Annotated in this window: 94 protein-coding genes (1 of these 94 running past the window's edge); 45 read left to right on the forward strand and 49 right to left on the reverse strand. The window is 44.6% G+C overall.

Going from position 1 to position 115,343, the window contains the following annotated elements:
• Positions 1-126: 126 nt before the first annotated feature.
• The 3 genes from ACED41_RS08435 to aroG all read left to right on the forward strand — a co-directional run bounded on the left by ACED41_RS08435 (position 127) and on the right by aroG (position 2,393).
• The gene (locus tag ACED41_RS08435) at positions 127-798 is read left to right on the forward strand and encodes a DUF3313 domain-containing protein (protein ID WP_017068633.1); all 672 of its coding nucleotides are present in this window, start codon (positions 127-129) and stop codon (positions 796-798) included.
• A 13-nt stretch (positions 799-811) separates the two neighbouring features.
• Positions 812-1,027 carry a DUF3820 family protein gene (locus tag ACED41_RS08440; RefSeq protein WP_004730103.1) on the forward strand — a complete coding sequence of 72 codons (216 nt, stop codon included), beginning with the start codon at positions 812-814 and terminating at the stop codon, positions 1,025-1,027.
• A 313-nt stretch (positions 1,028-1,340) separates the two neighbouring features.
• Positions 1,341-2,393, forward strand: coding sequence for a 3-deoxy-7-phosphoheptulonate synthase AroG (gene aroG / locus ACED41_RS08445; protein WP_017061746.1), 1,053 nt, complete (start codon positions 1,341-1,343; stop codon positions 2,391-2,393).
• Between the two features lie 110 nt (positions 2,394-2,503).
• Here the strand turns inward: aroG and ACED41_RS08450 are convergent, their stop codons facing one another.
• From ACED41_RS08450 to ACED41_RS08460, 3 genes are all read right to left on the reverse strand, one after another.
• Entirely contained in the window at positions 2,504-3,928 is a 1,425-nt protein-coding gene (locus tag ACED41_RS08450) for a phosphomannomutase CpsG (protein ID WP_371724790.1), read from the reverse strand.
• A 15-nt stretch (positions 3,929-3,943) separates the two neighbouring features.
• On the reverse strand, positions 3,944-5,479 hold the full coding sequence (locus ACED41_RS08455) for a mannose-1-phosphate guanylyltransferase/mannose-6-phosphate isomerase (protein WP_371724792.1): 1,536 nt from the start codon (positions 5,477-5,479) through the stop codon (positions 3,944-3,946).
• 93 nt (positions 5,480-5,572) lie between these two features.
• On the reverse strand, positions 5,573-6,742 hold the full coding sequence (locus tag ACED41_RS08460) for a mechanosensitive ion channel family protein (RefSeq protein ID WP_017061743.1): 1,170 nt from the start codon (positions 6,740-6,742) through the stop codon (positions 5,573-5,575).
• A gap of 186 nt (positions 6,743-6,928) precedes the next feature.
• On the opposite strand from ACED41_RS08460, the gene ACED41_RS08465 reads away from it, so the two are divergent.
• Complete coding sequence (locus tag ACED41_RS08465) at positions 6,929-7,585, forward strand: TrkA family potassium uptake protein (RefSeq protein ID WP_019820412.1); 657 nt, start codon at positions 6,929-6,931, stop codon at positions 7,583-7,585.
• Positions 7,586-7,604: 19 nt separating this feature from the next.
• Positions 7,605-8,972, forward strand: coding sequence for a TrkH family potassium uptake protein (locus ACED41_RS08470; RefSeq protein WP_017065604.1), 1,368 nt, complete (start codon positions 7,605-7,607; stop codon positions 8,970-8,972).
• Positions 8,973-9,070: 98 nt separating this feature from the next.
• Here ACED41_RS08470 and msrB read toward each other — a convergent pair whose 3' ends face one another.
• The gene (msrB, locus tag ACED41_RS08475) at positions 9,071-10,213 is read right to left on the reverse strand and encodes a peptide-methionine (R)-S-oxide reductase MsrB (RefSeq protein ID WP_017061740.1); all 1,143 of its coding nucleotides are present in this window, start codon (positions 10,211-10,213) and stop codon (positions 9,071-9,073) included.
• A 200-nt stretch (positions 10,214-10,413) separates the two neighbouring features.
• Between msrB and ACED41_RS08480 the strand changes: the two genes are divergently transcribed.
• Positions 10,414-10,812, forward strand: a complete 399-nt coding sequence (locus ACED41_RS08480) for an OsmC family protein (RefSeq protein ID WP_017068628.1) — start codon at positions 10,414-10,416, stop codon at positions 10,810-10,812.
• A 131-nt stretch (positions 10,813-10,943) separates the two neighbouring features.
• Here ACED41_RS08480 and ACED41_RS08485 read toward each other — a convergent pair whose 3' ends face one another.
• From ACED41_RS08485 to phnW, 4 genes are all read right to left on the reverse strand, one after another.
• Positions 10,944-12,014 (reverse strand): OmpA family protein, encoded by a 1,071-nt coding sequence (locus tag ACED41_RS08485; RefSeq protein WP_371724793.1) that lies wholly within the window; start codon positions 12,012-12,014, stop codon positions 10,944-10,946.
• 440 nt (positions 12,015-12,454) lie between these two features.
• Positions 12,455-13,273: a phosphonoacetaldehyde hydrolase gene (gene phnX, locus ACED41_RS08490; protein WP_371724794.1), complete on the reverse strand. Its 819-nt coding sequence runs from the start codon at positions 13,271-13,273 to the stop codon at positions 12,455-12,457.
• A 92-nt stretch (positions 13,274-13,365) separates the two neighbouring features.
• Complete coding sequence (locus ACED41_RS08495) at positions 13,366-14,787, reverse strand: aspartate aminotransferase family protein (protein ID WP_371724795.1); 1,422 nt, start codon at positions 14,785-14,787, stop codon at positions 13,366-13,368.
• Entirely contained in the window at positions 14,787-15,890 is a 1,104-nt protein-coding gene (gene phnW / locus ACED41_RS08500; protein WP_371724796.1) for a 2-aminoethylphosphonate--pyruvate transaminase, read from the reverse strand. The genes ACED41_RS08495 and phnW overlap by 1 nt, the downstream gene beginning before the upstream one ends.
• 366 nt (positions 15,891-16,256) lie before the next feature.
• Here phnW and ACED41_RS08505 point away from each other — a divergent pair, with 366 nt between their 5' ends.
• The 6 genes from ACED41_RS08505 (at position 16,257) to ACED41_RS08530 (ending at position 23,754) form a co-directional block, all read left to right on the forward strand.
• A complete protein-coding gene (locus ACED41_RS08505; RefSeq protein ID WP_017104203.1) occupies positions 16,257-17,267 on the forward strand; it encodes a putative 2-aminoethylphosphonate ABC transporter substrate-binding protein in 1,011 nt (336 codons plus the stop codon).
• Positions 17,268-17,451: 184 nt separating this feature from the next.
• The gene (locus ACED41_RS08510) at positions 17,452-18,873 is read left to right on the forward strand and encodes an FAD-dependent oxidoreductase (protein WP_371724797.1); all 1,422 of its coding nucleotides are present in this window, start codon (positions 17,452-17,454) and stop codon (positions 18,871-18,873) included.
• A gap of 227 nt (positions 18,874-19,100) precedes the next feature.
• Positions 19,101-20,210, forward strand: a complete 1,110-nt coding sequence (locus ACED41_RS08515; protein WP_102481483.1) for a putative 2-aminoethylphosphonate ABC transporter ATP-binding protein — start codon at positions 19,101-19,103, stop codon at positions 20,208-20,210.
• 21 nt (positions 20,211-20,231) lie between these two features.
• Positions 20,232-21,941, forward strand: a complete 1,710-nt coding sequence (locus tag ACED41_RS08520) for a putative 2-aminoethylphosphonate ABC transporter permease subunit (protein WP_371724798.1) — start codon at positions 20,232-20,234, stop codon at positions 21,939-21,941.
• A 68-nt stretch (positions 21,942-22,009) separates the two neighbouring features.
• Positions 22,010-22,714 (forward strand): phosphonate utilization transcriptional regulator PhnR, encoded by a 705-nt coding sequence (gene phnR, locus ACED41_RS08525; protein ID WP_016789432.1) that lies wholly within the window; start codon positions 22,010-22,012, stop codon positions 22,712-22,714.
• Positions 22,715-22,851: 137 nt separating this feature from the next.
• Entirely contained in the window at positions 22,852-23,754 is a 903-nt protein-coding gene (locus tag ACED41_RS08530; RefSeq protein ID WP_371724799.1) for a multidrug transporter, read from the forward strand.
• Positions 23,755-23,887: 133 nt separating this feature from the next.
• On the opposite strand, the gene ACED41_RS08535 is transcribed toward ACED41_RS08530, so the two are convergent.
• From ACED41_RS08535 to ACED41_RS08545, 3 genes are all read right to left on the reverse strand, one after another.
• Positions 23,888-24,670: a siderophore-interacting protein gene (locus ACED41_RS08535; RefSeq protein ID WP_102332033.1), complete on the reverse strand. Its 783-nt coding sequence runs from the start codon at positions 24,668-24,670 to the stop codon at positions 23,888-23,890.
• 200 nt (positions 24,671-24,870) lie between these two features.
• The gene (locus tag ACED41_RS08540) at positions 24,871-26,349 is read right to left on the reverse strand and encodes a peptide MFS transporter (protein ID WP_069601584.1); all 1,479 of its coding nucleotides are present in this window, start codon (positions 26,347-26,349) and stop codon (positions 24,871-24,873) included.
• 415 nt (positions 26,350-26,764) lie between these two features.
• On the reverse strand, positions 26,765-28,135 hold the full coding sequence (locus ACED41_RS08545; RefSeq protein WP_017059518.1) for an L-serine ammonia-lyase: 1,371 nt from the start codon (positions 28,133-28,135) through the stop codon (positions 26,765-26,767).
• A gap of 356 nt (positions 28,136-28,491) precedes the next feature.
• Between ACED41_RS08545 and ACED41_RS08550 the strand changes: the two genes are divergently transcribed.
• Positions 28,492-29,370 (forward strand): YdcF family protein, encoded by an 879-nt coding sequence (locus tag ACED41_RS08550; RefSeq protein ID WP_371724800.1) that lies wholly within the window; start codon positions 28,492-28,494, stop codon positions 29,368-29,370.
• A 4-nt stretch (positions 29,371-29,374) separates the two neighbouring features.
• Here ACED41_RS08550 and ACED41_RS08555 read toward each other — a convergent pair whose 3' ends face one another.
• The gene (locus ACED41_RS08555; RefSeq protein WP_371724801.1) at positions 29,375-29,497 is read right to left on the reverse strand and encodes a hypothetical protein; all 123 of its coding nucleotides are present in this window, start codon (positions 29,495-29,497) and stop codon (positions 29,375-29,377) included.
• A gap of 38 nt (positions 29,498-29,535) precedes the next feature.
• Positions 29,536-29,796, reverse strand: a complete 261-nt coding sequence (locus ACED41_RS08560; protein ID WP_371724802.1) for a DUF333 domain-containing protein — start codon at positions 29,794-29,796, stop codon at positions 29,536-29,538.
• A gap of 302 nt (positions 29,797-30,098) precedes the next feature.
• Between ACED41_RS08560 and ACED41_RS08565 the strand changes: the two genes are divergently transcribed.
• From ACED41_RS08565 to ACED41_RS08585, 5 genes are all read left to right on the forward strand, one after another.
• A complete protein-coding gene (locus ACED41_RS08565; RefSeq protein ID WP_017059522.1) occupies positions 30,099-30,617 on the forward strand; it encodes an NUDIX hydrolase in 519 nt (172 codons plus the stop codon).
• A 228-nt stretch (positions 30,618-30,845) separates the two neighbouring features.
• The gene (locus tag ACED41_RS08570; RefSeq protein ID WP_017064808.1) at positions 30,846-32,609 is read left to right on the forward strand and encodes an ABC transporter ATP-binding protein; all 1,764 of its coding nucleotides are present in this window, start codon (positions 30,846-30,848) and stop codon (positions 32,607-32,609) included.
• Positions 32,603-34,387, forward strand: a complete 1,785-nt coding sequence (locus ACED41_RS08575) for an ABC transporter ATP-binding protein (RefSeq protein ID WP_371724803.1) — start codon at positions 32,603-32,605, stop codon at positions 34,385-34,387. The genes ACED41_RS08570 and ACED41_RS08575 overlap by 7 nt, the downstream gene beginning before the upstream one ends.
• A 235-nt stretch (positions 34,388-34,622) precedes the next feature.
• A complete protein-coding gene (locus tag ACED41_RS08580; protein WP_017059525.1) occupies positions 34,623-34,889 on the forward strand; it encodes a hypothetical protein in 267 nt (88 codons plus the stop codon).
• Between the two features lie 116 nt (positions 34,890-35,005).
• On the forward strand, positions 35,006-35,440 hold the full coding sequence (locus ACED41_RS08585) for a hypothetical protein (RefSeq protein WP_017064806.1): 435 nt from the start codon (positions 35,006-35,008) through the stop codon (positions 35,438-35,440).
• A 77-nt stretch (positions 35,441-35,517) separates the two neighbouring features.
• Here the strand turns inward: ACED41_RS08585 and ACED41_RS08590 are convergent, their stop codons facing one another.
• Positions 35,518-36,033 carry a cytochrome b gene (locus tag ACED41_RS08590; RefSeq protein ID WP_371724804.1) on the reverse strand — a complete coding sequence of 172 codons (516 nt, stop codon included), beginning with the start codon at positions 36,031-36,033 and terminating at the stop codon, positions 35,518-35,520.
• A 276-nt stretch (positions 36,034-36,309) separates the two neighbouring features.
• Here ACED41_RS08590 and ACED41_RS08595 point away from each other — a divergent pair, with 276 nt between their 5' ends.
• Positions 36,310-37,149: a tetratricopeptide repeat protein gene (locus ACED41_RS08595; RefSeq protein WP_017067625.1), complete on the forward strand. Its 840-nt coding sequence runs from the start codon at positions 36,310-36,312 to the stop codon at positions 37,147-37,149.
• A 161-nt stretch (positions 37,150-37,310) separates the two neighbouring features.
• Complete coding sequence (locus tag ACED41_RS08600) at positions 37,311-38,576, forward strand: peptidoglycan DD-metalloendopeptidase family protein (protein WP_371724805.1); 1,266 nt, start codon at positions 37,311-37,313, stop codon at positions 38,574-38,576.
• A gap of 169 nt (positions 38,577-38,745) precedes the next feature.
• Here ACED41_RS08600 and ACED41_RS08605 read toward each other — a convergent pair whose 3' ends face one another.
• Positions 38,746-39,066, reverse strand: coding sequence for a heavy metal-binding domain-containing protein (locus ACED41_RS08605; protein ID WP_004730185.1), 321 nt, complete (start codon positions 39,064-39,066; stop codon positions 38,746-38,748).
• A 36-nt stretch (positions 39,067-39,102) separates the two neighbouring features.
• Complete coding sequence (locus ACED41_RS08610) at positions 39,103-40,050, reverse strand: LysR substrate-binding domain-containing protein (protein WP_371724806.1); 948 nt, start codon at positions 40,048-40,050, stop codon at positions 39,103-39,105.
• Between the two features lie 91 nt (positions 40,051-40,141).
• Between ACED41_RS08610 and ACED41_RS08615 the strand changes: the two genes are divergently transcribed.
• Entirely contained in the window at positions 40,142-41,167 is a 1,026-nt protein-coding gene (locus ACED41_RS08615; protein ID WP_371724807.1) for a DMT family transporter, read from the forward strand.
• Between the two features lie 42 nt (positions 41,168-41,209).
• Here the strand turns inward: ACED41_RS08615 and ACED41_RS08620 are convergent, their stop codons facing one another.
• Positions 41,210-44,233, reverse strand: coding sequence for an HD domain-containing phosphohydrolase (locus tag ACED41_RS08620; protein WP_029236400.1), 3,024 nt, complete (start codon positions 44,231-44,233; stop codon positions 41,210-41,212).
• Positions 44,234-44,540: 307 nt separating this feature from the next.
• Here ACED41_RS08620 and ACED41_RS08625 point away from each other — a divergent pair, with 307 nt between their 5' ends.
• The 4 genes from ACED41_RS08625 to ACED41_RS08640 all read left to right on the forward strand — a co-directional run bounded on the left by ACED41_RS08625 (position 44,541) and on the right by ACED41_RS08640 (position 48,126).
• Positions 44,541-45,287: a phosphatase gene (locus ACED41_RS08625; RefSeq protein ID WP_017059533.1), complete on the forward strand. Its 747-nt coding sequence runs from the start codon at positions 44,541-44,543 to the stop codon at positions 45,285-45,287.
• Between the two features lie 144 nt (positions 45,288-45,431).
• Positions 45,432-45,827 (forward strand): cytochrome b562, encoded by a 396-nt coding sequence (locus tag ACED41_RS08630; RefSeq protein ID WP_017059534.1) that lies wholly within the window; start codon positions 45,432-45,434, stop codon positions 45,825-45,827.
• A 301-nt stretch (positions 45,828-46,128) separates the two neighbouring features.
• Positions 46,129-46,479 carry a hypothetical protein gene (locus ACED41_RS08635; RefSeq protein WP_017064798.1) on the forward strand — a complete coding sequence of 117 codons (351 nt, stop codon included), beginning with the start codon at positions 46,129-46,131 and terminating at the stop codon, positions 46,477-46,479.
• Positions 46,480-46,590: 111 nt separating this feature from the next.
• The gene (locus ACED41_RS08640) at positions 46,591-48,126 is read left to right on the forward strand and encodes a PepSY-associated TM helix domain-containing protein (RefSeq protein WP_371724808.1); all 1,536 of its coding nucleotides are present in this window, start codon (positions 46,591-46,593) and stop codon (positions 48,124-48,126) included.
• Positions 48,127-48,220: 94 nt separating this feature from the next.
• Here ACED41_RS08640 and ACED41_RS08645 read toward each other — a convergent pair whose 3' ends face one another.
• Positions 48,221-48,604 carry a VOC family protein gene (locus ACED41_RS08645; RefSeq protein ID WP_017067620.1) on the reverse strand — a complete coding sequence of 128 codons (384 nt, stop codon included), beginning with the start codon at positions 48,602-48,604 and terminating at the stop codon, positions 48,221-48,223.
• The gene (locus tag ACED41_RS08650) at positions 48,604-49,536 is read right to left on the reverse strand and encodes a LysR family transcriptional regulator (protein ID WP_017059538.1); all 933 of its coding nucleotides are present in this window, start codon (positions 49,534-49,536) and stop codon (positions 48,604-48,606) included. The genes ACED41_RS08645 and ACED41_RS08650 overlap by 1 nt, the downstream gene beginning before the upstream one ends.
• 455 nt (positions 49,537-49,991) lie before the next feature.
• On the opposite strand from ACED41_RS08650, the gene ACED41_RS08655 reads away from it, so the two are divergent.
• Positions 49,992-51,185 (forward strand): glycine C-acetyltransferase, encoded by a 1,194-nt coding sequence (locus ACED41_RS08655; RefSeq protein WP_017064793.1) that lies wholly within the window; start codon positions 49,992-49,994, stop codon positions 51,183-51,185.
• 110 nt (positions 51,186-51,295) lie between these two features.
• The gene (gene tdh / locus ACED41_RS08660) at positions 51,296-52,327 is read left to right on the forward strand and encodes an L-threonine 3-dehydrogenase (protein ID WP_017059546.1); all 1,032 of its coding nucleotides are present in this window, start codon (positions 51,296-51,298) and stop codon (positions 52,325-52,327) included.
• A 128-nt stretch (positions 52,328-52,455) separates the two neighbouring features.
• On the opposite strand, the gene ACED41_RS08665 is transcribed toward tdh, so the two are convergent.
• The 3 genes from ACED41_RS08665 to ACED41_RS08675 form a co-directional block, all read right to left on the reverse strand.
• Positions 52,456-53,682, reverse strand: coding sequence for a DUF819 domain-containing protein (locus tag ACED41_RS08665; protein ID WP_017067619.1), 1,227 nt, complete (start codon positions 53,680-53,682; stop codon positions 52,456-52,458).
• 541 nt (positions 53,683-54,223) lie between these two features.
• Positions 54,224-56,146 carry a monovalent cation:proton antiporter-2 (CPA2) family protein gene (locus tag ACED41_RS08670; RefSeq protein ID WP_017067137.1) on the reverse strand — a complete coding sequence of 641 codons (1,923 nt, stop codon included), beginning with the start codon at positions 56,144-56,146 and terminating at the stop codon, positions 54,224-54,226.
• On the reverse strand, positions 56,146-56,763 hold the full coding sequence (locus ACED41_RS08675) for an NAD(P)H-dependent oxidoreductase (protein WP_371724809.1): 618 nt from the start codon (positions 56,761-56,763) through the stop codon (positions 56,146-56,148). The genes ACED41_RS08670 and ACED41_RS08675 overlap by 1 nt, the downstream gene beginning before the upstream one ends.
• A gap of 306 nt (positions 56,764-57,069) precedes the next feature.
• Between ACED41_RS08675 and ACED41_RS08680 the strand changes: the two genes are divergently transcribed.
• The gene (locus tag ACED41_RS08680) at positions 57,070-58,146 is read left to right on the forward strand and encodes a low specificity L-threonine aldolase (RefSeq protein WP_171732789.1); all 1,077 of its coding nucleotides are present in this window, start codon (positions 57,070-57,072) and stop codon (positions 58,144-58,146) included.
• A gap of 102 nt (positions 58,147-58,248) precedes the next feature.
• Here ACED41_RS08680 and ACED41_RS08685 read toward each other — a convergent pair whose 3' ends face one another.
• A complete protein-coding gene (locus ACED41_RS08685) occupies positions 58,249-58,374 on the reverse strand; it encodes a hypothetical protein (protein ID WP_017060906.1) in 126 nt (41 codons plus the stop codon).
• 247 nt (positions 58,375-58,621) lie between these two features.
• Here ACED41_RS08685 and ACED41_RS08690 point away from each other — a divergent pair, with 247 nt between their 5' ends.
• Positions 58,622-59,056 carry a YccF domain-containing protein gene (locus ACED41_RS08690; RefSeq protein ID WP_004730224.1) on the forward strand — a complete coding sequence of 145 codons (435 nt, stop codon included), beginning with the start codon at positions 58,622-58,624 and terminating at the stop codon, positions 59,054-59,056.
• Positions 59,057-59,160: 104 nt separating this feature from the next.
• Here ACED41_RS08690 and ACED41_RS08695 read toward each other — a convergent pair whose 3' ends face one another.
• The 3 genes from ACED41_RS08695 to ACED41_RS08705 all read right to left on the reverse strand — a co-directional run bounded on the left by ACED41_RS08695 (position 59,161) and on the right by ACED41_RS08705 (position 61,841).
• On the reverse strand, positions 59,161-60,084 hold the full coding sequence (locus ACED41_RS08695) for a hypothetical protein (protein ID WP_029235256.1): 924 nt from the start codon (positions 60,082-60,084) through the stop codon (positions 59,161-59,163).
• Positions 60,085-60,279: 195 nt separating this feature from the next.
• A complete protein-coding gene (yiaY, locus tag ACED41_RS08700) occupies positions 60,280-61,428 on the reverse strand; it encodes an L-threonine dehydrogenase (RefSeq protein ID WP_017060904.1) in 1,149 nt (382 codons plus the stop codon).
• Between the two features lie 260 nt (positions 61,429-61,688).
• On the reverse strand, positions 61,689-61,841 hold the full coding sequence (locus ACED41_RS08705; protein WP_017066574.1) for a hypothetical protein: 153 nt from the start codon (positions 61,839-61,841) through the stop codon (positions 61,689-61,691).
• A 234-nt stretch (positions 61,842-62,075) separates the two neighbouring features.
• Here ACED41_RS08705 and yjjG point away from each other — a divergent pair, with 234 nt between their 5' ends.
• Together yjjG and yddG are read left to right on the forward strand one after the other, a co-directional pair.
• The gene (yjjG, locus tag ACED41_RS08710) at positions 62,076-62,750 is read left to right on the forward strand and encodes a pyrimidine 5'-nucleotidase (RefSeq protein WP_371724810.1); all 675 of its coding nucleotides are present in this window, start codon (positions 62,076-62,078) and stop codon (positions 62,748-62,750) included.
• Between the two features lie 159 nt (positions 62,751-62,909).
• Positions 62,910-63,842, forward strand: a complete 933-nt coding sequence (gene yddG / locus ACED41_RS08715; protein ID WP_371724811.1) for an aromatic amino acid DMT transporter YddG — start codon at positions 62,910-62,912, stop codon at positions 63,840-63,842.
• Between the two features lie 50 nt (positions 63,843-63,892).
• Here yddG and ACED41_RS08720 read toward each other — a convergent pair whose 3' ends face one another.
• Positions 63,893-64,789 (reverse strand): cation diffusion facilitator family transporter, encoded by an 897-nt coding sequence (locus ACED41_RS08720; protein ID WP_065584587.1) that lies wholly within the window; start codon positions 64,787-64,789, stop codon positions 63,893-63,895.
• Positions 64,790-65,077: 288 nt separating this feature from the next.
• Between ACED41_RS08720 and ACED41_RS08725 the strand changes: the two genes are divergently transcribed.
• Positions 65,078-65,428, forward strand: a complete 351-nt coding sequence (locus ACED41_RS08725) for a hypothetical protein (protein ID WP_017060899.1) — start codon at positions 65,078-65,080, stop codon at positions 65,426-65,428.
• Between the two features lie 57 nt (positions 65,429-65,485).
• Here the strand turns inward: ACED41_RS08725 and ACED41_RS08730 are convergent, their stop codons facing one another.
• Positions 65,486-66,364 carry a LysR family transcriptional regulator gene (locus ACED41_RS08730; protein ID WP_016797108.1) on the reverse strand — a complete coding sequence of 293 codons (879 nt, stop codon included), beginning with the start codon at positions 66,362-66,364 and terminating at the stop codon, positions 65,486-65,488.
• 161 nt (positions 66,365-66,525) lie between these two features.
• On the opposite strand from ACED41_RS08730, the gene ACED41_RS08735 reads away from it, so the two are divergent.
• The 3 genes from ACED41_RS08735 (at position 66,526) to ACED41_RS08745 (ending at position 70,008) form a co-directional block, all read left to right on the forward strand.
• The gene (locus ACED41_RS08735) at positions 66,526-67,125 is read left to right on the forward strand and encodes a class I SAM-dependent methyltransferase (protein WP_017064785.1); all 600 of its coding nucleotides are present in this window, start codon (positions 66,526-66,528) and stop codon (positions 67,123-67,125) included.
• Between the two features lie 346 nt (positions 67,126-67,471).
• On the forward strand, positions 67,472-69,037 hold the full coding sequence (locus ACED41_RS08740; RefSeq protein WP_371724812.1) for a YjjI family glycine radical enzyme: 1,566 nt from the start codon (positions 67,472-67,474) through the stop codon (positions 69,035-69,037).
• A 56-nt stretch (positions 69,038-69,093) separates the two neighbouring features.
• Complete coding sequence (locus ACED41_RS08745) at positions 69,094-70,008, forward strand: YjjW family glycine radical enzyme activase (protein WP_371724813.1); 915 nt, start codon at positions 69,094-69,096, stop codon at positions 70,006-70,008.
• A gap of 75 nt (positions 70,009-70,083) precedes the next feature.
• Here the strand turns inward: ACED41_RS08745 and ACED41_RS08750 are convergent, their stop codons facing one another.
• From ACED41_RS08750 to yccS, 5 genes are all read right to left on the reverse strand, one after another.
• Positions 70,084-70,995, reverse strand: coding sequence for a LysR family transcriptional regulator (locus tag ACED41_RS08750; protein WP_065584590.1), 912 nt, complete (start codon positions 70,993-70,995; stop codon positions 70,084-70,086).
• A 75-nt stretch (positions 70,996-71,070) separates the two neighbouring features.
• Positions 71,071-72,333 carry a hydroxymethylglutaryl-CoA reductase gene (locus ACED41_RS08755; protein WP_029235254.1) on the reverse strand — a complete coding sequence of 421 codons (1,263 nt, stop codon included), beginning with the start codon at positions 72,331-72,333 and terminating at the stop codon, positions 71,071-71,073.
• Positions 72,334-72,494: 161 nt separating this feature from the next.
• Positions 72,495-72,815, reverse strand: a complete 321-nt coding sequence (locus tag ACED41_RS08760) for a hypothetical protein (protein WP_017060893.1) — start codon at positions 72,813-72,815, stop codon at positions 72,495-72,497.
• A gap of 121 nt (positions 72,816-72,936) precedes the next feature.
• Complete coding sequence (locus ACED41_RS08765; protein ID WP_065584591.1) at positions 72,937-73,122, reverse strand: hypothetical protein; 186 nt, start codon at positions 73,120-73,122, stop codon at positions 72,937-72,939.
• 332 nt (positions 73,123-73,454) lie between these two features.
• A complete protein-coding gene (yccS, locus tag ACED41_RS08770) occupies positions 73,455-75,638 on the reverse strand; it encodes a YccS family putative transporter (protein ID WP_017060891.1) in 2,184 nt (727 codons plus the stop codon).
• Between the two features lie 177 nt (positions 75,639-75,815).
• On the opposite strand from yccS, the gene helD reads away from it, so the two are divergent.
• Both helD and ACED41_RS08780 read left to right on the forward strand, forming a co-directional pair.
• Positions 75,816-77,891: a DNA helicase IV gene (gene helD, locus ACED41_RS08775; protein WP_017064779.1), complete on the forward strand. Its 2,076-nt coding sequence runs from the start codon at positions 75,816-75,818 to the stop codon at positions 77,889-77,891.
• A gap of 87 nt (positions 77,892-77,978) precedes the next feature.
• Positions 77,979-78,329: a VOC family protein gene (locus ACED41_RS08780; protein ID WP_017060889.1), complete on the forward strand. Its 351-nt coding sequence runs from the start codon at positions 77,979-77,981 to the stop codon at positions 78,327-78,329.
• 117 nt (positions 78,330-78,446) lie between these two features.
• Here ACED41_RS08780 and ACED41_RS08785 read toward each other — a convergent pair whose 3' ends face one another.
• Both ACED41_RS08785 and torT read right to left on the reverse strand, forming a co-directional pair.
• Positions 78,447-78,902 carry a methylglyoxal synthase gene (locus ACED41_RS08785; RefSeq protein ID WP_017064778.1) on the reverse strand — a complete coding sequence of 152 codons (456 nt, stop codon included), beginning with the start codon at positions 78,900-78,902 and terminating at the stop codon, positions 78,447-78,449.
• 60 nt (positions 78,903-78,962) lie between these two features.
• Positions 78,963-79,991: a TMAO reductase system periplasmic protein TorT gene (gene torT / locus ACED41_RS08790; RefSeq protein ID WP_371724815.1), complete on the reverse strand. Its 1,029-nt coding sequence runs from the start codon at positions 79,989-79,991 to the stop codon at positions 78,963-78,965.
• Between the two features lie 92 nt (positions 79,992-80,083).
• Here torT and torS point away from each other — a divergent pair, with 92 nt between their 5' ends.
• A complete protein-coding gene (gene torS, locus ACED41_RS08795) occupies positions 80,084-83,089 on the forward strand; it encodes a TMAO reductase system sensor histidine kinase/response regulator TorS (protein ID WP_017060885.1) in 3,006 nt (1,001 codons plus the stop codon).
• A 135-nt stretch (positions 83,090-83,224) separates the two neighbouring features.
• On the opposite strand, the gene ACED41_RS08800 is transcribed toward torS, so the two are convergent.
• Genes ACED41_RS08800 through ACED41_RS08810 form a run of 3 tightly spaced genes read right to left on the reverse strand, consistent with a single transcriptional unit; the run spans position 83,225 to position 87,265 of the window.
• Positions 83,225-84,805: a hydantoinase/oxoprolinase N-terminal domain-containing protein gene (locus ACED41_RS08800; RefSeq protein WP_371724816.1), complete on the reverse strand. Its 1,581-nt coding sequence runs from the start codon at positions 84,803-84,805 to the stop codon at positions 83,225-83,227.
• 4 nt (positions 84,806-84,809) lie between these two features.
• On the reverse strand, positions 84,810-85,934 hold the full coding sequence (locus ACED41_RS08805; protein ID WP_017064776.1) for a DUF917 domain-containing protein: 1,125 nt from the start codon (positions 85,932-85,934) through the stop codon (positions 84,810-84,812).
• A gap of 5 nt (positions 85,935-85,939) precedes the next feature.
• Positions 85,940-87,265 (reverse strand): cytosine permease, encoded by a 1,326-nt coding sequence (locus ACED41_RS08810; protein WP_017064775.1) that lies wholly within the window; start codon positions 87,263-87,265, stop codon positions 85,940-85,942.
• 93 nt (positions 87,266-87,358) lie between these two features.
• Between ACED41_RS08810 and ACED41_RS08815 the strand changes: the two genes are divergently transcribed.
• A complete protein-coding gene (locus ACED41_RS08815) occupies positions 87,359-88,297 on the forward strand; it encodes a LysR family transcriptional regulator (RefSeq protein ID WP_017071124.1) in 939 nt (312 codons plus the stop codon).
• Positions 88,298-88,419: 122 nt separating this feature from the next.
• On the opposite strand, the gene ACED41_RS08820 is transcribed toward ACED41_RS08815, so the two are convergent.
• The 3 genes from ACED41_RS08820 to ACED41_RS08830 all read right to left on the reverse strand — a co-directional run bounded on the left by ACED41_RS08820 (position 88,420) and on the right by ACED41_RS08830 (position 93,957).
• Positions 88,420-90,774, reverse strand: coding sequence for a fatty acid cis/trans isomerase (locus ACED41_RS08820; protein WP_371724817.1), 2,355 nt, complete (start codon positions 90,772-90,774; stop codon positions 88,420-88,422).
• A gap of 222 nt (positions 90,775-90,996) precedes the next feature.
• Positions 90,997-92,661: a VRR-NUC domain-containing protein gene (locus ACED41_RS08825; protein ID WP_371724818.1), complete on the reverse strand. Its 1,665-nt coding sequence runs from the start codon at positions 92,659-92,661 to the stop codon at positions 90,997-90,999.
• A gap of 57 nt (positions 92,662-92,718) precedes the next feature.
• The gene (locus tag ACED41_RS08830) at positions 92,719-93,957 is read right to left on the reverse strand and encodes an OFA family MFS transporter (protein WP_017067032.1); all 1,239 of its coding nucleotides are present in this window, start codon (positions 93,955-93,957) and stop codon (positions 92,719-92,721) included.
• A 594-nt stretch (positions 93,958-94,551) separates the two neighbouring features.
• Between ACED41_RS08830 and ACED41_RS08835 the strand changes: the two genes are divergently transcribed.
• Positions 94,552-94,932 (forward strand): hypothetical protein, encoded by a 381-nt coding sequence (locus tag ACED41_RS08835; protein ID WP_017064770.1) that lies wholly within the window; start codon positions 94,552-94,554, stop codon positions 94,930-94,932.
• Between the two features lie 180 nt (positions 94,933-95,112).
• On the opposite strand, the gene ACED41_RS08840 is transcribed toward ACED41_RS08835, so the two are convergent.
• Complete coding sequence (locus ACED41_RS08840) at positions 95,113-95,457, reverse strand: YajD family HNH nuclease (RefSeq protein WP_017060876.1); 345 nt, start codon at positions 95,455-95,457, stop codon at positions 95,113-95,115.
• A gap of 284 nt (positions 95,458-95,741) precedes the next feature.
• Here ACED41_RS08840 and yghU point away from each other — a divergent pair, with 284 nt between their 5' ends.
• From yghU to ACED41_RS08855, 3 genes are all read left to right on the forward strand, one after another.
• Positions 95,742-96,599 carry a glutathione-dependent disulfide-bond oxidoreductase gene (yghU, locus tag ACED41_RS08845; protein WP_371724819.1) on the forward strand — a complete coding sequence of 286 codons (858 nt, stop codon included), beginning with the start codon at positions 95,742-95,744 and terminating at the stop codon, positions 96,597-96,599.
• A gap of 276 nt (positions 96,600-96,875) precedes the next feature.
• Positions 96,876-101,363: an SslE/AcfD family lipoprotein zinc metalloprotease gene (locus ACED41_RS08850; protein ID WP_371724820.1), complete on the forward strand. Its 4,488-nt coding sequence runs from the start codon at positions 96,876-96,878 to the stop codon at positions 101,361-101,363.
• A 204-nt stretch (positions 101,364-101,567) separates the two neighbouring features.
• Positions 101,568-101,891, forward strand: a complete 324-nt coding sequence (locus ACED41_RS08855) for a DOPA 4,5-dioxygenase family protein (protein ID WP_371724822.1) — start codon at positions 101,568-101,570, stop codon at positions 101,889-101,891.
• A 165-nt stretch (positions 101,892-102,056) separates the two neighbouring features.
• On the opposite strand, the gene fruA is transcribed toward ACED41_RS08855, so the two are convergent.
• From fruA to fruB, 3 genes are read right to left on the reverse strand one after another with little or no spacing between them, the layout of a single operon-like run.
• The gene (gene fruA, locus ACED41_RS08860; protein WP_371724824.1) at positions 102,057-103,799 is read right to left on the reverse strand and encodes a PTS fructose transporter subunit IIBC; all 1,743 of its coding nucleotides are present in this window, start codon (positions 103,797-103,799) and stop codon (positions 102,057-102,059) included.
• 15 nt (positions 103,800-103,814) lie between these two features.
• Positions 103,815-104,792, reverse strand: coding sequence for a 1-phosphofructokinase (gene pfkB, locus ACED41_RS08865; protein ID WP_371724826.1), 978 nt, complete (start codon positions 104,790-104,792; stop codon positions 103,815-103,817).
• A 9-nt stretch (positions 104,793-104,801) separates the two neighbouring features.
• Positions 104,802-105,935: a fused PTS fructose transporter subunit IIA/HPr protein gene (fruB, locus tag ACED41_RS08870; protein ID WP_371724827.1), complete on the reverse strand. Its 1,134-nt coding sequence runs from the start codon at positions 105,933-105,935 to the stop codon at positions 104,802-104,804.
• A 373-nt stretch (positions 105,936-106,308) separates the two neighbouring features.
• Here fruB and cra point away from each other — a divergent pair, with 373 nt between their 5' ends.
• Complete coding sequence (gene cra, locus ACED41_RS08875) at positions 106,309-107,313, forward strand: catabolite repressor/activator (protein WP_029222703.1); 1,005 nt, start codon at positions 106,309-106,311, stop codon at positions 107,311-107,313.
• A 33-nt stretch (positions 107,314-107,346) separates the two neighbouring features.
• Here the strand turns inward: cra and ACED41_RS08880 are convergent, their stop codons facing one another.
• The 4 genes from ACED41_RS08880 to nirB form a co-directional block, all read right to left on the reverse strand.
• Positions 107,347-109,137 carry a protein kinase gene (locus tag ACED41_RS08880; RefSeq protein ID WP_371724828.1) on the reverse strand — a complete coding sequence of 597 codons (1,791 nt, stop codon included), beginning with the start codon at positions 109,135-109,137 and terminating at the stop codon, positions 107,347-107,349.
• Between the two features lie 168 nt (positions 109,138-109,305).
• A complete protein-coding gene (locus tag ACED41_RS08885; protein ID WP_371724830.1) occupies positions 109,306-110,775 on the reverse strand; it encodes a NarK family nitrate/nitrite MFS transporter in 1,470 nt (489 codons plus the stop codon).
• A 143-nt stretch (positions 110,776-110,918) separates the two neighbouring features.
• Positions 110,919-111,263 carry a nitrite reductase small subunit NirD gene (gene nirD, locus ACED41_RS08890; protein WP_012600889.1) on the reverse strand — a complete coding sequence of 115 codons (345 nt, stop codon included), beginning with the start codon at positions 111,261-111,263 and terminating at the stop codon, positions 110,919-110,921.
• A 76-nt stretch (positions 111,264-111,339) separates the two neighbouring features.
• Entirely contained in the window at positions 111,340-113,922 is a 2,583-nt protein-coding gene (gene nirB / locus ACED41_RS08895; RefSeq protein ID WP_371724832.1) for a nitrite reductase large subunit NirB, read from the reverse strand.
• 472 nt (positions 113,923-114,394) lie between these two features.
• Here nirB and ACED41_RS08900 point away from each other — a divergent pair, with 472 nt between their 5' ends.
• A protein-coding gene (locus ACED41_RS08900) for a molybdopterin oxidoreductase family protein (RefSeq protein ID WP_371724833.1) crosses the window boundary here: on the forward strand, positions 114,395-115,343 show its start. Its footprint extends 1,649 nt past the window's final position; 949 of the gene's 2,598 nt are visible here — the first part of the coding sequence; it begins with the start codon at positions 114,395-114,397; its stop codon lies beyond the right edge, outside the window.

Below are 115,343 nucleotides of genomic sequence, written 5' to 3' on the forward strand. Positions count from 1 at the left end.
TTGTTTGGCGACGATTATCTGATCATAAATTAAGCCTTTTTTCTATCTAAATAAAAAAGTTAGCTCTTAAGATCCTGTCTATGATGTCATACTTAATTAGATTCCTTAATTTTGACTAAGTGCGTTATGAACCCTTTAAAAGTCCTTTTGCTTGTTGCAACCAGCATTTTCTTGCTTGGTTGTGCAGGCGGCCCAATTAGAACCGCTACTAAATTTACCAGCTACGAAGATTTTCAGGCTGGGCCTGACGGAGGCGTCGACTTGGTTTGGGCAAGGGTTGGGCTACGTGACGCGCAGCGTTTGAAATCCAAGTTAGATGACTACGATTCTGTAGTGATCGACCAAATTTTTGTTTTAGCAGAAGAAGGTTCGTTGGATCAGGAAGAGATTCAGGAACTCACTGAGCACATGGTTGCGCGCTTGGAAGATAAAATATCGCCTCATAAAACGATTGTCGATGAACCGACAGGAAAAACGCTCCGCTTGAGTATCGCTCTGAGTAACGTTGAAACGCCCAATCCGCTCTTAGCTGTAACGAGCAGCGTTCTGCCGTTTGGTCTTGCGATGTCAACCATATCTAAGGTCACGACTGGTGAGCACACCAATGTTGGGAGTGCGAGTGTAGAGTTATTGGTCAGTGATGCTCAAGAGGGCACACCACTGTTTGCAGCCATCGACCGTGAAGCGGGTAACAAAGATTTTTCAACCATGATTGATTCGCTGGATGATGCCAAAGACGCGATCAACTATTGGGTTGAACGTTTAGGTGATACTCTACACAACATAGATGACGCATAGTAAAGACCGAATAATGCTAGAGAAAGAGAACCTGATTAAGTTGGCTCGAATGCAGATGCCATTTGGAAAGTACGCGGGTCGTACACTGATTGACTTACCTGAAGAATATTTGCTGTGGTTTGATAAAAAGGGATTCCCGTCTGGCGAACTCGGCGATTTATTGAAACTGTGCCTTGCTCTGAAAATTGAAGGGCTTGATAGTGTCGTCAAGCCATTGAAAAGAATGTAATTAAATAAAAGCTCACGCTGATCACGTGAGCTTTTTTGTTTTTGAGTTCGACACAATTTTACATGCATGATGTAGCTTGAAGAATGGCTCTTCTTACCTTGCTATAAAATACGCAATCGATAGCGTGTAAATAATGGTATACAGGGTGTTTTAAATATAAAACACAAAAAAAATTGCGTTTATTTTTAATTAGTGATTGAAACTAGAGTTTTTACTAGTTAAGTTACAGGGAACAAGAAGATTAGTGCTGATAGAAAGTGACGTGAGACAACGTACATTCAGCTCAAGGATAGAAAAAAGGAAGAAGTAAGCAATGTTCCAGACTGATGATGTAAGAATTAACAAAGTAAAAGAGTTATTACCCCCTGTTGCTGTTTTAGAAAAGTTTCCAGCGACAGAAGTTGCTTCTTCTACAACCTTTGAAAGCCGCAAAGCGATCCACAATATTTTAGAAGAGAGCGATGATCGCTTGCTTGTTATTGTCGGCCCATGTTCTATTCATGACACAGAAGCTGCTCTTGAGTACGGTAAACGTTTGAAAGTGTTGCGCGACGAACTTGGTGATAACCTTGAAATCGTAATGCGTGTTTACTTTGAAAAACCACGTACAACTGTTGGTTGGAAAGGTCTAATAAATGACCCGTACATGAACGATACGTTCAAGCTAAATGATGGCCTTCGTCTAGGACGTAAGCTACTGCTAGACCTAACTGACATGGGCATGCCAACGGCAAGCGAATTCCTAGACATGATCACGCCTCAATACGTTGCTGACCTAATCAGCTGGGGTGCAATCGGCGCACGTACTACAGAATCTCAAGTTCACCGCGAACTGGCTTCTGGCCTATCTTGCCCAGTTGGATTTAAGAATGGTACTGATGGCAACATCAAGATTGCAACAGATGCTATTCGCTCTGCTAGCGCTTCTCACCACTTCTTATCAGTAACTAAGTACGGTCACTCAGCTATCGTTGAAACAGCAGGTAACCCTGATTGTCATATCATCCTACGTGGTGGCAAAGAGCCAAATTACAGCGCAGAACACGTTGGTAAGATTAAAGAAGAGCTAGCAGCTTCTGGTCTTCCACAAAAAGTGATGATCGATTTCAGCCACGCAAACAGCTCTAAGCAGTTTAAGCGTCAAATGAACGTATCTGATGACGTAAGCGCACAAATTTCTGGTGGCGACAAAGCTATCTTTGGTGTGATGATTGAATCTCATCTTGTTGAAGGTCGCCAAGACCTGGTTGAGGGCAAAGCTGCAACGTACGGCCAATCTGTTACTGATGCGTGTATTGGTTGGGAAGACACTGAAACAGTACTTCGCCAGCTGGCAGACGCTGTTGAAGCTCGTCGTAACAAATAGACTAATTACAGTCAGCGATTAAGCTACTGAAAATTCAAAGCCCTTAGTTAGCAACAGCTAATAAGGGCTTTTTTGTGGATCTTAGTTGAAAACTGGAAGTGTCTGTATTCTTAAATGAGAAAAGACAGTAACTCGTCGACTTTAAGTGACAGTAAAGTTTTATCTTGTTTGGTTTCAACGTTAAGGCGTATTAATGGCTCGGTATTGGACTTTCTTAAGTTGAAGCGCCATGAGCCCATATTCATGCTGATTCCGTCTGTGTGATCGATCTCAACGGCATGATCTTGGTAGTGCGATAACACGCAAGCCATGACCTGCTCTGGGTCTGAGACTCTTCGATTGATCTCCCCGGAAGAGGGGAATCTATCTATACTAGTACTCGTTAATTGGTGAAGAGATTGTTGAGTTTTCGAAATCAGCTCGATAACCAATAGCCAAGGAATCATGCCTGAATCGCAATATCCAAAATCACGAAAATAATGGTGTGCGCTCATTTCGCCCCCATAGACGGCATTCGTTTCACGCATCTTCTCTTTGATCAGTGCGTGTCCTGCTTTAATTCCAATCGCTTTTCCACCATGCGTTTTTGCGATTTCAATTGTGTTCCAGGTCATGCGCATATCGTGCAATACAGTCGTGTTAGGCTGTTTGACCAAGAATGCTTCAGCAAGCAACCCTACAATGTAATAACCCTCGATGTAATTGCCTTGCTCATCAAAGAAAAAGCATCGGTCGAAGTCTCCATCCCAAGCAATTCCAAGGTTGGCAGAATGCTCTAAAACGGCATCTCGAGTGGCTGCTTGGTTCTCTCTAATCAAAGGGTTTGGAATACCATTTGGGAAGTTTCCATCAGGGTTATGATGAACTTTGATGAAGGTGATAGGGACACCGAGTTCGTTAAATTTATTATCTAAAGCATCAATGATATGTCCTGCAACACCGTTCCCAGCATTAACCACAATCTTCATCGGTGACAGCTTTGATGGGGTTATGTACGAGAGTAGGTGCTCGACGTACGGAGCAAGAATACTGTTCGATCTACTAGAGTTACTTGGTTGTGCATGAACGAACGGTAAATTGCAGTTCAGCTCTTGATTAAGTTCTTCAATGCGTCGTTTGATTTCATCTAAACCACTGTTTTTACTGATAGGGCTAGCGTCTACACCGACCATTTTCATGCCGTTGTAATTGATTGGGTTGTGGCTGGCTGTGATTTGTATTCCGCCAATCGCTTTTAGGTAACGAGTCGCAAAGTAGACCTCTTCAGTGCCAGTCATACCTAGATCAATGACGGTAATCCCTGACTCGATTAAGCCTTTGGTCATGGCTTCTTGTAATGACAGGGAGGTTTTGCGGTTATCACGACCAATCACTACCTGCGCCAAACCATCGAGTGAGGTTTCAGGCTTAGCGGATAGGACGTATTCGCCAAATGCCTTACCGAGCAGGTAGGCGAGTGGCTCATTGATTTGTTTACCAATGACGCCGCGGATATCGTTGTTCTTAAAGCAGTTTAGGTCTAATGTTGGTTTCATCGATTTGTCGCTGCTTTATTTCGTTTGGTTGTGCTTTGATGAGTGGACTTGTTGCTTGCGCACGTCTCGCCCATAACTGTCTTGATATCGAATGATGTCGCCTTCACTTAAATGACTGCCTGTTTGTACTTCAATCATCTCGAGTGGGAGATCCCCTGGGTTCTCTAGGCTGTGAATATGACCTAAAGGGATGTAAGTGGATTGATCTTCTTCAACCAGATAGGTTTTCTCATTATTGGTCACTTTCGCAGTACCCGCCACGACTACCCAATGTTCCGCTCTATGGTGGTGCATTTGTAACGACAACTTGTGACCGGGTTTAACGGTGATACGTTTAACTTTGTCGCGCTTGCCTAGGTCGATAACATCGTATTTACCCCAAGGTCTAAACACCTCACGATGATGCACATGTTCTGTGCGACCCGCTTGATTTAGTTGACTGACAATCGATTTAACACCCTGAACCTTGTCTTTATTTGCAACCAATATAGCGTCTTTGGTTTCGGCAATAATCAGGTTGTCGACACCTACCGTCGCAACCAGCTTATTTTCAGCATGGATGTAGTTGTGTTGAGAGTCGACGGTTAACACATCACCTTCAATGACGTTATTGTGCTGATCTTTTTCGCTTACATCCCAGATCGCGGACCATGAGCCAATATCGTTCCAGCCGACATCCATCGGGATCACCGCGGCGTGCGAGGTCTTTTCCATCACGGCGTAATCGATTGAATCACTTGGACTGCTTTTGAATGCTTCAGCGTCTATACGGATAAAGTCGAGGTCGGTATTTTGCGTTGCAAGAGCGAGTTTACAAGCCGCTACTATCTCAGGGTGGTGTTCGGCGAGTTCTTCAACATAGCGTGATGCCTTAAACATGAACATGCCACTGTTCCATAAGTATTGTCCTGAGCGGATGTACTCTTCTGCTGTTGCTGTGTCTGGCTTTTCTACAAAGCATTCTATGGCGAAGGCGTGATTGATTGGCTGCTCTGTTCCATTAGTATCAGTTTGAGCACTGGAGGAAAGAGGCTCTCCCTGCTTGATATAGCCATAGCCAGTCTCTGGGGAGCTAGGTGTTATACCGAATGTCACCAGCTTGCCTTGTTTTGCATAATCAACACCACGACTAATCGCTTGTTGGAATTCAGAGGTTTTCGCGATGTGATGATCAGCAGCCAGCACTAACAAGATAGGGTCGGATGCGCTTTGTTCATTAAGCGGTGGTTTACTTAAAGCCTTTAGGGCGGCAAGCGCAATGGCTGGGGCTGTATTTCTACCGACTGGCTCTAGCAGAATACCACTATGTTGAATGTTAGCTGATCGAGCTTGTTCAGCGGCAATAAAGCGATGCTCTTCATTACAGATAATGAATGGGGCATCGCATTTACTATCCATCAAGTGCTCTTCAAGGCCTTGCAGGCGTTGAAGTGTGTGCTGAAGCATTGACTGGTCGCCGGCAATATTGAGAAATTGCTTAGGGTAAAGCTCGCGAGACAGTGGCCAGAGACGACTTCCGGAGCCGCCGGCTAGAATGACAGGTAAAATCATAGCGTGGTAATTAGGTGCATTAGAATACTGCCATCATATTACCACGCTTCACGCTTCACGCTTATTACTTATCGATAACCAAGAAGGATATGACTATCGATGACCTTCCGTAGGGGAGTTCAACATGTCTTTGGGATCGCTAATATTCTGATTATCACCTAGGCTTTGAACGCTGTTATGATCTTGAACATTAGAAAAGTCTTGAGGGTCAATCTTGAGTGTCTGTGTTGGGAACGCGATGTCTGCATTGTGTTTATGAATAATCGCCAGAACCTGTAACAGAACGTCTTGCTTCACTTTGTGGTACCTGATCCAGTTGACTGTTTTTGTGAAGGTATAGATAAAGAAGTTGAGCGTTGATGGCCCAAATTTGTCAAAGTTAACGATCAACGTCTGTTTGGCATCAATATCTGGGTGGGTCTCGAGCATGGTTCTTACATCATCAACAATGAGCGCCAATTTGTCTGCATCTTGATAACGAAGACCAAAGGTTTCATTGATTCTACGATTCAACATTCTCGATGGATTCTCTACCACAATACTACTGAACACCGAATTTGGCACGTACAAAGGACGCTTATCAAAAGTGCGGATGATCGTCATGCGCCAACCAATGCGTTCGACAGTGCCTTCGATTTGACGATCGGGAGAACGTATCCAATCACCGACTTTAAAAGGGCGGTCGAAGTAAATCATCATGCCACCGAAGAAATTCGACAGTAAGTCCTTAGCCGCTAAACCGACGATCAAGCCACCAACACCACCAAAGGTGAGTAAGCCGGAAAGACTGAGCCCAAATGCCTGCATAATGGTTAGGCCGCCCATCACCATAAAGAACAAGCGAGCGACTTTCGCTATCGCTTGTACAGTGGTTTCGTCTCTGGTTTTTTGCTCTAAGACATAGGCTTCAGTGTTAGTGATCATTCGTAAGGTAAACCAAACGAATGTACAGATAATCAATATGTGTTTAAGCGTTTTTAACCAATTGATTTCATTGCCAAACTGGTCTTGAAGTATTAGCCCGATAGAGACTGTAGCAGGCCAACACCAAAGTAATGTGCTGACAGGGGTTTTTAGTGCTTCTAGCAGTAGATCGTCCCAGTGGAATGGGGTTTTCTGAACCAGAATTTCTAAGCGATTATGGATAATTCGCCAAGCTACCCAAGCGAGAAAACTCGCAATAGTGATGAATAGGACGCTGTTTGCCCAATCACTATGGCTCTGGTTGATGTAGGTTTGTACTTGGGTTATGAATTCATTCATTGTGTGTGCTGCCGCAGAAATTATGAATTGGAAATTAGCAGAAACTCGAGTTGTTCTCTACCTTTATAAATCAAGCGATTATGACAATAGTATAACCTTATTCTTGCAGAACTAACTTTTTTTGAGATAGAAACTAATGTAGGTTTGGCTATCCCGTGTAATTAAAATTTCTAAACAGGATTTCAAATGAGCGACAAACAATATGCAGTTATCGGTTTAGGGCGATTTGGTCTGTCTGTTTGCAAAGAGCTACAAAGTTCAGGGGCACAGGTACTGGCCGTCGATATTGATGAAGAGCGAGTGAAAGAAGCGGCGGCTTTTGTTTCACAAGCGATTGTTGCGAACTGCACGAGCGAAGAGACGGTGAAAGAGTTAAGACTCGATGATTACGATATGGTGATGGTATCGATAGGCTCTGACGTTAACTCAAGCATTCTAACGACTTTGGTGGTGAAAGAATCTGGAGCAAAAGCAGTCTGGGTTAAGGCGAATGATAAGTTCCACGGCAAGATCCTCTCTAAGATTGGTGCTGACCATATCATCATGCCCGAGCGCGATATGGGTATTCGTGTTGCTCGTAAGATGCTGGACAGACGCGTTCTCGAATTTATCGACCTTGGCAGTGGCTTAGCGATGACGGAGATTGTTATTGGTTCTAAACTGTTGGGTAAGAAACTTGGCGATCTTAAGCTGTGTAAAGAAAATGGTGTTGAGGTACTTGGCTTCAAGCGAGGGCCGAACCTCACTAAAGCACCAGAATTGGATGTGAGTTTAGAAATTGGGGATGTGGTGATCATCGCTGGGCCGAAAGAGACCTTATCTAGAAAGCTACGCAATTGGTAATTGGCAATAAGGTAACAGTATGAATTCGTTAAAACGAAAAGGTACTTTCTACACGCTTAAGAGTGATAAAAAGCCACGTAAAGGCTCTGAACCTAAGATTATCCTTACGAGCTTCTTAGGCGTACTTATCCCCTCTGCAATATTGTTGACGATGCCTGTATTTTCTGTGACAGGCCTAAGTTTTACGGATGCACTGTTTACAGCAACCTCGGCGATCAGTGTGACAGGATTAGGTGTTGTCGATACCGGTGAGCATTTCACCTTGGCGGGTAAAATCTTACTGATGTTCTTGATGCAAGTCGGCGGGTTAGGGCAGATGACTCTATCTGCGGTACTGCTTTACATGTTCGGTGTTAGGTTAAGCCTTAAACAACAAGCACTCGCGAAAGAAGCGCTTGGCCAAGATCGTAAGATTAACCTTCGTAAATTGGTTAAGAAGATCATCATCTTTGCATTAGTGGCTGAATTTATCGGTTTTGTATTGCTCTGCTTCCGCTGGGTACCTGAGATGGGATGGTCAACGGGCAGTTTTTATGCTCTATTTCATGCGATATCTGCATTCAATAACGCAGGTTTTGCACTGTTTTCAGACAGTATGATGAGTTTTGTTGATGATCCGCTGGTGATCTTCACCTTAGCTGGCTTGTTTATTTTCGGTGGGCTAGGCTTCACAGTCGTCGGCGACCTATCGAGTAACTGGCGTAAAGGTTTTCGACATCTTCATTTACACACCAAGATTATGCTAACCGCCACTCCGACTCTATTGTTGGTAGGTACGGTATTGTTCTGGCTGCTAGAAAGAAATAACTCAGCAACCATGGAAGGGTTATCGACTCAAGGACAGTGGCTAGCCGCATTTTTTCAGTCGGCAAGTGCTCGTACTGCTGGCTTTAATAGTGTGGATTTGTCTCAGTACACACAGCCTGCGTTGCTGGTAATGATTGTACTGATGTTGATTGGTGCAGGTTCTACCTCAACAGGTGGTGGTATTAAGGTTTCGACCTTTGCAGTAGCCTTTGTCGCAACGTGGACCTTCCTCCGTCAGAAAAAGCACGTGGTGATGTTTAAGCGCACTGTGACTTGGCAAGCGGTAACAAAGTCATTGGCCATTATTGTGGTAAGTGGGGCGTTATTAACCACCGCGATGTTTTTGTTAATGCTTACTGAAAAGGCAGCGTTTGATCGAGTCATGTTTGAGGTGATTTCAGCCTTTGCAACGGTTGGCTTAACCGCTGGCTTAACCGCGAACCTGACTGAGCCAGGTAAATACATCATGATTGTTGTTATGGTGATTGGACGTATCGGTCCTTTGACCTTGGCTTATATGCTAGCTCGCCCAGAACCTTCCTTGTTGAAATATCCAGAAGACACGGTGTTGACTGGTTAATTAGGTTCACGGGCTGATAAATAAAGCTCTGTAAATAAAAACAAAGCCAGCGATATGCTGGCTTTGTTGTTATAGGCTGTTCGTTAAATGCTGAATGCTTAGCCCTCAAACATCTCAACGTATTCCTCATAGCCTTCTTCTGCTAATTTATCCGCTGGGATAAAGCGCATTGCGGCTGAGTTCATGCAGTAACGTAAGCCTGTTGGTTTTGGACCATCTTTAAATACATGTCCCAAGTGAGAATCACCAAACTTACTGCGAACCTCTGTTCTTGGGTAAAGCAGTTTGTAGTCAGTAGTTGTGACGACATAAGCCTCGCTGATTGGCTGTGTAAAGCTCGGCCAGCCTGTGCCTGACTTGTATTTGTCTTTTGAAGAGAACAATGGCTCCCCAGTTACGATATCAACGTAAATACCTTCTTGCTTGTTATCCCAGTATTTGTTGTCAAATGGGCGCTCAGTAGCGTCTTCTTGCGTTACATCGTATTGAAGTGCTGTAAGCTTCGCTTTGATCTCTGCATCAGACGGTTTTACGTATGTTTTAGCATTCGCTGTCGCATTCTTACTGTCGATGATCTGACGTAGTGTTTTAGGGTTGTCCTTTCTATCATCACCGAAGATCTTATCTAGGTACTGATCGCGGCCAGAAGCATAGCGGTAGTAGTTATAACGAACCTTACTCTTCTTGTAATAATCTTGGTGGTAATCTTCTGCTGGCCAGAACTTCTCAAATTTTATCAGTTCTGTTTTTAGTGGTGCACCAAAGATATTAGCTTTGTCGATCTCCATCATGAAGTTCTGAGCAACATCTTTTTGTGCTTGGTTATGATAGAAAATAGCCGGTCGATAATGACGGCCTCGGTCTACAAAAGAGCCTTTGTCATCGGTTGGATCGATGTGTCTGAAGAATTGGTCAAGAACCTGTTCATAGCTAACAACATCAGGGTTGTAAGTCACGTTTATCACTTCGATGTGACCCGACTTGCCTGAGGATACTTGTTTGTAGGTTGGGTTTTCTAGTTCACCGCCAGAATACCCAGAGATAACGTCGGTGACGCCTGTCAGCTTTTCTAGGTCGGATTCTGTACACCAAAAACAACCACCCGCGAGTGTCGCGATTTCACTATTACCTGAATTAGCTGTTTTATCCATTGTATTGGCAGTGCCAGTCTGGCTTACAAACAGCGAAATCAGTGGTAGCGCAACCACGAGTGATACCAATATTTTAGATAATTTATTCATAGATACCTCATCTTGACGTTCTTCTCATTCGATTTTGAATGTACGAATAGAGACAGGTTTTAGATGGAAAAAATTGCATCATTCATGAAAAAAATATGTTATCGAGAAAATCTTGCTCATAAATGCCGCCAGTAGTAGGGTGTAGGCATTGATGTAAAATAATAGATAATGATGACGTTTTCGTACATCTAAGGAACAACATGCAAGCAGAAGTTAAATGGGTCGAAGGCTTTAAATTCCTAGGTCAATCTCAATCTGGCCACTCTGTAGTAATGGATGGCAGTGGTGGTGCAACCGCGCCAAGCCCAATGGAAATGGTCCTTATGGCCGCTGGTGGTTGTAGCTCTGTTGATGTCGTCGATGGTTTGAAATCTGCAGGCCAGAACATCACAGGCTGTAATGCAAAACTTGAAACGACACGTCGTGAAACAGCACCAAAAATCTTTACTGTGATTAACATTCACTTTGAAGTGTCTGGTGACAACCTAGATCCTGAGTTAGTGGCTAAAGTATGTGCTGATTCGTTAGAAAAATACTGTTCAGTATGTCTAATGTTAGGTGCTGGCGTAGAAATGACTCACAGCTGGGAAATCGTTTAGTTTTCGGTTTGTACAGCCTAGCTTGGGGCCGGTACTTTTCGGCTTACGGCTTATTAGTAAAGACAGATACAGAAAAGGGCGGAGCACTTTGAGTGCTCCGCCCTTATTATTTCGGCTAAGGTAGAGTGCTGTTATTCAGCAGTTTCTACGATAACTTCTTCAACTTGTACTTCTTCTTGGTATTCGAAACCAGGGATCGTTGCGTCAACACGACGGTTTTGAGCACGACCTTCAGCTGTATCATTTGATGCAACTGGATTCTCTTCGCCTTCACCTGACGCTGTAATACGGTCTGCTTCAATGCCTTGCTCTTCGATGTATGCGGCTACAGCAGCAGCACGTTTCTTAGAGATCATTAGATTATACTCAGCTGCACCTGTTGAGTCGGTGTGACCAACAACATCAACTGATGATTGAGGGTGAGCTTTAAGTACTTCAACTAATGGCATTAATGCAATTTTACCATCTGTAGACAGTTCAGTACTGTTTGTCTCAAACATACCTTGAGAGAAGCTCTCAGTTTGCGCTTTAGTAACAACCACGGTTGTCTTCTCTTCAACAACAACTGCTGGTTCTGTGATTGGCTCAGATGGCGCTTGAGTCACTGCTACTGCAGAAGCTGTTGCAGCCGCCGCTGATGCTGTTGTGTTGCCAGTACCGAAGTTGTAGCTAACACCAACTGATAGTAGGTTCGAGTTCAGGTCTTGAACGTAGTTGTCGTCGAAATCATCAAAGTATTGGTATTCAACACGTAATGCCCAATCAGAAGATAGTTGCTTCTCTACACCGATACCAGCAGAAAGAACGACGTCATCCTCGCCACCGTGTGAAATGTAAGCAGGACCTGCTTTAAAGAATACGTCAAACTCTTGTTGTACTGCTAGGCGGTACATTGGAGTTAGCGAGATTGCGATCAGTGGATCGCTGAACGCAGCTGTTGTGCCGTTCTTTGAAAAGCTTGTCTTGTAGTCGCCAAGGAAGTCTGAGCTTAGCTCAATACCAAACTTGTCATTAAAATTGTAGCCAGAGTAGATGCCTGCACCAATTGCATCATCATCACACTTTTCACCGCTTACGCATGCGCTGTCTAGCCAGCCCACGCCCACTTTTGCACCCACGTAAGTCGTTGCAGCAATAGAAGGCGCTGCTGCTAGGCCTGAAGCGGCTACAACAGCACACATGATTTTTGACAGTTTTTTCATAATTTTTTCCTTGGATTAACTCTTATTTTTATCTGAACTTACCAGTAAAACGATCACTTATTGGGTTACGACACTGCTTATAATAAGTAAATCAAGGTGTTGGTTCAGGTGAACCTGTTTCTTTCTCAGTACTTATATTGTTAATCTGATTGCGTATTGGAGTCAATGAAATTGTTAAATATTATATATTTAAGATGCCTTTATTGTTGATTTTATCATTTGTTGGAATGTTTATGTTTAAGCTATAGCCTAGCCTCGTCTATTTACCAGTGGCGCTACGGGTAATAAGTAAAAAACTTGCGCTTTATCATGCTTATAAAACAAAAATCCCCACCCAATATGTATAACTCGAATGAGTACATGATTGGATAGGGATTTGAATTAAAGCGATTAGAGATGTTTTTCACGTACTTTACGTCACGTGAACATCTCGCTTTTGCTTATGGGCGCTCTCCTGCCAGTAAACGCTGTTCAATATCTGCAATGACACCTGGTAGGTCTGCAATGGTATCGATTAGGTAGTGTGGGTTTGATTTGTTTAGCTTAACGCTTGCTTTTTCACGTGCAGCTGCAAGTGTTGTCTCGTCTGCATCTAAATATTCTTGATACGTTAAGCCTGCTTCGTTCCCCGATAATACAAGTCCAACTGTCCACATGCCTGCGTTGTGACCCTCATCGATCCCCGGTGCTGCGTCGTCTACTTTTACACACGCAGCAACGCTAGTTACACCTAGATCGATTACGTTTTTCAGTGCCATAAATGGAGCAGGGCGACCACCTTGAGGTAAGTCATCGGTCGCTACCACGTTATCTGGTCGGTAACCGTAATCTGCAGCAGCAGGAATTAAAACATCCATCACTTCACGTGGGTAACCTGAACAAGACCCGATCTTCACGTTCTTCTCTTTTAGGTTATTGACCACTTCTATCGCATTCAAAATAGGTGCTGCGTGATCGGCTACTTTCGCTTTTTGAAGAGGCATGAATGCCGCGTAGATCGCGTCAACGTCTTCACTTGTCATGGAGCGTCCGAACTGAGCCTTCCAACGAGCGTCAACAGCTGGAATTCGACCCACTGCTTGGATGTGGTCCCATTTGCCGATCCCCATAGGTTCACGCGCTTCAGCTAAGTCGATGTCAAAGTCGAAACCTTGTTTGAATGCTTCAACGAAGATGCTAGTTGGAGCAAACGACCCAAAATCAACGATAGTGCCGGCCCAGTCAAAGATAACCGTTTGGATAGGTGATGTCGTGTTCATAATAGTGTCCTATTTTTGTGTCACTCCCAGTTCAAAGTTCTGGGAAACAAATGGTTGTTTAAGGTTATTGGTTTAAATGTTGATTTCGAGAATTAAAGGTATTCAAAATCTTTGCAGACTTTGGCTATCGCTTTTTCGAATACAGACAGAGCGACTTCTAGCTCGCTGCGGCTGATGATCAATGGTGGGCTCAATTGAATCACGTTACCTTGTGAAACCTTAAAGCTCAGGCCATCGTTCAGACATTGGTAAAGTACTGCTTCTGCTTCATCGAACGCTCGGTTTTTGGTGATATGGTCAGTGACCAATTCCACTCCCCAGAGCAGGCCGATGCCGCGAACGTCACCAATGACTGGGTATTTCTCTTTCATTTGAAGCAGTTGTTCACGCACGAATGCGCTGTCCGCTTGTACTTTTTCAAGTAGATTTTCTTGCTCAATCACTTCCATCGTAGCCAGTGCCGCCGCGCAGCCAATAGGACTTTTCTCGTGGGTGTAGTGACCAAGTGATACTTGCGCTGCCGTGTTGTATTTGTCTTTAGTGACCATGGCTGCAATTGGAACCAAGCCCCCGCCAAAACCTTTACCGATACAAAGAATGTCAGGTTCGATATCAAAGGCCTGGTGAGTGAACCATTCGCCACTACGACCCATACCGTTTGGAATGTCGTCGATGATCAACATGACGTTATGCTTATCGCAGATCTCACGGATGCGCTTCCAGTAAGCTTTGCTTGGAACCTGAACGTCTGTGTTACGCACTGCTTCGGCAATGAAGGCTCCAATGCCACCTTCTTTTTCAATCACATACTCTAAATAGTCGGCATAGTGAACGTCGCATGCAGTTTCGTTTGCATTGACTGCGCTATTCTCGTTAAACGGGAAAGCGCTACGATAAGAAACGGCTGGTGGAATACGTTCTACGCCAGCCATTAATGGCCCCATGCCTTCGCGGAAACACGCTTCGCCCCCCACTGAAATTGCATCGAGTGACGCGCCATGGAATGAATCCCACAATGACACTACTTTGAAATTGTTGGTGACATGTCGAGCTAGTTTGAGCGCCATGCCGATCACTGATGTGCCACCAGGAGCAAACAACACGCGATTCAAATCACCACCGCAGATCTGTGTGAGTTTCTCAGCACACTGAACGGCCGTCTCATTGGTAAAGCGACGCGGTGAAAACGGCAATGACGCCATTTGCTGAGTCACTTTATTGATGATGTGTGGGTGACCATAACCTAGCTGGTGAACATTATTGCCGTGAAAGTCCATGTACTTCTTGCCCGTCGCATCTTGAATGTAGATGCCTTCGGCTGCTTCAAGTGTGTCTAGGCAAGGCGTTGACATGGCTTGATGAAGAAACACGTCAGCATCACGCTTTAACATTACTTGAGTCGCATCATCGTTTAGCGACTCGTTCCATTTTTCGCGTGCTGGCGTGGTGTTCACATCGCCTTCGCTTCGAAAGTGTGTGGCCTTTAGAACTGGCTCTGGATTGGTCGTCGTCATTATTTGATGTCCCAGTACATAGCGTTTTTCACTGCGATAATGAGAGCTTCAATGTCTGACGGATACACTTCACCAATGTTACCGATTCGGAAGCAGTCTGCGTTTGAAACCTTGCCCGGGTAAATCACAAACCCTTGCTCTTTCAAACGGTCATAGAATTCCTTGAATTGATAATCGCTATGAGTTGGAGAATAGAAAGAGGTGATAATCGGTGAATGAAGGTCATCATTTAGCAGAGGCTCAAAACCAAGAGAGCGCATACCTGCAACCAATGTGGTTTGGTTGGTTTGGTAACGATTATGACGAGCTTCGATACCACCTTCCTGTTCCAATTCAAGTAGAGCTTGATAGAAAGCACGCACTGTATGCGTCGGAGAGGTAAAACGCCATTTACCGAGGTTGCTTTCCATGCAGTGCCATTGGTCAAACAGATCAAGGCTTAATGAACGAGCTTGGCCTTTGCACTTTGCCAGTTCCGATTGCTTAGCAATAACAAAGCCGAAGCCCGGTACACCTTGGACGCACTTGTTTGCAGAGCTGATCATGTAATCGATACCTAAGTCAGCGATATCCATAGGGATGCCACCAAAGCTCGACATTGCATCGAGAATGACGGTTTTGTTGTGCTGTTTTGCCAATTTGGCAATGTCTTCAATTGGATTCAGCATGCCTGTCGTGGTTTCACAGTGCACAATCGCAACGTGAGTAATGTCTGAATCCATGGCCAATGCCGTTTCCATTTCGTTCAAGTCAGGCTGTGATGTTTCACCTGGGGAAACGACATGGCATGGAATGTTTAAGTATTCTGCGATTTGAGCAATACGAGCGCCGTACGCACCGTTATCAACAACAAGAAGCTTACCGTTGTTAGAGATAACGCTACCGATTGTTGCTTCTACCGAAGCGGTGCCGCTACCTTGCATTAATACGCTTGTATATCCCGCTTGCTTAGTCGCTAAAGTCACTAGCTTGCTACGAATCACTTCAACAACGTCTTTGTTGTATTCATCATCCCAAGTACACCAATCTTTTAACATCGCTTGGCGAACGGTTTCAGAAGTAGATAAAGGGCCCGGTGTCAGCAGTAAGTATTCGTTTCTCATGTTCAACTCTCGTGATTTTAACTTTGGACTATACCAATATTAGAGTTACTTTAACAACCAATTTAAACGGTCGTAAATAGCCCAAACATCATTTTCACAAAAGCTTCATATTAAAAATGGTCACTTGTCTTGAGAAAGTTTTCGATCTTTAAATTGCCATTTTTCGTTCATTTAATCGTCACAAAAGCCAGTTAGCTTAATAATCGAAATCTGGTACATACCAGTGGGAGGGGTGTGTGCCAACAACTGGAATGAATTTTTGAATATAGGTGCCTCTCGATAGGGCTTCTAGCTTTAACAACTTTAACTTTGGCAATTTTTAATTTTGGCAACTTCTCACTCTAGAGTTGGGCCTGACTGGAGAAAATGATGAAAAACCGTTTTATGAAAGGATCACTTGCAGCGTTAGTAACTCTACTCGCTGGTAATGCTTATGCAGCACAGGAAGTGACGGTTTACACCGCTTTTGAAACTGACATTTTAGCGAAATACAAGAACGCATTTGAAAGTGAAAATCCAGACATCAACATCAAGTGGGTACGTGATTCAACTGGGATCATGACGGCAAAATTATTGGCCGAAAAAAACAACCCGCGTGCAGAAGTGGTGTGGGGCCTTGCTGGTTCTTCAATGGCACTGCTTAAAGAAGAGGGCATCCTGAAACCTTATACGCCTCAAGGTGTAGAAGCATTACGCGCTAACCTTAACGACCCGCAATCTACTCAAGCTTGGTATGGCAACGACGCATTTTTCAATGCGGTTTGTTTCAACGAAGTAGTTGCTAAGCAATTGAACCTACCTGCACCTAAATCTTGGGATGATCTAACAAAGCCTATCTACAAAGGACACATTGCAATGCCAAACCCAGCGTCTTCTGGTACCGGCTACATGCAGGTTTCGGCTTGGTTACAAAACATGGGTGAAGACCAAGGTTGGAACTACATGCAGAAGCTAGACCAAAACATTGCTCACTACACGCACTCTGGTTCTAAGCCATGTGTTCAAGCGGGCATGGGTGAAGTCGCTATCGGTATTTCTATGGCGAGCCGTGGCGCTAAGCTGAAAACTCAAGGCGCTCCACTTTCAGTTATTACGCCTGAAGGCATCGGCTGGGAATCGGAAGCTGTAGGCCTTGTTAAGCCTTCTGATGCAGCACAACGTGTTATCGATTGGTCTATTTCTAAAGCGGCAAATGAGCTTTACATCGAAATGTACCCAGTTGTTGGTCACCAAGATGTGACAGGCAAAGCAGAGAACTTCCCTAATGTAGAAAAGAACATGGCAAAAATGGACTTCGCTCGCATGGGCAGTGAACGTGCAGACGTTCTTAAAACATGGTCTGAGAAGTTTGACGCTAAATCAGAGCCAAAATCTTAATCTGCTGAGCTTTTTAGTTCATGAGCTCCTTAGTTAATTATCTACTGAGCTTATTAGACACATAGTTTATTAGACACGTAGTCCATTAGATATACAGCTCATTAGAAGTTAGAAATCAGTAAAGGAAGGCTTCGGTCTTCCTTTTTTAGTTTTACGCCTTTAGGTTTTAAGTAAGGTACAACAAATGACAAAGCACTACTCATATTGGTTCAAGCAAGCGTTAGAGCAAGAGTTTGGCAACATCAATGAGGGGCTAGATTCGGCGAAGTCGCTCCAAAAAGACGTCAACTGTGATATCGCCATTGTTGGCGGTGGCTATACGGGTTTATGGACGGCGATTTTAATCAAACAACAGCAACCCGAAAAGCATGTTGTCGTGATTGAAAAAGGCCTATGTGGTAGCGGTGCTTCTGGTGAGAACGGCGGTTGCATGCTGACGTGGTCAACTAAGTATCCGACGCTGAAAAAGCTCTACGGAAAAGAACAAGCGAAATGGTTGGTTAAGGAATCGGAAAAGGTTATATACGAGATCGAAGCCTTCTGTAACGAACACAAGATTGACGCGCATCTATATCGCAGCGGAACTTACTACACGGCGACCAATGAAGCTCAAAAGGGTGGAATGGAGCCAGTCGTTAATGAGCTGGTTAAGCAGGGCATCAATAGCTGGAAGAAGTGCGACAATTCTTTGGCTGATAAAGCGGGATCTGATCGCCACATTGAGGGTTACTACTCAGAAGTTGCGGGTAGTGTGCAGCCTGCGTTATTGGCTAGAGGTTTGCGCAGAGTTGCTCTCGAACTGGGTGTCGAAATTCACGAAAATACAGAGATGGCTTCTCTTGATTACGGCTCCCCAGCTCGTATCCAGACTAAGGGCGGAGCTGTGTTTGCAGACAAAGTGATCTTAGCACTCAATGCGTGGATGCTCGATCACTTTAAAGAGTTCAAACGCAGCATAGTGGTTGTTTCTTCAGATATGGTGGTGACCAAGCCTATTCCTGAAAAGCTCAAGCAGTTTGGTCCAGAGAAAGGGGCAGCGGTGGTAGATTCGCGTATCTTTGTCCACTATTACCGAGATACCCAGGACGGACGACTCATGTTGGGCAAAGGCGGTAATAAGTTCTCGTTTGCCAATCAAGTTGAAAGCATGTTTAACCAAACGACCAACTACCTGCCGATTCTCAATCAATCGTTTCAAAAACTGTTCCCTAAATTGGAACAAAGTGAATTCGATTACAACTGGTCAGGAGGCTCAGATCGTTCGGTCACCGGTCTGCCATTTTTCGGTAATCTAAAAGGCCAAGGCAACATCTATTATGGGCTTGGTTATTCAGGCAATGGCGTTGCTCAAACCCGTATGGGCGGAAAAATTTTGTCAGCAATGGTACTCGATATCGACAATGCATGGACACGAAGCGGTTTAACCAAAGGCCCATTAGGACACTTCCCGCCAGAGCCATTTCGTTGGGTAGGTGCGATGATGGTGCGTGATGCGGTACGAAGAAAAGAGAACGCGGAAGATTCGGGTAGCAAGCCATTGTGGCTAGATAAACAGTTATCCAAACTCGCAGGTGCGGCGGGCAAAGCCGACAAGGTTGAATCATAGATTAATCTAGCGTTTAAATTAGAAGTTTACATTTAGGCTCTCAGTGATTTATGGGCAAGTCACTGAGGGCTTTCAACGTTGAACGAACTTTTAATGCTGAACAAATAGCAATCTTTAATGCTTATTATATCTGCAATATAACTGTCATTTAGCTTCTATAAATTTGTCACTCAACTGCAATATTCTCAGTTTAAATTTGGTATATACCATATAGAGAGTGCTGTAGTATGAGCAACCAAACTTATTTGAATATTGAAAACGTTGTAAAGCAATTTGGCCAATTTACAGCGTTAAAAGACATCTCCCTATCGATAGATAAAGGCGAGTTCGTCTGTTTTCTTGGCCCGTCCGGCTGTGGAAAAACCACCTTATTACGTGCGATTGCAGGTCTAGACTTGCCAACTTCAGGTTCCATTGAGCAGAACGGTAATGATACGACCTTCTTGCCACCAGAAAAGCGCGACTTTGGCATCGTGTTCCAATCTTACGCTTTGTTTCCAAATCTCACTGTAGAAGAAAACATTGCGATTGGTCTGAAAAACCAAGGCATGTCGACCAAAGAAGCCCTTGAGACGGTTGAGTCTTGGTTAGAGACCATCGGCTTACCAACGTCTGGTCAGAAATACCCAAATCAGCTATCTGGTGGACAACAGCAGCGTGTTGCTCTGGCTCGCGCATTAGCGTTGTCTCCAGGCTTGTTGTTACTCGATGAACCGCTGTCTGCGTTGGATGCGAAGGTAAGAACACATCTGCGTGACGAGATCTGCCAACTGCAACGCAAGTTGGGTATCACCACTATCATGGTGACGCACGACCAAGATGAAGCCTTAACGATGGCAGACCGAATTGTGGTGATGAACCATGGTGTCATTGAGCAAGTAGGTGCCCCACAAGAGATCTACCAAAAACCCGTCAGTCGTTTTGTGGCTGAGTTTGTTGGCAGCATGAACTTCATTCAAGCTTCTGTCGCAGCGCAAGGCAAGATACGTATTGCTGAGTCGATGTTACCGTTGCCGGGTTTAGATAACCTCACGCCAAATCTGGGTGATGTTTTCGATATTGCCGTTCGTCCAGAGCAAATCCAGTTTGTGGATCGTTTTAGTGAGTCATTACCCGTGAGAATCGTATCAAGCGAATTCTTAGGGGCGTTTTATCGTGTTGAGTGTCAATTGCAACATGACTCCACGGCGAAAGAGATCATCGTTGATGTATCAGTCAAAGAGTTCAATCGATTGAAGCTGCGTCGCAGTGATATTCGTTATGTGGCGTTTGACCAAGAAGGCCTGAGAGCTTACCCATCGAAAAGCCTGCAAGTGATGAAAGACGAGGCGGCGTAAATAATCATGGAATCGACTCAAATGATGCAATCTAAGCTGTTAATTCAACGACGAGTACAGCCTTTTCTTGCTCGATTAAGTAAAGACAACGTAATCCTATTTGGGCTGTTGGCCTTTTTGTCGGTGTTCATGACGCTGTTTATCCTGATGCCACTGTGGGCAATGTTGAAAAAAAGCGTTCAGAATGCAGACGGAGAATTTGTAGGATTACAGAATTTCGCAACGTATTTTGCTTCTCAAAGCCTGTGGCAGTCGGTAGGCAATACGTTCACGCTTGGGTTGTTAGTGACCGTTGTCGTGGGAGTATTAGCGTTTGGCTATGCCTATGCTTTGACTCGTTCATGCATGCCTTTTAAGGGGCTTTTTCAAGTGCTAGGTTCAGCGCCTATTCTGGCTCCTTCATTGCTTCCAGCGATTAGTTTGATCTTCTTATTTGGTAATCAAGGTATCGCTAAAGAAGTCTTAGGTGGTAACTCGGTGTACGGCTTGATTGGTATCTCACTGGGCCTGATATTCTGGACGTTTCCACACGCCTTAATGATTCTGACTACTTCATTGAGAACCTCTGACGCTCGTCTTTATGAGGCGGCACGTGCACTCAATACTTCATCGCTAAAAACCTTCTTCATGGTGACGTTACCTGCGGCAAAATACGGCTTGATAAGTACCTTGATCGTTGTGTTTACGCTGGTGGTTTGTGATTTTGGTGTGCCAAAGGTGATTGGTGGTAGCTACAACGTTCTGTCTACCGATATCTTTAAGCAGGTAGTAGGGCAACAGAATTTCTCTATGGGCGCGGTGACTAGCATCCTATTGCTATTGCCTGCGTTGCTTGCATTTACCGTTGACCGCTGGGTTCAAAAGAAACAAAAGAGCTTGTTTGATACTCGCTCCGTCGCTTACCAACCAGAGTCAAACACTCTACGTGATGGCGTGTGTTTACTCTATTGCACCGTAATTTCAGTGGCTGTTGTTATCGTGCTAGGCATGGCGATATACGGATCTATGGTTACCTTCTGGCCTTGGAATAAAGCGCTAACGCTAAACAACTACAACTTCGCAGAAATGAGCACCTACGGTTGGACGCCATTCTTCAACTCTCTAACGCTGGGTGCTTGGACTGCTATCATAGGTACAGTTCTGATTTTCCTTGGTGCATATTGCATTGAGAAAGGCAGAGCATTCGGTCCTGTTCGTCAAGTAATGCAGATGCTCAGTGTGGTACCGATGGCCGTTCCGGGTATGGTGTTGGGTTTGGGGTATATCTTCTACTTTAATGATTTGAGTAACCCACTAAACTTCTTATATGGCACGATGGCGTTCTTGGTGATTAATACGGTGGTTCACTACTACACAGTCGGCCACATGACAGCGTTAACCGCATTAAAACAGCTGCCTGAGGAAATAGAAGCGACGGCGGCTTCGGTTAACCTACCGCAATACAAGCTGTTCTTTAAAGTGACGGTGCCGGTTTGTTTGCCTGCGATTTTAGATATTGCGACATACCTGTTTATTAATGCACTTACCACGACATCTGCGGTAGTATTCTTGTATTCTACCGATACGATACCTGCGTCAGTTTCAGTACTGAATATGGATGATGCGGGACAAACGGGTGCAGCAGCTGCCATGGCGGTGATGATCATGATATCGGCAGCGAGCGCGAAGTTGATTCATATGTTAATCAACAAGTTATTCGAGAAGCGCACCCAGGCTTGGCGTAAACGCTAGCGAACTATTTTATATTGCAGTTGGCCAAGGAGTGGCTGACGACAAGAACAAGAATAAAAGGAAATGAAGTGCAGTACGTAAAAATCAAAGATGTCATCGTAGAGCAGATAGAGTCGGGGATGTTAACACCACGACAGAAGCTGCCTGCGGAGCGCAAACTGGCTGAATCGTTTGATACAACACGAGTTACGTTACGTGAAGCCTTGTCTTCACTTGAAGCGGAAGGACGAATTTATCGAGAAGACCGACGTGGTTGGTTTATCTCTCCTGCGCCACTGCGCTACGATCCAACGCAAACGCTGAACTTCACTAATATGGCTTTGTCGCAGAATCGTAAGCCGAAAACAGAATTAGTGGCAGCGAAAGGCATGTTAGCAACCAAGGAAGCAACTAAGCTTCTTGAGCTGCAACCTTTTTCGGATGTTTATCGAGTAGACAGAGTTCGTTATCTTGAAGACAGACCCGTTGTGTATGTGACCAACTACATTCGACCAGAGTTGTTCCCTAATTTGCTTGATTATGACTTGTCTAAATCGTTGACGGACATCTACCGTGAGCACTTTGGCGTGGTGTATCAGAAGATCCGTTACCGAGTGAGCACAACATCTTTGCTTGGCGAAACCGCGCAAGCCCTGCGTGCGACTTCTGGTTCTCCTGCAATGGTCGTAGAGCGTGTGAACTACAACCAAAACGGCGACCTGATTGACTGTGATATTGAGTATTGGCGTCATGACGCGATCAGTATTGAGTCAATCGCGCAGCTAGAGCGCTAGTCATACGTTATAACGTTGGCATATCTGCAATTATGCAGGATTGCCCAATTGAAACGCTCAAAGGTCTCTTATTCGGAGGCCTTTTTTATCACCTGTTGTCAGCCGTTGTGCTAATTCACCTATAATTTAGGAATGAAATGGAATTCTCTGCGATTGTCATCGTGATCATTTCGGCTCTGCTTCATGCGGGTTGGAACGTTTTAGGTAAGTCTAATCAAGGATCGGGTTCGTCATTCTTCTTAGCCTCTGGCTTTGCCGCTGCCGCGATATTGACACCTTACTTGCTCTGGTATGTTCACAGTGTAGGACTATCAAATATCTCACTTCCATTCTGGCAACTGGTTTTCTTGAGTGGGATCTGTCAAATCATCTATTTGATTGGGTTAGGCGCGGCCTACAAACAAGCTGATATCGGCGTGATTTACCCAATGGCAAGAGCACTGCCCGTGTTGATGGTGGGTTTAGGCACGGTGTTGATAGGCTATGAGCTGTCACCTAATCAATGGTTTGGCTTCACCTTGATTACCTTGGGTTGTTTGTTTGTACCACTTAAGAAGTTTTCAGATCTTAGGTTAAAAGCGTATCTCAACCTTGGCGTACTGTGGGCGTTAATCGCGGCCATTGGTACCACGGGCTATTCCATCATTGATAAAGAAGCGCTTCTGTTACTCGATCCTTTGAGCACACCAGTTATAACTAACAAGCACACCGCGATTTTCTACCTAGGTATCCAGTTCTGGGCAATTGTGATTCCGTTGAGTGTTTGGTTATTCGTAACCAACCAAAGAATCGAGTTTACTAATGCTTGGATACTGCGAAAGGAAGCCACGCTTGCAGGCATTATGATGGCTTCGACCTATGGCTTAGTGCTGTTTGCGATGACCATGACTGAAAATGTCAGCTTGGTTGTTGCTCTTAGGCAAGTGAGTATCATTTTCGGCGTAGTGATGGGGATCTACTTTTTAAAGGAAAAGTGGCACGCGACTCGCGGTGTAGGCGTATCTCTAATTATTGCTGGCTTAGTTATCTCATTGACTTAAAAGATCGCCTGAGTGATTGGGGATTTGTGAATAGGTATCTCTATTAAGTTAAATGAAAAAACGCCCTTAGCGAAACAAACTTCGTTAAGGGCGTTTTCTCTTTATCTAGTAAGAAGCTGTAGGTAGTAAAGACTTACCCCGCTAAATCTTGAGCATCTTGCTGTTTCAACACTTTGTGGCCATCTTCAGTGACACCACGTTTCCAGTAGCTGCTGATGTAGATGTTCTCTTTCGCGACTTCTTTTTCGTTGCGGAAGTATTGTCTTAGCTCACGCATGCTTTCAAATTCACACGCTGTCCATATTGAAACCTGACCTTCTAACCATTCTGTGTTGCGCACGGTTTGTGAAAGTGACTCTGAGGTTTCATCTTCAATCAACCAGGTTACTTTGATACCTTGAGGAGTCTCAAGTACCTGCTTATCTGCTGCTGAGTTGATCTGAATGATAGCGTGACCAGTTGCTGTTTCTGGGAGCGTTTTTACTTTTGCAGAAAGCGCAGGTAGGGACGTCATGTCTGCAACTAAGAAGAACCAGTCTGACTCTAGGTTAAGCCCCTGAATTAAACCAGGACCAGCCACTGAAATAGTGTCACCCACTTTCGCGTTCATTGCCCACCTTGCAGCAAAGCCACACTGCAAATCTTTAGTGATGTGACGAACGAAATCGACTTCAATCCACTGCTCTACAGGATTGTACTGACGAATGGTGTAGGTACGCATGGTTGGGCGCTCACCTTCGTTTAGCTGGCTTAAATCAGTCGTGCCAAGTGGCGAGAATAAAAGCTTGATGTAGCCGCCGGCACATTCTGTTGGGTATTTACTTAATCCCTCACCGCTAAGCGTTATGCGCTGCATGTTTGGAGTAATTGTTGAGGTTTGAGTAACGGTTAATGTGATAGGGCTAGGCTTGCTCATATAAGGCTCTCTTAGATTTGGATTTCCACATCATAATCCTGAACTAAAAAACACTCAATACTAATAGTTATCATTTACTTTTATTTACACATGTACTACCTAACTTATACGACAGATCCTATTGAGAAACGGATCCTACAAAAAAGAGCCCTTTAGAAAACTAAAGGGCTCTTAGGATTGGTTTGACTCAGCGAACAGAATTAGCTGTTTGCTTGCTCTAGTTCAATCGTTTCTTCAGCGGCTTTCGCAGCTTCTAGCATCTTACGAATAATGAACGATGCTGCCATTGCGATACCTACCATCACGACGGCAAGAACAGTCAGCATTTGGAAGTAATCACCGTAAACCGTTTGCACGATCTCTTGTGTGATCTCTTGACCTTTCTCTAGTGCAATAGACGTTGAGAATACCGCGCCAACAATGCCTGATAGTGCGATAGCAACAGAGAACAAGCTTACTGAGAAGTTTTCAATGTGCTTAGGTGCAACAGACAGGATGAAGGCTACAACCATTGAACCTACAATCACTTCACCGAATGCTAGGAAGAAGTGAATCGCTAGGAAGACTTCTGGGCGGATCAGAACATCGTCACCCACTGTCGTTACTGCCATCGTAAGGATACCGAAAGCGATAGCCGTAAGGATGAAAGAGAAACCGACTTTGGTTGCAGTTGAGAAGTTAATGTTTTTCTTTTCTAGGCTAGAGAAGATACCCGCGATGATAGGACCAGCAACCATACACCATAGTGGGTTCATTGCCATTGAAGCTTCAGGTGCAACAGGGATAAAACCAAATAGATCGCCACGCATTGTGTTGATCGCTACCATTGTCATCGAAGTCATCATCTGACCGTAGTACACGAAGAAACATGTCGTCAGGAATGTGATGATTAAAATAGTGCCCATTTTCAGCATGTCTGATTTCTTCGATTTCAACATCAAAGAGACAAAGTAGACGATTGCTGCACCGCCAATTGCGTATACGATGTTTTGGCCAATATCCATGTTCGAGAACATGAAGAATACCAAGCCAATCATAGCGGCTGAAAGACCAAGGAACGCTGCCCAGTTTTTAGTGCTTACTGGTTTTTGGTCGATTTCAGCACTTGCTTCAACAAGGCCTTTGCGAACAAAGATCATCATCAGAAGCGCAGCACCGGCTAGAACCGCTGAAAGAAGGAAACCACCGTGGAAACCAACAACAAGTACTAGCATTGGGAACAGGTATTGGCCTAACAGAGCACCAATATTGTTTACTGAGTAGTTGATTGGGTAGCAGTTCTCAAAATCTTCTTGAGTTTTGAACGTGCGTTTGTAAAGACTTGGGTAAGAAGGGGACATCAAACCACGTGCATAACTTGCTAACGCAATACCACATAATGCCATCGGAACATTGGTTGCTGCTGCACCAAGTACCAGTAGAACGTAACCACTTGCGAACCCTAGGAAGGCAATGGTTAAAGATCGGTAAGCGCCTAAAAACTTGTCGGCGATAAAGCCACCTGCGATAGCAAATAGCGGTCCGATTGCAGAGAAAGCACCAACAACCATCATGGTGTCGGCTTCATTGTAGTTCAGATCTTCAAGGAAGAAACGAGTCAAGATCACCATGACGCCATAGAACGAAAGTCCGAACATCATTTGGCAGAACATCATTGATTTGTTTAATCTATTCCACATTATTTTATTCTCACGTTTGTATTAATATGTAGTGTAATTACCCGATTATAATATCATTAGTAGTAATACATAAACTGAAACATCTGTCCCAAACAGAACTATACTCGATATATCTTTTCTTATGAGTGCATTCATATTTCTCATGAATGAGATTTGCAACGTTAGATTTTGCAAGTGGATGCATGGCGGTATGAAATTTAGCCATCATCATTTGTGGCTAAGTAATGAACTAATAAAGGGAAAGTTAGAGGTAGTCATTCTGTAAGTTATTTTGAGTGAGTATCACTTTCAATTAGCTGTTGGGCTTTAGCCAATAAAAAAGCCAGCTTGGTGGCTGGCTTTGTTGAGATATTGAAAACTAAGTTTACAAGAATGCTGTCTCTATAGAGGCTTTCTCCACTCGTGTTCCTGTCTTTTATTCACAAGGTGGTGCCATGTGGATCACGGCTAGGCCGCCTAGAGAAGTTTCACGGTACTTCTTGTTCATGTCTTTACCTGTTTGATACATGGTCTCGATAACCTTGTCTAACGAGATAAGACACTTGCTGGTACGTTTCAACGCCATGCGCGATGCATTGATGGCTTTCATTGCACCCATTGCGTTACGTTCGATACATGGCACCTGAACAAGGCCACCGATCGGATCGCATGTCATGCCCAGTGAGTGTTCCATCGCGATCTCAGCGGCAATACAAATCTGTTCGTTGCTACCACCACGTAGGGCAGTTAGGCCTGCTGCGGCCATTGATGAAGAAACGCCGACTTCACCCTGACAACCTACCTCTGCGCCAGAAATCGAAGCGTTGGTTTTGTATAAGATGCCGATTGCGCCAGAGACTGCCAAGAAGTCTTTAAGCTGCTTGGTGTCTAGCTCCTTGATGAAACGATGGTAGTACATCAATACCGCAGGAATAACCCCAGCCGCACCGTTGGTCGGTGATGTCACGACCTGACCGCCCGCTGCATTCTCTTCACTCACGGCAAAGGCAAATAGGTTAATCCAATCCATGATCTCCATTGGATCGTTTTCAATCGAGGCATTCGCTTCAAGCTTTTTAAGCAGAGCAGGTGCTCGACGAGTGACTTCTAGGCCGCCATCAAGGATGCCTTCCGTGTCAAAGCCACGCTGCATACACAGAGACATCACCTTCCAAATTTGGTCGGCTTTCTGGTCAATCACATCCATACCTTGGAATGAAACTTCGTTACGTAGAATTAAGCCACCAAGGCTCAGTCCTTGTTGTTCGGATAGTTCAAGCAACTGATCAGCAGAAGAGAAAGGGAACTCAACTTGAGTTTCTGCTTCCTGTTTGCCGTTTTGTAGCTCATCAGCGGTTGCGATAAAGCCACCACCAATCGAGTAGTAGGTTTCCATATCCAGAAGGCTGCCGCTTTCGTTAAAGGCAGAGATAGTCATACCATTTTCATGCAGCGGAAGGTTGGTCTTGTGGAAGAGCAGATCGCTTTCTACATCGAAATAAATTTCATGGTTACCGCTAACCAATAGAGATTTATCTTCAATCGCCTTACGCATTGCTTGGTTAGCACTGGTGATTTTAATGGTGTCGGGGCGGTTACCTAGCAAACCTAACAAGGTCGCTCTGTCTGTGTGGTGACCAATACCCGTCAATGATAACGAGCCGTATAAGTCGATTTGAATACGCTTCACTTGCTTAAGCTGAGCATCAATTTTTTGGGTAAAGTTAAACCCAGCGATCATTGGTCCATTTGTGTGGGAGCTGGATGGTCCAACCCCAATTTTGTAGATATCAAAAATAGACAGCATAGTAACTTCCTGTGAAGACGGTTCGATGGACGAACTCTGTGTAAAATTTGTATTTGGTTAGTTGCACTTCTTTGAGTGAACCTGTTCTGTGGGTGAAACAGTTATGCGATAGAGCGTATTCATTGATTGAAAGGGCTCTTTTATCGACTAGTGCTAACAAGCATAGAGCGATGAAATACAAGAGCGTGCTATGTTTGCTGTAAAGCGACACGTTTATTCTTGTATTACCTAAGATGTCGCTATCAATAGTGAGCATTATTGCGAGCAACATATAAGAATTTCAAAATACTTTTGTTAACAAGTATTGTATACATAATTCACTCCATCTAATCCCCAAAACGAGACTTGAACATAAAATGAGCATTAATCACCTCCTTATTGTGCTGGGTAAGCGACTTAATGAGAATAAATTGACTGATGAAGGAATCAGTCGAGTTGATGCTTTGGTTGAGTATCTGGCGGAGCCTTTGGTAGAAGAGTCGAATCAGCAAACTGCGGTAGCATTTTGTGGTGGGCTAACAAAAGGGCAAACACTGTCTGAAGCCGACGCGATGCACCAGTACTTTAGAAAGCTTGAAAAGCAGCGTGAACATCCGTTTTCTTTAGGGGCGATTTTGCTCGAGCAGCACTCGACCAACACTGTCGAGAACATACAGAACTTGGCCTCAGAGATGATTGCAAGCGGGCTGTTTACTCGCGGGCAAAGTGTGCAAGTGACATTCGTTTCGAATGACTACCACTTACAACGTATATTCGAGATTCAATCGCTCATGGACGAGCAAGGTTTACTTAAAGTTCTCGTCGAAAAGTGTTCAGCACTTGGAGTCGATTTGCAAATAGATTGCCTGTTAGAGGCTCATGTTGCAGTGCCATACCCACATCAAAGTGCTCAAGGGCAATTGTTTCTGTTAATGGATGTACTGACCACTTATCGAGTTTATCTTGAAGGTGTTTGTGCGGGCGTATTTAAGCGAAATTTGGAGTTGGTGAGGCGGGAGCCAGAAAGACTGTCTTTGGAAGCATTGATCACTGCCAAAGAGCTCGTTGGACGTTCATCTGACTTTGACATTGTGGAGAGTTTACTCCCAGCATTGGAGCGCTGTATCCAGCAGACTTCAGTGGGAACCGATGTAAAAAAAGTCAGGGAATACCTAGCTCTACTAGATACTAACCTGACTTTATTGAATCGTTATTTAGATCCGGAATCGGATCACACACATCGCTGGTGGCGATAGGTGATTATTTCTTTCTCGTGATGCCAATAACGGTCTTTAAACTCGCAAAGGCAATCAGACAGTAAGCTAGAAGCTCAGTGCCTTCTTCAGTGATGTTTTTAACCGCTCGAACGTAATCATCGCCCATAACATTGTGCCAGAAGGCTCATGTGTTTTTTACAGTGATTAACTTTGGTTTTCTGAATCTTGCTCATGGTTATTGCGGTAGTACTCCCACTGCTCAATGCGCTCGCCGTTATCGAATACACAGTAAGTTGTACGCTGATTGTTTTCAGTAACCGTGTCTAATTCACCGTCTTGTTGAACACAATAAACCGCTGCTGGGTTAGCGACTGAAACACGTTGGCCCTCGCTATATTCTGCATAGTCGTTTGCACAACCGCCTAATACAACGGCACATACAGCCATCAAACCAATTTTCTTCATGTCTATCTCCTACGTGATAACTCTATAATCGAATGCGTTAAGTTCTACAGAACCAAATGAGAAGCTCTATGAAATTAGTATATTTTAGATTTCAGAAAAGGTTGTCCTAATTTGGTCAAGATATTGAAATAGGTTGATATTTCTTCATGTTTAACGACTTTTTGAGTGTTAGATCAAGCTAAGTGGATTCAAGTTACCGTAGGAATATCCCCGTCCGATCCGTTCTGGTTAGCGGTTGTGAACCTCGAATCTATTGATGATTATGATATGATGCCGCCAAATTCAGTAGAGCAGTCAGAATCATGAGACACCTAAAAACAACCATCCATCCTGATATCGACCATCTAGACAATAAAACGGTCTATAAGCGCAACGCTGCCCGTGCCATTGTGTTAGATGGTGAAGACATTCTGATGCTGTATACAGAGCGTTATCACGACTACACCATTCCTGGTGGTGGTTTGGATGAAGGGGAAGATGTGATCGCAGGTATGGTTCGTGAACTCGAAGAAGAGACTGGCGCGAAGAATATCCATAGCATCAAGCCGTTCGGCATTTTTGAAGAGTTTCGTCCTTGGTACAAAGATGATGCAGACATGATGCACATGATTTCTTACTGCTACTCATGCAAGATCGATCGTGAGCTTGGTGAAACGGCTTACGAAGATTATGAAGTGAAAAACGGGATGAAACCGGTGTGGATGAATATCCATGAAGCGATCGCTCATAACGAAAAGACCATGGCAGAGAGCCCTAAGAAGGGCATGAGTATTGAACGTGAAACCTTTTTGCTGCATTTGATTGCCAAAGAGATGCTTTAGCCGTTATCAATACTAGCCTGCTAAGCTATTTATTTGCCGCCACTTTTGGCGGCAAAGTTGTTTCTAGCAATGCTAAAACTTAATACCCGAAACTAATTATTGAATATGGTTGATATTGTCAACTAAGTGTTTTTGATGTATCTTTACCTCAGCGATGAACCTATCTAGCTTAACTGCCCGGTTATATCGTTAAATCTCGCTGTGAGCCTGCCCTAAACAAAGAATACTATGAATAAAAGACAGTTTATTGCCCATTACCTACGCATGAATCGCACCTCGTACTTATTGGCGATTGTGTTCATCTTTCTCGTCAACTGGTTACAAGTAGAGATCCCTCGTTATATCCAATTGGCGATAGATTTGATTGATGATGCCTCTTCAACTGGCCACCAACAGCTTCAAACCTATGTTTGGATTGTGGTCGGGATGTCGGTTGCCATGGTGGTGGTGAGAATTCTGTCTCGTATCTATGCGCTTAATCCGGGGCGAATTACAGAGGCCGCACTTAAAAGTACACTTCTACAAAAGTTGAATCGCTTACCGAGCAGCTTTCACGAACGCTTTGCTTCGGGTCGACTGATCTCGATTATCAACAATGACCTTAGTGGCATTCGACTGATGTTTGGTGTCGGCTTCTTGCAGTTCTTCAATGCCTTGCTTGCGTTGTCGTTGACGCCTCTTTACATGTGGCGCATATCGCCAGAACTCACACTGTATTCGATCATTCCTATCTCAATCGCTTTTGTGATTTTCCGTGTGGGCTTCAAGCGTATGAAAATACTGCATTTAGAGCACATGAAGCGCCTACAAAATCTGTCTGCTCAGCTAATGAGTTACCTGTCTGGGATTGATCTCATTAAGAGCCAGCAGATGTCACCCTGGGTGAAAGCTGAAACTGAAAAACTGAACCAGTTATTGCTTGAATGCCGCCTTAAAATTACACGCATTCAAGTCTTCTTTATGCCGGTACTCGACTACGCCAATGACCTGATGAAAATCATCATTCTTGGGCTTGGTGGCTACATGTTAATGAGACAGGAACTCACACTTGGTGAGATTACCGCCTTTCTGACTTACTCGGTTTTGCTCGCTATGCCATTGATGCAACTTGGCAGAATCGCGACCATTTATCAGCGTGGCATGGTAGGTATTCAAAGTGCACAAACCATTCTTAATGCCAAAGTCCCGGAGCTTGATGAAGATAAGCTGACTGAACTAGATGTTGAATCACTGAAGGGAAAAACGTTTTCTGTTCGCAACCTCAGCTTCAGCTATTCAGGTGAAGAACGCGTGATTCTCGATGACATCAGCTTTGATATTCCAGCAGGTAAGAAAGTGGGTGTGTTAGGCGGGATCGGAGCGGGTAAAACGACATTAGTGAACTGCTTAAACCACCACTTGGATGTACCACAAGGTTCTGTTTTCCTTGGTGAAAGAGATGTCACTAGCTTCTCACGCAGTGACTTACGCCGTTACGTGAAAACCGTGACTCAAGACCCTTACCTGTTTTCAGCAACCGTCGAAGACAATATCCGCTTTGGTAGCCTAGATACCGATTTGGCAAAGAGTCAGGTTGATGAAGTGCTAGAGCTCAGCCAGTTGGCTAGTGATGTGACACGTTTTGAACACGGCGATCAAACCTTAGTCGGTGAGAAAGGGATCATGTTGTCAGGTGGTCAGAAGCAGCGCTTAAGTATTGCGCGTGCTTTATTGCAACCCACCGACCTGATCATCATGGATAACGTTCTATCGGCTGTCGACTATGAAACAGAACGTAAGATCTTGGAAGGTTTGTTTAAACGTTTGGAAAATCAATCGGTTCTTGTGGTTTCACACCGCGTTAATGCCCTTGAATATATGGATGAAGTCATCGTGTTGAACGAAGGTAAAGTGATCGCGAAGGGCGACCACGCCACGTTATTGAAAACCTGTGATTACTATTACGATACATGGCAACTACAGCAGAATGAAACGGAGGCAGCAGCATGTTAAAACGTGTTGATCTCAAGTACCTCAAGCACTTTTTTAAGTTTGCTAAGAAATACAAAGGCTCTGCGATTCTGGGCATCGCTATGCTTCCTCTTTCTGTCATCACGAGCTTGTTGTTCCCTTGGCTGATCATTCAAGTGATCGATGTTCACCTGAGTCACGGGGATATGGATGGACTGCTCGAGTACGTCTTCTATCTCGTTGCCGTGCTGGTGGCGAGCTATGTGGTGGATACCACCTATTCGTACAACCTACGTAAAACCGGGCAATACACGATAACTGACATGCGCTCAGTGTTGTTTGCTCGCGTGCTCAAACTGCCACGCAGCTATTTTGATAACACACCGATTGGCGTAACGCTTTCACGATTAACCAGTGATTTGGAAACCATCGGCGAGACGTTTGTTCAGTCGGTTGTCGGGCTAGTTAAAGACAGCATCAATACCATTGCTCTGTTAGTGATGATGTTCTTTATTGATTGGCAGTTAACGATGATTGTATTGATCATTATGCCACCAGTGATGTATTTGACGGTTTATGTACGAAACCGACTTCGTGCACTCTATAAGGTGACTCGTTCTTCGTTGGCTCGCGGTATTGGCTTTTTACAAGAAGTCTTATTTGGCATGAAAACCGTTCAGATGTACCGAGCGGAAGAGCAAGTCGAGCAACGCTACCAAGGCTATACCGATGAGTTTTTAAGAGCGCAGAAGAAGATCAATAAATACGATGCGATTTTGTTCTCGTTTATCTCTGGCATCACCTCCATCACTATCGCGATTATGATCTGGTATGGCTCTGAGCAAGTGTTAGAAGGGGCGCTCACCTTGGGTGTGCTGATTGCGTTCATCAACACCTTAGAGAAAGTGTTTGTTCCGATTCGTGACTTTACTTCGCAGATCGCTTCGATTCAGAGTTCATTTGCAGCGTTTGACCATATTGAAGAGCTGTTTGTTGAGCCGACTGAAGAAGAAGGGCGCAACCTGTTGTCATCTAACAAGGTTGAGAAGCAGCTTGAACAGTTTGTGAGCCTAGAGTTTAAGAACGTAAGCTTCCGCTACAAAGACGACTCTCCCTACGTTCTAAAGAATGTCTCGTTTGTATTGGAGAAAGGGCATCAAATCGCGCTTGTGGGTTCGACGGGCTCGGGCAAGTCGACGATTCTGCGTCTGATCTCTAAAGCCTACCAAGACTATGAAGGCAGCATTTTGTTGAATGGAATAGAGCTGTCACAGCTCTCAAGTGAAGACTCTGCTCATTTGTTCTCAATGATGATGCAAGACGTGCACTTATTTGAAGAGACCATTCAATTCAATATCGCGCTGGGCAAAACGCATCTATCTAGAACTGAGGTTGAACAGGCGGCGCGCTATGTTTATGCCGATAAGTTTATTGAACAATTGCCACAAGGTTATGACTTCCACTTGGAAAAGAACGGCTCTAACTTGTCTGTAGGGCAAACGCAGCTTATCTCGTTCGCTCGAGCGGTTGCACAGGGTGGTCAATTGATGATGCTTGATGAGGCGACCAGTTCGGTAGATTCAATCACTGAAGACCTGATTCAAAAAGCAATGCAGCGCCTTTTCAAGGAAAAAACCGTGATTGCGATTGCACACCGTTTGAGTACCGTTCGTCACTCAGATACGATTTTGGTGTTGGAAAAGGGTGAAATTGTTGAGCAAGGTAATCATCAACAGCTGGTGGCACACAATGGTATTTATGCTGGCTTGTTACAAGAATCGATTGTAGAAACGGGCGACTCTCAAGTAACGGTTGCCTGATCACCTCAAATCAGGTTTACCGTTATCGATACTATGAATTGGTGTTGCTTATGTTTCACCAATTTCTATTCTTTTCTAGTATTCCCAGTAGCTTAGGGAAAATAAAACATATTTTACGATTATTAATATGTTATGATCTCCCTACTACTAAAGGGGTGTCTTAGGGCATCGGGATGTATGCAAGCAAAAAGAACCGGCTTGTGTCAGTCACTTTCTGGCGAATATGGAATCGAAAATGTTGTTGGAAGAAGTTGTAGAAATTATCGAATTAACCGACTCAGACCATTTATCTCAAGCAATGGAACTGTTTAACGAGCATGGTTTTGTTGATGCTGAGTCTTTACCTTTTATGAATGTTGTTTTTGAAACAGCACCAGATCAACTTGCGAAGAAGCTGTCGCAAATTGGTTTTAAAGGTTTAGTGCAAGTCGAAAAGAATGAAGATGCATCAGGCTTCACCATTATTGATGCTGACCGTGTTCTGCTAAAAGATTCTGCTTAGTCGAAAGGCTCTGCTTAGCTGCAAGATTCTTCTTAATAACAAGAATAAGATTCAGCTTAGTGAAAAGACTCTATCCAGTTCAGTAACACCCGTTATGATTATTTGAGGTTAACACAGTGACAACAGCAACCGTTTCATCAACAGAACAACATATTTCCAACGAACATGCGCTTTTAGGTGCATCGTTATTAGCGTCTCAAAAAGTTGAGTTGGCTCTGTTCAGTGTGATCTCTAAATTAGCTAAAGCCCTATCAAAAGAGCAGCAACAGTCATTAGGTTTGGATTTGGATACCTTTTTAAGGGAGAAGCCAAGTGAACAAGCCTCGACTCTGAGCCGCTACGAAAATACGTTTGGTGAACAACTTCCTTTGAAGGCTAATGAACTCAACGATTTTATTTATCATCGAAACTTGGTCACTCGTGGCTTTTGGCGTGTGACTGGTGCTGATGTTAAAGGCGGTGAGAAACTTGCTAACCCAGAGCTTTATTTAAAAGAGTTCTTGGCTAAATGTGAATACTGGCAAGTGATGATTGATACTCAAACCAAGTAATCAAATTGAAATAAGAAAGCCATAGCGAACATGCTATGGCTTTTTTGTTTGTGCAAACCGTGTTGAATTCTCTGAATCTAGAGCATCATCTTCAATACATAGTTCCTAGAGACAAAGTGGTGTTTAAGTGCGGCACTGATATGCAGCACAATTAAACAGGCTAGGGCAATACAACTGGCACGATGGAAATAGAAAAAGAAGCCGTTGATTGCAGAGTCGGTAATTAGATTATTTACGCTCACTAACCAAAATAAAGAGTACGGTTCTTTTAGCATTAAGTAGCCGGTGCTGAAAACCATAAACATCACAAGATACATCAAAGAGTGTGCAAGCTTGGCAACGCATTTTTGCCCTTCAGGCACAGAGGTTGGCATGCTTGGCGACGAGCGAAAGTGGCTCCAGATATAACGAACCACAAGCAGTGGCGTCGCAACGGTCGCCAATGACATGTTGAGCACTGACAGAAAAGAAAACAGCTCTGGATGACTGGTGACATAGTGCATTACATACCCTGCGATCGTTGCATAGATGATTACAGAAGCCATTACCCAGTGCAGTACACGGCTTACTAAATCGTATCGTGGATTATTCAAATTAACCTCGTTCTGATCGTTATTAATATAAGATTCATCTCGATGCAATAAACCATTTTTCGGTATATTCGCATCGCGAATTAATCATATAGAACAGTATTACGCGGTATTTTTATAATTTAGAAATTAATGATGTTGCTTCAGGTGTTTTATAATTATCAATGATGTTTTAGAGTGTTAATTCCAATATGGACATAGCAAACTTGTCGACTTCCTAGCTTGTATGCCTATTACGAGATACAGTTAGTCTAAATATAAACATATAAGGAATGTATAATGCTTCGAATCTTATTGGTTGCAGTTATCTCGGTGTTCAGCACGATGAGTTTTGCAAGCGAAGATGTTAAGTACTCGGAACAAGAGTATTTGGATAGACCGCTGATGGAACGCTATATCTTGGATGAGTTGAAGCAGCTTCGAATGGAACAGCAGGATCTTGAAAGACGCTTGACCATTCAGATGACTGACCGGGAACTGACTGTGGCAGACAAGTCTCTGAATTACGCCAATGTAACCGTAACCTACTTCTTCTACATTATTGCTGGTGTGGCCTCTCTTATCGCGCTGGTGGGTTGGCAATCCATCAAAGAGCTTAAACACACAACTCAAGACATGGCTGATAAGCGACTTAATTCTATCGCTCAAGACTATGAGAAGAAGTTTAATGTTCTTGAACGGGATCTTAAGCGCAAGACCAGAATCATTTCCGACAACAACCGCGAAATTGAAATTATCAATGAGATTCATAACCTATGGTTGAGAGCACAGAACGCACAAACGGCAGAGCAAAAAATTGAAATCTACGATGAAATACTGAAGGTTCGTCCTGGAGATTTAGAAGCACTTACTGCCAAAGCTGACGCTGCTATGGATATACAGGAATACCACTGGGCAATGAGTCTTTGTAACCGTGTATTAGAAGTCGATGACCAAAATGCTCATGCCTTGTATCAACGTGCTTGCGCCTATGCTCGATTAGGGGCAGAAGGTCAAGCTATCGATGACTTAGAGCGCGCTATTGAAGCCAGTGGGTCCATGAGAGAGCTGCTAACTGAAGAGCCGGACTTTGAGATGCTGCGAGGCTTAGAACGCTTCGAAGTACTTCGTGAAGAGTAATATGAGGTAAAGATCCGTGTTAACTAAGGTGGTGGGCTTTGCATGCTCACCATACTTTCACACCTATCGCGCTATGGTTTCTTACATTTCATTTATTTTTTTGATTTAATTGTTATGTTATAACACTTTCTAAGTTCCTCGTTATAACCGCTAAGTATTTTATGAAGTTCCTCCGTATTGGTCTGATCGTTACTGCGATCAGCGCATTTTCCCTTGCTGCTTTGCTCTCTTTTCACTCCAAACCAGCACCAGAAATCTCTATCAAAATAACACCTTACCAAGGTTCTCAACCTAATGATAAGGAAGTCATCGACTCGCAAGCGACTCCCAACTCTTTGGTTAAGGTCCATTATTTTGTGAAAGTTGGCGATACGCTAAGCAACATCTTTTCGTCATGGCAACTGCCATATGGAACCGTTCAAAAGGTGATGGAAGCGGATCTGGAGTCTTTGAAACTCGACACAATAAAACCTGGTGACCATCTAGAGTTGCTTTTGGATAGTGACTCAAAACAGCTTGTGGAGCTGATTTATCACGAGAGTTTGGTTGAGCAAGCAGCCTTTACTCGAAACGATGATGGTAGCTTCACCTATAAATTCCACGAGATCCCAGGCGAATGGAAAGAAAAACTCTATGCGGGTAGTGTTCACGGTAGCTTTTCAACGTCAGCCTACAAAGCGGGGTTAACTACTAACCAGATAGCCAATATCACTCGAACGTTAAGAGACAAGATTAACTTCTCAAAGCAGTTAAGAGCGGGCGATGAGTTTAATGTGTTGGTCAATGAGCAATACACAGGCGACCATCTAACAGGAAAAACGGAGATCCAAGGCATATCGATTACGTTACGAGGTAAGGAAGTGGCCGCGTTTCTTGCTCCAGATGGACGCTTCTACGACAGAGAGGGTAACAGCCTTGAGCAAGCGTTCAATCGCTACCCAATAGACAAACAATTCCGAAGAATTACTTCGCCATTTAACCCGTACCGTAAGCACCCAGTGACCGGACGTATATCTCCGCATAATGGTACTGACTTCGCAACACCCGTAGGGTCGCCAGTTTATTCAACCGGTGACGGTCGAGTTATTGCTATTCGTAACCACCCGTATGCGGGGAAATACATAGTGATTGAACATAACAGTGTTTACAAAACTCGCTATCTGCATTTGAGCCGATTCTTGGTTAAGAAGGGGCAACAGGTTAAGCGTGGGCAGAAAATTGCGTTGTCTGGCACGACTGGTCGCGTAACCGGGCCGCATTTGCATTTTGAAGTACTGGTGCGTGGAAGAGCGGTGGATTCAATGAAAGCGAACTTACCTTTAGCGAGTTCTATCTTACCTGAAAATAAAGGTGCATTCTTGGCGAGAGTTGCCTCGTTTGATGACATGCTCTCCGGGCAAAAGGTTGCACGAGTAACATCTAGCTAAGTATCAGCTTATAACCGTTCTAACCCTCTGGCGGCTAATCATCAAAGGGTTGGAACGAGTTTTCATTAGGCTGCCTGATTGCTCAATAGCTTAAGTGCTCAACATCTTATGTGCCCAAGTGTTGAGAGATTAAGTGATTAAGTGACTAATTGACCAAGCGATTAAGCGATTAAGCGACGACAACCGCCGTGCCACTAGCAGAGACCATCAACATGCCATTACCTGTTCCCAAGACTTCGTAATCAATATCTACGCCTACCACCGCGTTGGCACCCGCTTCAATCGCTTTCTGTTCTAACTCTTTGAACGCGTAGTTACGTGCTTTTTCCAGTTCTTTCTCGTAGGTGCCAGAACGTCCACCCACAAAGTCACGAATTCCTGAAAACATATCTTTGAAAACGTTCACCCCTAGAATGGCTTCTCCGGCAATAACCCCTTTGTAATCGACAATGCGCTTGCCTTCGACTGATTGTGTGGTGGTAATAATCATAATGGCCTCTTGTAAGCTTGCTGAGCTGTCACTCGCTTATTGATTGATAGTTTGGTCTTGCTCTTGAATGTCATCGTTCAGTGCTGTCTCTGAGCGTGTGAATTCATGTCTTAACCATGTTCTCAGTTTTAGCACACTTTCTTGTTTTAATTTGTTTTTTGGGCAAACAAAGTAAAAATCTTGGTGCGGGTTAGCAACCGGTTTACCCAGTTCGACAAGCATCCCGTGGCTGATGTCATCCTTCACAAACAAGCGATGTGTAACCAATACGCCTAGTGAACGAATCGCAGCTTGTACTGCTTGAATGGAGACATCGAATGTCAGGTTGCTATGGAATGTGGGCATTGGGATTTGGTAATTGTCGCACCACACTTGCCAGTCGTGTTGTCGCCTGAGGTTAAAAACGCCAATGGTCGGGTTTTGTTTGACGAGTTGTTCGACGCTCAATCCGGTCTGGTTTTTTAATATCGTAGGGCTACACACCAAGATTAGGTCATCGTCGCCCAGTTTCTCGCTGTAATATTGTTCCCACTCGTTGGGTTTGCCATGTACAAGCGCAACATCGACCCCTTCCTGCTCGATATCGAAAGGGCCAGTTAGCGTCGAAATGCGGATATCAAGTGAGGGAGCGAAGGCTTGGAATTCGGGGACTCGAGGGATCCACCAGTGCATCGCGAGTGAGTTCACCATGTTGAGAGTGATACGGTGATCGTTAGGCGTTCTGGCAAGCTCTTCGGTGGCTTCTATCACCTGTTCCAGTGCTGGCGCGACTTTACGATAATATCGCTTACCTGCGGAATTTAGAACAACACGACGACCGACTCGTTGAAACAGAGGCTTGTTGACCAGTTGTTCTAACGACTTTATCGCTTGGCTTACCGCAGAGTGACTGACGTACAATACCCGCGCGGCGTCGGTCATGCTGCCAGTCTCAGCAACAGCAATGAAAGCATAAACGGATTTAAGCGGAACGAGTTTTTTCATTGGTAAGTTTTCCTTACAGTTATCGTTAATATTACTCGCTATTTTTCATTACGTCACGCCTCTAAAATAGATGTCATAGGAGGTGATAATTATGTCTGATATTACCAAGGCGACGACTTTCATGTTGTTGTCGACGTTCAGTTTGTCTTTAAGCGGCTTAATGGCCAAGTATCTATCTGAAGTGATGCCCACTTCGTTGCTCAGTTTTGTGCGTTTTTTGTTACCCAGTCTGTTTTTATTTCTTTTTCTGACTTTTTACAAAATCAGCAAGCCGACACGAGAAATGTGGAAACCTTTGGTGATGCGAGCGATCTTTATGGTGGCGTGTCAGTGGTGTTTCCTTACTTCACTGCAAACCTTAACGCTAGTTGAAGGGGTCGTGTTGTTCAGTACTGGTCCTCTGTTTATTCCATTGTTAGAAAAGTTAATATTTAGAACCAAGATTCATACAACGACGATCGTGTGTTTAGCTGTCACCTTTGTTGGCGTAGTTATGATGGCGGGCGATTGGTCGCAGTTTGAGTTGGGTTCGGAGTTCTTTAGACCTGCGCTTCTGCTTGGGCTTCTCGCTGGGGTATTTAATTCTGGCTCGCAAGTGAGTTTGTACCGAGCGTCTAAAACTAGCCTGACACCAGCAGAGCTTAACGCGTGGACCTTTTTAGTCGCGGCAATCATTGTGATTCCAATGGTGGTGTTTACTTCAGTTTCTGCGGTGCCTGATGTTCTTGAAAGTGCTGAAAAAGGCTTCGTGTCGGCGTTGCTGTCTTTTGACGATTTACGCTGGATTGTTCTCGGAGCACTTGGTCTTGCAATGTTTACCATCAATACCCAAATCTTCCGTTCCAAGGCGTATAAGCTTGCAGACAGTGGCTCCCAGTTGGCACCTCTGATTTTTACTAACATGCTGTTTAGCGCGCTTTGGCAGGGCTTGTTCTTTGATGATGTGTTTTCTACACAGCAGATGATTGGCATTAACCTGATTGTCGTGGCGAGCATCACCAATACATTGCTGGCAAAAAGACACAGCAAGGCGAAAGCCAAACAAAAACCGCACACCACAGTGGCTGTAGCGACTGTAGTGGACGTTGCGGTATTGGACTCGGCAGCTAAAAGCTAACCATTGAATTATGGCTTATCCTCTGAATGGTTAATTTAAAACTTAGAACAATGAGCGTATGTATTCTTTTACTCGGTCGATGTGTTCGTGCGGGTCAATCTCGCAGCGTTGGTTCATTTCTAGGAATCGCTCAGCGTATTTATCGTAGATTTTGTTTTCCAAAAACAGTAAATACAACTTGGGATCGATATGACCGCTGGTGGCCATGTCGGTCATGATGTTGAGTGATTCGCTTAAGAGTTTACCTTTCTTATAAGGGCGATCACTAGAGGTGAGCGCTTCAAAGACATCAGCAATTGCCATTGCTCTGGACGGCAGAGGTAACTGGTCTTCGTTTAAGCCTCTTGGGTATCCCTTACCGTCGATACGTTCGTGGTGTCCGCTGGCGATATCCGGAATGTTTTGAAGGTAAGGCGGGTAAGGCAACTTGTTGAGCATGGTGAAGGTTTGGATAATATGATCGTTGATCATGAAACGTTCTTCATCGTTTAGCGTACCACGGCGTACTTTCAAATTGTGCAGTTCACCTTGGTTGTATTTAACTTCTCCGGGCTTAAGTACAAACGCTTCTTGCCATACATCGGCAGGGTTAAAGCCATTGTCCCAAGGTATTTTATGCTCCGGTTTGTCTGCAAGCAGAGGCTCCATGACAGGCAAACCCTTTTCCTGACTTGTTGGCTCAGTTCTCTCTTTCTCAACCGACTCTTTTTGGGTGTTAAATCTCTCTTTTTCAGACCAAGACAAACCCAATTGATCATCCAGTGTACGTTTCCATTGGCGTTTGGCTATTTGATCTAAGCGTTCTAGCTGCTCTTCCGTCATAGATTCGCCGCCAAGATTACACTCAGCAACGAAGGCAAACTCCTCATCCAGTTCAGACAGGCTTTGTTCGAGTATTTTGAGTTGTTCTTCTTGTAGTGCACCGTTCGCCATCGCTTTCCAGTAATCGGTTTCCGCTTGCTGTTTCAACAACTCAAAACGCATTCGCACTTCGTGGATTCGGTCGTAAATGGTTTCCAGTTTTGTTGCCTTATCTACCACATATTCAGGCGTGGTCACCTTGCCGCAGTCATGAAGCCAAGCGGCGAGCATCAGCTCTTCCCACTGTTTACTGTCCAATGAGAATTGGGGGTAATAGCGGTCATCATCTATGGTTGCTTGAGTTAGCCATTTGGTGAGCTCAGGCACTCGTTGGCAATGCCCGCCCGTATAAGGTGACTTGGTATCAATCGCCGATGCAATCAGCTCAATAAAGGCATTAAGCATGTCTTTTTGTTGCTGCATTTGGTCGATGTTGTCTTTCGCTATTTCCGCAAAGCTGAGCAACTCTCTTAAAAAGGCGTGCTTGTCTGCCTGCATCTTGGTAATTGGTCTCTCATAGCCAATTGCCACAATCCCTACCAACAGTTTCTCTCGGTTTAATAGTGGAAATAGGTACAGGTCTGAATTGAAGATCGAATCTTGGTAATAGTTGAGAACATTGTCTTCTCTGTTCAAATGGATCGTCTCACCAGATTTAAGCTGACACAGCAACCAAGGCGTGTGTTTGATGAAGTCATTGATGTCGGCCTTAAAAGGAAGAATGGCAAGGTTGGCTGCCGTATCAAACACGTCTTTCTCTTTGGATTGAGTGAAAAGGACAATAGTTTCTGCTTTGGTAATTAAATAGCTTTGATGAGCAATGTTCTTGGCTAAGATCGAAAACTCCTGATTCCCGGCGGTGTCTCGAAGTAGGGTAATCAGATCATGAAGCGTGTGTTCCATTAGCTCAATCGAGTGGGCGAGGTTAGCCACTTCTTGAATCATGCTTTTGGGATAATGAGTACGCCTGAAGTCGAACCGAGCGATGTTGTCGGTGAGTTGCATCAGCGTATTGAGCGGCTGAGACAGTCGATTAGCAACAAACCATACGATAGCGAAGCAGATGAACAACATCCCAATCGCGACCGCAACTTGCTTGTCTCGCATCGAGATAAGATCAGCGAGCAGCTCATTGTGTGGCGTCGCTTCTGCCAAGTATAAGGTGACATTTTGAGTCAGTTGAACCGGCGTTAGCGTTAGTGCCCAAGTGTTTAAGTTGTACTCAACGTTTTTTAGATTGAGGTTAAACTTCTCTTCATCAGAGATAAGCGGCGCAATAACGGACGCTTTCAATGCTTCCATCTGTTCACGTTTGGGCACATTAAAGAAGCTTTGGTCTTGCTCACTGCCAGAGAGATTCCCCGTCGTTTGGTTGTTCGTTTGCTCAGTTTTACTTGTGTCATCAGATTGGGAGTCAGGCTTGGGTACTGATAGCTCAAGTTGATGCTGACCGAGAAGATTAAAATGTTGATCGAACAAGGCGAGTCGGGTTTGCGGAGAATAAGCTAATTCACTGATCTGAGAAGAGAGGGAACTCAACGTAAAGTCGGCACCAACCACATGCTTGCCATCGGCAGAACGCCTAGAGAGCGTAATACCATTGGTTTGCAGGAAATAGAACAGATAGGGTTCAGAGAGTTGTATTGAGCCATCAGGCTTTGCGTTACGAAACCAAGGACGAGTGGTGGGGTTGAACTTACTCTCTGCTTGTCGAGTACTGATCACTTGATGTGCGCCATCAAGATAGGTAATAAAGTTTTCACCGTCTAGATTGGTGCTGCTGACCATCATGGTCGCTTTAGCGGGCGCGCTGTTTTCGGCTCTCTGTTTATTGGTGCTTAATGGACGAAAGATTCTGAAGTCACCATCTTCAGAACCATAAAATAGAGCGACCAAATTGGTGTTTTGCTTGAAGATGATATCGACCGAAGCAAGCCAAGAGTCTTTTTCGACAGCGGAAGCTTGATGAGCAACAAACGGGCTCACCGCCATCACATTTAAGGTTGTGATAACAGGGGCAATGGCTTGTTTAAATACTGATTCCAGTTTGTCGCGGTGCTCATTACTGATCTCGCGCACTGTGCCTAGCAGCAGCTCTTGGGAGTGCCGATAACTAATCGAAATCAATACCGCACCGACAAGTGTTGTCAAAATTAGGAAAAGGCTAGTGATGTGGATACTCAGCGGATATCGTCTTCTTCTCATCTAACACTCCAGTTTGTAGGCTGGTTTAAGTATTGACGAACTTGGGTAGGTTGCAAAAAATTGGCGCAATTACCGAGTGTGTGCGGTTCTACTTAGATAAGACCAAGCGCTGGCTGGCTCTGGTTAGCCACGTATTCCCGTGTCGTGTAAATGAACCAGTAATAAACCTTGATGTTTAGATGCTAATTGTCACTTTCAACTGATAAACTGGTCAAATTGTTGCCACGAGGCACTTATTTTCAGAAGAAGGTACAGGAGTGTTTTTTCTGAGAAACGTTTAAAGACCGAGCTAAAAGGGCATTGATTCATGGAACTCAAAGTAGATACTCACACCCACACATACGCAAGTGGTCATGCTTACAGCACATTGATCGAAAACGCCAAGTCGGCAAAGCAAAATGGTTTAGCCATGTTTTGTACTACTGATCATTCAGAATCAATGCCGGGCGCGCCACACTATTGGTTCTTCAGCAATCAGCGTGTGCTCCCTCGTTTTATTGAAGATGTCGCAATTATTCGAGGTGTTGAGTCAAACATCATGAACACACAGGGTGAAATCGACATTCATCCGAGTGTGGATAAGAACTTGGATTGGGTGATCGCGAGTTTTCATGAGCCAGTATTTCGCCCATCGGATGTCGCTACCCATACAGAAGCATTGTTGAATGTGATTAAGGGCGGTCGAATTGATGCGCTTGGTCACTTAGGCAATCCTAATTTTGATTTCGATTTCGAAGCCGTTATTCAATGTGCGGTTGAGAACAACGTGGCGATTGAGATCAACAACACCACACTCAAAGGCAATAGCCGAGTTGGCAGTGTTGACCGCTGCTATGAGATTGCAAGAATAGCGAAAGCGAAGGGTGCATTTATTACAACAGGCAGCGATGCGCATTTCTGTTTAGATGTCGGTGGCTTAGACTTAGTCGCAGCATTGTTAGATGAAGTGGGCGTAGATTCGAGTAAAGTGATTACCCATTCGCCAAAGCAGTTCCTAGCCTTTTTGGCCTTGCGCGGTCGTAATGAAATCCCAGAATATTCAGATCTTGTTTAAGAGAATGTCGGCGGGTTTGCATTTCGACACAATCAATTTTTGTGCCTGAAAGATTTTTGTATACACTAGCCGAAAATAATAAAGTCGAAGTGCCACAGTAATGACGGCTCTAACTTCAAAGACACCGCTTCACTTGGAGAAACAATGAAAACTCGCTCAATCCTTTTATCTGGCTTAATCGCTGCTTCAGTATTGTCTGGCAACGCATTTGCTAATGTAGACCTTAAGAAAAACATGCAAGAAATGAAGCTTGCGTTCAAACAAGCGGCAGAAGCTCAAAGCATTGAAGAGATGCAAAAGCCTATCGTTCGTTTAGATACGCTAGTGGCAGAGCTGAAAACGGGTGTTTACCCAGTCGAGAAAGAAGACAACTTCATGGAAGGCTTCAAAAAGATCAGTGCATCACTGGATAGCATTGAGCAGAAGCTAGACCAAGGTGACTTAGCGTCGGCACAGCAAGAACTTCGTACTATTGATGGCCTTCGTGAAGAGTACCATGAGAAGCGTAACCCAAGCATCTGGAGCAAGATCTTCGGTTAATTCGTTAATCATGAACGTTTGCTAGATAGGTAACAAAGAGCAAACCTCAAGATTCGATTTCTAAAACGCCGCCTTACATTACCCTCTTTCGAGGAAGGTGTAAGGCGGCGTTTTTATTGTCTCTTTTATCGAAAGCCTGCTGCAAAGAGATGAGTATTACTTTCTTAGTTTTAGTGTTGTAACCAGTATTTAACGAAAAAGAGTGTGCGTTAGCTTCAATTTTTTAACTTGCTGTTAATCTTTACGTTTACCTATATTCCAAGTCCCTCATAATAAGGGAAATTTATAAAGACTTGGAATAATGCGCCGAACCTCGTTCAACTTCTTCATGTTACTTGCAACAGCATTAAGCTGGGCGCTAGTGACATTAATGCCTGTTATCAATGCTCATGGTAATAGTGCGGGAGTATGGGCGTCGTTATGTACGGTCAATGGCTTTGAATTGGTTCAAATCGAAGAAGGCGAACCTAATACTCATAAAGGAAAGCCGTGTCCGTTTAGCCATTTTTCCACGTTTCACCAAGATGAACTTCCCACTACACTACTGACAACTCGACTGAGTTCTATTGTCTCCGACAGCTACGCTTTTTTGGCTCTAAGCGAACGCTACACGAGGCAAGCCCCGCGCGGCCCTCCCTTTGTTATTGCTTAAACCTAACCCATTAAAATAATTAAAAAATAAAGTATTAAGTAAAGTTAAACATGCTCAGATTACTTTCTGATTTTTCAGAAGGTATGTTTGCGTGTGTCAAAGGAAATTATAATGTTGAGAAATGAATCTCAAACCCCTGCGAAAGCACAAGCAACTTCGCAGTCTAAAAGCAGTGCAACAACCGGTTCGGAAACCAATATAAAAAGCAAAGACCGCAATAAAACCCTCTATTTCCTCACATGGCGCTGGCACTTCTATGCTGGGCTATTTGTTATCCCGTTTATGTTAATGCTGAGCATTACAGGTTTGGTGATGCTGTTTGATGATGAAATCGAATTGACTTTCCACCACGAAGCCCTAGAGATTGTTGCATCGGGCGAGCCGATTAAAGTGTCACAACAGTTAGCTGCAGTACAACTTCAATACCCACAAGGTTCGGTTACCCAGTTTGTTCCGAGCAAAGCTCCTGATCTGGCTAACCGCTTTTCGGTAGCACTTGTAGACGGCACATCGGTCTTCGCCACGGTAAATCAATATACGGGCGAAGTGGTCGGAGAGATTCCGCGTAGCGACAGCCTGTACCAACTCGCGAATGACATTCACGGCACTTTGTTGATTGGTGATTGGGGTGATTATCTAATTGAAGTCGCAATAAGCTTGTCTATTCTGTTGCTCATCAGTGGTATTTACTTATGGTTACCTAGAGATAACGCGAGCCGCGCTGGTTTTCTTAAGCTTCGATTTGGTTCAGGAACGCGTATTTTAATGCGTGATCTGCATGCGAACATTGGAGGTGTGTTATCGCTCGTTCTGTTGTTGTTTATTCTGTCTGGATTGGCATGGACAGGTTTTTGGGGCGGTAAGCTTGTTCAAGCATGGAGCACTTTCCCTGCTCAAATGTGGGACGATATTCCGCTGTCTGATAAGACGCACGCTTCCCTCAACCATGGCTCAGAAGAAGAGCTACCTTGGAACTTGGAGCAAACACTATTGCCTTTGTCTCAAGATAAGCCAGCAGAACACGTTCATCATGTGGAAGAGGCGACGGAACCTCATGATCACTCTAAGATGGGTGAAGATCACTCTCAACATGTGTTGTCAGCAAGCAACTTCGACATTGATGACGTTACTGAAAAAGCATACTCACTTGGCTTTACACGATACAAGGTGAATTTCCCGCGTTCAGAAACGGGTGTTTACACGGTCACAGCCAACACTATGGGCGGTGACATCATTGATCCAACGCAGGACCGTACTACGCACCTCGACCAATACTCAGGTCGTATTTTGGGTGAGGTGACATGGCAAGATTATAACTTCATTGCCAAAACGTTAGCGGTAGGTATTTCATTGCATCAAGGTGACATCAGCATCATTAACAAGCTTCTAAATGCTTTGTTTTGTTTGGCGTTCATTGTTGTGTCCGTGACTGGCGGTGTGATGTGGTGGATACGTAGACCTTCAGGTCAAAGAAAGCTTGGCACGCCACCGAAGTTTGGCGATGCAGGGCTTTGGAAGACAGGTTTAGTGATCGTGATAGTTATTTCAGTACTGTTTCCACTGGCGGGAGCGACGATCGTGACAGCAATGCTGCTGGATTGGTTACTATTTTCACGCGTTGAGAAATTCAAGACGGCATTGAGTTAATTGATATACAAACTGACCTCCTTTTTGAGGAGGTCAGTTTCATTATTCAGATGACATGCTCTGTTTATTAAGAAGACGTTAGACTTGTACAGCTCTATATTTGATAAAGCTCTAACGGAAGCCCGTCAGGATCGGCAAAAAAAGTAAATGCTTTACCTGTAAATTCATCAATTCGGATCTGTTCGACTTCGACTCTTTGTTCTTCCAAATAGCTTTTGATTTGTTGAACGTCATCAACACAAAAAGCTAAGTGTCTTAGCCCTTGAGCTTCAGGAAAGCTAGGTCTTTCCGGTGCGTTAGGGAAGCTGAATAGTTCTATCTGAGCACCATTAGGTAGCGCTAAATCAAGTTTGTACGACTGGCGAGCCTCTCGATAGTTTTCGGCAATGATCTCAAGTTTTAAAATCTCGGTGTAAAAGTGCTTCGATGCGTTGTAGTTTGAACAGATTATGGCTGCGTGGTGTATTCCTTTCAACATCAGTTTATTTCTCCTGCCAACTTGTCACCTAAGTGCTCCATGGCGTAATCAATGAATACACGCAGTCGAGCGGGCATGTACTTGGTTTGAGCAAACTGCATCGCAATCGCACCATGGTAATTACTCTTGATGGTCCAATCTTCCAACACTTGTACTACAGACCCTTCAGCCAACGCATCTTGAATCACGAAGTCATGGAAAATACCGACGCCTAGACCTTCTTTCACACCTTTCAGTCGCATCTGCGAGTGGTTAACTGCGTAACGTCCACTGACGGGTACTGTGTGAAATTCATCATCTTTAAGAAAATCCCAAATGTGATCTTTGTCTGTCTCTGCAAGATACAAACAGTCGTGTTCAGACAGCTCGGTAGGGTGGTGAGGAATCCCCTTGGCATCTAAATAGTCAGGGCTTGCACACAACACGAGGTTTGTTTTTCCTAACTCTTTCAATACTAAGCTTTCGTCGGGCTTATCAGTCAGGCGGAAAGCAATGTCGATGCCTTGACGTAAAATATCGATGTCGCCGTCAGCCGCTCTCAATTTAAGTTGGATTTCTGGATACTGATTTAAGAATGGAACAACGAAAGGCTGCAATACCGAATTCAAGAAGGCTTCAGGCGCCGCTACCGTTATCGAGCCTGCAGGTTCGGTATGGTCGGAGGTAGACAGTTCAACGGCTTGTTGCGCTGCGTTGATCATCACCACACTCTGATCATAAACCAATTGACCCGCTTGCGTAATGATAAGGGTACGAGTGGTACGCTCAAACAGTTTCACCGATAGCGCTTTTTCCAAGCGGGTGATGAGCTTACTCAAGGCTGACGGTGTCACGCCTAACTGTTTTGCTGCAGCCGTAAAACTACCTTCGTTAACCACCAAAATGAACGAGGCGAGATCCGGAAGCAGGGCGATGAGTTTTGGGTTAATCATAAGTATCCAGTTAAGCTAGTTTCAACGATGAACTTAATGGTAATTGTGAGCGATTTACTCTGATTTGTGAATCAATTTCATTAATTGATTGACGTGATTGCTCTGATAGGTTGTTGTGTTTGAAGCTCATCTGTATAGCGGCGTTGCTGCTGCGCATTCTGAGATGAAAAATTGAGATTTGATATGAAAGCGAAATTAGACGGAAATTATAGCTAATTTGGCGTTTAAAAAAGCAGGTGAAGGGCGTTAATGTGCCCTATGTCACTGGGATGAACTATTATTAGTGCCTGTGATTCATTAATGTTTTTCCAACTAAAGGGATAATCGGAACGGGGATGTTCAACTAGAATATAGGCATAAGTTTTACAGTGTAAATGATCGTGTTGAGATCGTTTACATCCCTACATAAAGCGGCGCGCGATGCTGCTAAATTATAACTAGGAAGGAATGAGACAATGTCTTCTGCATTTTACCAACAGATTCAAACTCAAATCGAAGAAGTTAAAGAAGAAGGTCTTTACAAGTCTGAGCGCATTATTACTTCTGCACAAAAAGCAGCGGTTTCTATCTCGACTGGTGAAGAAGTACTAAACTTCTGTGCAAACAACTACTTAGGTCTTGCTAACCACCCAGCTCTTATCGAAGCAGCTAAAGATGGTATGGATCAGCACGGTTTTGGTATGGCTTCAGTACGTTTCATCTGTGGTACTCAAGATTCTCACAAAGAACTAGAGCAAAAGCTTTCTACGTTCCTAGGTAAAGAAGACACTATCCTTTACACATCTTGTTTTGATGCAAACGCTGGTTTGTTCGAAACAATTCTAGGTAAAGAAGACGCAATCATCTCTGACGCACTAAACCACGCATCTATCATCGATGGCGTTCGTCTGTGTAAAGCAATGCGTTTCCGTTACTCGAACAACAACATGGAAGAGCTAGAGCAGCAACTTATCGCTGCTAAAGAAGCTGGCGCTCGTCACACACTAATCGTAACTGACGGTGTGTTCTCAATGGACGGCGTAGTGGCTAACCTTCCTGCTATCTGTGACCTTGCAGACAAGTACGATGCACTAGTAATGGTTGATGACTCTCACGCAGTGGGCTTCATGGGCGAAAACGGAGCGGGTACTCACGAGTTCCACAACGTTGTAGACCGTATCGATATCATCACTGGTACTCTTGGTAAAGCAATGGGTGGCGCTTCAGGCGGTTACACTTCTGGTAAGAAAGAAGTGATCGACTGGCTACGTCAGCGTTCTCGTCCATACCTATTCTCTAACTCTGTTGCTCCTGCAATCGTATCTGCGTCTATCCGCGTTCTAGATCTTCTTGCGGAATCTGGCGACCTACGTACTCAACTATGGGAAAACTCTGCTCACTTCCGTACTCGCATGGAAGAAGCTGGCTTCACTATGGGCGGTGCAGACCACGCAATCATCCCAATCATGCTTGGTGATGCAAAAGTAGCGGCTGAGTTCGCTGAGCGCGCACTAGAGAAAGGCATCTACGTTGTAGGTTTCTCTTTCCCTGTAGTACCAAAAGGTCAAGCTCGTATCCGTACGCAAATGTCTGCTGCACACTCTCGTGAGCAACTAGACCGCGCAATCGATGCGTTCATTCAAGTTGGTAAAGACATGGGTATCATCTAATTTTAAAGGGATGCCACGAGCATCCTTTAATTGGATAGAACAACACCCAGTAGAACATATAGATTTTTGATTCTCGCCTTACAGTTAGGCGAGATGAACTAGGTAACATTATGAAAATTAAAGCACTTTCTAAGCTAAAGCCTGAAGAAGGCATTTGGATGACCGAGGTTGAAAAACCTGAAATGGGTCATAATGATCTTCTTATTCGTATTAAGAAAACCGCAATTTGTGGTACTGACGTACATATCTACAACTGGGATGAGTGGTCACAAAACACAATCCCAGTACCTATGGTAGTAGGTCACGAATACGTGGGTGAAGTTGTTGGCATTGGCCAAGAAGTTCGTGGTTTTGAAATCGGCGACCGTGTATCTGGCGAAGGTCACATCACATGTGGTCACTGTCGTAACTGTCGTGGCGGCCGTACTCACCTTTGTCGTAACACAACAGGTGTTGGTGTTAACCGCACTGGTGCGTTCTCTGAGTTCCTTGTGATTCCTGCGTTCAACGCATTTAAGATCCCTGCAGAAATCTCTGACGATCTAGCTTCAATCTTTGACCCGTTTGGTAACGCAGTACACACAGCACTTTCTTTCGACCTAGTTGGCGAAGACGTGCTAATTACTGGTGCTGGCCCAATCGGTATCATGGCTGCAGCTGTTGCTAAGCACGTTGGTGCTCGTCACGTTGTAATCACTGACGTAAACGAATACCGCCTAGATCTTGCTAAGAAAATGGGTGTGACTCGCGCAGTAAACGTGATGGAAGAGAAGCTTGAAGACGTAATGTCTGATCTTGGCATGACAGAAGGCTTCGATGTAGGCCTAGAAATGTCTGGTAACCCATCTGCGTTCAATAGCATGCTAACTAACATGAACCACGGCGGTAAGATCTCTCTACTAGGTATTCCACCATCAGACATGGCGGTAGACTGGAACCAAGTAATCTTTAAAGGCTTGGTTATCAAAGGTATCTACGGTCGTGAGATGTTCGAAACTTGGTACAAGATGGCTTCATTGATCCAATCTGGCCTAGATCTAACACCAATCATTACTCACCACTACAAAGTGGACGATTTCCAGAAAGGCTTCGACATGATGCGCTCTGGTATGTCTGGTAAAGTAATTCTTGATTGGGAATAAGCTTTAGCTGAGTAACAAGATATTAGAAAGGCGACAGTTTTTACTGTCGCCTTTTTTACATCTCGGAACTCAAGAAAATGGGCGATATGATCAAGGTTCAGTTGCCCATTTTTTACAGCAATGAGTTGTTAACCCAATGCAGCAGCCTGCATGATGAGGCCACAGATGTAAGCGCCGTATGTACCGAGAGCGTAACCCAATACCGCCATTAGGATACCTACTGGTGCCAATGCTGGGTGGAATGCAGCCGCGACGATAGGTGCCGATGCAGCACCGCCTACGTTAGCTTGGCTACCTACAGCCATGAAGAACAATGGTGCACGAATTAGCTTCGCCATTACAATCATCAGAAGGGCATGGATAGTTAACCATGTAATACCAATGAAGAAGTAACCTGGGTTGTCTAAGATAGCTGTCACATCCATTTGCATACCGATAGTTGCAACTAGGATGTAGATGAACGCTGAACCTACTTTAGATGCGCCACTGTGCTCAAGGCTGCGTGTTGATTTGAAGCATGAAGCAATGAGTGCAAACGTAGTCACCATTACGATTAACCAGAAGAATCCAGAAGTCAGGCTGTATTGCGCCAGTTCAGGAGCATTAGTTGAGATCCATGGTGCGATAATGTCGCTAAAGAAGTGTGCTAAGCCCGTAAGGCCAAACGCAATCGCAGTGATCTTCATTAGATCCGTTGTCGTCGTCGGACGCGCGTTTTCTTCTTGGTACTTAGATACGGTTTCTTTTAGGTCTTCGATAGATGAAGTATCGGCTTTTAACCATGCATCAATCTTCTTCTGACGACCTGCCATGATAAGCAATATTGCCATCCAAATATTGGCACAGATTACGTCCACAGTAATCATCGCAGAGAACAACTGATCGTCAACTTCAAATACTTCTTTCATTGCAGCTTGGTTTGCACCACCGCCAATCCAAGAACCTGCCACCGTTGTTAGACCACGCCATACATCACCCGATACAAGGCCAGGATTTATTTGGTCGATGATCAAGATAGCCAATGGGCCGCCAATGATAATACCGACAGTACCGGTTAGGAACATGATGACGGCTTTTGAACCTAGTCCAAAGATCTTGCGCAGATCTGCAGAGATGATCAGTAGAACGAGTGCACTCGGAAGTAAGTAACGGCTTGCAACAAAGTACAGTTTAGAATTCGAAGCATCGATTATGCCGAAGCTGTTTAATAAAGAGGGAACAAAGTAACAAAGCAATAGACCCGGAACGAACGAGTAGAATTTTTTCAGTGCGCTATTTTGGCTACTTTCCGTGATAAAAACACCGCCAAGAATAACAGCTAACATGCCCATTATTACAGCATCATTAGTAATCATTATTATATCTCCTTTAAGGTGAGCGCAAAGGTCTCACTTTTTTGAATTGCAGGACTATACCGACAACCGCCATTCGTTACAAATTGTAACGATAGACATATTTTGAAATGTTTATGTTAATTTTGATGGTTTGAATTTGTGAATGTCGTGCGTTATTTATTTGATTGATGAATGAATCTGTTAGGGGTTTTGCGGCGTATTTCGATATATGCAATGTAATTCAAGCCTTAGAGAGTGGTCGCTAAGAATTGGGTGGGTGCTTGAATGGTAGGAATGAGTGCATATATAGCCATGTTTTTGGTGTGGTTTATGCGGGGTGGGAATGTTTCAATAATGTAAAAATCGAATCCACTTTTGCCATGTGGTCAGAAATTAAAAATTTTAGCTAGATCACACAAATCTTTCGGATTAAGAGTTTCAGCACCTGATACTTGTGCTCATTTGAGGTTTTGTCGGGGTTAAATGAAAGAAAAAGCGGCTCAAATAGCCGCTTTTGATGGTTGAATAGCATGGTTATCTAGAGCTGTAGTCTAGATTCTGCTTAAGACTCTTCTTCCTCAAAGCCATCTGCATAGCCTTTCGGTGGAGGTGTCCAACCACGTTCAGAACGAGAGTGTTTGTCTGAACGGTCTTTTTTCATATCTTCTTTCATTGCTTCTTCAAGGTGAATGAAGATTTGTCGGTAGTTGTTGTCGTAGCGTGGGTTCTCTTCCGCTTCAGACCAAGCTTGGTAAAGCTTTTCAGACTTACGGCTCTCAACGCGTTGATAAGTCGATTTTTGCTGCTCGACGAAGAATGGGTGATGACCCAAAGAACGCAAGGCTTCAGCGCCCATTTCAAGAGCAGAATGGTAGGTCTCTGATTCAACAAAGTCTGCCCCCGCTTCTCTTAGGCGATAACTATGACCTCGGTCGAATGCACGCGCTAAGACTTTCACTTTAGGGTAGGTGTGTTTAACGTATTTCACTAATTCAACGCTTGAGTCTTGGTTGTCGATTGCCACTACTAGCATCGCGGCTTCTTCGATACCCGCGGTATGCAACAAGTCGTGACGAGTAGCATCACCAAAGTAAGATTTAATATTGATGGAGCGTAATAAGTCCACTTGGTTTGCTTGATGATCCAATACTACGGTATTGACGTCATTTGATACCAACAAGCGGTTTACGATCTGACCAAATCGGCCGATGCCTGCAATGATAACGGTACCTTTCTCTTCTATTTTGTCTTCTTCTCGATCGTTCGATTTTTGCTCGTAACGGGGCAGAATGACTTTATCAAACAGAATGAACAGACCAGGAGTTAAGAACATAGAGAGGGCAACAACCAGTGATAGTGTTTGAACAATATCCGCAGGTAATACATGGTTCTGTGCTGAGAAGCTGAGTAGTACAAAACCAAATTCCCCCGCTTGAGCCAAGCTCAATGTAAATAGCCAGCGGTCGCTGTTTTTGATTCTGAAGATTAAAGCCAGTGTAAACAACACCAAGGCTTTCAGCGCCATCACGCCAAGAGTTAAGCCAATGATGAGTGCGAAATCGTTAAATAGAACGCCAAAGTTGATGCCTGCGCCTACCGTGATAAAGAACAATCCAAGCAATAACCCTTTAAACGGGTCGATGTTAGATTCCAGTTCGTGCCTGAACTCACTGTTGGCAAGTACCACACCTGCTAAGAAAGTACCTAGGGCAGGCGACAAACCAACAAGGCTCATTAGCGCGGCAATACCAATCACCAACATCAGTGCAGTTGCAGTGAAGATCTCGCGTAAGCCAGAGCTCGCAACAAAACGAAACAGTGGCCGACTTAGATAATGTCCACCGACGACCACAATCGCAATTGAAGCCGTAATAACAAGTCCGTATGCCCAACTTGGCAAACCTGCAACTAAACTGAGTTCATCATGGTGTGCAGCGGTTTGGGCGGCACTTTCTGCCAAAGCAACCAATTCAGGAAGAGCCAACAAAGGGATGAACGCCAGCATTGGGATAACGGCAATATCTTGGAACAAAAGTACCGAGAAAGCGTTTTTACCGCCTTCCGTTTTAGACAGGCCTTTCTCATTGAACGTTTGTAGAACAATGGCTGTCGATGAAAGCGCAAAGATCAAACCGATAGTTAAAGCAATCGTCCAAGGTTGACCAAAGAACTGTGCAATTCCCATCACGATAGCGGTCGTACCACCAACTTGAAGGCCACCAAGCCCCATCAATCGGTTTCTCATCGCCCATAGCATCTTAGGTTCAAGTTCAAGCCCGACTAAGAACAGCATCATCACTACACCGAACTCGGCAAAGTGCTGGATGGTTGTTGTCTCTTCGCCAACCAATCCAATGATGGGACCAATCACAACGCCAGCGATTAAGTAGCCGAGAACTGATCCAAGTCCAAGTCTTTTGGCAATAGGGACCGCAATCACGGCTGCAATTAAATAGATAAATGCTTGTAGAAAGTATCCCGTCATTATTTAACCTCTGCTATCAATTCTTCCACAATATGGTTCAACTTTTCTGCCTTGTTGGCTCTTTTGATGTTGATATCACCTGCAACCAAGGCCTGTAAAAGCGTTCTGTAGCTATCGACATGTTGTTGAATACGGTTTTCTTCTAAAGCGGTACGAGATCCAAAAAGCGCAAAAGGCGCAAGATAGTTCATCCCACATAAAGACGCGGTTTGTTCAATTGGGTGAAGCAGTTCTCGAATAGTGAAGTGGTTGTAGCCATCACTTTGGTAAGCATCCTTTTTACCGCCAGCAGTGATGCAACACAGTAAGCTCTTACCTTGTAACTCGTTGCCATCGGTTCCATAGGCGAAGCCATACTCTAGAACGAGATCTTGCCACTCTTTGAGAATTGCCGGTGTGGAGTACCAATATAAGGGGAACTGAAAAATGATGATGTCATGGTCCAATAGGCGTTTTTGCTCACGATCGATGCTGATCTTGAACGTTGGATATTCGGCATAGAGGTCGACGCACGTGACACCGTCAACGCGTTTTGCTTGCTCAAATAACGGTTTGTTTGCTTCAGAACGATGTTGAGAAGGGTGTGCGAATAGCACTAAAACTCGATTTTTCGACATATAGCCCTCTTTGTATATAAACGAATAATACCTATTGGGATTATAGATATACAATAATAGAAGAATGCTTGAAGAACAACGAATTAGCTAATAGTGATTGTTTTTTCATTATCTCATTTCGTATAGTTTACCTTGTTTTAAGGCACTGTATTGTTTATACAATTCAATACTTCGAAAGGATATGAGCTTGTAAAACTAAATATTCGTTAATAATAAAAGCTAACATTTTTACTTTATGTCACCTTAACGTTAGAACGAAACCATTCGACAACTTTTCATACAATGATAACGAATAAAGGAAAGAGTATGAGTACAGATCTGCGTCAACAATGTGATTTTTTGCTTTCTGGTCACTTAGAACCAACTCCGGCACAAACATTCGCTCAGATGGCTCACTGGTGTGAAACAAATAATGTTACTCACGATAGCTACGGTGATGGCGAGTTTATTGAGAGTTTTGAAAAGAAAGTGGCAGATCTGCTCGGTTATGAAGCGGCTGTGTTTGTTATTACGGGCACCATGAATCAACCGACTGCACTAGAAATTGCGTGCCAAGAGAGAAGAAACCCAGTAGTGGCGATGCATGAATCGAGTCATATTATGCGCCATGAACGCCAAGGGTATCAGCTTCAAAATCGTTTTAGTGTTCTTCCTGTCGGTAACGTATTCCGCACTTGGAATGTCGATGACTTAAAGGCATGGCCTGATGAAATCGCAGCCGCATTATATGAACTGCCGATGCGAGAAATTGGTGGGCAGTTACCCGAATGGGAAGAGCTTGAGGCGATTAAACAGTACTGCAAAGAGCAATCGATTCACCTTCATATGGATGGTGCCCGCTTGTGGGAGTGTGGCGCGTATTACCAAAAGCCATACCGCGAGATTGCTAAGGGGTTCGATAGCGCCTATGTCTCGCTGTATAAAGGTCTCAATGGCCTTGGTGGTTCGCTACTGTTAGGCGATAAAGCTTTTGTAGCGAAGGCATCGGCGTGGATGAAGCGCCAAGGTGGTAACGTGTATCACCGAACGCCTTATGTGGTATCTGCTGCGATGCAGTTTGATGAGCGATTAGAACTGATGCCAGCTCTGTATGAACGCACCAAACAGGTTTATCAAATATTACAAGATTACCCTCAGTTCACCGTTAATCCGCAGCAACCGCAGGTCAACATGCTTCACCTATATTTACCTGTGAGCTATGAAGACGGCATTATTGTGAGAGATAACATAGCGAAGAAACACAAGATTTGGATAGGAAACCCAGCGATCAGTGAGTTGCCAAACCAATGTAAGATTGAATGGTATGTAGGGGATAACCTACTAAATTTGCCTGATCATGAGCTGATAGACATTCTAGATTTTATTAGCGAAGAGCTGATTTGATTAACGAAGAGCTGGCTGAAGAAGAACTGATCTAATTGGAACTGAAATGGATACAGGAAAGGGTTCTTATATCCATTTATATAGCTAGGATGTCCGGCTCTGTTACATATACTGGTTGATGTACACATCAACTAAGAACATGAACACTGGAACAGTGCTGAGAAGTCCGAAGAAGACGATTGGCACCCAGTTTTTCATTTTCTTTTTAGGTTGCTCAGTGTTATTCATAAATTCGGCCTTAAATTCGTTGTTGAGTCTGTTTAGCTTTTTGGTACTAAAAATCTAAGTGTATGGTATCAAATAAATGGGTTTAGCCCTATGTAGATTTAGAGAACCGTGGTGTATATCAATCACATAAAATGTAAGTGATTCATAAACGGTTCATAAAGGTTCAACAATAATGAACCTATTACAACAATCATTGCCTTACTCGGCATATTAAATAAATAGCATTCAAAGATTTGGAGAATACAGAATGAAAACAATAGGAAACATCATTTGGTTTCTGTTCGGTGGCGTATTTATGGGACTAGCTTGGTGGTTCTTCGGACTGCTCGCATTCCTAACCATCGTTGGTATTCCATGGGGTAGAGCATGTTTTGTTATGGGTAACTTCTCATTCTTCCCATTTGGTCAGGAAGCGATTTCGCGTGATGAGCTAACCAATGAAATGGACATCGGCACGAGCCCGCTAGGTGTGATTGGTAACGTTATTTGGTTCTTATTTGCGGGGATCTGGTTGGCGATTGGTCACATCATGTCAGCAGTAGCGTGTTTCATTACTATTATAGGTATTCCGTTTGCGATTCAGCACCTTAAGCTCGCGGTTATCTCATTGGCGCCAATCGGTAAAACCGTTGTCGACAAGCGTGAAGCAGAAGCGGCACGAGTAAGAAACTACAAGGGTTAAGACTACAGTTTAAGCCTTATATAGAACTGAAAAAGCACATCACATGATGTGCTTTTTTGTGCCTCGTTTTCTATCTAACGATGCCCCAATCTCACAAACACTCACTAGACATTGTTGAACAAGACTTCAAGCCTAAGGGTGATGTTGGCTTCTTCGGTGTGTTTCTCATGAGGTTCTCGTTCCCATTGATAACGAGGGATGAGTTCGTAGAACAGCCACTCTTTCCATACGTTTTGTCGGTAGGTAACCGAAACCTGAGCGTATTCGTAATGATTATGAGGCTCATCCGTTGCATTAATCGTGGCGCTATATTGAAGTGCTTGGTCTTGGGCAAGGTAGTGATACAAGGTTAGCCCTGTACCATAGTTCCAACCTTTAAGGTCGTCGTTATATCCTGCAAAGCTTGACCATCGAGCCAAGAAATCATCACTTAAAGAAAGATCAAAGTCGATGTCGGTGATCTCACCAGTCTCTTGTTTTTCTTGATATACACGTTGGGTCAGCCTGAATACTGCATCTGTGGTGAGCGGGTAGGTAAAACGATAGCGAGCCTCTATTCTTGGGCGTAATGTCGCTTTGATATTGAAACTACTGTAACCCTTGGCATAGGCGTCATAACGAAGGCCAAGTGCATTCTCTAACTCTTCAGAATCTTGTGGGAAGAAGTCTAAGAATTCTTCATCGCCAACAGACTCGTAGATTAGCTTAAGCCTTTTGCTGACAAAGGGTAAATGCAGGCGTGCGTTGAGCTTGGTGGAATAATCCACGTCACCGCCCTCAGAATAGATGAAATCATTATACCAACGTACAGAGGTTCCGGCTCTGGCGTCCTCGGTAATACGGTCATCCACAAAGAAGTTATCGAACCATATTGCGGGCTGACAAAACTTGCTGTTTAGGTAGTGGTAAGCTTTTTCGACGCGCGTGTCTTCTAACGGTTGGCTGTGACATTCATCCTGTTCCTCCGCGAAGGCAGAGTGGGAAACGAGCGATGCTAATAATGAGGAGTTAACTATCCAACGACTCAATGGAACCTGTTTGTCATTCTATGTATCAATAGTTTGACTATAACTAAGCAGTTATGACAATGCGACTTTTAAAGAGATTTATCTTAATCAGTGGCTATTCAAAACAGAGACTTGAATAACATATGGCAGGTAAAGAAAACGGGCTCAGTAGGTGAGCCCGTTTGTCGATAAGTTTATAAGTGACTTAATGGCAGATTACATTGCCGCTTCGAAAATCGCAGAGATTTCTTCGTGGGTCGCTTGTTTAGGATTAGTAAAACCACATGCGTCTTTCAGTGCGTTGTCAGACAGAGTAGGGATATCTTCTAGCTTTGCACCAAGTTGCGCGATACCTGTTGGGATGTTCACGTCATTTGCTAGTTGAACAATTGCGTTGATCGCAGCTTCTGCGCCTTGCTCTGGTGACATACCTTCAACGTTAACGCCCATTGCTTTTGCAACATCACGTAGACGCTCAGGACAAACTTGCGCGTTGTAGCGTTGAACGTGTGGTAGCAAGATAGCATTACACACACCGTGTGGAAGATCGTAGAAGCCGCCTAGCTGATGCGCCATCGCATGAACATAACCTAGTGACGCGTTGTTGAACGCCATACCCGCCATGAACTGTGCGTAAGCCATTTGTTCACGTGCTTCAATGTCTTCGCCGTGCGCTACTGCCGTTCTTAGGTGAGCTTGTACAAGTTCAATGGCTTTAATCGCTACAGCGTCTGTAATTGGTGTCGCTGCGATAGAAACGTAAGCTTCGATTGCGTGTGTTAGCGCATCCATACCTGTTGCAGCAGTCAGTGATGCAGGCTTAGCAAGCATTAGTTCAGGATCGTTTACTGAAATAAGCGGTGTTGTGTGCTTGTCAACGATCGCCATTTTAATGTGACGTTCCTCATCAGTGATGATGCAGAAGCGTGTCATTTCTGATGCTGTACCAGCCGTAGTGTTGATAGCGATAAGAGGCATCATTGGCTTTTCAGATTGGTCTACGCCTTCGTAGTCTGCAATCTTGCCGCCGTTAGAAGCAACCAGAGCAATGCCTTTTGCACAGTCGTGTGGAGAACCGCCACCTAGAGAAACAACGAAATCACAATCGTTGTCAGTCAGCAATTCAAGACCATCGTTAACGTTCGTGATGGTTGGGTTTGGTTGAGTGCCATCGAATACAACTGCGTCTACGCCTCGCTGGCTAAGAAGGTCTTGTACCTGCTTAACTACACCAATTTGATTCAAGATCTTATCAGTTACGATCAGACCTTTTTTAAAGCCTTGAGACTGAATACTATCAGCAGCATCCTTCAGACAGCCAGTACCCATGAAGTTGATTGTAGGGATGTAAAATGCAGTAGACATTGGAAAACTCCGTTAATTATGATTTTTAATTTCCTACATGTTGTCGGCATTCAAGTGGTCGACCATTGATCTGGAACAACTTTGATTCCGAACTACCACTTTGTGGCTAGTCGTTGTGATAGGGCTCATATAGCAATCGTTTTCATGGTTTTTGGCTGTGTTCTTTGTCAGTAGTGATTAGCGATAAATTGGCTCCACCAAGAGCAGAATGGTGCTCTATAACAATGAAAATTAAGGTTTTTCATTGAAAGCTGTTTTGGTTAGGCTGGTGTCGACGTTTTATCGGAGTCATCACTGCACTCAATTTGAGGATCTTGCGACTCTTCAGACTCAAGGGTGTCTTCTGGCTCCTCGTCATAGTATTTGACAAGAAATGGGGTGAGCATGACAGATGACGGTAAGAAGTGCTTCATAATACCTCCCGGTACTTAAATGTATTTCTTGTATGGTATTGGTTTAATATGTGGCAAAATTTGCGATACATCATGACTTGCTGCTTGTTTTCTATAAATTATTAGATTTATATACAGGCTCACAGATTTACGAGTAAAGTGATTGCCAGCCTACAAGGCGAAGAGAAAAATTAAGCAAAACTACGATAAAAACAAACACAGCACTGCTCAACAACGCGAATAACAGGACAGAAAATGAAGTACGATTGGATATTCTTTGATGCGGATGAAACCTTGTTCCACTTTGATGCTTTTCAAGGAATGAAGCTGATGTTCTCCCGTTTTGGTGTGGACTTTAGTGAACAGGATTATTCGGTTTACCAAGAGGTTAATTTACCACTTTGGGTAGATTATCAAGATGGCCGCATTACGGCAGCTCAACTGAAGCACGCGCGTTTTGAAAGCTGGGCAACAAAGTTAGAGACAACAACAGCAGAACTAAACAGTGCATTTTTGACCGCAATGGCGGATATCTGTTCTCTGCTCCCAGGTGCAAAAGAGTTGATGGAGTCTTTAAAAGGCAAAGTGAACATGGGCATCATCACTAACGGTTTTACAGAGCTGCAGTCAATTCGTTTAGAGCGTACAGGAATGACGGATTACTTTGAGCACGTGATAATTTCTGAAGAGGTTGGTGTCGCGAAACCAGACGCTGAAATCTTTGAACATGCACACAAGCTTGTTGGCTTACCAGCAAAACAACGCGTATTGATGGTCGGAGATAACCCGCATTCAGATATTTTAGGCGGCTTGGATTTTGGTATTGAGACGTGTTGGTTGAACAGCCAAGAGAAAGCAGCACCAGCAGGTATTAACCCTCATTATCAAGTTAAGTCTTTAGCTGACCTGCAAGCTCTGTTATTGGCATAATTGCTTTTAGATTTTTGAGTGAATGATTGATAGCCGAGTGCAGTTATGTGCTCGGCTACTTATTTTTACCTACTGTAAGTTATCGATAGTGGTGCTTAAGTCTATCTTTGCTTTAAGCTCGCTTTGATTACCCAATGACAATAAAGAAAAGGAAAAGGTGTGCTGAAATCTCATCGTTATAGCTGCTACGGTATTATCGCCATTTTACTATGGAGCTGCTTGATTGCTCTGTCTCGTAGCGTCTCAGAACAGCTAGGTCCAATTGGTGGTGCGGCCAGTCTTTATACGGTGAGTTCGCTGTTGTTGGTCTGTGTTATGGGGCTACCTAAGTTTTCACGCTTTTCTAAGTCTTACTTGCTGATTGGCGGCGCCTTGTTCGTTTGTTATGAGATCTTCTTGGCTTTGGCGTTGGGAATGGCGAACAGCCGACATCAAGCGATAGAGATGGCGGTAATCAACTATCTATGGCCGGCACTGACGGTGTTATTTGCGGTGCTGCTGAGCGACAAGAAGATTAACTGGCTGGTTTATCCAAGTATCTTCTTGGCATTCTTTGGTGTGGCTTGGAGCATCAGCGGTGACCAAGGTCTCTCTGTCGACCAAATTGCTGCCAACATTGCGACCAACCCTAAAACCTATTCTATGGCGTTTTTCGGTGCGATTATTTGGGCTGTTTACTGTAACTACACCCAGCGTGTCGCGAAAGGGCAGAATGCGATTGTACTTTTCTTTATCGCTACGGCGATCACTCTGTGGATCAAATACGCATTGAGTGATGAAACCGGCATGGTGATGACAACGAGTGCGGCGATTGATTTAGCGCTAGCTGGCGCTTGCATGGGGGCAGGCTACGCACTTTGGAACACGGCGATTCTTGGTGGCAACATGGTGTTTTTGGCAACCATGTCGTACTTTACGCCAATCTTCGCGACACTACTTTCCTCGGTGATTTTGGGCTTGTCATTGACCATGACGTTTTGGCAGGGCGTATGTATGGTAACCGTTGGTTCACTGGCTTGCTGGTGGGTAACAAGAGACAAAAAGCCGACGGTTACGGCGTCGGCTTCTAAAAAGGTTCAATCAGAGTCTTAGTTAACCAGAGGTTGATGGGTTAATTCTTGTTTTTTTTTAACTCTCGATTCTTAACTCGCGATATTGAGATTCAATTGGAGCTCATAAGGCATCTTCGATAAGCGTCGCTTAAGTTGGCGGCGCGTACGTTCAATATCATCAACCGCAATTGCATCTTGGTCATTGGTATGAATATCAACGTTGATTCTTAGCTCAGGACCAACCTTAGTCACGCCCATTAGCTCTAAATCTTGATCCGCTTCTTTGTCTACCGCGACAACGTTCTTATCTACCGCATCACAAATATCTTTGTTTGCCGACATCATAAGCAGTTCGCGCATCGCCTCACGTAACATGTCGAAAGGCACTTTGATGAAGTAGAAAGACATTAGCAACATCATCATTGGGTCGGCATACACTGCGTATTCTGCAAGCGGAGAAAAAGTAATTAACCAAGCCGCTACGAAACCCGCTGTTACCGCTACACTCAGTAGCGTATCCATCTGCCACTGCTTAGATTCAGCCTGAATCAGACCTGAAGAAATACGTTTGCTCTTATTCGCGATGTACCACCAAGCGTAACCACAACCCAACACGTTGAAAATACCAAACAGAGTTGCAATAGAAGCATCAACTTCACGACCACCCGTCATTAGGGCACCAATCGCAGAGTAAAGTGAATAACCAACCACAAGCAGAATCACAACGGCTTTGATCGCAATCACAATCGGCTCGATGATAGCTCGACCGAACGGGAACTCTCTATCTGAAGGGCGGTTAATGTATTTTGAAGCAGCTAGTGACAATAAAGTTAACAGTAAGCTGATAAGAGAATAGACACCGTCAAACACTATGACCAGAGAGCCAACGAGAAGACCCAACACCAATCCGCCAATTGCGAAGCCTGATGCTAAAAGGGCTGAGAACAATAGTACTCGATTTTCGTTTTGGCTTTTCCTGTCACACATAATATTTTCCAGATGTTTTTGATAACTTCATTGTTCTAATAATGAGCTAACTTTACAAACTTTATCTGATGATGTTTATATGTCTTATTTAATTCGAACATATAAATCAATAAAATTCAGTGACTTAAGATCAGGGTGTGGTGTCAATAAAGTTGACGTTGAGTGTTTTTTGGTGATGGTGTGCAACTGAAATAGGATCGTTTATGATTAATAAAACACATTAGTCGCTAAGGTCTTATTGGTCTTCTAGATTTGACTGCGACTGCGATGGACAAGGAGTGAATCAATATGAAGTTTGACGATATCAGTGATAATGAGTTGTGGGCGATTGCTAACCCGATCATGGATAATCTGATGGATGGTTCAACTAAGGTTGATCATGAACAGCACTGTCGAGATTTTACTCAAAGGATGAAAGACATTGTTACGCCAGAATATTTAGAAAAGGTGTGTCACCATTATCAGCACAGTAATGGCTTTTTTGCTGAGCGTGAGCAAGTTGCTTTATTTAGACGTTCAGACTCCATCGCCTTTGTGTGGAAACAAGCTTACACCATCGCCAAAGGTGAGTTTGTCGCTGAAATGGTATTGGTTGAAGAAGACGGACGCTATTTAGTGGATCACGTGATGGTCTTTTAGGAGTAGTGCTGTTTGTGGTTTTTCCCTTTGTTATCGACGATAAGCAATAAGCGCGAGCTAGAAATCAAACAAATAATCACTAAGCTGGTCGGCCAACCAATTCATTCCTGGGTGCTCTGCCATGCCAGCCGCGGTAAACATACAGTAGTCTTCTTGTGTTAAACCGTAGGTGTGTTTGATCACGGCAAGCTCTTGTTCACGCAGTAAATGGCGAATCAATGGCTCAGGCATTACGCCCCATGCTTCTTCACGTAGAATCGTATCCAACATAAAGTCGAAGCTAGAGAAGCCAATGTAACGACGCGAGAAGGGCTCAAGCTCAGGATTATCCTTTTCATTAAGATAAACCATGGTTGCTTGCATCGAATTTCTCAGTACTTCATCAGACACTCGTCGCATCGCACTCAAATCATGTCCTTTCTTACATACAGACATCATTCGAATCTTACCAAGCGGGTTGTAGATAATTCTTGGGTCATCGACGCGTTCGTAATCGACACCAAATGCGAAGTCGACTTGCTGAGTTTCAACTAGGTTAGCTAAGTCACCGCTCGATGCGAGAACGAAGTTGAATGAGGTAGAAGGGTACTTGTTATTTAAGGCGTGAGATAAGTCCTGCCACATTTCATCGGGTAGGGAGTCATCTCGTGCTATCCAAATTTCTGCGTTGAATTCGCCCGAAACATGCAAGCAGGTTTGTTTAATACGCGCGGCTGTCACCAACATGCCTTCGCAATCTTTGTAAATCGCTTTACCCGCTTCTGAAAGCTCAACGTGGTTTCCGCTGCGGACGAACAGCTCGACATCTAACTCTTTTTCCAAGGCTTTAATCGACATGCTGAGTTTGGTTCGGTTGCATTCTAACTGGCGTGCAGCTTCAGAAACTGATCCTAAATCAGCAACGGAACAAAAGGCTTGGACTTGAGAAAGGTTCATTTCATTTCCATATTGAGCGGGGGTTGGTGCATATTATCTGAATATTGTGCTGACTATCTTAGAAATAGTCCATCTTTGCATGATAACTCTATGACGAATTGACTAATTTGGTTTACTCTGGGGAAGTTCCGAACCTACAAGAAGTAAAGATGGAGGCCATGATGGCGAAACAATGGGACGAATACGCCGTTGATTGGGATAAAGATCCCGCAACTGCAGTATTCGCACAATCCGTATTTGACCAGTTAACACAGCTCGTTGATTTAAACGGAACCCGTGTCCTTGATTTTGGTTGTGGTACAGGACTACTCAGCCAGAAAATATCTCCTTTAGCAAAAGAGATCATCGCACTTGATATCTCTGAAGGGATGATTGAAGAGTTAGATAAGAAAGAGTTACCTAACGTTGAACCGGTAGTTGATATTTTATCGCGCGGACTTGCAGCGCAGCATCCAGCATTCAGAAACCAGTTTGACCTAGTGGTAGCCTCTTCGGTGTGTGGTTTTATCCCGAACCTACAAGACACAGTCAGTCTGATTTACACGCTGCTTGAAAACGACGGTACGTTTGTACACTGGGATTGGTACTTGGAAAGCGACAGTGAAGACTACGGTGTAAGCCAACAGCGCTCAGAAAATGTATTGAGTGCAGCGGGCTTTGCAGTAGTTGAAGTCTCTACACCGTTCTCGATTGACACTCCACAAGGAGAGTTAAAGGTATTAATGGGTGTTGGACGTAAACAAGCGCTTCCAGATCTGTAATCGTGTGTATGCCTTGAGCTAGCATTCAGAATGCTCATTTAAACTACTAAACCCACATTAACGACTCTAACGTCAGTTATGTGGGTTTTCTCTTTTTGGCGCTATCGTTTTAAACAGAACGAATTAGCGCTTTCTCATTTCTTCATTACTAACTCTGGTTTCTCTATTTCTCTATTTCTCTATGTCTCTATTTCTCTGTTTCTCATCTCGCTCATAGAAAACTCAACACCGCTAATTTACAAATTATTTATTTCCATTTTGGAAATGTAGTCTTGCATACATTTCATTAGTGGAAATATAACGGTGAGATATAAAATAAGCCCATAACAACACTAAGGGTTTAATCATGAGCCACCAATCTGCGTCATCTACTTCTTCACCACTTTCAGAGCAACAACAACGCTTTAGCAATATCATTTCAGATGCCAACCTGTCACCAAAACAGAAGTCGAGCTATCTTGCCTTAGAAGCTGAAGCCTGCTTACCGTATATGCCGGTAAGCAAAGAAGTAGAGCAAGCCTTACAACAAGGTGTGCTGTGTGACATGTTTGAAGGGCACGCCCCATTTAAGCCGCGCTATGTACTTCCAGATTATTCTAAATACTTACATCAAGGCTCAGAGTATTTAGAGCTTAGCGCGGCAACCAACTTCGATGAAGCATTGAACATGCTTACCATCCTTTACCACCATGTTCCGTCTGTCACTTCAATTCCGGTTTACCTAGGTCAGTTGGATGATGTGTTGATGCCTTTCGTGGGCGACTTAACAGAAGAGCAGGTATACCAAAAGATTAAGCTGTTCTGGATCATGTTGGATCGCACACTGCCAGACGCCTTTATGCATGTGAATATCGGCCCGACAGACAACATTATCTGCCGTACGATTTTACGTGTAGACGCTGAATTGAAGCAGATCGCGCCAAACTTAACCTTTATGTACGACCCAACCGTGACACCTGATGATCTACTTCGTCATGCGGCGAGCAACATCTGTGAATGCAGTAAACCACATATTGCAAACTATCCAGCGCATGCCGAGGCTTACGGCGATAAGCGTTTTGGTATTGTGAGCTGCTATAACTCTCTGCCGTTAGCGGGTGGTTCAAACACCTTGGTGCGTATGAACCTTAAGCAAGTGGCGTTGAAGTCTGAGGACAGTGCTGATTTCTTACAACAAGTATTGCCGAACTACAGTGGCATCATGGTTGAGTTGATGAACGTTCGAAGCCGCTTCTTGCATGAAGAGTCTAACTTCTTCGAAGGCTTCTTAACCAAAGAAGGTTTGATCGAAGAGGATCGCTTTGCGCCAATGTTTGGTATTTACGGCATGGCGGAAGCAGTCAACATCTTGTTGGAGAAAGAAGGTCAAGCAGGGCGTTATGGTCACGATGAACTGGCGAATCAGCTTGGTCATCGTATCTCTGAAAAGCTGGCTGAGATCGTTGAACGCTCTGAAGTGAAATATGGATTAGAAGGTAAAGCTCTGCTGCATGCTCAAGGCGGTATTAGCTTAGATGAAGATGTGACGCCGGGTGTCCGTATTCCTTATGGTACCGAACCGGATCCTGTCTCTTACGTTCGTGCAACCGCGGGTCACCATAAGTTCTACACCTCGGGCATCAGTGACATTCTGACCATCGACGAAACAGTGAAATCTAACCCTGAAGCGATGTTTAACCTGTGTAAAGGCGCGATTCAAGCGGGTTACCGAGAGTTCACGGCTAACGTTGCATCAAATGATTTGGTTCGTGTCACGGGTTACATGATTAAGCTATCTGACATTGCCAAATATGACGAGCAAGGCTCACGCACCAATACCACCTTTTTAGGTGCCGAAGCTGCGAAGAACACGGGCATATTAGAGCGTAAACCACGCGTGGTGAGTTTAGAGATGTCGCCGACATACGAATAGCTTTAACGTGCGTGCGTTATGTGTATGGTGCGTTTCGAATACGAACAATGTGAATTATGAAAATTTCTGATCTAACAACTCAAATGGCTAGGGTTAAAAATAATAAGACAGAAAAACAAGCGAAGGTCAGCCGTGTGCTGACCTTTTCTTGTGTTGACGGCCCGGGAAACCGCTTGGTGCTGTTTCTTCAGGGCTGCAACTTTGACTGTATTACTTGCCATAACCCACACACTATTAATCACTGTAACCATTGCGGAGATTGTGTGAGTGGCTGTCCAAGCCGTGCTTTAAGCATGGTTGATGGCAAAGTGAAGTGGGACCCAGCAGCTTGCACCAACTGCGATCAATGCATTGATATCTGCGACCATAAGTCGAGCCCGAAAATTACCACAATGACGGTCTCAGAGGTTCTGGAGCTTGTCAGGCATAATCAGTTTTTCTTGAGTGGCATTACCGTTTCTGGCGGTGAAGCGACCATGCAGTTGCCGTTTATCATAGAGCTGTTTCAAGCGATTAAACGTGATCCACAGTTAGCGCATCTCACGTGTTTTATTGATAGTAATGGTTCGCTGTCACTTCAAGGGTGGGACAAGGTGTTGCCTTATCTTGATGGCGCGATGATTGACCTAAAATCATGGCAATCGGAAACACATCAATGGTTAGTGGGTAGAGGTAATCATAGGGTGTTTGAAACCATTAACTACTTAGCAGATAAAGGAAAACTGCACGAAGTTAGGTTGCTACATATCCCAAATAAAAGCGATCTTGAGGACGAAATTGAACAAGTGGGGCGTTACTTGAAGACTCTACCAAGTGATGTTCGAATTCGACTCAATGCGTTTCAGCATCATGGTGTCATTGGCGACGCGTTAGATTGGCCGAAATGCACCGAAAAACAGATGCAGAGCTTTCACGATAAGCTCTACACCATAGTTCAAAGACCGATGCAAACTCCTGAGGTTTATACCTAGTCTTTAGATTTCTTAGGCGGTCAATCAGGCTTCTAAGAACGTTAACTTGCTAAAGATATTAAGTCTCTAAAAATATTAAGCTTCTAAAAACAGGTCACACAACCATTTGATCGCTTGATCATTCATGTTGGGTTTATTCCACACCAAGCTGTACGCCACCTTACCGTAATCAAAAGGCAAGGGCTTGCTCACTAAGCCCTGAGCTTGTTTAGCATGCTCAGCCCACTGTTTAGAGCAAGTGAACAGGAAAGGTGTGTGGTGACACAACACAGCCGCAGCGCCGAAGTCCGCGACCGATATTGCCATCTCTCTTGGTTGGTGGCATTGAACCAAGTTTTGTTCAAAGTAAGGCTGAGACAGTTCGTTATCTAAAATCCCAATGTGCTTGTAATCTAAGTAGCCTTCTACCGTCAGTTCTTGCTGAGCGAGAGGGTGGTGTGCGCCCATCAAACAAACCATTTCATCTGGAAGAATTGTTTCCCAAACCAGCTCTTTGTTATCGGTCGGCGGCTGAGATATATCATGAGGCAACAAGATCAAATTGACCTTGCCACTGAGTAAAGCATCGAAGCCGAGCTGTTGTTTCGAATAGATGTTGAGCTTCGCGCTTGGCGCGAGCTCAGTGGTAATTTTACTGATCTTTGAGGCAAATACTTCGAAAGTACTTTCACGCATCGAAAGTGAAAAACTGCCTTGGTACTCTTGAGGGGTAAAACTCTTTTGATGAAGCAGTCCATTCATGCTTGAAAGAATTGCGTGAACAGTGGGCGCTATCTTCAGAGCAAAGGGAGTCGGGATAAGCTTGGTACCATCTCGATAGAAAAGCTCATCATTCAGGATGTCACGCAACTGAGACAGGGTTTTGCTTACACTCGAAGGGCTGACACAGAGTTGCTCTGAGGTCTGAGTGACGCTGTGGGTGTTCAGCATAATATGAAGCGCAGTGAGGTGCTTAAGGCTCACCCTAGATAAGTGTAAGTAATCCATTTATGACTCACGCATTCAGATTGGCTTGTGATTTTGCATGAACGACAAAATCGAACAAGCCAAATTGGATAAAGGTTATTTACGAGCTAGCTTATGGTGCGCTCGTGAAAAGTGGCCTGCGCAAAATGCGCCCACAATCGATAGTTCACCCGCTAAACACAGTGCAGCACAAACTTCAGCTAGGGCTTGTGATTTACCGTTACCATGCAGCCCAAGTAAATCTAAACAGGCTTTTTGACTTGGCAAGCCAGTACCACCGCCGACAGTCCCCACCATTAGGTTAGGCAGTGTCACGCTAGCGTATAAACCGCCTTCTTTGTTGAGTTCCATACGCGTCATACCAATCGCTGACTCGGCGACACAGGCCGCGTCTTGGCCACAAGCGATGTAAAGTGCCGCCAGTGCATTCGCATAATGGGCGTTGATACCGATAGTGCCGCTCAAAGCGCCACCGACTGTGGTCATTTGGCCAAACTGGACCATCTTCTCTGGTGTCGTGTGTAGGTACTTCGCGACAAGCTCTGCAGGGATATTAACCTCAGCAGTTACCTTTTTGCCACGAACGCTGCGCAAGGTTTGGGTATTGGCTTTCTTATCGCCTGACAAGTTGCCATCAAGGAAAGCGTGGTCAGGCTTAACTGGCGTATTTTCGATGATGTACTCAAACACGGCATTGGTTGCGATGGTCACCATATTCTGACCAGAAGCGTCTCCGGTTAGAAATTCGAACACCAAGTAAACATGGTTACCTTCGATGTTGATATTAATGTCGGTCAGCTTGCCGTGTGATGTTGTTGATTCTGCCAAGATCTTGAACTGGTCATACTGAGTCACAGCCCAAGCCACAAACTGTCCGGCTTCAACTAATCCTTGAAATGCAAAGCCAGGAGTACGTGTTACGCCTTCATTGAGCAACATAGCACTTGCGCCACCACAAGCCGTAATCAGCTTAGAACCACGGTTATAAGACGCGACAAGCGCAGCTTCTGTGGTCGCGAGTGGTACGAGGTAATCGCCCGTAGCAAATAGGCCATTGACTCTTAAAGGGCCAGATATTCCCACAGGGACTTTAACGGTGCCAATAAAGTGCTCAATGTTTTTCTCATAAGCTTGGAACTGACTTTGTGTATGAGGGTCGAGCAGTTCTTGCTGTGAATCTGCATTATCGAGCGCTGTCCAGCGACGTGTGAGATTCTTTTCTGTCAGGTAGGGGCTAGGTGTCAGCTTATTTACTGGCTTTTCAAAATGAGGCTGAAGCTTTTTTTCTAATTCGTCTGCGGAGATGTCGCCTCCTAAAATAGAAACATAGTCACGGCGATGCAGATTTAGTTTTGGCATAAATAGTATGAAGTAAAGTTTGTGCAGCAAATTGGTTTGCGCTGATTCTACCGAGTAATAAACCAGAAACAAGCGCCTGATATAATGAGTTACAGTTTGTGTGGTTGTTGAAGCAAAAAGCAGCGAAGTTTCGCGAAATATAGGCTGTATTTGAGCGAAATTTAGATATGAATGTCGAGAAGGCTACCGATGGCTTCGTTTTGACGATCAACCACACTTGCACCAACGCGGTTATAACTTGCGCTTTGTGTCAGTTTAATCAAGGAATCGGTTGAAGATGAAGCAGGTTCAGGTTCTTTGTCTTTAAAGGAAATGGCTTGTTCAGGCTCTATTTGATTAAAGCTGAGATCGCTAGCTTCGAAAGTGTCGTCGGATTCTAGAGCGTGTTTGGAGGCTTGGTTGAGCTCGATTGCGGCTTCTTCAGCCATGTTGGTGGATTGCTGAATAATGGCGTAACCAGATTGAATACCAGATATCGACATATCAGAACCTTTTATTGACGTATGGAATGAGTCTAGGCGGACGATATTTTGAGCGCAATGGTGAACAGATGAAATTTACGGTGAAAATGTGAACTTAAGCTAAAATAGTGATGTCTGTCTATTAACTGAACAGGTCATTTAGCGCGTTTAATTCTTCATCAGTAAGCAAAGAAGGCTTCTCTGTTTCGAGGTTGCCGTCGATCTCACTCTGAAGTGCTTTTAATTGTTGTGGGCTAAGAAGCTGTATTTGCTGCTTAAATGCTTCAAATTGCTGTGTATTCATAGTGTGACCTTTGTTCAAATCCATATGCTCTTTAGAGCATAGCCTACTGATTCAGGAAATCAAACAAGATTAAGTGAATTTTAAATGATGTTTGAAGTTTCTTGAAACTAAGACAATTATAAATTCCTGTGGTCGTTTTTTGTCCGAGAAATGTTAGGCAAAGTTAAGGCTTGGTCAATCAAAGTCAGAAAATTCCTATAATGTAAAAACGCCTTCAACCCTTGTGGCACAAGGGTAGGTAAGTAATTTCTCTACCCAATTAGGGGTATGGGTAAAGCAATGTATAAATATTTGTGATGATCAAAAGATAAGCAATTGGCGTTATCTTTTTGTTTTTACGGTATTTTGTTTGTTGCTCAAGAAGCTTCTGTTTCAAACGACTTGTCGATCTTAACCTTAACTGCAAACTTGGTCGCTAAGGTATGCAGTTCTGGAAGCATGCGATAGATCAAATGGAGCTGTTGTAGAACCATTTTGACAGAATTCTCATCTTCTTCTCGCCATTCACTCAAACGTTTATCCAGCTCCGGGTCATAAGCGTTTTTCACTTCACAATGCTCTTTATGAGAATAGAGCTGATCATTTAGAGCGTCGAGATGCTGGTGGATTACTCTGTGCGCATCTAGCACAAGTTTGTGTGTCGCTTCATCATCAATACGCGTTCTGTGAGCACCCAGAGCCGAGATATAGCTAAGCAGAGCATGATTGAGTGTTAAGAATCGGAAGCTCTCATCTTCAGAGGTACGGTACTTACCCGGTTCAACCAACATGCTACTGATGGCGGCAGTCAGGTTTGCGTCATTATTATGAGCGCTACGACGAGCGATACGATAGTTTAGGCTATCTTTCTTACCGACACGGTATTGGCCGATGATCTGAGCGAGATAGTTCTTGTTGGAATCGAGCGCATCCGCCATCACTTTGTGCAGTCGCTTCGATTGCCAATCAGGCAACACATAAATGACAGCAAGCACGGCGAGAGCACAACCAATAAAGGTATCCGCTAACCTTGGCAATACTACCGCGTAGCCTTCACCTAATTGGTTAAAGCAGAAGAGCACAAGCAGTGTGATAAAGCCGGTCGCAAACCCGTAGTTATTGATTCGAAACGCAAAGAACATCACGCCACTGATCACAATGAACACTAATTGGCTCTCTTGCGACGGGAAGAAAGTCAGTAACGGTACTCCGATCAATAAGCCTGCGACCGTGCCAATGACACGCGCCGTCAGTTTTTGACGGGTTGCACTGTAGTTTGGCTGACACACAAACAGTGTCGTCAGTAGAATCCAATAACCTCGTTCGATATCAAAACCCTGGATAATCCCGTAGCCCAGCGTCAAAGTGATCGCCATGCGAATCGCGTGGCGGAATAGCATAGAATCGGTGTGCAAGTTAGCTTTGATCTTGTGCCACATTGCCGTCAAAGTATGAGGGTTGGTATCGTCCAATACACCTTCTTCAATCTTCTCTGCATCTGGGTTGCTGATATTCGAGAGCTGTTTTTCAACGGTTGCTAGGTTATTGAATAAGTAATCCAACTGGTTCAGCAGTGATTTCCATTTAGGATTATTCTGTTGGTGCAGATGATTGAGCGAAGACATCAGCTCATCAAGTGCTAATACAGACTTGTCACCATGCTGGTATTCAGCGCCAACTTTCAATGAGCTCGCTACTTCTTTACAAGCTGTTGCCTGCGCTTCCAGTAGATACTTAAATCGAAACAACACGTCAGAGCGTTCAAAGTGTTTTGCTAGCTCTTGATAACGATAATGGCTTGAGCTTACGCGTTCATGAATATCTTGTGCGATAAAGTAGGTGTTAAGAAATCGGTCACTAGGGCCGTCAATGTGTCCGCGCTTAGAGCGGTTAAGTAGCGTCGCCTTACACATGTTGAGTGCGTTAACGGTACTCGCGTTGAGTTTGGCTTCAATGATTCGGTGTGGCTGGGGAATCAAGTCTGAAACGGGGTAGAAGAGTTCCGCTTTTGAATCGATGTAGTTACCGATTTGATCGAATACCGTGGCTAAGTTTTGCTGCACGGGTTGCATTGGCCACACTATCTGCCAAATCATCGACATGAAGTAGTACCAAGCGGCGCCAGTTAACAGTAGAAGCGGTTGAAACCAAAGGTTGGTGCTCTCGTGTGCACCAAGCATGGTATAGATGGCAACCAAGAGAGAACCAAACGCGATACTCGCGTATTTAGGGCCAATTGCCCCGAGAATGATAAAAGAGAAGGTTGAAACAAAAAGCCCGATCGCGAACAGCCAAGGCGTATCGAAGAGAAGCTCAATAGAGAAAGCCGCAACGGCGAAACAGATAAAGGTCAGCGTGAGTGCTTTCAAGCGCCCGGTAAAGCTGTCATCACTTTCCGCAAGAGCCGCAGCAATAACGCCTAAGATCAAAGGCGTGATCAGTGTGTTTTGTCCATAATACCAAGCAGGCACCACCACGCCGAGCAGAGTGATGAGAATTAATACGCTGTAATTTATGGTTTTATTCGCCCAATAGAGGCGTAATTTGGCTGAAAAGTCCACAGTCGCTCACTTGACACACTAAAAACCATAATCCTAACAGAAATCAAGCACAAGAATTTGATACTTATCCATAATTGCCCGTAGGTGGTCATGAAAGCGTCGATAAGATATGAGATATTATTAATTCTCATTGCATCATGATATAAATTCAATATTCCCAATTAAGAGCACACTCCAATGCAGCTAAGCGCTAACAAGACTGCACAGTTTTTTATTCAAAATGAATATCATCAGGTTGAACTTGATGGTCCACGCTTGCTGTTATCTTCAGTAGGCAGTGAAGAGCGTATCCCATTTACTATTTGGAGTGGCAAGATCGCGATAAAGCGCGGATTGTTCTGGGGATCGCTACAATTTTTTGCTAATCAACAAGATGGAACACAGCGCAGTTGGTTAGTACAAGGCTTACCTTGGGATCAATGCCGTCAATTTGCACGCGCGTCAGTTAGTGCTTATCAGAAGTGGCACGACACTCAATGTGAACAATTGGCTGAACACGTACCTCAGTGGGAAGCTGAATTAACACGTCTTGAGCAATTACCAGCCTTTCTACCGCATTCTAAGGTCAACACTTGGGTTGATATGGTCAACTCAGGCTTAGAGAGTATGACAATGACGCTAGAAGAGGCCGCACAACGCATGCCAAACCGCATCGCAAGAATGCAGCCATGGTTATCTGAAACGGAAATCAAGCAAGCTGAAAGAAACCAGCAATGGCTAGAGACCGAGCGAAAAAACTGGGAAGTGTTGTTTGCGCAATGTGAGTCGTCACCACTGAACTTATCGCAGCAATATGCGGTGTTGATGAATGATGATCACAACCTTATTTTAGCGGGTGCAGGCTCGGGTAAAACCAGTGTTCTAACGGCTCGCGTCGCGTATTTACTGCAAAGCCATCAAGCTCAAGCTGAAGAGTTGCTATTGCTCGCTTTTGGTCGTGAAGCGGCAGAAGAGATGAAGCAACGTCTCGACAGCAAAATTGGTTTATCAGCAGAGAAGGTGCAAGTCAGCACTTTCCACCAGTTGGGTTTAAAGATACTGAATCAAGTTGAACCCGAACGTGTGGTTATTTCTCCTTTAGCGCTCGATGACAACCAACGCCAAGCATGGTGCATTGATTGGTTGAAGAAGCACTGGATGACACCGACCAACTTTAAACGTTGGCAAAAGCATTTGTCTAAATGGCCAATCGCTTATTTAACCGGTGACGATGAGCTTGGTAGCCACGTTTCAAACCTCAAATTGATCGGTTGGCTTGAAAAGCAGCTAGAACAGTTGAATGCGTCGGGTTTAACCAAAAAAGAAGTACAGCAACAGCTGATTGATCACCGAGACTATACGCGCCTCAACAGCGAGCTTTCACTATGTTGGCCATGTGTAACCGCGTGGCAAAAGGAGCTGAAAGAACAGAATCATATCGACTTCTCAATCATGATCAGCCGAGCGACTCAGTATGTCGAGAAGGGCAAGTTTATCTCACCTTGGAAGTTCATCATGATCGATGAATACCAAGATATCTCACCTGATCGTCTTGCCTTGGTTGAAGCACTGTGTAATCAGTCTAAAGCCGAGCATCAAGCCTCTATTTTTGCAGTAGGCGATGACTGGCAGTCGATTTACCAGTTTGCAGGTGCGGATGTGGATTTGACCACGGGCTTTAAGGATCGTTTTGAAAGCTCGACCATTCATCACCTAGATACGACTTACCGCTTTAACAATCAGTTAGGTGCGGTGGCTAATCGCTTTGTACAAGAAAACCCAATTCAGATTCCGAAAGAACTGAACAGCTTCAAGCAACAGAAACAGAAGGCGGTGTACAGTGCGCCAAGTAAAGAAGTTGAGAAGATTCTTGATCAACTGAACCGTCAATCCAAAGGCAAAACCAATAAATCGGTGCTGCTACTTGGACGTAATCATTACCACAAGCCAGAGTTGTTGGAAGACTGGAAGAAGATCTTCACTTCCATTGATATCAAGTTCATGACTTGCCACGGCAGTAAAGGTAAAGAGGCGGACTTTGTCATTATTCTTTGTGTTGACGAAGGACAGTTCCCGACCAAGAAGAAACAGCTGCATATTGATGGCGCATTGACTGAATCATCAGACGCGTTCCCTTATGCTGAAGAGCGTCGTTTATTCTATGTAGCAATGACGCGGGCAAAAGAGAAAGTATGGATCACGCACAGTGGCGACGGCTCTGGCTTTGTGCAGGAGCTGCATGGTTCTGATTACCCAGTTGTTCGTAAAAAGTGATGTTACTTGACTTGATTGTCTAAGATTAGATCTTCAATCCCTGCCCTAATATCACAAGTCAGACGCATAAAGCATAAGGAATTTGCTATGGAACACGGCTCTATTAACTACATTGAATTTGCTGCGAAAGACATCTCAGCAACTAAGGCGTTTTTCAGCCAAGTGTTTGGTTGGAGCTTTGAAGACTATGGCCCTGAGTATTCTGCTTTTGAAGGCAAAGGCTTAATGGGCGGCTTCTATTTGGCGGATCTGGCGTCGAATACGGATAATGGCGCGGCACTGATGGTTTTCTATAGCCAAGATCTTGAGCAAACTGAGCGCGATGTGATTGATGCTGGTGGTCAGATAAACCGTGAGATCTTTAGCTTTCCCGGTGGCAGACGTTTCCATTTCAGAGAGCCAAGTGGCAACGAGATGGCAGTGTGGAGTGATAAGTAGAGACTCACTACACTGTTTATGATTGAACTGTTTAATGTCTGAAACGAGACATAAAAAAGCCTGCGATAAAATGCGGGCTTTTTAGTCTGTTCAGTAGAGAGCACATTTAACGTGCGATTACGTGCGCTCAGCTAGGTACGCTTCGTAGTCTGGGATTTCGATGATTACTTCTTCTTCAAGCAATGAAGAGTTAAACAGGAAGTTAGCGGTAGCGCGGTTAGTTGCCACAGGAATGTTCCAAACACTTGCGATACGAAGCAGTGCTTTTACGTCTGGGTCGTGTGGTACAGCATTAAGCGGATCCCAGAAGAAAATCAGCATATCGATTTTGCCTTCAGAGATAAGCGCGCCAAGTTGTTGGTCGCCGCCCATTGGGCCGCTGATCATGCTCTTGATTGCTAAGCCTGTCTCTTTACTGAGTAGAGAACCAGTCGTGCCCGTTGCGTAAAGGAAGTGCTTTTGTAGTTTTTCTTTGTTCTCTTTGACCCATCTTAGTAGCTCAGGTTTGAAGTGGTCATGAGCGACCAAAGCGATATGCTTGTGTGTTGGCATAGTGCGCGTTGTTTTTTGCATGAATGTTCCCTAAATTGTTGTTTCGTTTTTATTGTTTTGAGTTCTTCAGCCAATATAGCACTATGGATTCACACTGAATACCGGACGAAACTCAGAAGGTGACAATGAGTCGGCGATAATTTGATCTTTGAGAGTTGCAGGTGTCAGCGCTTCGATAATCGGTGCGCTGTGTTGCTCGTAAGGTTGACCGCGTAAGTAACTCGTGGCTTGTTTTACCGACAAGCGACCTTGCTCAACCATTTTATCTGTTGGCGCAAAAAGTACCTTGTTACGGAGTAAACCACGGTAGGTTCCGTGACTTAGGTAACTTGAGATTAACCCAATATCTTCGGTTTTATCGGCCGCTCGTAGCTCACTGATCGCTGCTTCAATCGCGACGGCACTTCCGACTATATATTGGATATCAGGTTCTTCTATCACCTGCTGTACTAGATTTCTTTGAAGTTCTTTATCGTTATCTGCCCAATAGCTGATCGCAATTTTGATATCACTCGACTTGATCGCATCATAAAACCCCAGTGCTACAGGCTTAGTGCCGCCACTCGCTTGTGGGCCAAGTAACAGGGCGATAGGTGTTTCGCCTGATCCTTTCGGGTGTCGTTTCGACAAAAAATCTCCGACTTGGTATCCCATTTGGTACCAATCGACACCGACCGTACCTTTTAATACCTTCTGTTGTTCTTCATTGACGGTTAACTCATTTACCGTAGCAAACACAGGCGTCGAGCCAACCCAATCGCTGAGATTGTCATGATACGCATCGGGTGAAACCGTACCTAAAATAATGGCATCGGCTCCCCATTGCGTGCAAAGCACCAGTTGCGAGGTTTGTTTGGCCACGTTGGGGTAACCGCCAGCTTCCAATACTCTTAGCTCAACTTGCTGCTTTTCTGCTTCAGAGATCATTCCATAGTTTACCGACAACCAATAAGAGTCTTTGAGGTGCGGATAAATGGCACAGATTTTCTCTTTTTGTGATGTGGCATTGGCGGGTTTTATTGGGCTCAAAGGCTCACTAGCACCTGCGACAGGAGTCACTGAGGCCAGTAGTGAGAGAAGAATTATTGAAGCGAAAGGTCTAGATAGCATGAATTGCCGTTTTGTTGGTTTTAGATAAGAAACACTGCAAAATATAGCGTATTCTGCATGGGTAAAGAAGAACGTTTTAAGGTTTAGAGTTTATGTTGTTAGCTTCAGCGAGTATTGGACGCAAGCTGCTGGCCTCATTCTTAGTGATGGCACTGTTGGTTCTATTGTCTGCATTGATCGGTGTTTCTGGTTTTAGCTTTGTAGCCAAGACGGAAAGAAACGTCGTTGATTCGGCGCTTCCTGCCATGATCGAAGCTCGTCAGGTTTCTGAGTTGAGTAACCGTATTATTTCGTCAGTACAAACACTTTCTAATGCGAGAAACGAAGCTGAAAGAAAAGAGGCTGGCACCGTACTGTTTGACCAACTTGAGTCGCTTCTTCAACATATCAAAGAGCTTGGTGTCGACAGTTTCGATTCTCAGCTCCTCAATAAACTCGAAAACAATGTTCAAAGCGTTATTAACACACTGGCTGAGTTGGGTGTGTCGGTTGAGCGTAAGCTTTGGTTAAGCAAAGAGTTGTCGTCTCGTGTCGAAGAGATGCGCCTATTGGCCGAAGAGCTAGAGCAGTTGACGCGAACCCAAGTTTTGAACACGGCTACCATTGCGGTTGCTAACGTCACGCATATCTATGACCTGCTAGAAACCAAAGAAACGGATAAAGCCTACCAAGCCTTAGATGCGCTTGTAGAGGTTGACCTTGATTTGTCTGAGCGCCTACACGAATTGCATTTGCTGGCGTTCAAAATGCTTAACCAAATTGAAGAAACGCAAACCGTTACCAACGTAGAGCGTATTCATCAAATCCAATCAGAATTTGAATCCAACCTAAGAATCATGGCGCGCCGCGTTAAAGCGGTCGAAGATCCTACTCGTTCAGCGCAGATGTCTCAGCTTCTAGAAGAGCTCAGAAAACGCCAAGTCGTGTTCGATATTTCATTAGAACAATATGAGAACACCAAAAAGTCAGAGTTTCTGATGCAAAATACGTTGGAGCTGTTCTCTCAGCTGAATACAACGGTTAACCAACTGGTTGATGATTCAAACCGCAGTACCAAAAAAGCGGTTGATGAGCTGACCAGCACGTTGAATTTGGCTCAATGGTCACTGTCTGTGATTTCGGTTATTGGTTTGGTTATCGTTGCATTTATCGTGTGGCGAGTGGTGTATATCTCGGTTGTTAAACGTCTTACTGAATACTCATCGGCCTTGATGTCTATCGCACAAGGTCGCCTGAATATTGATATCTCGGTAAAGGGTAATGATGAGCTGGCTCATATGGGCGAGGCGATCATCACTGCCAGAAACACCGCGCAGGCGCTACAAGTGGTTGCGGTGGGTGAAGCAAAGGCGAAACGCGAACTTGAAGAGCACAAAGAACACTTAGAAGAGTTGGTCACAGACCGAACCTACCAGCTGCAAAAGACCAATGAGAAGCTGAACATCGAGGTAGGGAACCACGCTAAGGCTCGTAACGCCGCAGAACAAGCAAGCCGCGCAAAATCCGCTTTCCTTGCGACGATGAGTCATGAAATACGAACGCCGATGAACGGTGTATTAGGTACTGCAAGATTGCTCAAAGATACCGGGTTAGACCCGCTGCAATCCGGCTATGCAGACATCATTAACCGCAGCGGTAAGAACCTACTCGCGATTTTGAATGACGTGTTGGATTACTCAAAGATTGAAGCAGGGCATTTAGAAATCCGCACTGCTTCGTTTGATCTTCATCAGATGGTTCAAGATACCTACCAATTGATGGAAGGGCGTGCCGCTGAGAAGAAGCTGAACTTTGATTTCCATATTGAAAGTGATGTGCAACGCTATTGGCGTGGTGACGTAACGCGAATCAGCCAAATCTTGAATAATTTGGTCGGTAACGCGATTAAGTTTACGGAAAGTGGCTCGGTCGATATCTTTATCAGCTTAGATATCGAAGATGAAAATCGAGTGATGTTTGAAGTGTCAGATACAGGTGTCGGTATTGATGCTAGCGAACAAGCTTGTCTGTTTGATGCCTTTACCCAAACCGATAGCGGTCGCAACAAAACCGGCGGCACAGGGCTTGGATTAGCGATCAGTAAAAGCATCATGTTGGCAATGAACGGGGATATTGGCGTTCATTCTGAAGAAGGCGAGGGTAGCCAGTTTTGGTTCTCACTGCCACTTGAAGCCGGTGAGAAGATAGAAACGAAAGTACCGGTCATTGAAGCGTGTATTCGAGCTAAAGTACTTCTGATTGAAGATAACCCCGTAAACTGCATCGTTGCTGAAGGCTTCTTGCATAACTTGGGGCACGAGGTTGTGATTGCGACAACCGGACAAGAAGCGAGAGCCATATTCAGTGAGCAAGAGTTCGATATTGCGCTGGTGGACATTAACTTACCCGACTGCGATGGCGTCGAGTTAATTCAACAACTCAAAGACGATGCGCTTCAGCATAAAAGTGAAGAAGACGTAATTCGAAAAGTACCCCCAATGATCGCAGTATCGGCTCATGTGTTTAACGAAGAAGTGGAAAGCTATTTGTCGTCTGGCTTTGATGGATTCTTACCTAAGCCGTTAGAGAAGGAAGCATTATCGGAATTGATTGTTGAGCAGTTGGACGGTCACACGCTGTTGCTGCCTCAGCCGGATCCGTCAGATGCTGTTTGCTGTCAGCTAAACTCTAAACCTCAGGAAACCGAGCTAGACTTATCAGCATTGGCATTTGCAAGCTCGACACAACGAGCAAACCAAGACGCGGAACATAATCAAGGAGAACCGATTGTGCAGATGATTAACCCTAAGATTATCAAAGACGACTTGGCCATTCTCGGTCGAGAAAAAATAGTGCAGATTGTTGGGTTGTTTGACCAAAGCAGCCAAGTCACTCTCGATGAACTGATTGTGGCAAGTGCCGCTGACAACGCTCGTGAAATTAAGTCTTTAGCTCATAAACTGAAAGGGTCTGCCGGCAGCCTAGGATTATCTGCACTGTTTGCTTTATGCCAGAGCATTGAAGCGAGCGAGGATCCATTACTTCAATATCGCGATAATGCAGACTCATTACCTGAATTGGTGAAAGACTCGTTAGCAGCGCTCCGAGAGCAACTATAGAGTGGCTATTGGGCGGAAAGCCCCAAAATAAGAACAGAAAACAAAAAGCAGGCTATTTCTCCGTTTTAATATGAAGAAGTGACCTGCTTTTTTATTGTCGAATAAGAATCTAAGTAAGGCTTTCAAGGAACGGCTCTAAGCCATCTTGATATGTCCAGCAGCTTTGATCTTAACGTGAACCATATTGCCTTGTAGGTAGCTTAATGGAATCTCGCTGCGTTCAATGATCGCGACATTATCGCTGCATGCGCCAGCTTCAATCGCCAGTTGCTTTGATTGCGCTTCCAAGCCCTTTAAGGTCTCTTCACGTGATGCTGGGTCAATCGGTACGATCTTATCGAATTGACCTGATATTTCACCCAACGCAACACCAATCGCATTAGCCACTTCAAAGTGCTCAGGACGAACCACTTGGCTCACACCTTCAAAATGATCTGGGAATAGGGCACTACCACCACCAACCATGATTACGGGTGCACTCGCCGCAGAGGTCTTCATCTTATCGATGCCTTCTTCAACATCCGTGACCATTTGTTGATAAATCTTGCTTGCTTGTTCGGCTGAAACACCAATCTCATCACTCAGTTGATGTTCTGCCTGCCACTGCATTTGTCCTGTTTTGAGTGCAATATCGGTGAGCGTAAGTTCATCACCACCAAAGCTACGCGCCGTTTGCGTCAAGGTATGGCCAACACTTTCTGGGCCTAGCTCTATACGCTGCTGTTCAAAGCGAACCTTGGTACCACCACCAATGGCTAACGCCAAAATATCAGGCATACGGAAGTTGGTTCTCACTTCACCGATTTCTACTGCTAAGCTCGATTCTCTTGGGTAGCCGTGAGTCAGTACGCCGATATCAGACGTAGTGCCGCCCACATCGACCACAATCGCGTCTTTTAACTTAGTTAAGTGACTCGCTCCACGAATCGAGTTTGTTGGCCCACAAGCCACGGTAAGAATCGGGTACATCAATGCGAACTGCTGTGACATCAGTGTTCCGTCGTTCTGACCGAAATAAGGCGTGGTGTGGATTTCATGATTGATGAGTGCACTGCAAAAGCCGTCAACGAATCGTTTTGCTGTCCCTTGCAGAGCCGCATTGAGGATAGTGGCGTTCTCACGCTCTAAAAGCCCTAAACTGCCCACTTTATGGGATAACGATAGGTTCACGCCCGGAAGTTCTTGTTGAATCCATTCTGCTGCTTGAAGCTCCTGGTCGCCGTTGACGGGAGAGAACACTCCGCAGATAGCAATGGAATCCACTTGGTCTTTCATTTTCTGGCAAAGCTCGCGGATCTCAGACTCTTGAATGTCGGCAATCAACTGGCCGTCATATTCATAGCCGCCGTGTGCTTGGTAGAAGTGCTGACCAAGCAGGTTTTGCCACGCTTCACTCCAACCACAAAGGGGCGGGACGCTATCACCACTGGGAAGCGCTAAGCGAATCATGCCGACTCTGTCTAAGCCTTTTCGTTCAACGATTGCGTTGGTGCATTGAGTCGTGCCAAGCATCGCGTGTTTCACTTGCTGACCATCAATGTTTGCTTGGTTTAATAGCGCAGAAATCGCGTTGTCGATCCCTGTTGAAACATCATGTGTGGTTGCGGTTTTTACTTTGGCAATCACATTTAAGTCTGCGTCGAGCAGCACACCGTCGGTATTGGTGCCACCTACGTCAATGCCCAAACGGCAGTAATCAAGCGTAATGTTTGTCATGCGACTACCTCTTCAATGCAGACTTTAGTTGTTCAATGGTTTGATACTCGACGGTGTAGCCAAAGTAACCCGGGCCCGCGACTTCAATACCTTTGTCAGTGCGCCATTTGGGGTCGCAAGGGTAAGCGATAAGGTCGATGCGCTGCCCGTAACGAAGTTGTTCGGTTGTGATTGGCTTACCCGTTTCATGATCCAAGATCGAAATAAGATCCGGTGTTGATGCCAGCAGGTTATCTTGGCTCATGTCTGCGCGGCTTGTACCTTTGTGCGCGAGAAGTAATTCGTTTTGGAACTGCACAAACACGTTATCGACGCCGGTATCTTCAAACTGAGCCAGCTTTTCAATCACGACACCACCTGTTGCAAAACCACCATCGGTTTCACGTTGAATATCAACAATCTTGCCACTGATGATGGTATGGCCGCCGACAATGTCTAATACGGCCTGTGTGCCACTTTTATTGTTGTCGTTCGCCAGTCTAATCGCTTCACCAATCTTCATTGCTTGGGTCAGTGTCGCAGGCAGTGCACTGCGTTTTAGGTTCTTACCGTTCATTGGGTAATCGCACATTGCTGCAGAGCCACCCATCTGTTCGGTAATCGGCCTCGCAAACTTTTCAGACCAAATACCGTCAATCGGATAAAGCGTGACGACATTGCCACGCTCATCGGCCAATGTGTTCGGTGCCGAAGGGAGACCATCAAGAAAGAAGGTCACCATCTGAGCTTCTGGGAACGCACGTCCCATCGCATCACAATCGATCACAGGAATGTTCTTTTGTGCTGCAACGAGAATTGGAATCAATGAATTGAAGCCGCCTACTTCGATAGGAAACGTTGCCGCTACTTCAGTGCCGAGCGCTTTTTCCATCGCTTCGAAAGCAATCAACATTTGATCTTTCGAATTGAGTTTCTCTACTGCGACTGTTGGTGCGCCAATCATTGAAGAGGGCACTGTCATCCAATCGTCTTGCACGTCTTCTAAAGGAATCATGCGTACAGGGTGCTTTGCCGTTGCAATGGCTACTTTCGCCATCAAGGCACCGCTGTATGGGTCACCGCCGCCGCCAGTACCTAATACCGTCGCACCCAGCGCGATATCATCAATCATTTGTTCAGTAATAATCACAACTACTATTCCTTATCACTTGAAGGAGAAAGCTTCATTAGGGCGAGGTAAATCACACCAGCGGCAAGAATGCCGTCTAACGCCGAGATGCTGGTGAACGAAAACAGGTTGAAAAACTCTGGTGCAGTACAAGCGCTGAATGCAGTACCAAATGCCCAAGAAGCCAAGCCTTTAAACATCCAAGCTGGAACTTGTTGGATGTTCTCAAAGCTCATTTTTGTCGAATCTAAAACATAATATTGAACGATGTAGACACCCGCAGCAGGCGCAATGGTTACGCTGAGTAGCATTAAGAAGTCGGTAAACTTGTTCACCATGCCGAGTTGAGCGATACCAATGCCGACGATGGTCATGATCACAACCAGAACAGGGCGCGGAATCTTAGGTAGAACCATCGACATGCATAAGCCGCCAGAGGTTAGGTTGCTACTGTTGGTGGTCCATTGTGCGAATACCAGTACTATAATGGCCGCCATGCCTAAACCTAGGGTGAAGAAGACTTCGACTAGGTCGTCGGTGCCGGTCATTTTGGTCAAGATCAATGCGATAAGAATGATGGCACTGTTGCCGACGAGGAAACCGATACCCGCTCCTAAAATCGCATCACGGCGTGTTTTGGCGTAGCGAGCAATATCAGGTGCAGCAACCGCAGCTAGAATCCAGATAGACATAACAAAAGAGATGGCTTGGCCAAGCGTCAAAGGATCTTCAATCGATGGCGCTGCGCCACCTTGATAATCAGCAGCCATAAACAAACCGATGGTAATCAACGTCACCATCAATGGAACAGAATAGGTACTGAGTTTGCCTAAAGCACGAACGCCATAGATAGCCGTCATCATCATTAACACACTGCCGCCAATAAGAGCGGTGAGGTGTGAAATTATGATGTCGTATTTCGCCAGTGCATCGACCATGATGAAAGCGAAGAAATCAGCCTGGAATGCGAACCAGCCGACTAATGAGATGCCGTTGATGAAGCCAAGAATTTTACCGCCGTTACGGCCAAATACCGCGCTGCTCACCAGCGGGGTAGACACGCCAGCTTGAAAGCCAATGTTGGCACACAGCATCGCGATGATCGCCAATAAGCCTGAACCAATAAACGTGGCAAGCAGTGCGTCTTCAAAACCAATACCGCTGCTTAGAATCGAGCCGAGAAACAGTCCCGAAATGTCGATGCCGATTGCCAACCAAATAAGGCTGATGACCCACCAAGATCGTTTGGCCTTCTCGGGAACGGGTTCCAACTCGAAGTCATCTATCTTTTTGTGGCTGTGTGTTGCTTCGGGTTTATTCACGTAAGCTTCTGCCGCCATAGTGCCATCCATGCATTGTTATTCCATAAGTGTGAATAAAGCATACTGATGTATTTATTGTTAATAAATGAATATAATCAGATGTAAACATAACAAAAAACAAATGTGAGTGGCAAAGTGAATCCAAACAATAAGTTAGATAAAAGAGACCTACGTAGATTAGAGCTTTTTTGTGAAATTGTTGAACAAGGAGGCATCAATCAGGCGGTCGCAAGCACTGGGATTAGTCAACCAGTGCTGAGTAATCAGCTTATTGCCTTGGAAAAAAGCTTAGAATTAACATTATGCCAACGTGGTCGACGTGGTTTTAAGCTGACTCATGAAGGTGAGCAAGTGTATAAATATGCGAACCAACTAAAATCGACCTTAACCGACTTCGCTTATAAGTTACGAGGTGTACAGACGGAACTCTCTGGGCATGTGCGAATTGGATGTTTGGATAACACCGTCACTTTGCCTTATAACCCACTTCCCAAAGCGATCGAGACGTTTTACCAACGCAGTAACAGTGTTGAGGTGAGTGTTGATGTCGGGGATTTCACCCAGTTGAATGAGAAGTTAGCAAAGAACCAGATTGATATGATGATAGTGGTTCTAGGGTCACATCAAAAATCAGCGTTTCAACATAAATACCCACTGTTTGAAGAGCACAGTTATCTGTATGCGCGTAAGGATCTGGCTGAGAAGATCATGGACAAGGATTTCTCATTGGATGGCTGTCGTATCAACATGGGCGGCTATGCCAAAGATGAGATGTTCCGATTACTGAATATTGAGCAGTACGATTCCGTAAAGCCTTTTGATGGCTGGCATGTCGAGTCGGGTGTAATTTTAACCTTGGCGGGCACACACCTGAGTTTTTTACCGTCTCATTTAATCGACCGTGGCCATTATGACCAAGCCTTGATTCCGCTTCAGCCCGAGAAGTGGAGCCTTAAGAGTCAGTTTTATGTGGTGTTGAAGCAACCTGTAGATTCCCTTTCCCCCGCCGCGCGTGCGTTTTTTGATGAGCTACACCAACCGGAAGCATCGGATTCAATCTAGAGCACTTTTCGCTTCTTAAGAGCACTTCTCGCTTCTCAATAGCATTTACGATACTTTTCCCCATAAACAAAAAACCTCTGCCAAGACAGAGGATTTTTGTTTTTAAAAGTTATGCGTGAAAACTAGCGGTTCTCAAAGCGGTTGTAATCCAACAGGCCGAACTCGATAGGTTGCGCTTGTTGATACCAGCGATGGACACGGTCACTGAACGGCCAAAACTCCGGAGAGCTGCGTCGTACAGCAAACTTATCAAGTAACGCCACGTAGTCTTCTTCCGTGTTCAAGTTCTGTAGCGTTTTAACCAGAGTCGGAATGTCGCTTTCGGTTAATGACAGGTAAGCCGCAGGGTAGCTACCGACAACGCCTCTTACGAGGGTTAGGTCATCATTGGCGTAATCACGGTTACCTTCTTCATTAAACAGGCTCGAAATGTTGCTGTGAGCGTTGTTGTGAATCATGGTGAACAGTTGCTCTTCGCCGTTTTCGCCTTCAATCATGATCATCACTAATTGAGGCACATGACGCAGGCCTTCGCCCTTTATCAAATTCACTTGGTTAAGCAGTGCTTCATTCTTCCTACCAAAACCTGTTTCAACAATCTCAAAGCGATTATCGAGAACAGGTGCGAGCTTATCTTTGATCATATCAAGCAGTTCGCGTTTCGGATCGGCCGTTTTGTAAACCACGCTGGTCGGCTGATCAAAAGGTGCAATGTTTCGCTGCAAATAGTCACTCAGTTGTGCGCTTTGGTTCTGGTACCAACTAGAGTGTTCAATGTGACGAACGTCTTTAGGAAGAAGGCTTAAGAAGTTACTCTCACCTTCAAGACGCAAGAAGTCCATGAACATGCGTGTAATCAGCTGGTGGCCAAAGTTGCCGTAAACATCGAAGCCTGCAACGAGAAGATAATGAATACGCTCTAGAAGAGCATAATCAAGAATCCACGCAGTCTTAGGTTGCGTGCCAACTAACCCTTGTACAACAGAGGCGCTATCGAAGTGCCTAAAGACGGTGAGAGCAGCATTCGGGTTGATGCCATCGCCATCCCAAATGATGCCAGTGTCTAGGTGGACGCCACTCTCGAACCATTGGTTAGTGAAGTCTGATTTCGCGTTTAGGTATTGCGCTTGTTGCTTTGCGTATCTTACCCAGTTGGTCACAGGTACGGTGTTACTTTTTAGTTCGCTAGGTAGCTTTAAATTTTTCTTTTGACTTGCGTAGAAGGCGTTGATTTCCGGAACATCGGCTTTCTCTGGGTCGATGAAGAAAACCCAAAAACGGTCGTTAATTACGTTCAAGGCAAGTTGACCACGACACACAGGTCCTTTGATGTAGGCCATGATGGTGTTTTGCGCGTTATCTAACATGAAGTTGAAGCGCGAGTTTACTGGCAGCGCTTCAAATGATGTCATTGGGTTTGCTGAAACATCGATGTCGTAACTAGGTAGTTGTTTTACTTCGTAATTTACGTCGACAAACCAGGTATTCCACTTTTGTAGACGATCTTTATTAAGTGCGAAAGGCATGTGCGTTTTGTCGACGATAGTGCCTTGTTCTGGAATCAGACGGTAGTAAACACGGTCTACTTTTGGATCGTCATAAGGGCGACGAGTCGTGATGCGCTGTACCGCTTCACCTGGTGGTGTTGCAGAGCGAACAACAGTGAAGAAGCGTGTTGGCTGAGCTAAATCAGAAAAATAGACATGAGATAAAAACAGGTGCTCGTAGATGTAACGTGCTGAAAGTTGACTCTTATTGTCGCTCTTGTTTAAAAAGCTTTCGTAGACATTAACGAGCTCTTGTTCTGCATCAGTCAATGGAATGTGGTCGTTCATTAACGCGCCATTTTCCAACCAACTCATTAAAGTCGCGTATTCGGTTTTGTCTAAGTTTGGCATCCCATAAGGCATTCCCCAAGTTGGGTAATCTCTCTCGTATTGAGCGTATTCTTCAATGGTTGGGCACTGTTGGTCGCGATCGATTGAAAAGTCGAAACCTTCAAGCTGGGTTTGATCGGGCAGAGGGTGATTCTCTTTCTGGATCAACATACGAGAAACAAGACCAGCATCGAGGTTAGCCGTTGAGTTCTGCATACGCTCATTGAGGACAGGATGAAAATCCGCATCGCGCCACTCTTGCGTGGTTAACGCATCTTCAAACAAGCGAGTAGGGGCTGATGCCGTTAAGCGGGTGCCTTGATAAACGAGTGCCTTGCTCGCGCCTCGGTCTATACCTTCCACTGAAGACATTTTGAGTTGGCAAGGGGCGTCATAACAAGCGTGACAAACCACGCATCGGTTATCAATGATGGGCTTTACTTCGTCAATGAAGTGCTGCGCTTGAGCTGAAAGAATAGGTGCTTGGCGATCGCGTACTTGTTGTTCACCAAACAGTTCGTCGAAGTTTAAACCCGCGTAGACGGCACAACCTGAGAAGACGCTAACAAAAGCTAAAATGAAGAGTTTTTTCAAATTCATACGTATTTAAATATTAGGCATTTTCTATAATTATATCGAAAATGATTGAAAATGCTCATGTTCTAACAATTTTGTAGACAAGATCTTGATGGGACGAGTGACTTGTCGATGCGCGTCACTCGCTAGTGCTCAGAAATTGGTGTTTAGACTTAGCTAGATTTAAGTCCCAAGAGCTAAAAGCTAGCAGTTAAGAGTTAAGAGTTAAGAGTTAAGAGCTAAGACTCATTGATTGACGTAACAAACAGAGAAGGGGACAGACAATCGCTCAAACTCTTTGATCCAGCGCCACTGGTTGTCTTGCAGTTTATCGCCAGGGCCTTTGACTTCAATCCAATGAAACTCATCGCCCTTGAACGCAATCAAATCCGGCATCCCAGTTCTAAATAGCTTTAAGTCACTCAATATCACTTTGAAGAGGTCTACAACCAAGGCATTTGGAATTGAAGCCATGCCATGTTCGATGAGTGCCTTAGGAAAATAATTCCAATGAACAAAGGGGTTCGCGATACCTTGCTTTTCATCGTAAGTATCAAGAAAATGGTTCAGCCCATGTTTGGATATCGTCTGAAACACGGCTTCAATCTGTTCGGCTCGCTTGTCTACGAAATCTGAATGGTACAGATCCAATGGTCGATGTTGGTAACGATTGATAAAGGCGCCTTCAACGTCTGCGAAAATGACATCCCAGAAAGCCAAACCAAACAAGCCACACAGAAAACTGTTTTCTGAAAAATAGACGTCCCAACCTTGGTTCTCAAAATGCTGCTTTACCGCAAGCTCGACTCGAGTTTGGCTGAGGTCTAATTCCAGTTTTAACTCTTTGCAGCTCGGCTTTATGGTTCGTGAAACTTTGTGCCCCTGTTTCCGTAGCAGCCGGTCTTCAAGCTTAATAGCGACTTCCAACTCTGACACATCCGATGGAGTAGCTTTCATTTGCGTGACAATGTCACACATTAAGTCTAGCGTACCTTGCTTATCATAGATGCGTGCAAGTCGTTCTCTGCTCGGAGGAAGTGTAGATTGTCTGAACCAAAAGATTGCTTGGTCGTTTAGATTAAGCCTTTCAAGATCGCGAGCAACATCATTGATCAAACGCGATCGTTTTCTGGCAATACTTCTGTGTTCTGATTCTTCAGGAATCGCATTTAAAATCAGTTCCAGAAACTCGCCATCTTTGCGGTCACCTTCTGAATACAAGCGTTGAATATCGCGCATCTGGATTAATTGATTGAGCTGATCCCTAGAGGTGAAGAAGCGGCGTTGCTTGCTTAATGGGTAGTTCTCAAAGGTGTTTAGCCCAAGGTCGCTTAACACGAACTGACTTAAGTCTTGATAGGTGTTGGCAAAGAACAGCAACAGTAATACATCAATCACTTGAGATTCGATGACGTAAATACAGTCGAAAGAGAGGTTTTGAAATTGATCAAAAGGTTGCTGATCAAGCCGTAACAACAGCTCGTCTTTCTTGGCATTTCTATGGCTCTTAAGGGCGGGGAATACACTCAACAGCTCTGGTTTGGTGAGCAAGTGCAACCCGAGCTCGACCTCACTAATGGCGAGGTCATGCTGTTCTTCGGGATGACTCAACCCAATGAAGCCTGAGCTGTTTAGCTCTTGCAGTTCGGTCTTTAGATCTGGGATCTCAACATAGTTGAGTTTATCGCTGCGAAACCAACGGCCTTTACGAGAAAGCAAACGAACCATTAGGCATTGGCTTGAAACAGAAAGACGTTTGTATGCGGACAACCAACGACATTCATCATCACTCAGAAGATCGGGGTAGAGCGTTTGAGCGTGTTCAACCAGTCGATTGAAGTTGTCGAGATAATAAGTGGGGGAGAGCTGAAGAGTGGTTTCGGTCGTCAATGGAGAAGTCGCTTGATACAAAAAGAGCCTAACCCTAAGGTTAAGCTCTTCAGTAACAAATTCAATCTTTTCTGTTGATTAAGCTTGTGATGCTTTTAGTTCTGCAACTTTAGCTTCAGAGATTGGTTTAGTGATGATTGCTAGAACAATACACACTGCCATCATAACTGCAGAGATTGTGTAAGCTAGGCCGTAACCTTCGCCGTTTGACATTGAGAAGCCAACAACTGCTGCACCGATAGCGCCGCCGATACCCCATGCCGTGTAAAGCACGCCGTAGTTAGTACCGTAGTTTTTCAGGCCGTAGAACTCAGCAGTTAGTGTTGGGAATACTGCTAGAAGCGTACCGTAACCAACCGCTGCGATAGCCGTACCAATGATTAGCGTGAATTCAGAGTTGAACGTAGCGAATAGAGCCATGTTCGCGCCTTGAAGGATGAACGCTAGAAGTAGAGTACGTACGCCACCGATTTTATCTGCAAGCATACCCGCAGCAACACGGCCGCCTGAGTTGAATACTGCAAGGATAGACGCTAGGTAAACTGCGTTTGGCAGGTTAGCTTGAACGCTAGCAATTGTAGTGATGTTACCGATGATCATTAGACCAACAGATGCAGCGAATGCGTACATGATCCATAGAGAGTAGAACTGAGGAGTCTTCAGCATTACTTTCCAAGTTAGGTCTTCAGTCTTCTTAACCGCTTTAGGAGCTTGGCCTGCTTTTACTTTAGGCTCAGCTGGCGTGTAATCCGCTGGTGGGTTGTTGATTGTTGCTGCTAGAGGTACTGCGATTGCAAGTACACCAACACCAAGAATCATAAAGCTAGTTTGGATACCCATGCTGTCGATTAGCGCAGAAGTTACTGGTGCTAGGTAAATAGCCGCAAGACCGAAGCCTGCTGCGATAAGACCGTTAACCATACCTTTCTTAGAAGAGTGGAACCACTTCATTGCTGATGGAGACAGACATGCGTAACCGAAGCCGATACCTGCACCTGTTATAATACCGAACGTGATGTTCAGCATCATAGGCGTTGTAGCGAAACCAGAAGCAATCATACCTAGGCCTGTAAGCGCTGTACCTAGGATAAGGATCTTACGTGGACCCATACGGTCTTGTAGGATGCCCGCAACAAGAAGACAAACAGAGAATGTGATAGTTGCAATAGCGTAAGGTGAAGATGCTTCAGCAGCACTCCAACCAGCTTCAGTTACTAGCGCTTTGTTAAATACACTCCAAGCATACAGGATGCCAAGACAAAGGTTGATACAGAAGCCTGCTAGCAGGATACGTGTTGCTTTATCAATCTTGCTCATTTTTATTCTCAGTTTTGTCATCGGTTAGTGGAGAGCCACTTAACTAAAGACGGGTTATTGTGATTGTTTCTTCAAAATTAGTTTGCGTTTATCAACAGATAGCGCAAAAGAGCGCGGATTATAACCAATTAAAATGTGATTGGAATCTCTTTTTCCATTTTTGGTAAATTAAATTCAATTTGTTAATAAGTTGTTTTTCATTGGTTTTTGAAATGTTTTTAACACCTCTCTATTTTGTTCTTTTTCGCTCTGTCTTCTTATTATTTCAGGGATTTTGAGGTGATGGTTTTTGAATAGACGCGTATTGCGTGCGGATATCACAGAGTTACAAATAATTTTAATTAATTTCCAAGGTTAAATTTGTGTAACAAAATAAATCGTAACAGCGCTTTGTTCATATGAGACAAGGAGTAACGGAGTTTTATTAAAAACAGAATGTTAAGCAATTGTTAAGGGTGATTTTTGTTAGTACTTTTGCTTACATTTTGTTCGATTGGAGGGGTTGTGTTGTCCGTAAAAAGTGGGAAAATAGTATGCAAACTGAGATTCCAAATTTGAAAGGATGCGTTTCCAACTTATGGTGAGGCGAGTATTATGAAACTGTTTTTAATTTTATTGATGTCAATTTCTGGTGGTGTAGCGGCAGCTGACCATATTCACTCTTTCCTATTCGGCTTCTATGTTGCGGCTCTAGCAGTTGGTAGTTGCTACTGGCTTGCATTCCGCAGTACGCGTTTCCCACAGTTGGCATTAGTGCTATTGATGTGTGGCTTTTTTGCGAAAATTGCAGTGACTGTTATCGGTGTTTCTTGGGGTATCTCGAACGATATCATTCAATCGCCGTTCATTTTCTCATTGTCATACCTGTTCTTCTTAGTGGTTGTGTCTTACGTTTGGTTTGCATACCGCGATAAATTGACGCTAAAACAGCGCGCTAAGAAGGTAGAAGAGTCTCGCAAGCAAGCGGCAGCATAATTCGATTTGATTCTTAAAAAGCCTTCTTCGGAAGGCTTTTTTGATCCTGCCTACCTGAACTCTATTATTTGGTTATGACGGCAGATAAAAGAAACCCCAGTATGGTGACATACTGGGGTTACTTGTTATGTATCTATTATCTAGCAGTTACCATCTACCAAAGACTACTCTGAAGGTGTGTTATTTCTTCATCATCTTAGCGAGATCGGCGAACGGGTTGTGTGTCGCTGACTGATGATCATCTAAACTCGCTTTTGCATCCACACCATAACGCTCATGGTCAGTGTATTTTGAATGCTCATGATCGTGACAGTACAGGCACAGTAGCTCCCAGTTGCTGCCATCTTCAGGGTTGTTTGTATGGTCGTGATCCACGTGGTGAACGGTAAGCTCTCGGAGGTTTGAGTAAACAAATTCGCGCGCACATTTACCACAAACCCAAGGGTACAGTTTTAGTGCTTTTTCGCGGTAGCCTTTCTCTTGGCGAGCATACGCTGCACTCGAACCTGTGAAATCAGAAGACATTGCCAAATCCTTATCAATTGTAATATCCCGATTTTATCACAGCTTTCTTGAAGCTGTCGGTATGTCGTTCGTAAAATCATTGCTAAATGATGCAGTGGACTTATCGATATTAGATTGAAGTTTGAATACAGACTTACCTTCTACACACTAACGCTTAAGCGGGTTATGTCTTTCTGGAATAAGCCATGCTTAACAGTTTGAAAATAAATCGTATTCAGGGGTTTTAACCGCAGGCATGTGACCTAATATCAGTTTGTGAGACCCTATATTAATAAGGAAATATCATGTCAGAACAATACACTCCGCCAAAAGTTTGGGTTAACGATACTGCTGGTGGTAACAAGTGGGCAAACATCAATAGTCCTGAATCTGGAGCTCGCTTTGATAAAGAGCTTCCTGTTGGTGACCATGCTTTTCAATTGTATTCTCTTGGCACACCTAACGGTCAAAAAGTCACTATCTTGCTGGAAGAGTTGTTAGCGGCGGGTGTTAAAGAAGCTGAATATGATGCGTACTTGATCAACATTGGTGAGGCTGATCAGTTCTCTTCTGGCTTTGTTAGCGTGAATCCAAACTCCAAAATACCAGCACTTGTCGACAAGTCTGGTGACGAAGACGTGAATGTATTCGAATCGGCATCTATCTTGATGCATCTAGCAGAAAAATTTGGTCACTTCTTACCAAAAAAAGGGGCAGCAAGAACACAAACCATTAACTGGTTGTTCTGGGCACAAGGCTCGGCACCATTCCTAGGCGGTGGTTTCGGCCACTTCTACGCTTACGCGGATGAAAAGCAAGAGTACCCAATTAACCGCTTCGCAATGGAAGCTAAGCGTCAACTAGATGTGTTAGACAAACAGCTCGCAAATAACACATTTGTGGCGGGTGACGAGTTAAGCATCGCTGATATCGCGATTTGGCCTTGGTATGGCAACCTTGTGCTAGGCAAAATTTACGATGCGGCCGAGTTTCTACAAGTTGAGTCATACACCAACGTTGTGCGCTGGGCGAAGCAACTAGAAGCGCGCGAAGGCTTCCAACGCGGCCGAGTGGTTAACCGTTCATTTGGCGAAGAGTGGGAGCAAGTACCAGAGCGCCACTCTGCGGAAGACATTGACCGAGTTTTAAAGCTTAAGCCTTAGTTCTTTTTTGAACGTGTTTTTGGCAGATATACCCTATCGGTCTTAATGTTAATGGCTAATTGAAACGCCATATCTCAATCGAGATATGGCGTTTTTCCGTTTTAAGGTAGGGAGAGGTTTTGTAATTGGAATGAGAGTCTCAATTATCATTTTGTTTTTCTTATTCAATCGCTTATGAGTAATGGTCTTTGTGGTTAAGACAAAAAACAATAGTCATCGAGGTGGAGTAAATCTATAAGATAACGGTCCACTTTAAATTACGACTAACTTCGCTCAATGAAAAAAAACTTAATTGCGTTGGCTATCATATCCACGGCTCTTTTAGGGTGTAATCACGACTCACTAAGCTATAGTGGTGGCCCTGATACGGCTCCTCCAACAGATATTGTACCACCAACGGACATTCTTCCTCCGACAGATATTGTTCCACCAACGGATATTCTTCCGCCGACTGACATTATTCCACCAACAGATATTATTCCCCCAACAACTTACATCGGTTCACTGTTGTCGAGCGGGGCGTTTGTTTCTGGAGATGTGTACTGTGACGGCATTCATCTTGAAAACGGAACGTTCAGTGTAAAACAAGGCGTGAGTTTTAGTTGTACCTTGGGTCACCTTACTTTAGGTGATTTCACGGCTCCTTTCCCCGAAGTCACAGAAAGCACGATTTCAAATGATGCGCTTCATGCGGCATTTGAGTTGACAGAATTACATGGAGACAACGTTACCAAGGTACTCGAATCAATTGATGTTTGTGAGACTGAAAGTGCTATCTGTTTAAAAGAACTGGATGCTTTTGATATTGAAGGTGTGTTCTCGCAACTTGATGATCAAGATGCTGTCGATGCGTACTTTTCATCGAAAGAAGAAGAGTCTACAGATGAAGTAGGTAAGGCTCCTAGTTCACACGTAGACACAACAGTTGTTCCTGCGGTTGACCCTAATGCGGACAATAACCTTAACGCTGGTTTTGTTTCTGCGGACGCAGAGTCTACCTATGCTTATAAGCCAAGTGTTGAAGGTAAGGTGTTAACTCGCAGTAAGCTTACAGACGCTAATGGTACGCCGATTTCTGGGATCAGTTTCTTTTCGGCTAACGCGACGGGCGTGACGGATGAAGAGGGAGTCTTTGAGTACCTGTGGGGCGACAGAATCGTTTTTGGTATTGATACGTTTGAGTTTGGCTCCATTACGGGTAATCAGGTTGCTTATAAATTGTCTGATGTGACCAATAATGTGGTTGAGAAAGCGAATATCCAGTCATTACTAGAGCGCTATGCGGTTGATCATGTAAGTTATTATGAGATATCTGAAGAAGTCCAAGATACCTTTTCAAATTACCCTAACGTTATAAATGAGTTGATCAACCTAACTCTGCCAAATGGGGGGCTGATAGAGGGTACAGACTTCGAACTTCCTAATGAGTTTGTTGGTCAGTTTAGCCAAGGGTTAACGGCAGTCATTGATGAGCAGCTGCGCCAAACGCCTCAGTTTATGGATTATGTTCGTCAACCTGCCGTTTTATCTATGAATTCTGGTCAGTATGTAACAGAGTCTCTGCAGCAAATCTTCCACAACGTCACCAAATTCCATGTCTTCAATGACAATGGTAGCTTTTACGGTGCGACGGGGTATACCCGTGGTATGCGAGCTCTGAACATATCGAACAGAGCATTCCCTGTGGTGATGCCAAGAACTGATAAAAACCGTGAGCTTTACTTTGGTGAGCAACAGGCTTGGACTCGTGAAGGTAAGCCTTACATCGCACAACACCCAAGCATCTCGATGCCTCCGATTCCTTTAGTCTCTGAAGACAACGCGACTTATGGTTTCCCATTCGTTACTGCAGGCGAGATAGGCAAAGGTAAGGTCGTGTTCATGGGCAATGGCTTATATCCAAGTATTCTGTCATGCCCAGAGAATTATTGGGCTAATCGCACATTACATATCGACAGCAACAAACAACAGTGCACTGTTTCGACGTTTGAAAACCTACTACATGATGACCAAGGCAGCATGAGGTTGTTTTTCTCGAACTTGTTTGAGTGGTTCAATAATGGTTTGCCTATTGCTGGGATGAATGCAGTGACCAATATTGACCAAGCCTATTCGGCTTATCACCACTCCACAATGGGTAAGCAGTACACGTTTTTTGTTAGTCCTCAGTATGGTTTTGCGTCAGTAGAAAAGCGTGGTTCAGGTGACTTTGATGATTTGGATGCGAGTAATACGCCGATTTTGATCCTTCAGGCATACCCACCTAAGTTGGTTCAAGATGGCATGACTAACCAGTTTGTTGATGACTTGGATAACCCGAACTTAAACCAAGACGATATTACGGCTCTTATTAACTATGTTAATGACGGTGGCAATATCTTGTTTATGGATGCGATTCAAACGACTAATCCTGAACCTGTTGGACGCTTGGCAGATGCCGTAGGTGTATCTCTTGGTGGTGAAAACGTTACCCCGACAAACCAAGCTTTCTGCGGTAGCTCTTATTACTGCCAAGCACCTTATCCTAATCTTCACGTGAAGAGTCAAAAGGAAATGGTGGTTCTTGAGCGTTTTCAAGATAACCAAGGAGAGCCTCCATTCACGGTAAATCAAGATGGTACGGTTGAGTGGATCAAAGATGAGTCCAAGATTAAGTTTGAGATCCCGACTTATGAGGTTACTAAGTTAGACGCTGAAGGGAAGCCAGTGCTTGATGCGTCTGGTGTAACAGTAATGGAGAAAAAATCCGCACGTATCTTTGTTGAATCGGCAGAAGAGCGTGAAGCGGCGATCAAAGAACTGCAATCTGCATTTGTTGGAACTGATCTTTGTACAAACGATTATGAATATGAATTTAACTGTATTGAGACTCGTTCTGGAGACGGTGTTACTGTTCGTGGTGCTTATCATCGCGCAGACTTTGATCGCTATGAAGTAAGTGAAGCTGTTGTTGGTAGCATGGTTAAAGCGGCGAACTTGGGCACTAACTTTACGGCGCTTTATGAGCATGAAATTTACTATAGAACAAAAGGTACTCAAGGTAAGCGTCTGTCTAACAGCGAATTGAATCAAGCGTTTGATAACCTGTCTGTTTGGATGTGGAATGACAACGCATACCATTTTGAAACAGAAATACAAGATGAGTTGGGGTTCAAGCAGGCTGTTCAGTTCCTTAACTGTTATACCGAAGACTTACATCAAACAGACACAATGGATGCACAGTGTCCTGTTGACCTAAAAGCGTCGTTAGTCGCTAATGGAATGATTCATGGCGAAGGTGAGTTATCTGGGCAGTTGAATCCTAGCTATCCATTAAATTACATGGAGAAACCTCTGACTCGTATTATGTTGGGGCGCTCATTCTGGGATCATGAAATCGTTGTTGATACCACAATGTATCCGGGTCGAACTTCGGGGGCATCTTCGTCAAGTACGGTAATGGTTCAGACCAACGGTAAAGCGGTGACGTATTCGGCAGGAAACAATCAATCGACAGGTCTGTGGGCACCTCAATTACAAGAAGTAACCATTCAAGATGGCGTGGCAGCTACGATTACTGTGATGATCGCGGATGATCTTACAGGTAAGCCGAATCACGAAACGAGTTTGAAACGCCCTCCACGTATGCAAACCAGCTTTGACTACAATGGTTCGAGCTTAACTTTCAAGGTTCCGTATGGTGGCCTTATTTACATTCAACCGAAAGTAAAAGAGCTTGGTGAAGTCTCGTTTAGCATTGATGGCGCGTTAAAAGCGGCTTGGTGGAAAGAGGGACAGTGGATTAACACTATTCAATCGGCAGACGCACCAATTGCAGAAATCGATACGGGTTCATTTATTTACACTACACCAATCAGGAATCTAGAATCCGCTGATTTGAACCAATTCGCAACAGATATGAATCGATTCGCTGAAGCGGCAAGTGACTTCTACGGGCGTGATGAGAAACAAAGCACTGGTTTACACCGTAGGTTCACTTATCCAGAACTGAATGCGTTCCGCCATCGTTTTGTGAATGACGTGCAGATTTCGATTGGCGCTGCTCACTCTGGCTACCCAGTGATGAATTCAAGCTTTAACGCAAATCGGACATACATTCCAACCAACCCTGTGAACGATTGGTTGTTGTGGCATGAAGTTGGTCACAACTTAGCATCAGCTCCTTTCCTTGCGGCTGGTAGTACAGAAGTAACCAATAACCTTCTTGCGTTGTATATGCAGGAATTAGAGGGGCGCAATGCAAACCCTGAAATGGATCGTATTAAATCGGATATTAAGAAAGCACCTAAATGGCTAGAGCTTAATAATGAACATGCGTGGTCACATGGTGATGCAGGTTTACGATTAGTTATGTTTGGTCAGCTAAAAATCTGGGCAAAATCGAACTTTGCAATTGATGATTGGTATACACGCGGCGCAAGCCAATCTGATGTGTATGGTGAAGATGAAGGCTGGAACATGTTCAAACTTATGCACCGTAAAGCTCGAGGTGATAGAGAAGGCGACTCGAATACGAACTATTGTAGTGCTAGCGAGACTGGGCTTTCTGGTGGAGACCTAATGATGGTGTGCGCTTCTTATGTTTCAAACTATGACTTAAGTGACTTCTTTGAAGTTTGGAACGTGGGCGAAACGTCCATGACTAATGCTGATGGCACGAAGTCTTATAGTGGCGGAATTAGCTCTAAAGGTCTTAGTGCGGTTGAACAATTAAAACTAGAGAAACCAAACAACAGTCCTTTGAATGTTGATTCAATTTACTAACGCTAATTATTGCTAAAGCATTTTATAGCTTAAAAACAAACGCCACACTGAAACTACGTGTGGCGTTTTTGTTGGAATGCTCTAGAAATTTCAGCTAGATCAGTCTTCTACATGATGTTTAATACTTCGGCTGCCATTGGTTGACTGTCCTTGCTAGAGAAAGCAGGTTAAACTGTTCGCATCATAATTCTAAAGGATGGTGCCATGTACCACGGTCATATCTATTTCCCTCTGCGATTTGCAGAGCAAGCAGAAACACTGCGTCAGAAAATTTTAGCGGAACGTAAAGATGTATTAGAGGTTTTCCCATTAATACAGCGTTTGGTTGGTCCACATAAGATGCCAATGTTTGAGATTCACTTTGCGAACAAAGAGTCGGGCATTGTTGAATGGCTTGAGCAAGAACGCGGTGATATGTCGGTGCTTATTCACCCTGTAACTGGCGGTGAAGAAACTGTGGATCACACAGTACGAGCGATCTGGCTTGGTCGTGAATTGGGTGTCTTTGAAGAAACGCTTACTAGCTAATCAAATATACCAATATTGCACTTAACTCATTCCGACCGGAAAATACATGAACAATAAAAAGGCTCCTCAAATGAGGAGCCTTTGTTTTAAGGAGCCGTTTTACCAAGAAACCGGTTATCAAGAGCCTCTGGTTATCGGGCTGAACCGTTAACCAGAGTAGGGGGATTAAGCCTCTGCCGTTACTTTAGAGCCGCTCATCTTTTTAAGTGCTGCGTAGCCAAAGCCTGTTACTAGCGTACCTGCTGCAATCGCTACTAGGTACATAAGTACTGGAGAGATAGCGCCAGGAATCAGTAGTACGAATAGACCGCCGTGTGGAGCCATTAGCTGTGCACCAAACATCATTGATAGAGCACCTGTTAGTGCACCACCTGCCATACAAGCTGGGATAACACGCATTGGATCTTTCGCTGCGAATGGGATTGCACCTTCAGAGATGAAACATAGGCCAAGAACGAATGATGCTTTACCTGCTTCACGCTCGCCTGCTTCAAACTTGTCTTTCACTAAGAAAGTCGCAAGGCCCATACCTAGAGCTGGAACCATACCTGCTGCCATGATAGCCGCCATTGGTGCGTAAGTTTGCGAAGCCAGTAGACCAACACCGAATGTGTAAGCGGCTTTGTTTACCGGACCACCAAGGTCGAAACACATCATTGCGCCTAGAATCACACCTAGAAGAATCGCATTAGACGTACCCATGTTGTTTAGGAAAGTTGTCATTGCGCTCATCACGCCAGAAACAGGGCCACCCACGATGTAAACCATCACAAGACCAGTGAACAAACTCGCGATAAACGGAATGATCAGGATTGGCTTGAGGGCTTCCATGGATTGTGGAAGTTGAACCTTGTCGGCAATGAATTTCGCTGCGTAACCTGCAATGAAACCTGCTGCGATACCACCTAGGAAACCTGCGCCCGTTGAGCTAGCCAGCATACCGCCGATTAGACCTGGAGCCAGACCCGGACGGTCAGCAATTGAGAATGCAATGAAACCAGCAAGAACAGGAATCATCAGAGCGAATGCAGAGCCACCACCGATAGTCATCAGTGCAGCGGCCAGCGTGCCTTCTTCTTTAAACGCTTCGATACCGAATACGAAAGAAAGAGCAATGATCAAACCACCTGCAACTACCACTGGAAGCATGTGAGAAACACCCGTCATTAGGTGCTTGTACACGCCTTTCTTCTCGTCAGCAGGTGCTGAATTTGAAGAAGCAGTGTGTTGGTATGGTTTAGCTTCTGCGAATGCTTTTTCCATCTCTTGCTTTGTTTTCTTCAAAGCAGGGCTTGTTGTGGTTTTGTATAGCGCTTTGCCGTTAAAACGATCCAGAGGAACATCGATATCTGCTGCGATGATAACTAGATCAGCGTCTGCGATTTCTTGGTCTGTCAGTTGGTTTTTTGCACCTACAGAGCCGCGAGTTTCTACTTTGATTTGGTGACCTAGGCGTTTGCCTTCAGCTTCAAGCGCTTCAGCGGCCATAAAGGTGTGTGCAACACCCGTTGGGCAAGCCGTAATCGCTACGATCTTTTTGCTACCTGTAGCAGGTGACGTACCAGTCACTTCAACAGCGCTTTCAACTTGTGAAGCGTCTAATACTGTTGCTTCTGCTACCGCTTTCTCTAGGAATGCTTTTGCATCAGCAGTGCATTCAGAGATAGCCGCTTGGTATACTTTCTTGTCGACAAAGCGCGCTTTATCAACGTTGGTGTTGGCTGCGATAACCACAACGTCGCTGCTGTCGATAGCGTCTTGCGATACGGTTGAGTCAGGTAACACGCTTGATTGACATTCAATAGCGGCGTTCCAACCCAGTGCTTTTGTCGCTTGCTCTAACAAGCCTGCTGCGATGATGCTGTTTGCTACGCCACTAGGGCAAGCTGTGATAATGGTAATATTCATAATAAACCTTTTGTCCTATTTGCTTGTGTCTAACTGGCTAGTTGGAGCACTAAGCGACTGTAATTGGATATTTTGTAGTACTGAATCCAGCTCTTGTTGGCTGGTGATGCCCACGCCTACCTGTGAAACTGCTAGAGCAGATAGGGCGGTTGCGAATTTAATAAGTTCTGGTTTTGGCATCTGTTGCATGTGACCCCAACATAGGCCTGCAACTAAGGTGTCACCTGCGCCTACCGTGCTAACTACTTGCATGCGCGGTGGTTGAGCATGTAACCATTCACCTTGGTTTAGCCACATCACACCTTCTGCGCCAAGTGACACCACGATGTTCTCAATACCTTTTTCACTTAGGGCTTGGCCTGCGTGTTGGCATTGGTCACGTGTTGTCAGTTCTGCGTTGAACAGCTGAGACAGCTCTTCGTCGTTTGGCTTAATCAGCCAAGGTTGCGCATTGATACCGGCTTTAAGTGCGTCACGGCTGCTATCAAATAGCACCTTCTTACCTAAATCGTGTAAGCGTTGAACCCAAGAAGCGCAAAGCTCAGGAGAGATGCCCTGTGGCAGGCTGCCTGCAATCACGAAGTAATCGTGTGTTTCAGCAAGCTCTAACAAGGTTTCTTCAAACGCTTTAATCGCGTCAGCATCAACAGGAACACCTGGGAAGTTGATATCGCTTACTTGGCCTGAATTTTCTACCAATTTCACGTTGATACGAGTCGCGCCGTCGACACGGATGAAGCGGTCAGTTGCGCCCATCAGCTCAAACAGTTGGCAGAACGCTTCTTCGTTATTGCGACCAAGGAAACCTGTTACGGTCACTTTCGCGCCAAGCTCTGAAAGTATTTTCGCTACGTTTACGCCTTTGCCCGCTGCATGCAGAGAGCCTTTGTTTACTAGGCTCACTGAACCTACATTTAGTGCGTCGATAGCGCCTGTCAGGTCTAGAGCAGGGTTAAGCGTTACGGTAACGGCTTTGATTTGTTTATCAGACATATCGACTCCTTAACCTTCGCCAAGGCCTGAAGCGATAGCTTTACCAATCGATTCAAGTGCTTGTGCTGCATCGTCACCTTCAGCAACAAACTGAAGCTGGTGGCCGTGTTTAACGCCAAGTGCGATGACTTTCATCAAGCTCTTCGCGTTCACTTCTTTTCCGTCGCCATCTAGGTTTGAAACGCGGATTGTTGATTCGAATTTCTTCGCTTCAGCAACCAACATTGCACCTGGACGAGCGTGTAGGCCGTGTGCGTTTTTGATTTTGAAGACTGCGCAGTTGTCGTCGTCTTGAGACGCTGTAGAAACCGCTTCACCTTTTAGAAGGCCAATCACTTGCGCTGCGTCAGCGGCTAACAGTTGTTGCTGTTTACCTTCAAAAACCATCTTGCTTAGGTTTGCCAGAATAGATTGGTGCGCGCTGTTACAAGCGGCGAATGCTACCAATGCTTTAACTGGTGTGCCTTCGTATTCACAATGGTTCGCTGTTGAAACGAAAGATACGCCAGTGCGAGTTACACCTTTGTCGCTGCCCAACAACCACAGGCCTTGGCCTAGGTGAGTTGGTGTTTTCGTTACTAGGTCAGCAACGAATGCGTTGTCTGTGCAACCTGTGTTCTTAAGTAGACCGCCCGCAACTGCAGACATTTGAATCATGTCGCTTGCAGGGAACAGTAGCTGAACTAAAGAAGCGTCTAGGTCGGCTTCAAGCTGAACTTCGCCGTTAAGTAGAGCGATGATTTCGTCTTCTGATTTCGCTTGCTTTAATTTCTCTTCAACACCGTCAGCTGCCAGAACTTTGGTCAGTTGCTTAAGGATGCCTAAGTGCTCGTCAGATTTCGCTGCAATACCAATTGCTACGTAAACACGGTTGCCGTCAGCCCAATCAATACCTTCAGGGAAGTGGTGTACCGCAACGCCTGTCTCTTTCACTAGGCCACGAGTATCCGTCGTTCCGTGAGGAATCGCGATGCCGTTACCTAGGAACGTAGAGTTCTGGTTTTCACGGTTCAGCATTCCGTCAACGTAACCAGAGTCAACTAAACCTTTAGCTGTCAGGTCGCCAGCAATGTTTTGGATTGCTTTGAATTTGTCTTCGGCAGTTTGGCCTAGAGTGATGTCAGATTTTGATAATTTAAGCATGGTGCCTCTTTAGCGTATCGCTTGAGAATTTGTGTATCGCTACGATTCAGTCTAGAGCAAGATTTATGGAGCTTAAATCTTTGTCTTATGTTTGCTGAATCGGTTCAGCATTCAGTGTAAAAAAATTCAGCAAAGCCGATTTTGGTTTTCAAAATAGTTTTGCTGCGTGTCGTAATTTCAGTTTCGTTAATAACGAGAAGTTGAATCACAACAAATGACGCTCAATCCATACAAAAGGATGATTGAAGTCACTTTTCAGATTTTGCTGAATCCTTTCAGCTTTTATACTGAATCGATTCAGCATATAATTCAACTAATCCGAGGATCAGATCATTGGTTATATGATCCTACGCACAAAATACAGGTCACCCATATGACACTTGATGAAATTGCTAAATTGGCTGGAGTATCGAAAACCACGGCCAGTTATGTCATCAACGGCAAGGCGCAGAAATACAGAATCAGTGAAAAGACTCAGCAGAAAGTCATGGCGGTTGTGGAAGAGTATAACTACCGACCAGACCATGCTGCTTCGTCGCTGCGTGCTGGTAATAGCCGTTCATTTGGTTTGATTATTCCTGATCTGGAAAACAGCAGTTATGCGCGTTTAGCAAAACTGATAGAGCAGAACTCACGTAAAGTGGGCTATCAGATTTTGATTGGCTGTTCAGATGATGACGCTGAAACCGAGCGAAAGGTCGCTGAAGCTTTGGTCAGTCGTCGTATTGATGCTTTGCTGGTGGCGAGCTCAATGCCAGACGCCAACGAGTTCTACTTGAAACTGCAAAACTCAGGTACCCCAGTAATTGCGATTGACCGTCCGTTAGACGATGAGCACTTTGCTTGCGTGATCAGTGAAGATTTCGAGGCTGCATTTGAACTGACCCACTCGATTCTCGATGACAGCATTCATAGTGTTGGCTTGATCGGTGCGTTACCTGACCTGAACATTTCACGTGAACGTCAGCTGGGTTTTGAAGCGGCGAATAAAGCACATACTCAACAAACAAGGCTAGCAGAAAACAAGCCGATGGTAGTGGGTTATGGAGAACACTTTGATAGAGAATCAGGGCGCGAGATTTTTGAGGGTTGGATTGCCAAAGGCACGGTGCCTGATGCGATTGTGACTATGTCTTACACTTTGTTAGAGGGTGTGTTGGATGTGATGGTTGAAAAGCCAGAGCTGATTAATCAAGTAAAACTGGCAACCTTTGGTGATAACCGACTGCTCGACTTCTTGCCTTTTAAAGTCCATTCACTGCCTCAGCAGTTTGAAGTAATTGCCGACAGCGCTTTTGCTTTGGCGCTGAATGCATCGGCTAAGCGTTACCAAGCTGGCATTGAACTCGTGCCAAGAAGCTTAGTGAAACGAGGCTAAACGCGGTTATATTAGGCTAATTCGTAAACGTATCTAGCTTGGGTTTAACAATAACCCCAGTTCTACGACCGCAACAATGCCGAGCAACAAAGCCAACACTTTCCAAAACTGGATCGGGTTTCGGTTTATCAAAGGTTGCTTGGCTTTGCTTTTCACCAAGCTTTGGTTTGGTGTGTAAAGGTCAGCGACAAAATCCCCCAACACTTGATGACGTTCGCTTGGTGATTCCGCGCAGGCTTTTTGTAATACCAAATCCACCCAGCTTGGTAAGTCAGCTCGTTTCTGTGTGATGGGTTGGTATTCCCATTGATGGTGACGAGATTGCTTAAGCGATTGTGCGGTCATTTCAGAGTAGGGCAATGCACCGGTTAGCATCTCATAGCCGATCACGGCGATAGAGAACAGATCTGAGCTTGTGGTGGCCGTGTTATGCTTGATGGTCTCTGGCGCTATGTAATTGACCGCGCCTATTGGAGTGTCGTCTTTGTCGGTGAGCTCTCCCTCTTCAAGGCCTCTCACTAACACCGCACCAAGGTCGATGATTTTTACCTCACCATCACGTTGAATCATGATGTTTTCCGGTTTTAAGTCTCGGTGCACCATGTCTGCACGTTGTAATACTCGAATGCCTTGTGTGATTTTTTCTAGTATGTCGCGCACTTCATTGAGTGACGGCTTTGGATTGTCGTACATCCATTGTCTTAGGGTGATGCCTTCTACCCATTCGCAGATTTGATATAAGAATTGCGAGTTCTCTGGCGTCGGGTAAACCTTCATTACTCTCTTATTTTTCAGCAAGATCCCCGCCCATTGTTCATTAAAGAAAGCTCGAAGTTGCGAAGGGCTATCGTGATATTGAACGGAAGGGACTTTCAGCACGAACTCGGTTTGTGTCTCTTTCTGCATCACACGATACACATGGCTTCTTGACCCTGCATACAACACCTCAAGTACCATGAAGTTGTCGATACTTTGCCCGAGCTTTAAAGCGGGTGGGATTGCCCGTTTAGCCAGCTTCTCATGGAATTCAATCAGCGAAGGTTTAGGCAGATGGCTGACTTGCACAATCAAGCAGCTCACGTTGTCTGAGCTATTGTGGCTTAAAGCGGTGTTACAGATGGTTTGCGCTGCGTATTCGAAATCCGCTCCGGGTTTATCGATGTGTTCTTTGAAGGTGTTGGGAGATACAAACTCGTGCACGCCATCAGATGTCAGGATAAAGCAGTCGTTTTTCTTGATAGGCAGGGTTTGATAGTCAACGTTGAGTTGGTTGTCCATGCCTAAGGCGCGTGTAAGATAATGCTTCTGTCCCATATTTTTACGGGTGTGGTCGCGGGTCAGTTGGCGTAATTCTCTATCTCTGAGTAAGTAAATGCGGCTGTCGCCAACGTGGAATATATGTGCGGTGTTTGATTTTAATATCACGCTGCTGAACGTCGAAACGAGGGCATTGTGGTTCACTTGTTGTGCGGGATGAATATTAGAAACAGACGTGTTGAAGAGCCAAGAATTGAGGGACGTTAAGACCTTTTGCGCCGAACGTTGAATGCTCCAGCTTTGGGGGGTTGCGTAATAGTCGTCGATAAACTGCATCACGCTGGTGTGACTGGCTTTCTGGCCGTGTTCACTACAACTTGCTCCGTCTGCAATGCAGGCAACACTGCCTTTCAACTCTTGCTCTGCGCGAGTTTTAGGGTGTTTTACAATGATGGCATCTTGGTTTTCATCACGTACGCCTTGATTCGAATAACCACCAAACTTAAGCGTTAACTGGTTGTTGGATTCTGGCGTGATGACTTGCCCTTGGCTGAATGAAATTGTCATAACTTGTCTTCTTCTTAACTGCTCTTCTTCCCGCTTCCTTGACAGAACATCCTAGGAAGAACAAAAGCCCTAGTGAACTTAGAGCCTTTGAACGAAGCACCTAGCATTGATGTATCCGCTAAGGTGCCTCTCCCGATTCAATAATATCAATGCTTCTTAGTACAGACCCTAGCTTGAAACATTAATCAGCGTGACACTGCCGTCGTCGTTTACTTCGGCGATTTGACCGTTAGGCTCTTCCATGAACAGCAGAGTCACAAAGCCAAGTACCGCTGTTGCAGCAATCACTAAGAAGAATGTTTGGTAGCTCACGAATGACAACACAGTTAGGTAAACTACCGCACCCACGTTGCCGTAAGCACCCGTCATACCAGCAATTTGACCTGTCATACGACGCTTGATTAGAGGAACCGTTGCGAATACCGCACCTTCACCCGCTTGCACGAAGAAAGAACACGCCATCGCCGCGACAACTGCTAGCCATACAGGCCATGTGCTGTCGACTTGACCCATTGCGAAGTAACCCACCGCAAGGCCAATCGTTAGAATAAGCAGTGTTGGTTTACGACCGAATTTATCTGAAATCCAACCACCACCTGGGCGAGACATTAGGTTCATAAAGGCATAAGCCGATGCAACCATACCTGCAAGAACCGGTGTTAATTCAAAGGTTTCAGAGAAGAACAGTGGCAGCATAGAAACCACAGCCAGTTCAGAACCAAATGTCGCGAAGTACAATACGTTAAGTACCGCAACTTGCTTGAATTTGTACTGGTGAATCTCTGGTACTTCTTCTTTAAATACGTTCTTGTTTACTTTCCAAACTTGCGACACTTCGTACACGTAAAGCGCAGCTAAACCGGCATACACTGAGTAAACCGCCATGTCTGACAACATGTTGATGTTGGTTGGTGATAGCTTCCAAGTCAGTAGCGCTAAAGCGGCATACATAGGGATCTTCATAATAAGTAGGAAGAAAAAGTCACCCTTTGATGTCACTTCCATCGCTGTTACTTGAGCAGGCTTGAAGTAAGTTGAACCTTTTGGTGTATCTGACACGTTTTTGTAGAAGATAAACGAGAACGCTAAGCTCATTACGCCAGTAATACCAACCGCATAACGCCAGCCGTCTTCACCACCAAACGCTAGAGCGAGAGTTGGAAGTGTGAACGCTGCTGCTGCTGAACCGAAGTTACCCCAGCCGCCGTAAATACCTTCTGCAGTACCCAGTTCATTGTGTGGGAACCACTCAGACACTAGACGAATACCGACAACGAAGCCTGCACCGATGAAGCCTAATAGGAAACGAGCAATCGCCGCTTGAATAAAAGAGTCTGCCATAGCAAACATAAAACAAGGGATAGAACAGACCGCGAGTAGCGAAGAGTAGACCAATCTTGGGCCGTATCGGTCGGTTAACATACCAATGGCGACACGTGCCGGAATGGTCAATGCAACGTTGAGAATAAGCAGTGTTTTGATCTCTTCAGTAGAAAGACCAAGTGAGGTTTTCACCATTTGCAGTAGTGGGGCAAAGTTGAACCACACAACAAAGGTGATAAAAAAGGCCATCCAACTTAGGTGTAAGGTTTTCATCTTACCCGTAAATGAAAGCAGCGAAAATTTAGTGTTATCCATGGTTTAAATCCTTTAAATCTGGAAAATTACCCGGTTTGTGCACCTGCGTTACTTCCGAACTTAGAACGCTTTTAATGTGCATAAACCCTGTGCCGAAATTGCGCACGCTAATAAGCGTTTGCATGATGGTGTCGGCGGTTTAGTTAACTGGCGATAGCAAGTGGTGCGAGAACTTGAACTTGTTCTCCTTGTTTGCGAACTTCAAATTTCACGAGCTTGAGCTCAGGCTGTTCAAGACATTCGCCAGTTTCTAAGTGGTAATGCTGCTTGTATAAGGGTGAGGCCACGTAAGGTTCTCCGCTTAATGAACCAATTATACCACGTGACATCACATTCGCCTTGCCGATAGGGTCGTAATTAGAGAGCCCATAAAGCGTGTCGCTGCGCTTGCAGTAAAAAATAGCCACTTGGTTATCGTCTACTTTGGCGCAAATTCCCCCGTTTGGGGTTAGATCGCTGGTGCTGCATACGGTTGTCCAATTTTCCATGACTTTCTCCTAGTCTAAAATTGAGTTTTTATTTTTTTATTGATGAACCTGATGAACCTGATGAACCTGATGAAATTTATGAAACCTCAGTCACTTCGATTTGGTCTGCTTTAGCGAGCTTTTCATCGCGTTTTGAATCGGAAGAAGAGCTCAAGCTCGGCTTAGGAAAACGCTGCTCTCGTTCTTTGATGAATGACAGGCTAGTGTCCATTTCTTCGCTGTTGATGTAGTGCTGGAAGCGTTTCATCTTTTCAGGGTTTTCGATGGTGGTTTTCCACTCACACTGGTATTTTTCGATGTTGAGGGCGATATCGGCCTCAAGTTCTTCAGCAACGTTGAGCTTGTCTTCAATCACGACTTGCTTGAGGTATTCGATGCCGCCTTCAAGGTTCTCCATCCATACCGATGTACGCTGTAAGCGGTCTGCGGTACGTGTGTAGAACATCAAAACGCGGTCGATGTATTTAAGGAGTGTGGTTTCATCAAGGTCGGTAGCGAAAAGGTCACCATGGCGAGGGCGCATACCGCCGTTACCACAGATGTAGAGGTTCCAACCTTTGTCGGTGGCGATAATGCCAAAATCTTTTGATTGGGCTTCTGCACATTCACGAGTACAGCCAGAAACCGCAAACTTGATCTTGTGTGGTGAACGCAGGCCTTTGTAGCGGTTCTCAAGTCGAATCGCTAAGCCAACACTGTCGTCGACACCGTATCGACACCAAGTGCTACCGACACAAGATTTCACGGTACGAACCGATTTACCGTAGGCGTGGCCCGTTTCAAAACCTGCATCAATCAGCTTTTTCCAGATGATAGGCAGTTCGTTAAGCTGTGCGCCAAACAAGTCGACACGCTGACCGCCCGTGATTTTGGTGTACAGGTCGAACTCTTTAGCGACTTCGCCTAAAACAATCAATTTATCGGGAGTGATTTCACCGCCAGCAATACGCGGAACTACCGAGTAAGTGCCGTCTTTTTGCATGTTGCCAAGGTAGATGTCATTGGTGTCTTGCAGCTCGATATGTTGATCTTCAAGGATGTAATCGTTCCAGTAGGAAGCCAGAATCGAACCGACAGCCGGTTTACACACGGTACAGCCCAATCCGTTGCCGTGAGAATCTAACAGCTCATCGAAGGTCTTGATTTTGTTGACGCGAATGATGTCGGTAAGCTCTTGGCGAGAATAAGCAAAGTGCTCACAGATATCGTTAGAGACTTCTACACCCAAGTTAATCAGCTCACTATCCAGAACTTGTTTCGCAAGGGCAGAACAACCGCCACAACCTGTTGAAGCATTCGTGGTTTCTTTCAATGCAGCCATCGTGGTGCAGCCTGCTGAAACGGCCTCTTTAATATCGCCTTTGGTCACATCAAAACATGAACAGATCACAGCGCTATCAGGCAGAGCTTCAACACCCATTGCCGAACCTGAATCATCGGCCACGTTAGGTAAAATTAGCACTGATGGGTTTTCAGGAAGGGGCATATCATTTTGCTTGATTTGCAGTAGCGAACCGTAGGCTTCTGCATCACCGACCAATACTGCGCCGACAATCTTTGTGCCGTCAGCCGAGATGATCAAGCGTTTATAAACTTGTTCAATTTCATCGTTATAAGTATACGATTGAGCGCCTTCCGTCTTGCCGTGTACCTCACCAATACTGGCAACATCGACGCCAAGCAGTTTGAGCTTGGTGCTCATGTCTGCGCCAGTGAATGCAGCGTCGTCAGTACCGTCAGAGACAATATGCGAAGCCGCGATTTTTGCCATCGAATAACCGGGAGCGACTAAGCCGAAGATCTTGTTATCCCAAAGGGCACATTCTCCAATGGCGTAAACGTTGTCGATATTGGTTTGACAGTGATTGTTGATCACAATACCGCCACGCTCGCCAATCTCGACATCAGAGCTTCTTGCTAGCTCATCTTGAGGGCGAATACCGGCAGAGAATACGATCATATCGGTTTCTAAGTGGGTGCCGTCTGCGAAGTTCATGCGGTAGCGAGCGTTTTCTCCGTCGACTATTTCAGAGGTCGCTTTCTCGGTATGAACTTGCACACCAAGGTCTTCAATTTTTCTGCGCAGTAGGGCACCGCCACCATCATCTAATTGAACCGCCATCAGGCGAGGCGCAAATTCAACCACATGGGTTTCTAAGCCAAGGTTTTTGACTGCGTTTGCGGCTTCTAAACCCAGCAGTCCACCACCAATCACCACGCCCGATTTGCTGTCTTTACTTGAGAGCTCAATGGCGTCTAAATCTTCGATGGTGCGATAAACGTGGCAGTGTTCTTGGTCGTTACCGGGAATAGGGGGAACAAAAGGGAATGAGCCGGTCGCCAAGATTAGCTTGTCGTAACTTTCAACGTGACCACTTTCAGTGATGACTTGTTGATTGGCGGTGTCTAGCTTGGCAACCTTCTGATTCAACAAGTAGTTCACGCCGTTGCTTTGGTAATATTCTTCACTGGTCAATGACAGGTCATCAGCGCTTTTACCATTAAAGTAAGCCGTCAGCTGAACACGGTCGTAGGCCAGCCTTGGTTCTTCACTAAAAGTAATCACATCAAACTCATCACTGTCTGATTGCAGGATGTTGTCGATAAATTTGTGTCCAACCATACCGTTACCAACAACGACGATTTTCTTCTTGCTCATAATCCATTCCTTATTCTCGGCGTCACCATCACTAGCGTCTAATTTCTAATCGTTAGCAGATGAATACCGGGTTGAGATTCCACTCAATTCATAATCATCAAGAAAAACAAAAATGTTTTTTCTAAGTCTTGGTTTCTAGTGGAGCAAGGAGGGTGCCAGATTGCGATTTGTTCATTTAAATAAAATTTAATATATATATTTCAGTGATTTAAAAATTTCAGGTGGCACGTAATTACCCCTAAAGTGGTATGTAAAATTTTTGTTATATTTATATAAATGAGCGTTTGTGGTGCAACTTTCTGCAAAATGGTGCAAAAATTAAGTTTTTATCTTGGCTAAGTTCTGTTTGGTTCGTTGTTGATATTTGTGTTTTTATTAAGTTATTGTTTTTAGATGAAATTATTTGCTATTCATCAGCTGCTATTAAGTGGCGTGTTATTTGCTTATTTTTAGTTATTACAATTATGGATAATTGAGTGAGAAACGGATGACCGATTCAAACAGCGGCTGGATAAAATCGACCTGTGCTTATTGTGGTGTAGGGTGTGGAATAGAAGCGAGACCGACATCGTTAGGAAAACTAGAAGTGCGTGGTGATAAAGATCATCCATCAAACTATGGAAAGCTATGCACTAAAGGGATTGCGCTCGGCGACACCGTCACGCCTTTAGGTCGTCTTACACAGCCTGCTCATATTCAGAATGAGCAAAAACAAGAGCTAGATTGGAACAGTGCCACTCAGTTGGTCGCAGACAAATTCAATCAAACCATCGAAGAATATGGGGCCGATTCGGTTGCGTTCTATGTATCTGGTCAGCTGCTTACCGAAGACTACTATGTTGCCAATAAACTGATGAAAGGCTTCATTGGTAGTGGCAACATCGACAGTAACTCTAGGTTGTGTATGGCTTCAACCGTGGTCGGGCATAAGCGAGCATTTGGCGCAGACACAGTACCGGTGTGCTACGAAGATCTCGAGCAAGCCGAACTCGTCGTGATTACAGGCTCCAACCTAGCATGGTGTCACCCGGTACTTTTCCAAAGATTAAGAGCCGCGAAACAAGCCAACCCTGCATTGAAAGTTATCGTCATCGACCCGCGTTATACCGATACCTGTGAAATCGCAGACATTCACTTGGCATTGGAATCAGGCTCAGACGTCGCATTGTTCAATGGTTTATTGGGTTACCTCGATGATAACGACAAGCTAGATGCAGACTACATAGAAAACCACACCCAAGGCTTTACTGAATCGATTCGATCTGCGACTCACTACCGTTATACAGAGTCAGGTTATACCGAATCAGGCTGGGGCGACAAAAGTGTTCCTGAACTTACAGGGTTAACAGAGCAGCAGCTAAAACAGTTCTACAGTTTGTTTGCATCGAACGAGAAGGTGCTAACCATTTACTCCCAAGGCG

The organism is Vibrio sp. 1F255 (genome assembly GCF_041439145.1).
Classification (GTDB): domain Bacteria; phylum Pseudomonadota; class Gammaproteobacteria; order Enterobacterales; family Vibrionaceae; genus Vibrio; species Vibrio crassostreae_C.

Coding starts and splice junctions, on each gene's coding strand:
- ACED41_RS08435 (WP_017068633.1), top strand. CDS start 127: ATGAACCCTTTAAAAGTCCTTTTGCTTGTTGCAACCAGCATTTTCTTG.
- ACED41_RS08440 (WP_004730103.1), top strand. CDS start 812: ATGCTAGAGAAAGAGAACCTGATTAAGTTGGCTCGAATGCAGATGCCA.
- aroG (WP_017061746.1), top strand. CDS start 1,341: ATGTTCCAGACTGATGATGTAAGAATTAACAAAGTAAAAGAGTTATTA.
- ACED41_RS08450 (WP_371724790.1), bottom strand. CDS start 3,928: ATGAAACCAACATTAGACCTAAACTGCTTTAAGAACAACGATATCCGC.
- ACED41_RS08455 (WP_371724792.1), bottom strand. CDS start 5,479: ATGATTTTACCTGTCATTCTAGCCGGCGGCTCCGGAAGTCGTCTCTGG.
- ACED41_RS08460 (WP_017061743.1), bottom strand. CDS start 6,742: ATGAATGAATTCATAACCCAAGTACAAACCTACATCAACCAGAGCCAT.
- ACED41_RS08465 (WP_019820412.1), top strand. CDS start 6,929: ATGAGCGACAAACAATATGCAGTTATCGGTTTAGGGCGATTTGGTCTG.
- ACED41_RS08470 (WP_017065604.1), top strand. CDS start 7,605: ATGAATTCGTTAAAACGAAAAGGTACTTTCTACACGCTTAAGAGTGAT.
- msrB (WP_017061740.1), bottom strand. CDS start 10,213: ATGAATAAATTATCTAAAATATTGGTATCACTCGTGGTTGCGCTACCA.
- ACED41_RS08480 (WP_017068628.1), top strand. CDS start 10,414: ATGCAAGCAGAAGTTAAATGGGTCGAAGGCTTTAAATTCCTAGGTCAA.
- ACED41_RS08485 (WP_371724793.1), bottom strand. CDS start 12,014: ATGAAAAAACTGTCAAAAATCATGTGTGCTGTTGTAGCCGCTTCAGGC.
- phnX (WP_371724794.1), bottom strand. CDS start 13,273: ATGAACACGACATCACCTATCCAAACGGTTATCTTTGACTGGGCCGGC.
- ACED41_RS08495 (WP_371724795.1), bottom strand. CDS start 14,787: ATGACGACGACCAATCCAGAGCCAGTTCTAAAGGCCACACACTTTCGA.
- phnW (WP_371724796.1), bottom strand. CDS start 15,890: ATGAGAAACGAATACTTACTGCTGACACCGGGCCCTTTATCTACTTCT.
- ACED41_RS08505 (WP_017104203.1), top strand. CDS start 16,257: ATGATGAAAAACCGTTTTATGAAAGGATCACTTGCAGCGTTAGTAACT.
- ACED41_RS08510 (WP_371724797.1), top strand. CDS start 17,452: ATGACAAAGCACTACTCATATTGGTTCAAGCAAGCGTTAGAGCAAGAG.
- ACED41_RS08515 (WP_102481483.1), top strand. CDS start 19,101: ATGAGCAACCAAACTTATTTGAATATTGAAAACGTTGTAAAGCAATTT.
- ACED41_RS08520 (WP_371724798.1), top strand. CDS start 20,232: ATGATGCAATCTAAGCTGTTAATTCAACGACGAGTACAGCCTTTTCTT.
- ACED41_RS08530 (WP_371724799.1), top strand. CDS start 22,852: ATGGAATTCTCTGCGATTGTCATCGTGATCATTTCGGCTCTGCTTCAT.
- ACED41_RS08535 (WP_102332033.1), bottom strand. CDS start 24,670: ATGAGCAAGCCTAGCCCTATCACATTAACCGTTACTCAAACCTCAACA.
- ACED41_RS08540 (WP_069601584.1), bottom strand. CDS start 26,349: ATGTGGAATAGATTAAACAAATCAATGATGTTCTGCCAAATGATGTTC.
- ACED41_RS08545 (WP_017059518.1), bottom strand. CDS start 28,135: ATGCTGTCTATTTTTGATATCTACAAAATTGGGGTTGGACCATCCAGC.
- ACED41_RS08550 (WP_371724800.1), top strand. CDS start 28,492: ATGAGCATTAATCACCTCCTTATTGTGCTGGGTAAGCGACTTAATGAG.
- ACED41_RS08555 (WP_371724801.1), bottom strand. CDS start 29,497: ATGGGCGATGATTACGTTCGAGCGGTTAAAAACATCACTGAAGAAGGC.
- ACED41_RS08560 (WP_371724802.1), bottom strand. CDS start 29,796: ATGAAGAAAATTGGTTTGATGGCTGTATGTGCCGTTGTATTAGGCGGT.
- ACED41_RS08565 (WP_017059522.1), top strand. CDS start 30,099: ATGAGACACCTAAAAACAACCATCCATCCTGATATCGACCATCTAGAC.
- ACED41_RS08570 (WP_017064808.1), top strand. CDS start 30,846: ATGAATAAAAGACAGTTTATTGCCCATTACCTACGCATGAATCGCACC.
- ACED41_RS08575 (WP_371724803.1), top strand. CDS start 32,603: ATGTTAAAACGTGTTGATCTCAAGTACCTCAAGCACTTTTTTAAGTTT.
- ACED41_RS08580 (WP_017059525.1), top strand. CDS start 34,623: ATGTTGTTGGAAGAAGTTGTAGAAATTATCGAATTAACCGACTCAGAC.
- ACED41_RS08595 (WP_017067625.1), top strand. CDS start 36,310: ATGCTTCGAATCTTATTGGTTGCAGTTATCTCGGTGTTCAGCACGATG.
- ACED41_RS08600 (WP_371724805.1), top strand. CDS start 37,311: ATGAAGTTCCTCCGTATTGGTCTGATCGTTACTGCGATCAGCGCATTT.
- ACED41_RS08605 (WP_004730185.1), bottom strand. CDS start 39,066: ATGATTATTACCACCACACAATCAGTCGAAGGCAAGCGCATTGTCGAT.
- ACED41_RS08610 (WP_371724806.1), bottom strand. CDS start 40,050: ATGAAAAAACTCGTTCCGCTTAAATCCGTTTATGCTTTCATTGCTGTT.
- ACED41_RS08615 (WP_371724807.1), top strand. CDS start 40,142: ATGTCTGATATTACCAAGGCGACGACTTTCATGTTGTTGTCGACGTTC.
- ACED41_RS08620 (WP_029236400.1), bottom strand. CDS start 44,233: ATGAGAAGAAGACGATATCCGCTGAGTATCCACATCACTAGCCTTTTC.
- ACED41_RS08625 (WP_017059533.1), top strand. CDS start 44,541: ATGGAACTCAAAGTAGATACTCACACCCACACATACGCAAGTGGTCAT.
- ACED41_RS08630 (WP_017059534.1), top strand. CDS start 45,432: ATGAAAACTCGCTCAATCCTTTTATCTGGCTTAATCGCTGCTTCAGTA.
- ACED41_RS08635 (WP_017064798.1), top strand. CDS start 46,129: ATGCGCCGAACCTCGTTCAACTTCTTCATGTTACTTGCAACAGCATTA.
- ACED41_RS08640 (WP_371724808.1), top strand. CDS start 46,591: ATGTTGAGAAATGAATCTCAAACCCCTGCGAAAGCACAAGCAACTTCG.
- ACED41_RS08645 (WP_017067620.1), bottom strand. CDS start 48,604: ATGTTGAAAGGAATACACCACGCAGCCATAATCTGTTCAAACTACAAC.
- ACED41_RS08650 (WP_017059538.1), bottom strand. CDS start 49,536: ATGATTAACCCAAAACTCATCGCCCTGCTTCCGGATCTCGCCTCGTTC.
- ACED41_RS08655 (WP_017064793.1), top strand. CDS start 49,992: ATGTCTTCTGCATTTTACCAACAGATTCAAACTCAAATCGAAGAAGTT.
- tdh (WP_017059546.1), top strand. CDS start 51,296: ATGAAAATTAAAGCACTTTCTAAGCTAAAGCCTGAAGAAGGCATTTGG.
- ACED41_RS08665 (WP_017067619.1), bottom strand. CDS start 53,682: ATGATTACTAATGATGCTGTAATAATGGGCATGTTAGCTGTTATTCTT.
- ACED41_RS08670 (WP_017067137.1), bottom strand. CDS start 56,146: ATGACGGGATACTTTCTACAAGCATTTATCTATTTAATTGCAGCCGTG.
- ACED41_RS08675 (WP_371724809.1), bottom strand. CDS start 56,763: ATGTCGAAAAATCGAGTTTTAGTGCTATTCGCACACCCTTCTCAACAT.
- ACED41_RS08680 (WP_171732789.1), top strand. CDS start 57,070: ATGAGTACAGATCTGCGTCAACAATGTGATTTTTTGCTTTCTGGTCAC.
- ACED41_RS08685 (WP_017060906.1), bottom strand. CDS start 58,374: ATGAATAACACTGAGCAACCTAAAAAGAAAATGAAAAACTGGGTGCCA.
- ACED41_RS08690 (WP_004730224.1), top strand. CDS start 58,622: ATGAAAACAATAGGAAACATCATTTGGTTTCTGTTCGGTGGCGTATTT.
- yiaY (WP_017060904.1), bottom strand. CDS start 61,428: ATGTCTACTGCATTTTACATCCCTACAATCAACTTCATGGGTACTGGC.
- ACED41_RS08705 (WP_017066574.1), bottom strand. CDS start 61,841: ATGAAGCACTTCTTACCGTCATCTGTCATGCTCACCCCATTTCTTGTC.
- yjjG (WP_371724810.1), top strand. CDS start 62,076: ATGAAGTACGATTGGATATTCTTTGATGCGGATGAAACCTTGTTCCAC.
- ACED41_RS08720 (WP_065584587.1), bottom strand. CDS start 64,789: ATGTGTGACAGGAAAAGCCAAAACGAAAATCGAGTACTATTGTTCTCA.
- ACED41_RS08725 (WP_017060899.1), top strand. CDS start 65,078: ATGAAGTTTGACGATATCAGTGATAATGAGTTGTGGGCGATTGCTAAC.
- ACED41_RS08730 (WP_016797108.1), bottom strand. CDS start 66,364: ATGAACCTTTCTCAAGTCCAAGCCTTTTGTTCCGTTGCTGATTTAGGA.
- ACED41_RS08735 (WP_017064785.1), top strand. CDS start 66,526: ATGGCGAAACAATGGGACGAATACGCCGTTGATTGGGATAAAGATCCC.
- ACED41_RS08740 (WP_371724812.1), top strand. CDS start 67,472: ATGAGCCACCAATCTGCGTCATCTACTTCTTCACCACTTTCAGAGCAA.
- ACED41_RS08745 (WP_371724813.1), top strand. CDS start 69,094: ATGAAAATTTCTGATCTAACAACTCAAATGGCTAGGGTTAAAAATAAT.
- ACED41_RS08750 (WP_065584590.1), bottom strand. CDS start 70,995: ATGGATTACTTACACTTATCTAGGGTGAGCCTTAAGCACCTCACTGCG.
- ACED41_RS08755 (WP_029235254.1), bottom strand. CDS start 72,333: ATGCCAAAACTAAATCTGCATCGCCGTGACTATGTTTCTATTTTAGGA.
- ACED41_RS08760 (WP_017060893.1), bottom strand. CDS start 72,815: ATGTCGATATCTGGTATTCAATCTGGTTACGCCATTATTCAGCAATCC.
- ACED41_RS08765 (WP_065584591.1), bottom strand. CDS start 73,122: ATGGATTTGAACAAAGGTCACACTATGAATACACAGCAATTTGAAGCA.
- helD (WP_017064779.1), top strand. CDS start 75,816: ATGCAGCTAAGCGCTAACAAGACTGCACAGTTTTTTATTCAAAATGAA.
- ACED41_RS08780 (WP_017060889.1), top strand. CDS start 77,979: ATGGAACACGGCTCTATTAACTACATTGAATTTGCTGCGAAAGACATC.
- ACED41_RS08785 (WP_017064778.1), bottom strand. CDS start 78,902: ATGCAAAAAACAACGCGCACTATGCCAACACACAAGCATATCGCTTTG.
- torT (WP_371724815.1), bottom strand. CDS start 79,991: ATGCTATCTAGACCTTTCGCTTCAATAATTCTTCTCTCACTACTGGCC.
- torS (WP_017060885.1), top strand. CDS start 80,084: ATGTTGTTAGCTTCAGCGAGTATTGGACGCAAGCTGCTGGCCTCATTC.
- ACED41_RS08800 (WP_371724816.1), bottom strand. CDS start 84,805: ATGACAAACATTACGCTTGATTACTGCCGTTTGGGCATTGACGTAGGT.
- ACED41_RS08810 (WP_017064775.1), bottom strand. CDS start 87,265: ATGGATGGCACTATGGCGGCAGAAGCTTACGTGAATAAACCCGAAGCA.
- ACED41_RS08820 (WP_371724817.1), bottom strand. CDS start 90,774: ATGAATTTGAAAAAACTCTTCATTTTAGCTTTTGTTAGCGTCTTCTCA.
- ACED41_RS08830 (WP_017067032.1), bottom strand. CDS start 93,957: ATGAGCAAGATTGATAAAGCAACACGTATCCTGCTAGCAGGCTTCTGT.
- ACED41_RS08835 (WP_017064770.1), top strand. CDS start 94,552: ATGAAACTGTTTTTAATTTTATTGATGTCAATTTCTGGTGGTGTAGCG.
- ACED41_RS08840 (WP_017060876.1), bottom strand. CDS start 95,457: ATGTCTTCTGATTTCACAGGTTCGAGTGCAGCGTATGCTCGCCAAGAG.
- yghU (WP_371724819.1), top strand. CDS start 95,742: ATGTCAGAACAATACACTCCGCCAAAAGTTTGGGTTAACGATACTGCT.
- ACED41_RS08850 (WP_371724820.1), top strand. CDS start 96,876: ATGAAAAAAAACTTAATTGCGTTGGCTATCATATCCACGGCTCTTTTA.
- ACED41_RS08855 (WP_371724822.1), top strand. CDS start 101,568: ATGTACCACGGTCATATCTATTTCCCTCTGCGATTTGCAGAGCAAGCA.
- fruA (WP_371724824.1), bottom strand. CDS start 103,799: ATGAATATTACCATTATCACAGCTTGCCCTAGTGGCGTAGCAAACAGC.
- pfkB (WP_371724826.1), bottom strand. CDS start 104,792: ATGTCTGATAAACAAATCAAAGCCGTTACCGTAACGCTTAACCCTGCT.
- fruB (WP_371724827.1), bottom strand. CDS start 105,935: ATGCTTAAATTATCAAAATCTGACATCACTCTAGGCCAAACTGCCGAA.
- cra (WP_029222703.1), top strand. CDS start 106,309: ATGACACTTGATGAAATTGCTAAATTGGCTGGAGTATCGAAAACCACG.
- ACED41_RS08880 (WP_371724828.1), bottom strand. CDS start 109,137: ATGACAATTTCATTCAGCCAAGGGCAAGTCATCACGCCAGAATCCAAC.
- ACED41_RS08885 (WP_371724830.1), bottom strand. CDS start 110,775: ATGGATAACACTAAATTTTCGCTGCTTTCATTTACGGGTAAGATGAAA.
- nirD (WP_012600889.1), bottom strand. CDS start 111,263: ATGGAAAATTGGACAACCGTATGCAGCACCAGCGATCTAACCCCAAAC.
- nirB (WP_371724832.1), bottom strand. CDS start 113,922: ATGAGCAAGAAGAAAATCGTCGTTGTTGGTAACGGTATGGTTGGACAC.